At 68.9% G+C, this 115,343-nt stretch carries 94 protein-coding genes and 1 pseudogene (1 of these 95 running past the window's edge); 46 read left to right on the forward strand and 49 right to left on the reverse strand.

What is annotated here, in order from left to right; translation table 11 throughout:
* Nucleotides 1-339, forward strand: a pseudogene (locus tag ACYVF6_RS11155) (hypothetical protein); the annotation flags it as partial.
* A 153-nt stretch (nt 340-492) separates the two neighbouring features.
* On the opposite strand, the gene ACYVF6_RS11160 reads toward ACYVF6_RS11155, so the two are convergent.
* Together ACYVF6_RS11160 and ACYVF6_RS11165 are read right to left on the reverse strand one after the other, a co-directional pair.
* Complete coding sequence (locus ACYVF6_RS11160; protein ID WP_460519721.1) at nt 493-1,092, reverse strand: septal ring lytic transglycosylase RlpA family protein; 600 nt, start codon at nt 1,090-1,092, stop codon at nt 493-495.
* A gap of 187 nt (nt 1,093-1,279) precedes the next feature.
* Nucleotides 1,280-1,639, reverse strand: coding sequence for a hypothetical protein (locus ACYVF6_RS11165; protein WP_460519724.1), 360 nt, complete (start codon nt 1,637-1,639; stop codon nt 1,280-1,282).
* Between the two features lie 220 nt (nt 1,640-1,859).
* On the opposite strand from ACYVF6_RS11165, the gene lpdA reads away from it, so the two are divergent.
* From lpdA to ACYVF6_RS11180, 3 genes are all read left to right on the forward strand, one after another.
* Nucleotides 1,860-3,329, forward strand: coding sequence for a dihydrolipoyl dehydrogenase (gene lpdA / locus ACYVF6_RS11170; RefSeq protein WP_460519727.1), 1,470 nt, complete (start codon nt 1,860-1,862; stop codon nt 3,327-3,329).
* Between the two features lie 72 nt (nt 3,330-3,401).
* The gene (sucB, locus tag ACYVF6_RS11175) at nt 3,402-5,225 is read left to right on the forward strand and encodes a 2-oxo acid dehydrogenase subunit E2 (RefSeq protein ID WP_460519730.1); all 1,824 of its coding nucleotides are present in this window, start codon (nt 3,402-3,404) and stop codon (nt 5,223-5,225) included.
* Complete coding sequence (locus tag ACYVF6_RS11180) at nt 5,225-6,121, forward strand: epimerase (RefSeq protein WP_460519733.1); 897 nt, start codon at nt 5,225-5,227, stop codon at nt 6,119-6,121. The genes sucB and ACYVF6_RS11180 overlap by 1 nt, the downstream gene beginning before the upstream one ends.
* Here ACYVF6_RS11180 and ACYVF6_RS11185 read toward each other — a convergent pair.
* The 3 genes from ACYVF6_RS11185 to ACYVF6_RS11195 are packed head-to-tail and all read right to left on the reverse strand — an operon-like array spanning nt 6,111 to nt 11,193.
* Nucleotides 6,111-7,856, reverse strand: coding sequence for a protein kinase family protein (locus ACYVF6_RS11185; protein WP_460519737.1), 1,746 nt, complete (start codon nt 7,854-7,856; stop codon nt 6,111-6,113). The two genes, ACYVF6_RS11180 and ACYVF6_RS11185, sit on opposite strands and share 11 nt — an antisense overlap.
* A gap of 7 nt (nt 7,857-7,863) precedes the next feature.
* A complete protein-coding gene (locus ACYVF6_RS11190) occupies nt 7,864-9,549 on the reverse strand; it encodes a serine/threonine-protein kinase (RefSeq protein ID WP_460519740.1) in 1,686 nt (561 codons plus the stop codon).
* 57 nt (nt 9,550-9,606) lie between these two features.
* Nucleotides 9,607-11,193 carry a serine/threonine protein kinase gene (locus ACYVF6_RS11195; protein WP_460519743.1) on the reverse strand — a complete coding sequence of 529 codons (1,587 nt, stop codon included), beginning with the start codon at nt 11,191-11,193 and terminating at the stop codon, nt 9,607-9,609.
* 53 nt (nt 11,194-11,246) lie between these two features.
* Here ACYVF6_RS11195 and lipB point away from each other — a divergent pair, with 53 nt between their 5' ends.
* A complete protein-coding gene (gene lipB / locus ACYVF6_RS11200) occupies nt 11,247-11,909 on the forward strand; it encodes a lipoyl(octanoyl) transferase LipB (protein ID WP_460519746.1) in 663 nt (220 codons plus the stop codon).
* A 29-nt stretch (nt 11,910-11,938) separates the two neighbouring features.
* On the opposite strand, the gene yjjX is transcribed toward lipB, so the two are convergent.
* Complete coding sequence (gene yjjX / locus ACYVF6_RS11205; protein WP_460519992.1) at nt 11,939-12,481, reverse strand: inosine/xanthosine triphosphatase; 543 nt, start codon at nt 12,479-12,481, stop codon at nt 11,939-11,941.
* A gap of 85 nt (nt 12,482-12,566) precedes the next feature.
* Here yjjX and lipA point away from each other — a divergent pair, with 85 nt between their 5' ends.
* The 3 genes from lipA to ACYVF6_RS11220 are packed head-to-tail and all read left to right on the forward strand — an operon-like array spanning nt 12,567 to nt 15,314.
* On the forward strand, nt 12,567-13,484 hold the full coding sequence (gene lipA, locus ACYVF6_RS11210; RefSeq protein ID WP_460519995.1) for a lipoyl synthase: 918 nt from the start codon (nt 12,567-12,569) through the stop codon (nt 13,482-13,484).
* Nucleotides 13,485-13,493: 9 nt separating this feature from the next.
* Complete coding sequence (locus ACYVF6_RS11215) at nt 13,494-14,198, forward strand: DUF4191 domain-containing protein (protein WP_460519749.1); 705 nt, start codon at nt 13,494-13,496, stop codon at nt 14,196-14,198.
* Between the two features lie 9 nt (nt 14,199-14,207).
* Complete coding sequence (locus tag ACYVF6_RS11220) at nt 14,208-15,314, forward strand: glycoside hydrolase family 26 protein (RefSeq protein ID WP_460519752.1); 1,107 nt, start codon at nt 14,208-14,210, stop codon at nt 15,312-15,314.
* Here the strand turns inward: ACYVF6_RS11220 and ACYVF6_RS11225 are convergent.
* Together ACYVF6_RS11225 and ACYVF6_RS11230 are read right to left on the reverse strand one after the other, a co-directional pair.
* A complete protein-coding gene (locus ACYVF6_RS11225; protein WP_460519755.1) occupies nt 15,311-16,063 on the reverse strand; it encodes an ASCH domain-containing protein in 753 nt (250 codons plus the stop codon). The genes ACYVF6_RS11220 and ACYVF6_RS11225 overlap by 4 nt on opposite strands.
* A gap of 88 nt (nt 16,064-16,151) precedes the next feature.
* Nucleotides 16,152-16,604, reverse strand: a complete 453-nt coding sequence (locus ACYVF6_RS11230) for an RDD family protein (RefSeq protein WP_460519758.1) — start codon at nt 16,602-16,604, stop codon at nt 16,152-16,154.
* A gap of 113 nt (nt 16,605-16,717) precedes the next feature.
* Between ACYVF6_RS11230 and glnA the strand changes: the two genes are divergently transcribed.
* Nucleotides 16,718-18,142 (forward strand): type I glutamate--ammonia ligase, encoded by a 1,425-nt coding sequence (gene glnA / locus ACYVF6_RS11235; RefSeq protein ID WP_460519761.1) that lies wholly within the window; start codon nt 16,718-16,720, stop codon nt 18,140-18,142.
* Between the two features lie 32 nt (nt 18,143-18,174).
* Here the strand turns inward: glnA and ACYVF6_RS11240 are convergent, their stop codons facing one another.
* From ACYVF6_RS11240 to ACYVF6_RS11250, 3 genes are read right to left on the reverse strand one after another with little or no spacing between them, the layout of a single operon-like run.
* The gene (locus tag ACYVF6_RS11240; protein WP_460519764.1) at nt 18,175-19,101 is read right to left on the reverse strand and encodes an SCO6745 family protein; all 927 of its coding nucleotides are present in this window, start codon (nt 19,099-19,101) and stop codon (nt 18,175-18,177) included.
* A 10-nt stretch (nt 19,102-19,111) separates the two neighbouring features.
* The gene (locus tag ACYVF6_RS11245; RefSeq protein ID WP_460519766.1) at nt 19,112-19,693 is read right to left on the reverse strand and encodes an ASCH domain-containing protein; all 582 of its coding nucleotides are present in this window, start codon (nt 19,691-19,693) and stop codon (nt 19,112-19,114) included.
* 19 nt (nt 19,694-19,712) lie between these two features.
* Nucleotides 19,713-20,447 (reverse strand): ArsR/SmtB family transcription factor, encoded by a 735-nt coding sequence (locus ACYVF6_RS11250; RefSeq protein WP_460519769.1) that lies wholly within the window; start codon nt 20,445-20,447, stop codon nt 19,713-19,715.
* Nucleotides 20,448-20,512: 65 nt separating this feature from the next.
* Here ACYVF6_RS11250 and ACYVF6_RS11255 point away from each other — a divergent pair, with 65 nt between their 5' ends.
* Genes ACYVF6_RS11255 through ACYVF6_RS11265 form a run of 3 tightly spaced genes read left to right on the forward strand, consistent with a single transcriptional unit; the run spans nt 20,513 to nt 22,188 of the window.
* Entirely contained in the window at nt 20,513-21,016 is a 504-nt protein-coding gene (locus ACYVF6_RS11255; protein ID WP_460519772.1) for a DinB family protein, read from the forward strand.
* A 10-nt stretch (nt 21,017-21,026) separates the two neighbouring features.
* Nucleotides 21,027-21,476, forward strand: coding sequence for a GNAT family N-acetyltransferase (locus ACYVF6_RS11260; RefSeq protein WP_460519775.1), 450 nt, complete (start codon nt 21,027-21,029; stop codon nt 21,474-21,476).
* Between the two features lie 7 nt (nt 21,477-21,483).
* A complete protein-coding gene (locus tag ACYVF6_RS11265; protein WP_460519778.1) occupies nt 21,484-22,188 on the forward strand; it encodes a hypothetical protein in 705 nt (234 codons plus the stop codon).
* Between the two features lie 3 nt (nt 22,189-22,191).
* On the opposite strand, the gene rhaS is transcribed toward ACYVF6_RS11265, so the two are convergent.
* The 4 genes from rhaS to ACYVF6_RS11285 are packed head-to-tail and all read right to left on the reverse strand — an operon-like array spanning nt 22,192 to nt 26,875.
* Nucleotides 22,192-23,289, reverse strand: a complete 1,098-nt coding sequence (gene rhaS, locus ACYVF6_RS11270) for a rhamnose ABC transporter substrate-binding protein (protein ID WP_460519781.1) — start codon at nt 23,287-23,289, stop codon at nt 22,192-22,194.
* Nucleotides 23,290-23,302: 13 nt separating this feature from the next.
* Nucleotides 23,303-24,271, reverse strand: a complete 969-nt coding sequence (locus ACYVF6_RS11275) for an ABC transporter permease (RefSeq protein ID WP_460519784.1) — start codon at nt 24,269-24,271, stop codon at nt 23,303-23,305.
* A complete protein-coding gene (locus ACYVF6_RS11280; RefSeq protein WP_460519787.1) occupies nt 24,261-25,274 on the reverse strand; it encodes an ABC transporter permease in 1,014 nt (337 codons plus the stop codon). Before ACYVF6_RS11280 ends, ACYVF6_RS11275 begins: the two co-directional genes overlap by 11 nt.
* Nucleotides 25,271-26,875 carry a sugar ABC transporter ATP-binding protein gene (locus ACYVF6_RS11285; protein WP_460519790.1) on the reverse strand — a complete coding sequence of 535 codons (1,605 nt, stop codon included), beginning with the start codon at nt 26,873-26,875 and terminating at the stop codon, nt 25,271-25,273. The genes ACYVF6_RS11280 and ACYVF6_RS11285 overlap by 4 nt, the downstream gene beginning before the upstream one ends.
* A 353-nt stretch (nt 26,876-27,228) precedes the next feature.
* Here ACYVF6_RS11285 and ACYVF6_RS11290 point away from each other — a divergent pair, with 353 nt between their 5' ends.
* Nucleotides 27,229-28,305 (forward strand): 3-deoxy-7-phosphoheptulonate synthase, encoded by a 1,077-nt coding sequence (locus ACYVF6_RS11290; RefSeq protein WP_460519793.1) that lies wholly within the window; start codon nt 27,229-27,231, stop codon nt 28,303-28,305.
* Between the two features lie 82 nt (nt 28,306-28,387).
* On the opposite strand, the gene ACYVF6_RS11295 is transcribed toward ACYVF6_RS11290, so the two are convergent.
* A complete protein-coding gene (locus tag ACYVF6_RS11295; protein ID WP_460519796.1) occupies nt 28,388-28,696 on the reverse strand; it encodes a hypothetical protein in 309 nt (102 codons plus the stop codon).
* A 53-nt stretch (nt 28,697-28,749) separates the two neighbouring features.
* A complete protein-coding gene (locus ACYVF6_RS11300; protein WP_460519798.1) occupies nt 28,750-29,991 on the reverse strand; it encodes a L,D-transpeptidase in 1,242 nt (413 codons plus the stop codon).
* 100 nt (nt 29,992-30,091) lie between these two features.
* On the opposite strand from ACYVF6_RS11300, the gene ACYVF6_RS11305 reads away from it, so the two are divergent.
* The 4 genes from ACYVF6_RS11305 (at nt 30,092) to ACYVF6_RS11320 (ending at nt 36,482) form a co-directional block, all read left to right on the forward strand.
* Complete coding sequence (locus tag ACYVF6_RS11305; protein ID WP_460519801.1) at nt 30,092-30,508, forward strand: globin; 417 nt, start codon at nt 30,092-30,094, stop codon at nt 30,506-30,508.
* A gap of 128 nt (nt 30,509-30,636) precedes the next feature.
* Nucleotides 30,637-32,319, forward strand: coding sequence for a glycoside hydrolase family 13 protein (locus ACYVF6_RS11310; RefSeq protein ID WP_460519804.1), 1,683 nt, complete (start codon nt 30,637-30,639; stop codon nt 32,317-32,319).
* Nucleotides 32,320-32,479: 160 nt separating this feature from the next.
* The gene (locus ACYVF6_RS11315; RefSeq protein WP_460519997.1) at nt 32,480-34,747 is read left to right on the forward strand and encodes a glycoside hydrolase family 95 protein; all 2,268 of its coding nucleotides are present in this window, start codon (nt 32,480-32,482) and stop codon (nt 34,745-34,747) included.
* Entirely contained in the window at nt 34,722-36,482 is a 1,761-nt protein-coding gene (locus tag ACYVF6_RS11320) for a glycoside hydrolase family 97 protein (RefSeq protein ID WP_460519808.1), read from the forward strand. Before ACYVF6_RS11315 ends, ACYVF6_RS11320 begins: the two co-directional genes overlap by 26 nt.
* Here the strand turns inward: ACYVF6_RS11320 and ACYVF6_RS11325 are convergent.
* The 4 genes from ACYVF6_RS11325 to ACYVF6_RS11340 are packed head-to-tail and all read right to left on the reverse strand — an operon-like array spanning nt 36,454 to nt 41,353.
* On the reverse strand, nt 36,454-37,458 hold the full coding sequence (locus tag ACYVF6_RS11325) for an LLM class F420-dependent oxidoreductase (protein WP_460519811.1): 1,005 nt from the start codon (nt 37,456-37,458) through the stop codon (nt 36,454-36,456). The genes ACYVF6_RS11320 and ACYVF6_RS11325 overlap by 29 nt on opposite strands.
* A gap of 31 nt (nt 37,459-37,489) precedes the next feature.
* Nucleotides 37,490-38,893, reverse strand: coding sequence for a dihydropyrimidinase (gene hydA, locus ACYVF6_RS11330; RefSeq protein WP_460519814.1), 1,404 nt, complete (start codon nt 38,891-38,893; stop codon nt 37,490-37,492).
* Between the two features lie 24 nt (nt 38,894-38,917).
* The gene (locus tag ACYVF6_RS11335) at nt 38,918-39,760 is read right to left on the reverse strand and encodes a carbon-nitrogen hydrolase family protein (protein WP_460519817.1); all 843 of its coding nucleotides are present in this window, start codon (nt 39,758-39,760) and stop codon (nt 38,918-38,920) included.
* A gap of 30 nt (nt 39,761-39,790) precedes the next feature.
* The gene (locus tag ACYVF6_RS11340; RefSeq protein ID WP_460519819.1) at nt 39,791-41,353 is read right to left on the reverse strand and encodes an NCS1 family nucleobase:cation symporter-1; all 1,563 of its coding nucleotides are present in this window, start codon (nt 41,351-41,353) and stop codon (nt 39,791-39,793) included.
* A gap of 214 nt (nt 41,354-41,567) precedes the next feature.
* Here ACYVF6_RS11340 and ACYVF6_RS11345 point away from each other — a divergent pair, with 214 nt between their 5' ends.
* A complete protein-coding gene (locus ACYVF6_RS11345; protein ID WP_460519822.1) occupies nt 41,568-42,890 on the forward strand; it encodes a pectate lyase family protein in 1,323 nt (440 codons plus the stop codon).
* Nucleotides 42,891-42,937: 47 nt separating this feature from the next.
* Nucleotides 42,938-44,017 carry a nucleoside hydrolase gene (locus ACYVF6_RS11350; protein WP_460519824.1) on the forward strand — a complete coding sequence of 360 codons (1,080 nt, stop codon included), beginning with the start codon at nt 42,938-42,940 and terminating at the stop codon, nt 44,015-44,017.
* Between the two features lie 55 nt (nt 44,018-44,072).
* Here the strand turns inward: ACYVF6_RS11350 and ACYVF6_RS11355 are convergent, their stop codons facing one another.
* Nucleotides 44,073-45,152: an enolase-like domain-containing protein gene (locus tag ACYVF6_RS11355; RefSeq protein WP_460519827.1), complete on the reverse strand. Its 1,080-nt coding sequence runs from the start codon at nt 45,150-45,152 to the stop codon at nt 44,073-44,075.
* Nucleotides 45,152-46,969, reverse strand: a complete 1,818-nt coding sequence (locus tag ACYVF6_RS11360; protein WP_460519830.1) for a pyruvate oxidase — start codon at nt 46,967-46,969, stop codon at nt 45,152-45,154. The genes ACYVF6_RS11355 and ACYVF6_RS11360 overlap by 1 nt, the downstream gene beginning before the upstream one ends.
* Before the next feature lie 102 nt (nt 46,970-47,071).
* Here ACYVF6_RS11360 and ACYVF6_RS11365 point away from each other — a divergent pair, with 102 nt between their 5' ends.
* Both ACYVF6_RS11365 and ACYVF6_RS11370 read left to right on the forward strand, forming a co-directional pair.
* Nucleotides 47,072-50,098 carry an FAD-binding and (Fe-S)-binding domain-containing protein gene (locus ACYVF6_RS11365; RefSeq protein WP_460519833.1) on the forward strand — a complete coding sequence of 1,009 codons (3,027 nt, stop codon included), beginning with the start codon at nt 47,072-47,074 and terminating at the stop codon, nt 50,096-50,098.
* A gap of 288 nt (nt 50,099-50,386) precedes the next feature.
* The gene (locus ACYVF6_RS11370) at nt 50,387-51,274 is read left to right on the forward strand and encodes an SDR family oxidoreductase (protein WP_460519836.1); all 888 of its coding nucleotides are present in this window, start codon (nt 50,387-50,389) and stop codon (nt 51,272-51,274) included.
* Nucleotides 51,275-51,280: 6 nt separating this feature from the next.
* Here ACYVF6_RS11370 and ACYVF6_RS11375 read toward each other — a convergent pair whose 3' ends face one another.
* From ACYVF6_RS11375 to ACYVF6_RS11390, 4 genes are all read right to left on the reverse strand, one after another.
* Nucleotides 51,281-52,606, reverse strand: a complete 1,326-nt coding sequence (locus ACYVF6_RS11375; protein WP_460519839.1) for a Gfo/Idh/MocA family protein — start codon at nt 52,604-52,606, stop codon at nt 51,281-51,283.
* 122 nt (nt 52,607-52,728) lie between these two features.
* Nucleotides 52,729-53,565 carry a carbohydrate ABC transporter permease gene (locus ACYVF6_RS11380; protein WP_460519842.1) on the reverse strand — a complete coding sequence of 279 codons (837 nt, stop codon included), beginning with the start codon at nt 53,563-53,565 and terminating at the stop codon, nt 52,729-52,731.
* Nucleotides 53,562-54,512: a carbohydrate ABC transporter permease gene (locus ACYVF6_RS11385; RefSeq protein WP_460519845.1), complete on the reverse strand. Its 951-nt coding sequence runs from the start codon at nt 54,510-54,512 to the stop codon at nt 53,562-53,564. The genes ACYVF6_RS11380 and ACYVF6_RS11385 overlap by 4 nt, the downstream gene beginning before the upstream one ends.
* A complete protein-coding gene (locus ACYVF6_RS11390; RefSeq protein WP_460519848.1) occupies nt 54,509-55,816 on the reverse strand; it encodes an ABC transporter substrate-binding protein in 1,308 nt (435 codons plus the stop codon). The genes ACYVF6_RS11385 and ACYVF6_RS11390 overlap by 4 nt, the downstream gene beginning before the upstream one ends.
* A gap of 334 nt (nt 55,817-56,150) precedes the next feature.
* Between ACYVF6_RS11390 and ACYVF6_RS11395 the strand changes: the two genes are divergently transcribed.
* Together ACYVF6_RS11395 and ACYVF6_RS11400 are read left to right on the forward strand one after the other, a co-directional pair.
* Nucleotides 56,151-56,819 (forward strand): DUF1707 SHOCT-like domain-containing protein, encoded by a 669-nt coding sequence (locus tag ACYVF6_RS11395; RefSeq protein ID WP_460519851.1) that lies wholly within the window; start codon nt 56,151-56,153, stop codon nt 56,817-56,819.
* An 82-nt stretch (nt 56,820-56,901) separates the two neighbouring features.
* On the forward strand, nt 56,902-57,846 hold the full coding sequence (locus tag ACYVF6_RS11400) for an aldo/keto reductase (RefSeq protein ID WP_460519854.1): 945 nt from the start codon (nt 56,902-56,904) through the stop codon (nt 57,844-57,846).
* Nucleotides 57,847-57,853: 7 nt separating this feature from the next.
* Here ACYVF6_RS11400 and ACYVF6_RS11405 read toward each other — a convergent pair whose 3' ends face one another.
* Complete coding sequence (locus tag ACYVF6_RS11405; protein ID WP_460519857.1) at nt 57,854-58,618, reverse strand: SDR family oxidoreductase; 765 nt, start codon at nt 58,616-58,618, stop codon at nt 57,854-57,856.
* Between the two features lie 105 nt (nt 58,619-58,723).
* On the opposite strand from ACYVF6_RS11405, the gene ACYVF6_RS11410 reads away from it, so the two are divergent.
* Nucleotides 58,724-59,578, forward strand: coding sequence for a helix-turn-helix transcriptional regulator (locus ACYVF6_RS11410; protein ID WP_460519860.1), 855 nt, complete (start codon nt 58,724-58,726; stop codon nt 59,576-59,578).
* Here the strand turns inward: ACYVF6_RS11410 and ACYVF6_RS11415 are convergent.
* Nucleotides 59,520-59,879, reverse strand: coding sequence for an acyl-CoA thioesterase (locus ACYVF6_RS11415; protein ID WP_460519863.1), 360 nt, complete (start codon nt 59,877-59,879; stop codon nt 59,520-59,522). The genes ACYVF6_RS11410 and ACYVF6_RS11415 overlap by 59 nt on opposite strands.
* A 104-nt stretch (nt 59,880-59,983) precedes the next feature.
* Complete coding sequence (locus ACYVF6_RS11420; RefSeq protein WP_460519866.1) at nt 59,984-61,378, reverse strand: Scr1 family TA system antitoxin-like transcriptional regulator; 1,395 nt, start codon at nt 61,376-61,378, stop codon at nt 59,984-59,986.
* A 612-nt stretch (nt 61,379-61,990) separates the two neighbouring features.
* Between ACYVF6_RS11420 and ACYVF6_RS11425 the strand changes: the two genes are divergently transcribed.
* Nucleotides 61,991-62,206, forward strand: a complete 216-nt coding sequence (locus ACYVF6_RS11425) for a DUF397 domain-containing protein (RefSeq protein ID WP_460519869.1) — start codon at nt 61,991-61,993, stop codon at nt 62,204-62,206.
* Between the two features lie 143 nt (nt 62,207-62,349).
* Here the strand turns inward: ACYVF6_RS11425 and ACYVF6_RS11430 are convergent, their stop codons facing one another.
* A complete protein-coding gene (locus ACYVF6_RS11430) occupies nt 62,350-63,204 on the reverse strand; it encodes a helix-turn-helix domain-containing protein (protein WP_460519872.1) in 855 nt (284 codons plus the stop codon).
* 349 nt (nt 63,205-63,553) lie between these two features.
* On the opposite strand from ACYVF6_RS11430, the gene ACYVF6_RS11435 reads away from it, so the two are divergent.
* From ACYVF6_RS11435 to ACYVF6_RS11445, 3 genes are all read left to right on the forward strand, one after another.
* Entirely contained in the window at nt 63,554-63,913 is a 360-nt protein-coding gene (locus ACYVF6_RS11435) for a hypothetical protein (RefSeq protein ID WP_460519875.1), read from the forward strand.
* 177 nt (nt 63,914-64,090) lie between these two features.
* Nucleotides 64,091-66,205: a prolyl oligopeptidase family serine peptidase gene (locus ACYVF6_RS11440; protein WP_460519878.1), complete on the forward strand. Its 2,115-nt coding sequence runs from the start codon at nt 64,091-64,093 to the stop codon at nt 66,203-66,205.
* A gap of 27 nt (nt 66,206-66,232) precedes the next feature.
* Entirely contained in the window at nt 66,233-67,180 is a 948-nt protein-coding gene (locus ACYVF6_RS11445; protein ID WP_460519881.1) for a mechanosensitive ion channel family protein, read from the forward strand.
* 576 nt (nt 67,181-67,756) lie between these two features.
* Here the strand turns inward: ACYVF6_RS11445 and ACYVF6_RS11450 are convergent.
* Entirely contained in the window at nt 67,757-68,182 is a 426-nt protein-coding gene (locus tag ACYVF6_RS11450) for an OsmC family protein (protein ID WP_460519884.1), read from the reverse strand.
* 189 nt (nt 68,183-68,371) lie between these two features.
* Here ACYVF6_RS11450 and ACYVF6_RS11455 point away from each other — a divergent pair, with 189 nt between their 5' ends.
* From ACYVF6_RS11455 to ACYVF6_RS11475, 5 genes are read left to right on the forward strand one after another with little or no spacing between them, the layout of a single operon-like run.
* Nucleotides 68,372-70,234 (forward strand): ABC transporter substrate-binding protein, encoded by a 1,863-nt coding sequence (locus ACYVF6_RS11455; RefSeq protein ID WP_460519887.1) that lies wholly within the window; start codon nt 68,372-68,374, stop codon nt 70,232-70,234.
* 6 nt (nt 70,235-70,240) lie between these two features.
* Nucleotides 70,241-71,299, forward strand: coding sequence for an ABC transporter permease (locus tag ACYVF6_RS11460; protein WP_460519890.1), 1,059 nt, complete (start codon nt 70,241-70,243; stop codon nt 71,297-71,299).
* Nucleotides 71,296-72,210: an ABC transporter permease gene (locus ACYVF6_RS11465; RefSeq protein WP_460519893.1), complete on the forward strand. Its 915-nt coding sequence runs from the start codon at nt 71,296-71,298 to the stop codon at nt 72,208-72,210. Before ACYVF6_RS11460 ends, ACYVF6_RS11465 begins: the two co-directional genes overlap by 4 nt.
* A complete protein-coding gene (locus ACYVF6_RS11470) occupies nt 72,210-73,178 on the forward strand; it encodes an ABC transporter ATP-binding protein (RefSeq protein ID WP_460519896.1) in 969 nt (322 codons plus the stop codon). The genes ACYVF6_RS11465 and ACYVF6_RS11470 overlap by 1 nt, the downstream gene beginning before the upstream one ends.
* Nucleotides 73,175-74,182: an ABC transporter ATP-binding protein gene (locus tag ACYVF6_RS11475; RefSeq protein ID WP_460519899.1), complete on the forward strand. Its 1,008-nt coding sequence runs from the start codon at nt 73,175-73,177 to the stop codon at nt 74,180-74,182. The genes ACYVF6_RS11470 and ACYVF6_RS11475 overlap by 4 nt, the downstream gene beginning before the upstream one ends.
* Before the next feature lie 292 nt (nt 74,183-74,474).
* On the opposite strand, the gene ACYVF6_RS11480 is transcribed toward ACYVF6_RS11475, so the two are convergent.
* Both ACYVF6_RS11480 and ACYVF6_RS11485 read right to left on the reverse strand, forming a co-directional pair.
* Nucleotides 74,475-77,348, reverse strand: coding sequence for an AfsR/SARP family transcriptional regulator (locus tag ACYVF6_RS11480; protein ID WP_460519902.1), 2,874 nt, complete (start codon nt 77,346-77,348; stop codon nt 74,475-74,477).
* Between the two features lie 104 nt (nt 77,349-77,452).
* On the reverse strand, nt 77,453-78,010 hold the full coding sequence (locus ACYVF6_RS11485) for a hypothetical protein (protein WP_460519905.1): 558 nt from the start codon (nt 78,008-78,010) through the stop codon (nt 77,453-77,455).
* Between the two features lie 174 nt (nt 78,011-78,184).
* Between ACYVF6_RS11485 and ACYVF6_RS11490 the strand changes: the two genes are divergently transcribed.
* Together ACYVF6_RS11490 and ACYVF6_RS11495 are read left to right on the forward strand one after the other, a co-directional pair.
* Entirely contained in the window at nt 78,185-78,823 is a 639-nt protein-coding gene (locus tag ACYVF6_RS11490; protein ID WP_460519908.1) for a hypothetical protein, read from the forward strand.
* A 43-nt stretch (nt 78,824-78,866) separates the two neighbouring features.
* Entirely contained in the window at nt 78,867-80,114 is a 1,248-nt protein-coding gene (locus tag ACYVF6_RS11495) for a glycoside hydrolase family protein (RefSeq protein WP_460519911.1), read from the forward strand.
* A 1,062-nt stretch (nt 80,115-81,176) separates the two neighbouring features.
* Here the strand turns inward: ACYVF6_RS11495 and ACYVF6_RS11500 are convergent.
* Both ACYVF6_RS11500 and ACYVF6_RS11505 read right to left on the reverse strand, forming a co-directional pair.
* Nucleotides 81,177-82,415 carry a DUF2786 domain-containing protein gene (locus ACYVF6_RS11500; protein ID WP_460519914.1) on the reverse strand — a complete coding sequence of 413 codons (1,239 nt, stop codon included), beginning with the start codon at nt 82,413-82,415 and terminating at the stop codon, nt 81,177-81,179.
* Between the two features lie 79 nt (nt 82,416-82,494).
* Complete coding sequence (locus tag ACYVF6_RS11505; protein ID WP_460519917.1) at nt 82,495-85,488, reverse strand: bifunctional [glutamine synthetase] adenylyltransferase/[glutamine synthetase]-adenylyl-L-tyrosine phosphorylase; 2,994 nt, start codon at nt 85,486-85,488, stop codon at nt 82,495-82,497.
* 475 nt (nt 85,489-85,963) lie between these two features.
* Here ACYVF6_RS11505 and ACYVF6_RS11510 point away from each other — a divergent pair, with 475 nt between their 5' ends.
* Nucleotides 85,964-87,502, forward strand: coding sequence for a type VII secretion protein EccC (locus ACYVF6_RS11510; protein ID WP_460519921.1), 1,539 nt, complete (start codon nt 85,964-85,966; stop codon nt 87,500-87,502).
* A gap of 46 nt (nt 87,503-87,548) precedes the next feature.
* Nucleotides 87,549-89,150: a glycoside hydrolase family 10 protein gene (locus ACYVF6_RS11515; RefSeq protein ID WP_460519924.1), complete on the forward strand. Its 1,602-nt coding sequence runs from the start codon at nt 87,549-87,551 to the stop codon at nt 89,148-89,150.
* Nucleotides 89,151-89,187: 37 nt separating this feature from the next.
* On the opposite strand, the gene ACYVF6_RS11520 is transcribed toward ACYVF6_RS11515, so the two are convergent.
* From ACYVF6_RS11520 to ACYVF6_RS11535, 4 genes are all read right to left on the reverse strand, one after another.
* Nucleotides 89,188-89,919: a type 1 glutamine amidotransferase gene (locus ACYVF6_RS11520; protein ID WP_460519927.1), complete on the reverse strand. Its 732-nt coding sequence runs from the start codon at nt 89,917-89,919 to the stop codon at nt 89,188-89,190.
* On the reverse strand, nt 89,916-90,746 hold the full coding sequence (locus tag ACYVF6_RS11525; protein ID WP_460519930.1) for an SDR family oxidoreductase: 831 nt from the start codon (nt 90,744-90,746) through the stop codon (nt 89,916-89,918). Before ACYVF6_RS11525 ends, ACYVF6_RS11520 begins: the two co-directional genes overlap by 4 nt.
* A 21-nt stretch (nt 90,747-90,767) precedes the next feature.
* Nucleotides 90,768-92,129 (reverse strand): glutamine synthetase family protein, encoded by a 1,362-nt coding sequence (locus ACYVF6_RS11530; protein WP_460519933.1) that lies wholly within the window; start codon nt 92,127-92,129, stop codon nt 90,768-90,770.
* Between the two features lie 173 nt (nt 92,130-92,302).
* Nucleotides 92,303-92,713 carry a VOC family protein gene (locus ACYVF6_RS11535; protein WP_460519936.1) on the reverse strand — a complete coding sequence of 137 codons (411 nt, stop codon included), beginning with the start codon at nt 92,711-92,713 and terminating at the stop codon, nt 92,303-92,305.
* 122 nt (nt 92,714-92,835) lie between these two features.
* On the opposite strand from ACYVF6_RS11535, the gene ACYVF6_RS11540 reads away from it, so the two are divergent.
* Nucleotides 92,836-93,063, forward strand: coding sequence for a hypothetical protein (locus tag ACYVF6_RS11540; RefSeq protein WP_460519939.1), 228 nt, complete (start codon nt 92,836-92,838; stop codon nt 93,061-93,063).
* 77 nt (nt 93,064-93,140) lie between these two features.
* Here ACYVF6_RS11540 and ACYVF6_RS11545 read toward each other — a convergent pair whose 3' ends face one another.
* Nucleotides 93,141-94,562 carry a glycoside hydrolase family 30 protein gene (locus ACYVF6_RS11545; protein ID WP_460519942.1) on the reverse strand — a complete coding sequence of 474 codons (1,422 nt, stop codon included), beginning with the start codon at nt 94,560-94,562 and terminating at the stop codon, nt 93,141-93,143.
* Between the two features lie 212 nt (nt 94,563-94,774).
* On the opposite strand from ACYVF6_RS11545, the gene ACYVF6_RS11550 reads away from it, so the two are divergent.
* Together ACYVF6_RS11550 and ACYVF6_RS11555 are read left to right on the forward strand one after the other, a co-directional pair.
* Nucleotides 94,775-95,329, forward strand: coding sequence for a hypothetical protein (locus tag ACYVF6_RS11550; RefSeq protein ID WP_460519945.1), 555 nt, complete (start codon nt 94,775-94,777; stop codon nt 95,327-95,329).
* Between the two features lie 369 nt (nt 95,330-95,698).
* Nucleotides 95,699-97,453, forward strand: a complete 1,755-nt coding sequence (locus tag ACYVF6_RS11555) for an NAD+ synthase (RefSeq protein ID WP_460519948.1) — start codon at nt 95,699-95,701, stop codon at nt 97,451-97,453.
* On the opposite strand, the gene ACYVF6_RS11560 is transcribed toward ACYVF6_RS11555, so the two are convergent.
* Nucleotides 97,437-98,387 (reverse strand): hypothetical protein, encoded by a 951-nt coding sequence (locus tag ACYVF6_RS11560; RefSeq protein WP_460519951.1) that lies wholly within the window; start codon nt 98,385-98,387, stop codon nt 97,437-97,439. The two genes, ACYVF6_RS11555 and ACYVF6_RS11560, sit on opposite strands and share 17 nt — an antisense overlap.
* Before the next feature lie 138 nt (nt 98,388-98,525).
* Nucleotides 98,526-99,116 (reverse strand): TetR/AcrR family transcriptional regulator, encoded by a 591-nt coding sequence (locus ACYVF6_RS11565; RefSeq protein WP_460519954.1) that lies wholly within the window; start codon nt 99,114-99,116, stop codon nt 98,526-98,528.
* A gap of 80 nt (nt 99,117-99,196) precedes the next feature.
* On the opposite strand from ACYVF6_RS11565, the gene ACYVF6_RS11570 reads away from it, so the two are divergent.
* On the forward strand, nt 99,197-100,234 hold the full coding sequence (locus ACYVF6_RS11570) for a Rossmann-fold NAD(P)-binding domain-containing protein (RefSeq protein WP_460519957.1): 1,038 nt from the start codon (nt 99,197-99,199) through the stop codon (nt 100,232-100,234).
* Here ACYVF6_RS11570 and ACYVF6_RS11575 read toward each other — a convergent pair.
* Nucleotides 100,231-101,268, reverse strand: a complete 1,038-nt coding sequence (locus tag ACYVF6_RS11575) for a DNA polymerase IV (protein WP_460519960.1) — start codon at nt 101,266-101,268, stop codon at nt 100,231-100,233. The genes ACYVF6_RS11570 and ACYVF6_RS11575 overlap by 4 nt on opposite strands.
* Nucleotides 101,269-101,412: 144 nt before the next feature.
* Here ACYVF6_RS11575 and ACYVF6_RS11580 point away from each other — a divergent pair, with 144 nt between their 5' ends.
* The 3 genes from ACYVF6_RS11580 to ACYVF6_RS11590 all read left to right on the forward strand — a co-directional run bounded on the left by ACYVF6_RS11580 (nt 101,413) and on the right by ACYVF6_RS11590 (nt 105,158).
* Nucleotides 101,413-103,047, forward strand: a complete 1,635-nt coding sequence (locus ACYVF6_RS11580) for a hypothetical protein (protein ID WP_460519963.1) — start codon at nt 101,413-101,415, stop codon at nt 103,045-103,047.
* A gap of 61 nt (nt 103,048-103,108) precedes the next feature.
* Nucleotides 103,109-104,002 (forward strand): EamA family transporter, encoded by an 894-nt coding sequence (locus ACYVF6_RS11585; protein ID WP_460519966.1) that lies wholly within the window; start codon nt 103,109-103,111, stop codon nt 104,000-104,002.
* A gap of 130 nt (nt 104,003-104,132) precedes the next feature.
* Complete coding sequence (locus ACYVF6_RS11590; RefSeq protein ID WP_460519969.1) at nt 104,133-105,158, forward strand: hypothetical protein; 1,026 nt, start codon at nt 104,133-104,135, stop codon at nt 105,156-105,158.
* Here ACYVF6_RS11590 and ACYVF6_RS11595 read toward each other — a convergent pair.
* Nucleotides 105,071-105,853 carry an NUDIX domain-containing protein gene (locus ACYVF6_RS11595; RefSeq protein ID WP_460519972.1) on the reverse strand — a complete coding sequence of 261 codons (783 nt, stop codon included), beginning with the start codon at nt 105,851-105,853 and terminating at the stop codon, nt 105,071-105,073. The two genes, ACYVF6_RS11590 and ACYVF6_RS11595, sit on opposite strands and share 88 nt — an antisense overlap.
* A gap of 204 nt (nt 105,854-106,057) precedes the next feature.
* Here ACYVF6_RS11595 and ACYVF6_RS11600 point away from each other — a divergent pair, with 204 nt between their 5' ends.
* On the forward strand, nt 106,058-106,666 hold the full coding sequence (locus tag ACYVF6_RS11600) for a histone H1-like repetitive region-containing protein (RefSeq protein WP_460519975.1): 609 nt from the start codon (nt 106,058-106,060) through the stop codon (nt 106,664-106,666).
* Between the two features lie 246 nt (nt 106,667-106,912).
* Here the strand turns inward: ACYVF6_RS11600 and ACYVF6_RS11605 are convergent, their stop codons facing one another.
* The 4 genes from ACYVF6_RS11605 to ACYVF6_RS11620 all read right to left on the reverse strand — a co-directional run bounded on the left by ACYVF6_RS11605 (nt 106,913) and on the right by ACYVF6_RS11620 (nt 114,427).
* Nucleotides 106,913-109,108 carry a CDP-glycerol glycerophosphotransferase family protein gene (locus ACYVF6_RS11605; protein ID WP_460519978.1) on the reverse strand — a complete coding sequence of 732 codons (2,196 nt, stop codon included), beginning with the start codon at nt 109,106-109,108 and terminating at the stop codon, nt 106,913-106,915.
* Between the two features lie 69 nt (nt 109,109-109,177).
* Nucleotides 109,178-111,076 carry a CDP-glycerol glycerophosphotransferase family protein gene (locus tag ACYVF6_RS11610; protein WP_460519981.1) on the reverse strand — a complete coding sequence of 633 codons (1,899 nt, stop codon included), beginning with the start codon at nt 111,074-111,076 and terminating at the stop codon, nt 109,178-109,180.
* A gap of 9 nt (nt 111,077-111,085) precedes the next feature.
* Nucleotides 111,086-112,612 carry a D-ribitol-5-phosphate cytidylyltransferase gene (locus tag ACYVF6_RS11615; RefSeq protein WP_460519983.1) on the reverse strand — a complete coding sequence of 509 codons (1,527 nt, stop codon included), beginning with the start codon at nt 112,610-112,612 and terminating at the stop codon, nt 111,086-111,088.
* Nucleotides 112,613-112,813: 201 nt separating this feature from the next.
* The gene (locus ACYVF6_RS11620) at nt 112,814-114,427 is read right to left on the reverse strand and encodes a glycosyltransferase family 2 protein (protein ID WP_460519986.1); all 1,614 of its coding nucleotides are present in this window, start codon (nt 114,425-114,427) and stop codon (nt 112,814-112,816) included.
* Between the two features lie 164 nt (nt 114,428-114,591).
* On the opposite strand from ACYVF6_RS11620, the gene ACYVF6_RS11625 reads away from it, so the two are divergent.
* Nucleotides 114,592-115,343: part of a glycosyltransferase family 2 protein coding region (locus tag ACYVF6_RS11625; protein WP_460519989.1), annotated on the forward strand (this coding region is incomplete at its 3' end). 578 nt of the annotated region lie beyond the right edge of the window; the window shows 752 of its 1,330 annotated nt.

Genomic DNA, 115,343 nt, shown 5'->3' on the forward strand with positions numbered 1-115,343 from the left:
GCCGGCCTGTTCGTGGTGGCCGACCTGGCCTACGCCACCACCGATCCCGCCACCGATCCCGCCACCGATCCCGCCACCGATCCCGCCACCGATCCCGCCGCCGACCACGTGCTCACCGGCTACCGTCGCACCCCCGGCCGAGACCGCTCACCAGGCCAGAAAGCCGCCAACCACGCCCTGGCCTCGCTACGCGCCAGATGCGAACACGGCCTCGCACCCCTCAAACACTGGCGCATCCTCCAACACGCCCGCTACAGCCCCCGCAAAGATCGGCGCCATCGCCAAAGCCATCCACACCCTCCACACCCGCCTGGACCCAAGATGAAAAAGGCTCAATGACCACGTTAACCAGGCTTTGGCTGGTTAACGTGGTCATTAGCGCTTCGCCACGCCAACAGGAGCTTCGCCACGCCCCGGGGCGTGGTTAACCCGCCAATTACGTGGTTAACGTGGTCATTCGCGACCAGCGCGGGACGCCGCGCCCCGTGGGCGCTAGTTGGCGCGCAGGATCTCGTAGCGGACGTCCTGCTCACCCTGCGACCGGGAAACGCCCAGGTCGTCCCAGGTGTCGGGCAGGAGGTCGATGCAGTTTCCGGTCCAGCTGGCCGGCCCGCGGTCGACGACCGGCGCGATCACGCTCTTGCCGGTCTCGAGCGACGTGATCCGCACCTTGGTGCCGAACGACCAGTCCCACAACGCGACGCCGTGGGTCGTCGTCGTGGAGTTGCCGCCGTTGGCGAGCGGCTGGTACTCCGTGGAGTCGCCGAAGTAGGTCGCCGAGCAGTTCGGCGAGGTGTAGCGCACGGAATAGCCCGGCGTGGCCGTCTTCGCGGTCTTGCGCTTGATGCTGGGCTTCCCACTCGGCGTCGGAGTCGACTTGGGAGTCGCCGTGGGCTTCGGCGCCCGCTTGCCCGACCGGGCGGCCGGCAGGTCGGAACGCTCGGTGCCACGGCTGGCTTCCTGGCGGTCACGGCCGGCCAGCGCGCCAACGCTGTCGACAGCACCGACCGCGGCCGGTTTTTGATCTTTTCCGATAGTGAGTGCGAATGCACCGCCGATGATCAAGAAAGCCGGAACGAGAATTGCGATCAATGTACGAGCGTTCCAGCGCACACGGCGGTGCAGGGGTGTATGTGACACAAAGAACCTTACGTAGTGGGGCAGGGCATTAAGCCCAGACCTTAGCCATACAATGGCCCAGAGTGACAACTAGACCGAGCAATTCTTTACCTTCACGCGGACGAAAGGTAAAGCGTAAAGATCAACAGTAACTCTCTGTTTATGCCTGATCTTTTTTAGCTTTGTCGGCTTTTTGCCGTGCATTCCATTCACGCATCCGCTGCGGATAGCCGACGACCGCCGCGTCATAGCTCGGGACTCCGAGCTTGTTGGCGAAGTTGTGGGCGTAGGCCGCGTCCGGCACCCGCCGGCGGGTCCACTCGCCGTCGTTGGCCACGAGCAGCAGCGTGGTCTCGGTCACAGTCGTGCGCGGCTCGACGAAGCCCTCGACGCCGGTCCGGGAGCGCGCGAACTGCTCCAGGTGGTCCATCGCCTCGTTACGCAGCTTGCGCTGGTCCGAGGACCCACCACCGGCGCTACGCCGGTTCCCTCGCGTCCGGCGACGCAGCCACCCCAGCATGTCGTGCCTCCTAGACTTCGATCGAGCGGCCACGCGGCTCGTCCCTTGACTGCGAAACGACACCGGCGTCGTCCGGGTTCCTGGTGTCGCCGACACCTGTTCACAGGTGCTCATCGGCAGTTTCTCATAGTGACTGGGCGGTACGCGGCGATGACGCAGCCCGGCCGGCGGCGGAAGTCACAGCGGCCCGTTTGGCAGCGGAACCGGCGGAGATGGAAAGATGACCGTGACGTGCCGAGCGGGTGCCGACCAGGCGCCGCTCGCACACCCACACGTACCCGAATCGGACGGCACGGAGGAACCCGTGGCGGATAACGCCGGCATCTCGTTCGACATCGTGATCCTGGGCGGGGGCAGCGGCGGTTACGCGTGTGCCATCCGCGCGGCCGAGCTCGGCCTGTCGGTCGCGCTGGTCGAGAAGGACAAGCTCGGCGGCACCTGCCTGCACCGTGGCTGCATCCCGACCAAGGCCCTGCTGCACGCCGGCGAGGTCGCCGACGCGACCCGCGACAGCGCCGAGTTCGGCGTCCTGGCGAGCTTCGAGGGCATCGACCTGGCCGGGGTCAACAAATACAAGGATGGCGTGGTCAGCCGCCTCTTCAAGGGCCTGACCGGCCTGCTCAAGTCCGCCAAGGGCCTCACGATCATCGAGGGCGAGGGCCGCCTGGTCGCGCCCAACGCGGTCGAGGTCGACGGCACCCGGTACGAAGGCCGGCACATCGTGCTGGCGTCCGGCTCCTTCTCCAAGACGCTCCCCGGCATCGAGATCGACGGCGAGCGGATCATCACCAGCGAGCACGCCCTCGGCCTGACCGAGCTGCCGAAGTCGGCGATCGTGCTCGGCGGCGGCGTGATCGGCGTGGAATTCGCGAGCGCCTGGCGGTCGTTCGGGGTAGATGTGACGATCATCGAGGCGCTGCCCCGGCTCCTCCCACCGGAGGATCCGGACAGCTCCAAGCAGGTCGAACGCGCGTTCCGCAAGCGAGGCATCAAGTTCAAGACCGGCACCCCGTACAAATCGGTCGAGCGCACCGACGCGGGTGTCCGCCTGACGGTCGAGTCCGGAGACAGCTACGACGCCGACCTGCTGCTGGTCGCGGTCGGGCGGGGTCCCAACACCGCCGGACTCGGCTACGACGAGCAGGGCGTCACGATGGACCGCGGCTTCGTGCCCACCGACGAGCGGCTGCGGACGAACGTCCAGGGCGTCTACGCCGTCGGCGACATCGTGCCCGGCCTGCAGCTGGCCCACCGCGGCTTCCAGCAGGGCATCTTCGTCGCCGAAGACATCGCCGGGCTCGGTCCGGCGCCGTTCGACGACTCCGGGATCCCGCGGATCACCTACTGCGACCCCGAGGTCGCCTCCGTCGGCCTGTCGGAAGCGGCCGCGAAGGAGAAGTACGGCGAGGTCCAGACCTACACCTACAACCTCGGCGGCAACGGCAAGAGCCAGATCCTCAGGACGCAGGGCTTCGTCAAGGTCGTGCGCGAGCAGGACGGCCCGGTCGTAGGCGTCCACATGGTGGGCAGCCGGGTAAGTGAGCTCGTCGCCGAGGCACAGCTGATCTATAACTGGGAAGCGTTGCCCGGTGAGGTCGCCCAGCTGATCCACCCACACCCGACCCAGAGCGAAGCGCTTGGCGAGGCGCATCTCGCACTGGCAGGGAAGCCGCTACACACGCACGACTAGCCTTGCCGCCGCGCAGGGCAGACAGACAGAACAACGACCCGGCTGGTTCGCAACCAGGAGAAGGAGCAAGGGATGCCGGTCTCCGTCACCCTCCCCGCACTTGGGGAGAGCGTCACAGAGGGCACCGTGACGCGGTGGCTCAAGCAGGTAGGCGACACCGTGCAGGCCGACGAGCCACTGCTCGAAGTCTCCACGGACAAGGTCGACACCGAGATCCCGGCGCCCGCTTCCGGCGTACTCACGCAGATCACGGTCGGCGAGGACGAGACGGTCGCGGTCGGCGCCGAGCTGGCCATCATTTCCGAGGACAGCAACGCGGGCGCGCCCGCGCCGGCACCGGAGCAGCAGGCGCCGGCGGCCGAGCCGGAGCCAGAGCCAGAGCCGGCACAGCCCCAGCCGGCGGCCCAGCAGGCCGCCCAGGAGCAGGCACCGCAGCCCGAGGCCGAGCCGGCACCGCAGGCGGCGGCCGGCGCTGACGGCCAGGCGGACGGCACGTCGGTGACGCTGCCCGCGCTCGGCGAGAGCGTCACCGAAGGCACGGTGACCCGTTGGCTGAAGCAGGTCGGCGACACCGTGCAGGCCGACGAGCCGCTGCTCGAGGTCTCCACCGACAAGGTCGACACCGAGATCCCCGCGCCGGCGTCCGGCACGCTGGTCCGGATCACGGTCGGCGAGGACGAGACCGTCCAGGTCGGCGCCGAGCTCGGCGTGATCGCGTCCGAGGCAGGTGCCGCACCGGCCGCCGCGCCCCGGCACGCCGGTCCCCCGCCTGCCGAGGAGCCCGAGCCGCAGGAGCAGGCCGCCCCCGCGCAGCCGGCCCCGCAGCCCGCCGCCCAGCGGCAGCCGGCCCAGCAGCAGACGGCCCAGACCGCCACCGTTCCGCCGCAGGTGACGCCTTCGTCGCCGGCTCCGGCGCCGGTCACGACGAGCCGGACCAACGGCGACGGTGCGGCCGGAGCGGGCGCTCAGTACGTCACGCCGCTCGTCCGTAAGCTCGCCACCGAGCACAACATCGACCTCGGCACGATCAACGGCACCGGCGTCGGTGGCCGGATCCGCAAGCAGGACGTGCTGGAGGCCGCCAAGGCGCGCGACGCCGCTGCCGCCCAGGCCGCTCCTCCACCGGCCGCGGCCAGCGCGGCACCCGCGCCGTCGGCCTCGGTGGAGCCGAGCCCGCTGCGCGGCACGACGGAGAAGCTGTCGCGGATGCGGCGGATCATCGCCGAGCGGATGGTCGAGGCGCTGCACACCGCCGCGCAGCTCACCACCGTCGTCGAGGTCGACGTCACCGCGATCGCGCGGGTCCGCGACAAGGTGAAGAACTCCTTCGTCCAGCGCGAGGGTGTGAAGCTCAGCTTCCTGCCGTTCTTCGCCAAGGCGACGATCGACGCGCTGAAGGAGCACCCGAAGCTCAACGCCTCGATCGACACCGAGAAGGGCGAGGTCACCTACCACGACGCCGAGAACCTCATCATCGCGGTCGACACCGAGCGCGGGCTGATGGTCCCGGTGATCCACAATGCCGGCGACCTGTCGGTGACCGGCCTGGCGAAGAAGATCGCCGACCTGGCCGAGCGCACGCGTACCAACAAGATCACGCCGGACGAGCTCTACGGCGGAACGTTCACGATCACCAACACCGGCAGCCGGGGTGCGCTGTTCGACACCCCGATCTTCACGCCGCCGCAGGTCGCCATGCTCGGCACCGGCACGGTCGTGAAGCGTCCGGTCGTGATCGACACGCCGCAGGGCGAGACGATCGCGATTCGCCACATGCTCTACCTCGCGCTGAGCTACGACCACCGCCTGGTCGACGGCGCCGACGCGGCCCGCTTCCTGACCGCGATCAAGAAGCGGCTCGAGGACGGCAGCGTCGCGGCCGAGTTCACCAGCTGATGCGCTGGGTGATCGCCGGCAGCTCTGGCTTCCTGGGCCAGGCGCTCGCCGGCGATCTCGGGCGGCAGGGCCACGAGGTCATACGCCTGGTCCGCCATGAGCCGTCCGGACCAGGCCAATCCCCCTGGGACCCCGCCCGCGGCGTGGTCGACAAGCAGGTGCTGGCCGACGCCGACGTCGTGGTCAACCTGGCCGGCGCCAGCGTCGGCCGGGTGCCGTGGACCGAGCGCTACAAGCGCAAGATCCGCGAGAGCCGCACCACCACGACCGGCACGCTCGCGAACACGCTGGCCGAGCTCGGCGGGCCGAAGGTGTTCGTGTCGATGAGCGCGATCGGCTACTACGGCAAGGACCGCTCGATCCAGGCCATCGACGAGCACACCGCTCCCGGCACCGGCTTCCTCCCCGAGACCGTCCGGCTCTGGGAGGAGTGCACCCGTCCGGCCGAACGAGCCGGCGCGCGCGTGCTGGTGCTGCGTACCGGCGTCGTACTCGGCCACGGCGGCGGGGTCTACCCCCTGATGTCGCTGCCGTTCCGGTTCGGGCTGGGCGCGAAGTTCGGGTCGGGCAAGCAGTACATGGGCATGATCGGGCTGGCCGACTGGCTGGCCGCCGTGCGCTTCGTGGTCGGGCGGGAGGCTTGCGCCGGGCCCTACAACCTGACGTTGCCGCAGCCGCCGACCAACACGGAGTTCACCAGGGCGCTCGGGCGGGCTTTTCACCGGCCCGCGGTGCTCGGTGTGCCCGCCGTGGTACTGCGGGCCGTGCTCGGCGGCTTCTCCGACGAACTGCTCGGCAGCGCCCGCATCTTCCCCCGCCGGCTCACCGAGGCCGGCTTCGAGTTCGAGTCGCCCGACGTCGAGCAGCTGACCGAACGGCTCGCCTCTAGAGCTTGATCGTCTTGGCGATCAACCACGTGCCGCCGACCTGCTTCAGCGTGAACCGCTGGCGTTCCGGCTTGGACGCCGGCTGCGGCGAGCTCTTCCCGCTCGAGTCGATCACGGTGTAGGCCTGCCGCTGGTTCACCACGGTCAGCACGACCTGCGTCGGGTTCTGCTTCGGCGTCTCCGAGTCGATCTTCAGGCTCTGGATGACGTAGCGCAGGCCCTCGATCCGTGCACCCTGCTTGGCGTAGTCACCGACCAGCTTGCTGTCCTGCGCCAGCAGGTCCGAGCCCTCGACGTAGACGTCGCTCAGCGGAGCGGTGTCGGGCAACGCGAACGCCTCGGCCCGCTTGGCGTCCAGCTCCTCGAGGATCAGCTGGTAGCGGTCCTCGTCCGTACGCGGAGACGGCTTGGTCGTCGGCTTGGTGGTCGGCTGCTGGGTCGGGCCGTTGGTCGGGTTCACCGGGCCGGCGGTCTGGGTCTGCTGCGTCACCGGGTCGCTGTCCGGGCGGTTCATCCACCACCAGACGCCGAACCCGCCGCCACCGAGCACCACGACGACCACCAGCGCGATCAGCACCCACTTGAGGGCGCCGCCGCGGTCGTCATCGTCAACGTCGTCGAACTGCGGGCCGAACGACGGAAAGTTGCCGCCGCCACCCCCGCCGGGCTGGACACCCGGCCGGTCGGCGGGCGGGCTGGGCGCCTGCATGAACGGGTCGAGCGGCGGCATCGGACCACCGGGTGCACCGCCCTGCTGTGGCGGAAAGCCGGGCTGCCCGGGCCCTCCTGGCTGTCCCGGTTGACCGGGCTGGCCAGGCATGCCCGGCGGACCCGGCGCGCCTGGCTGCCCAGGCTGTCCAGGCACGCCTGGTTTACCCGGCGGCTGCTGCTGTGCGAGCTGCTCGGCCTTGGCGAGCGCCTCCGCGATGTCGGCCTCGGACAACGTGAGCGCCACCGGGAAACGTACGGGCGCCGGCGGGCACGCGGCGTACACCAGCTCGGCCAGCTGCGCGGCCGTCGGCCGCCGCGCGGCCACCTCGGCGAGCCCGGCCTCGACCGCGTGGACGAGCCCGGGCGGGCAGTTCGGCACCAGCTCGGGAAGCGGCCGGTGCGGCTGCCCGGGCATCGGCTGCTGCCCGGTGAGCGCGGCATACGCGACCGCTGCCAGCGCGTAGACGTCCTCCGGAGGCGTTGGACCGTCCGGACCTCCAGGTCCCCCTGGCCCGTTCGAACCCCCCGGACCGGCCGCCGCACCGCCGAACAGGTCGACGCCGCCGCCCACGAGCTGCAGCAGGCCGATGTCGGCGAGCATAGGACGACCCTCGCTGGTGAACACGATCGACGCCGGCGTGATGTCACCGTGCACGAGCCCGCGTTCGTGGGCCGCGCCGAGCGCCTCGGCGACCGGGCCGATCGAGGTGACGACCTCGCCGGGCTCGATGCCACCGCGGCCGGACAGCAGCTGGTCGAGGTTGCCGCCGTCGGCGTCGTCGAGCACGAGTACGGACTGCTCTCCGTCCGGCAGCAGCTCGCGGACCCGCTGCAGGTGCGGATGGGAGATCAGGTTGAGCAGGGTCACCAGCCGGCGTAGGCCGTCGGCCGCGGCCGGGTCGCGCGGGCGAACGCGTTTCAGCGCGACGATCTCACCGCTGGCCTGTACGCGAGCCCGCCAGACCTCGCCCGTCGCGTTCGCCGACACCAGGTTGTCGACGTCATAGCCGGGTAGCCGGAAGTCGCCAGCCATGTCCTGCTCACTCCCCCTCTTCCGGCGACGGCGACGCGGTGCTGTCGAGCCTCTGGAGCGTCCAGAAGACCCAGCCTCCCTTGCCGTCCGGCGCCAGCGTGATCCGGTAGCGCACCGGGTCGGCTGCCTGCTGTTCGTACTCTGTGCCGTCGTTCTTGAACGCCACGAACGACTGCCGCTGCAGAACGGCGTTGAGCACGACCTTGGTGTCGGACTCCTCGGTCACGGTGAGCTCGAGAGTCTCGGCGTGGAAGCCTTTCGCGCCCTGCCAGCCCTGGTCGAGCAGGAACGCCTGCATCGTGTGCTGGTCTTCCTTCAGCGCGAGCGAGCCCGGCTTGTAGGCGGCCTCCAGCTGCTTGGGATCGCCGGCCTGGTACGCCGCGCTGATCAGCTCGTCGAGCGAGTCGAGGACGCCTGACCACTTCTCGGCGTTCGGTCCGGCCAGTTTGGGCCCGCCGGACTCGTCCGGGCCGGTAATCGCCCTCAACGCGAAGAAACCGCCGACCAGGAGTACGAGCACAACGCCGGCCGCGATCGCCAGCAAGGCGTTCCGGGGAAGCGGGAGGCCGGTCTTCGGCCGCGGCTCGGCCGGTGCCTCCTGCTGAGCGGTGGCTTGCTGCTGTCGTGCCGCCTGCTGGCGCGAGGCCTTCTGCTGCTTGCGCCGCCGCTTGCGTTCGCGGCGCTCGTCGCGGTCGTCGTCCTCGTCGTCGTCGAACGTCAGCCGGCTGGCCTGCGGAGTGAACGACGTGGACGGCTCGGCCAGCGGCGTCTCGCGGGCGAACAGCCCCGGCGAGCCTTGCGGCGGCTGCTGGGGCGGGGACTGCTGGGGGTTCTGCGGCCCCTGCGCTGGATCCGTGCCGATCACGAACTGGTCGCCGGCATCGGGCAGCGCGAACGGCGCCTGGCCGAGCCCACCCTCGGGAAACCGGACAGTCGCGGCCGGAGCCGCCGACATCAACTGGCCGCCGAACGAGCCGGCGGACGGCCGCGCGCTCGGATCGGCCTGCAGTCCGGCCTCGACGGCGTGTGCCAGGCCGGGCGGAACACCCGGCGCGATCTGGTGCAGCGGCCGGCGCTGCTGCTGCGAGTCGAGCGTGGTGCCGGACAACGCGATGTAACAGACCGCCGCGAGCCCGTAGACGTCGGAGGCGGCGGTCGGCGGGCCGGCGTCCTCGGCCAGCGTCGCCGGATCGGTGAACCCGTGCGTGCCGAGCAACTGGTCGCGCTCGATCAGCCCCATCACGCCCACATCGGTGAGCAGTGGCCGGCCGTCGGCGGCGAACACGACCGACTCCGGGTTGACGTCACCGTGGACGAGGCCGATCTGGTGCACGGTCGCCAGAGCGTCGGCGATCGCCGACGCGATCGTCACCATCTCACCTGGGTGCAGGGTGCCGCGAACGGTGAGCAACTGGTCGAGCGTGCCGCCCTCGGGGTAGTCGAAGATGATCACGAAGTACTCGCCGAGCGACACCATCTCGCGGACCGGGAGGAGGTTGGGGTGCGAGAGCTGTGCCAGCGTGTTGACCATCCGGCGGGCCTCGCGCTGCGCCTCCTCGTCCCGCGGCCGGAACCGCTTCAGCGCGACTTGCTGCCCAGACGCCTGTTCGCGGGCGAGCCAGAGCTCACCGGTGGACCCGGCACCGAGCAAGCCCTCGATGACATAGCCCTCGACCTGGAAGTCACCCTGCATGATGCACAGCCTTCCAGATCTCCGTCCGGCTTGCGCCGTGTGGTACGGCGGGCACGGCTAGCTCTCGGGCTGGGCCGGCGGCGGGCAGACCGGGTGCCGCTTCGTACCGTCGCGGATGCTGCGGATCTGGACCAGCCAGGCGCCGTCGACGCGGGTCAGCACCATCGCCTGTTTCTGCTTGGCGTTGGTGCCGCAGGCCTGCCGCTTGCCACCCGGCGCCTCCAGGACCGCCGCGCGCGGCTGGATCGTGACCTCGAGGACGACGCGGTCCTTCTTGCTGTCGTCGACGGTCTGGATCTCGTACGTGCGCTGTACGCGGAACGCCTTGGTGTAGCCGGCCTTCTTCAGCAGGTCGATCTGGCTCTTGTCCTCGAGGTAGGCCTTGGAGTCCTTGACGTCGGTCTTCTCCAGCAGCTTCACGTCGAGCGCGGCGAACGCCTGCGCGCGGCGGGTGTCGAGCCCTCGAAGGACCGCGCTCCAGCGCTGGATCTTGCCGTCGTCCTGCGGGGCGGCGGTGCTGCTGCCGGCCGACTTGGTGGGAGACGCCGACGGCTGCGAGGTCGGCTGGACCACCGGCTCGTCGGTGTCACGGGTGAAGACCCACGCCAGCGTGAGCGCCAGCACGATCGCCACCGCGACGCCGACGCCCGACACGAGCAGCGCCGTCCGGCGCCTGCCGGAGCTGCCCTCGTCGTCATCGTCGTCGAAGTCGGCATCCAGGATCGGCCGATGGCTGCCGGTGTCGGTCCGGGAGTCGGGCATCTGCCGGCTGTGCTGCTGACCGGGCGGCTGCCACGGCCCGGCGCTCTGGGCGGTGGCAGCCGGCCGGCCCAGTTGGTTCGGCTGGTTCGGCCGGCCTGCTTGGACCGGTTGGCCAGGTTGGCCGGTCGAGGGCTGCGCAAGCGGCTCACGGCGCTGGGGCGGCACCAAGCGGATCGCGACCTTGGGCGTCGAGCCGATCAGCTGGGTGGCGAGCTCGTTGGCATCCGGACGCAACTGCGGCTGCACCTGCAGACCGGCCTCGATCACGTGCGCGAGCCCGGGCGGTGCGCCGGGGCTCACCATGTAGATCGGACGGCGGCGCTCACCGGGTCCTGGCCGGAGCCCTGTCAGTGTGGTGTAGCAGATCGCCGACATGGCGTAGATGTCGTCGGACGGCTGCGGCGGGTCTTCGGGGTTGAGCAGGCCGGCCAGCCCGAGGTCGGCCAGCAACGGCGTGCCGTCGGCGGCGAAGCAGATCGCGTCCGGAGAGACCGCGCCGTGGGCGAGGCCGAACCGGTGGGCCAGCGCCAGCGCCTGCGAGATCGGGGCGGCGAACGAGACGACCTCACCGGGGTCGAGGCTGTGCCGGACCCGGAGCAGCTCCTCGAGCGTGCCGCCTTCGGCGTAGTCGGACACGACCACCATGTCGTCGTCGATCGGCACCATCTCGCGGACGCGAAGGAGGTTGGGGTGCTGGATCGCCTCGAGTGTTCCGAGCAGCCGGCGAGCGCGTTCCTGGGTCTGGGTCTGGGTGTCGACGCGGCGCAGTGTCACCCGCGCGCCGGTGGCGTCCTCACGTGCCAGCCACAACTCGCCCAGCGGCCCTTCGCCGAGCAATCCCTCGATGGTGTAGCCCTCGACGTTTGCGTCTTTACTCGACAAGTTCGCCCCACGCCAATCCAGGATTCCCTACGGACACCCCTACACTCACTAAGGTGAGCTCACTGCGGTTTCTGCACGCCGGCTTCGGTGACCGCGCCGTCGACTACGACAGGGCCTGGGCAGATCAGCGCAACCTGCACGCCCGTCGCGTAGCCGACGAGGTCCCCGACTCTGTGCTACTTCTCGAACACCCACCCGTCTTTACCGCAGGCAAGCGTACAGAAGCACACGAACGTCCTCTAGATGGTACGCCCGTGATCGACGTCGATCGAGGCGGAAAGATCACCTGGCACGGGCCCGGACAGCTGGTCGGATATCCCATCGTGAAGCTGCCCGACCCGATCGACGTCGTGGCGTTCGTACGCCGGCTCGAGCAGGCGCTGATCGCCGTCTGCGCCGACGCGGGCCTGCGCACACAGCAGATCGAGGGCCGGAGCGGCGTGTGGGTGCCGGCCGACTCCCGCGGCCCGGATCGCAAGATCGCGGCGATCGGCCTGCGAGTCTCGCAAGGCGTGACGATGCACGGCTTCGCACTCAACTGCGACTGCGACCTGTCCGCCTACGACCGCATCGTTCCGTGCGGGATCGCCGACGCCGGCGTCTCCTCCCTCAGCAAGGAGCTCGGCCGGACGGTCACCGTGCTCGACGTGCTCCCGGTGGTGGAGCGTCAACTGTCGGAGGCGTTCCAGAGCGTCGCCGCGGCGCCCGGCGCCTGAAAGGTCAGTGCGGCAAGCCCTGCGGCGACTCAGCTGAAGTCGAGTCGCGGATTCCGGAACGGGATCAGCGCGAGGACCATGGCGTGGGAGTAGTACGAGCCGCGGTCGATCACGCCACCGGTCAGCGGGCCGACAGTGCCGGTCGTCTGCTTGGTGTTGGTGCCGCCGAGCACACGGTCGCTCGCCTCGCCGAGCTCGATACCCGAACGTACGAGCGCCGTGATCTCCTCGGGCAGCGTGAACGTCGCGGTCCGGCTCTCGCCGCGGCACGGCTTGCCCTCGACCACGCCGTCGACCACGATCCAGGCCATCGCCTCCAGGCAGCCGTCGCGCTCGACGACGCCGCCTTCGAGGCCGACCCACAGATCGGCGTCGGGCACCTCACGGCGGGCGGCGTCGACGCGGTTGCGAGCGCCCTTGAGCGTCTCGTCGTCGCCGTACGGCTGGGCGGGTACGCCAGAGTCGACCTCGACCGTCACCATCGTGGCGTCGTCGTGGCCAAGGCTGATCCGGATCGCGTCGAGCGCCGCCCGCTTCTTGACGGGGTTCGTCGACGCGACAACTACACGCATAGACACGCTCGACACCGTACCTGCCGCCAAAGAAAACGCACCGACGTAGGCTCTAACCGTGACGATCGCGCCAGAAGGACGCAAGATGCTCCGGCTCGAGGTCCGCAACAGCGAGACCCCGATCGAGAAGAAGCCGTCGTGGATCAAGACACGCGCCAAGATGGGCCCGGAATACACCGAGCTCCGCTCGCTGGTGAAGCGTGAGGGTCTGCACACGGTGTGTCAGGAGGCCGGCTGTCCCAACATCTACGAATGCTGGGAAGACCGCGAGGCCACGTTCCTGATCGGCGGCGACCAGTGCACGCGGCGCTGCGACTTCTGCCAGATCGACACCGGCAAGCCCGCCGACCTCGACCGCGACGAGCCGCGCCGGGTCGCCGAGAGCGTCCGCACGATGGGCCTGCGCTACGCCACGATCACCGGCGTCTGCCGCGACGACCTGCCCGACGAGGGCATCTGGCTCTACGCCGAGACGATCCGGCAGGTGCACGAGCTCAACCCCGACACGGGCGTCGAGATGCTGGCGCCCGACTTCACCGGGCGTGGTGAGCTGCTGTCGGAGCTGTTCTCGACCCGGCCTGAGGTGTTCGCGCACAACGTCGAGACCGTGCCGCGGATCTTCCGGCGGATCCGGCCCGGCTTCCGTTACGAGCGTTCACTCGACGTGATCCGGCAGGCTCGCGAGTTCGGGCTGGTCACCAAGTCGAACCTCATCCTCGGCATGGGCGAGGAGCGTTCCGAGGTCACCTCCACGATGCAGGACCTCTACGACGCCGGCTGCGAGATCCTGACCATCACGCAATACCTCCGGCCGTCGGCGCGGCACCATCCGGTCGAGCGCTGGGTCAGGCCGGAGGAGTTCGTCGAGCTGCAGTCCGAGGCGGCCGAGATCGGCTTCGCCGGTGTGATGTCGGGGCCGTTGGTTCGGTCTTCGTACCGAGCTGGGCGGCTCTACCAGCAGGCATTGGAATCCCGTAGGTTGCCGGAGCCGACTCACCCGTAAGCTTTGCCCATGGCCAAGCGCGACTCAGCACAGGACCCGGAGAAGAAGCCCGGAAGGATCGCCCAGGTCCGTGCCGCATACAAGATCACCAAGGAAGCACAGCCGACGATCGGGCTGTTGCTCGCCGGGATCTTCCTCGGCGTGGTCGCGGTGTTCGTCGGGCTGGGCTTCATCCTCAAGAACCCCATCCTGTGGGGGCTGACCGGTGTACCCGTCGGCTTCCTGCTCATGATGATCGTGTTCGGCCGGCGGGTGGAGAAAGCCGCCTACTCCCGGCTCGAAGGCCAGCTCGGCGCCGGCGCCAACGCGCTGCAGACGCTCCGCCGCGGCTGGACGGTCGACCCGGCGATCTCGGTCACGCGTAACCAGGACATCGTCCACCGCGTGGTCGGCCGGCCCGGCATCATCCTGGTCGGTGAGGGCGTTCCCAACCGCGTCGGCAACCTGCTGGCCAACGAGAAGCGCAAGCACGCCAGGGTCGCGCCCGACACCCCGATCTACGACGTTGTGGTCGGTGACGAGGAGGGCCAGGTGCCGCTGCGCAAGCTCTCCTCGCACGTGATGAAGCTGCCGCGCAACCTTCGCCCGAACGAGGTCACCGAGCTGCTGTTCCGGTTGAAGGCACTGTCGGCCAACCGGCAGAACCTCCCGATCCCGAAGGGTCCGCTGCCGAAGAACGTCAAGATGCCGCCCGGGGCCCCGCGCGCACGCTAGCGTGTGCGGGTGCGAATCAGGCTGACCCGACGTAGCCGGGTGCTGATCCTGGCAGTGGGTGTGCTGGTGGTCGCATCGCTACTGGTGGCCGGGTTCTTCGGGCCGCAACTGCTCGGCCGTGACCGGGCGATGTTGACGCTCAACGGCGAGCCGCGTCCGCCGTCGTCGTCCACCGCGCCGTCGCCGCGGGTCGCGCCTTCGCAGGGACCGGCCCGGCGTGACGTACCGGCGGAGACCGGACGTAAGGGCGGGGATTCCGGGCAGCCGCCGGCCTCCCCCACTGCTTCTGCTCGCGAGCGGAAGGTGCCCCCGCCTGGCGGGACGCTGTGCGGGGCCTCGTATCTCCCGGAGGGCGGCCAGACCGCGACCGACGCGCTGGCGGCGGAGGACCGGCGGTTCGGCGACCTCGGGATGGCGCGGATCTTCTACGGCGTGCCGTCTGTCTGGCCCGGACGGGCGGGGAAGGCCGCGCGTACGGTCGTGGTGTCGCTGAAGCTCGACCCCCGGCTCGTGAACGCGGGCGACTACGACACGGTGCTGCGCGCCTGGTTCTCGGAAGCTCCACGCGATCGCGACATCTACTGGACGCTGCACCACGAGCCCGAAGAGGACATCGAGAAGGGCGAGTTCACGGCCGCGGAGTACCGCTCGGCCTGGCGCCGGCTGGACGGCTTCGCCGCGGCGGCGTCCAACCCGCGACTGCGGGCCACGCTGATCCTGATGGACTGGAGCCTCGACTCCCGGTCCGGCCGCCACTGGCGCGACTACTACCCCGGCGGCGACGTGATCGACGTACTCGCGTTCGACGTCTACAACCACGGCTGGAAACAGGACCCGCAGGTCTACTACAGCGCCGCCAAACAGCTGTCGACGATCGTCGCCACGGCGAAGGCGATCGGCAAGCCGTGGGGCCTGGCGGAGCTGGGGTCGATCAAGCTGGCCTCCGACTCCTCCGGCGCCGGGCGGGCCGCGTGGCTGCGTGACCTGACCTCGTACGCCATCAAGCACAAAGCACTGTTCGTGAGCTACTTCGACATCGACTACGCCGAAGGCTTCGACTACCGCCTGCGCGACCAGCCGTCAATCTCCGCCTGGCAAGCCTTCTGCGACCGCTAGCGTTCGAGCTCGAAGTGCACGACGTCGATCTCGTCGGTGGGCTGGAGATCGGGATAGTGGAAGCGGAGGCGCTCCATCAGCTCGGCCAGGTCGGCGAAGCCGTCGGCTCGCGCGTCGTCGTCGGTGAGGTCGTGGACGTGCTTGTGGCTGGTCCGGGTGACGTCGCCGTGGAGCACGACCTCCTCGTCCAGCTCGAAGACGAGGTCGGCCGGGCCGGTGTGGAAGGGATCGTGGAAGCGGATCGTCGTCCGCTTGGCGCCGGAGCGGACCGGCTCGAGGTAGTCGGGGTGGAAGCGCACCTGCTGGCGGACTCCGTTCGCCGCCCGGAACGCCGTGGGCAACAGCTGCTGGATCGGGACGCTGCGGACGCCGCGGTCGGTGGGCAGCAGGACCCGGATGCCGGCGTAGTAGTCGAGCAGGACCTGGCGGTCGCGTCCGCACGGCGACATCACGCCTCTGCCGTGGTCCCCGACCGCGACGATCGTGGTCAGCTGACGCGCTCCCCGGGCGCGGGCGTTGCCGAGGGCGACCAGCTCGGCGCAGGGACCGCCGGTGAAGTGGTAGAGGTTGATGCCCCCGTGCATGCGCCCGTCGACGTCCCGGACGGCCGAGCCAACCGTGTGCAGGGCCCCGTCCCCGTTGTCATCGACGATGCGCCGTGCGTACTCGATGAGCTCCTGGTCCTCAGACGTCAGCGGGGAGCCGTACTCCGCCGGGAACGACCCCGGACCGGGAATTGCGTTGTCCACCCGGCCGACCCTAGTCGAGCCCCCTGGGCCCGACGGGGAGCACGCCGCGTGGCCGAGCCGATCCGGCTGTGCGGGCCGGTGCAGGCGCTCAGCGGGCGCGGACCAGCTCGGTGCCTGCCAGGCGGTCATGGAGGCCGCGGCGGTCGCGGCCGATGACGAAGACCGGGATCACGAGCAGGAGGAGGACGGTACGGATCAGGGCGCGCCAGAGGCCGACCGGCTGTTTGCCGTCCAGGCGGACGAGGGCCAGGCCGCGGATCCGGTGGCCGAGGCTGGCGCCGAGGAACGCGGTCAGCAGCCAGACCTCGAGGCCGAAGGCGGCCAGCGGCAGGAAGTCGAGTCCGTCGACCGGCGCCTGCCAGACGTCTGGTCGTCGTACGATCACAAAGGCGATCAGATTGGCGACCACCCAGTCGATCACCAGTGCGACGGCACGCGGGCCCCACCCGGCCAACGTGCCCGGCGCGGTGTCCGAAGGCGGCCCCGACCGGGTGCCATCATTGGCTTCTGAGTCGTCCCTGCCCGCATGCCCAGCTGTCACGAAGGGAAGCGTAGCCACCAAACCTCGGCGTAACGTCAGCGCAACATGCCGGACACGGCGGGGAAACCGTTCGTACCTACCGTCACAGCCCAAGAGATGCGAGGAGGGGCTATATGTTCCAAACCGCCGACGAGCTACTGGCCTTTGTCAGCGACGAGGGCGTGGAGTTCATCGATGTCCGCTTTTGCGATCTGCCGGGCATCATGCAGCACTTCACCTTGCCCGTGAGCAACTTCAGTGCCGACGTCTTCAGCGATGGCCTGATGTTCGATGGATCGTCGATCCGCGGCTTCCAGCAGATCCACGAGTCGGACATGCTCCTGCTGCCAGATCCCACATCGGCGATGCTCGACCCGTTCCGTCAGCACAAGACTCTGATCATCAACTTCTTCGTTCACGACCCGTTGACGGGCGAGGGCTACAGCCGCGACCCGCGTAACATCGCGCGGAAGGCGGAGGCCTACCTCAAGGGTTCGAACATCGGGGACACGGCCTTCTTCGGCCCCGAGGCGGAGTTCTACATCTTCGACGACGTCCGCTTCGAGACGCGGGCGGACGCCGGCTACTACTTCCTCAACTCGATCGAAGCGGCGTGGAACACCGGTGCGGAACAGCCCGGCGGCAACCTCGGTTACAAGCCGCGCTACAAGCAGGGCTACTTCCCCGTACCCCCGATGGACCATCTGACCGACCTGCGTTCGGAGATGGTCAAGCAGCTGATCCAGGCCGGCATCCCGACGGAGATGCAGCACCACGAGGTCGGCACCGCGGGTCAGGCGGAGATCGACATCCGCTTCGACACGCTGCTGAAGCAGGCCGACAACTTGATGAAGTACAAATACATCCTCAAGAACACGGCCTGGGCCGCCGGCAAGACGGTCACGTTCATGCCGAAGCCGATCTTCGGTGACAACGGGTCCGGCATGCACTGCCACCAGAGCATCTGGAAGAACGGCGAGCCGCTGTTCTACGACGAGCTCGGGTACGCCGGCCTGTCGGACGTCGGCCGCTGGTACATCGGCGGGCTGCTCAAGCACGCGCCTTCGCTGCTCGCGTTCACCAACCCGACGGTCAACTCCTACCACCGGCTCGTGCCGGGCTTCGAGGCGCCGGTCAACCTGGTTTACTCGCAGCGCAACCGCTCCGCGTGCGTCCGGATCCCGATCACGGGTACGAACCCGAAGGCCAAGCGCATCGAGTTCCGCGTCCCCGACCCGTCCTGCAACCCCTACCTCGCCTTCTCCGCGATGCTGATGGCCGGGATCGACGGGATCCGCTCGAAGATCGAGCCGCCGGAGCCGATCGACAAGGACCTCTACGAGCTGCCGCCGGACGAGCACGCGGCAGTGCAGCAGGTGCCAGGGTCGCTGGACGAGGTGCTCGACTCGCTGGAGGCCGACCACGGCTACCTCCTCGAGGGCGGCGTCTTCACCCCCGACCTGATCGAAACCTGGGTCGACTGGAAGCGCTCGAACGAGATCGACCCGGTACGGCTGCGGCCGCACCCACACGAGTTCGAACTCTACTTCGACATCTAGAGCACAAGGGCAAGGGCGCTTCTCCTACGGCATCAGCCCGGGGAGAGGCGCCCTTCTCCTTGTCCGAACGCGTTGTCGCCGGCCTCGGACAGCCTGATCAACTCGGCGACGGGGTCCAGGGCCATCGGGTTGACCGCCATCGCTTCGTTGCCCTGGGCGATGCGCAGCGCGATCGGGGTGAGGAGGGTGGCGGCTCGGGCGGTTGCCTGCTCGCCGATCGCGTGCCAGGGCAGGGCCGCTCCCTCGTCGGTTCGGGACTCGGCCCATGCACGCAACGCCGCCCCTGCTTCGGTGAGACCGGTGGCGGTCAGCAGGCCGCGGGAGGTGAGGCGCCCCTGGGCGTCGGACCATTCGGATTCGGACCAGCCGCGGGCGGCCCGCATGTAGTCCTCCGACAAACCATGCTCGGCGCCGAAGAGGACCAGCGTCTCGCATGGATCCAGACCCGCCGAGACCAGTGCCGCCACGTGGCCGTCGCCGCGGGATTCGCGGAGCAGGGTCGCTGCCTGCCAGAGCACCAGGTGGGGCTCGGACGGCCATGGCAGGGCCGCGTTGGCGGCGGCCAGGGCCCGGCCGGCCGTCGGCGCGTGCGAGGCCGCCGAACGCAGCAGCGCAGCCGCCTCCGCCAGATCGGCACCCTCGAGCACATCGGCCGGCAGCAGCCGGCGCAGCGCGGCGTCCGCTCCGGACAACCGCGTACGCAGGTACGCGGACGGCGACGCCACCGACCACGCGTCCGGCAGAGCGCGCCCAACCCGCGAAGGAGCGAAGTTGTAGAACAGCGCGGTCACCAACTCCGGCGACACCGCGCCGAGTGGCGCTGCCCGCATGCCGAAGTAGCCCATCCAGCCGCCCTTGCAGCCAAGGGCATCGGTCGCCGCCCGGCTCTCCGGCGTGAAGTACGTGACGTCGTGGTAGGTCTCGAATCGCACCCACATGGCCCGCGCGTCGATGCTCATGCCCGCCACACTAAGCCTTGCCCCGCAGGTACGCCCTCCCCCGCGGCGAGAGCCGGTAGCCGACCTCGAGGCTGAGCGTCAGGCCGAGGGCCTTGAGCTTGCGGACGTCGAGCTTGAAGGCGTCCCGTTCGCGGCCGAGCCTCTCCGCCAGCTCGCGCGCCGAGACGCCCGGATGGTCGGCGATGATGCGCAGCGTCTCCTCGACCCACGGCGAACGGCCGGCTTCCAGCCGCGCCAGGCGCTTGTCCAGTTCGGCGCGCCCACCAGCCGACAGGCGGGACTTTCGCGCCAGCACGTCGCGTGGGTCGGAGGCGTCGGCAGGTGCCGGGCGGACCGCCACGCGATAGAGCGGCGCCGCGGAATCGCCACGCAGGTTGGCCAGCAAGTCGGCAACGCTCGGATAGCCGGCCAACTCAGCGTCGGCAGGCGAGATGTCCCCCGGCTGCACCACAGCTGCCGACTCGACGTCGAGGAGGCCCGCAGTCGTACGGTAGCGGCGCCCGGCCACGACCTGGGGCGAGCGCCAGCGCCGGAACAGCACGGTGATCGTCCCCGCCAGGATGCCGTCGCGGGCGCGCTGTTCCAGGAGCATGGGACCAAACGTAGACCAGCTACCGATCCGACGGCACGCCGAAGACGGAGGACAGTCCCGCCCAGCCGGCCGGAGTCACGCGGACGGCGCGGTGGTCCTTGACCCGCGGCAGTAGCCAGCCCAGCTCCACCATCCGTGCCAGCAGAGCAGCGCCCAGCGCGCCGGCCAGGTGCGGCCGCCGCTCGGTGAAGTCCAGGCACGGCCGCGCGAACGACCGGCGCAGCGCCCGCACCGCCGCCACGTCCAGCCCCCAGGACGAAAGCAGCGCCTCCCCGTCAGTCGTCAGCTCGTAGCCCGCTCCCCCGACCCTCAGCGAAGCCGACGCCACCAGCCCGTCGTGCAGCGCGACTCCCACCTCGCCGGCCAGATGGTCGTAGCAGGTACGCGCCACCAGCATCGCCGCGTTGGCCTGGGACTGGCGCAGCGTACGCGCCGGCTTCTCCGGGCCGATCAGCGACAGCGCCTCCAGCGCCGAAGCAACCTCCGCCGACGCCAGCCGGTGGTATCGATGCCGCCCCGCCACCACCATCGTCACCAGCCCACCCGTACGCAACCGTGCCAGATGCTCCGAGGCCGTCGCCGCGGCGATCCCCGCCGCCCGGGCCAGCTCTCCCGCCGTCAGCGCCTGCCCGCTCATCAGCGCCTCCAGCATCGCCGCCCGCGCGGGCTCGCCGATCAGGCGTGCCACCGACGCGATGTCAACCTCGTGTTGCGTCGACTCAGCCGTCAACGAAGACTCCGCCGAGATGCTCATCCCTGCACCGTAGCCCCGCCACACTTCGGTCCGCACCGAAGGATTCCACCTCTACCGTCACCGACATGGTACGAACTCTCGACTTCGACCCCGCGCCGTACAACGAGATCCCGGAGACCGACGACCGCGACGTCACCCAGCTGATCAGCTCGGCCGTCGACGAGATCCTGGACAAGGCCGAGCACTGGCTCAAGTGGAACGGCCGGCCACTCGTCGGCGACGGCAACGTGTGGACGCCGCACAAGTCGCTGCGCCGCATCACCGACCACCTGGTCGACCACCTCGCCGAGATCGAGGCCCGGCTGGCCGGCCTGCCCCCGATTCCCGACCAGTGGCACGGCCGCACCCTCACGTTGGACTCCGACTGGGCCCACTTCACCGAAGCCGACCTCGACGAGGCGACCAGCCGCCTGCGCCGCCTCGCACTCTGCTACCAGGCAAGGCTTTCCACCCTCGACGCGGCAGAGTTCGACCGGGAAACCGACCAAGGCTGGACGATCCGTCAGGTCGTCCACCATGTTTCCAACGTCACCTACTACGCGGACCAGTTGGACATTCTCAGCAAGTAGATTCAAAGGCATGCAGATCGAGCACGGAGACTACGAGCTGGACGACGACCCGGGCCGCGTCGATCGCGACGCGGTCTGGGCGTTCCTCTCCACCGAGGCCTACTGGGGCAAATGGCGCACGCGTGACGTCCTCGACCGCCAACTCGACAAGGCCTGGCGCGTCACCGCGGCCTACGACAAGCAGAGCGGCAAGCTCGTCGGCTTCGCCCGCGCGATCTCCGATGGCGAAGCATTCGCCTACCTCGCCGACGTCTTCGTCGACCAGACGGCCCGCGGTCACGGCATCGGCAAGGAGCTCGTCCGCCTGATGGTCGACCTCGGTCCTGGCCACGACTTCCGCTGGACTCTGCACACCTGGGACGCCCACGGCCTGTACAAGCAGTTCGGCTTCATCCCGCCCGACGACACGTACCTGGAGCGCGCCGCCAGGGGTGGTAAGGCTCGGCCTCCGAGGGAATGATCGAGGTGTGACCGCCCAACGACGCCTCCGTACGACCACCAAGGCGGCGGTGGCGACTGCCGCAGCCGCCGCCCTGCTCATGCTCCTCGCCGGCTGCGCCAACACCGAGCCGAACGCAGGCGAACGCGAGGTGACGAAAGCACCGAGCCCGGCCAAAACCGACAGCCGGCCCAGCGAGTCCGGCGAAACCACCACACCAGCCGAGCCGACGCCGAAGCAGAATCTCCCGGCCGGCATGCCGAACGTCATCGGCAAGGGTCTCGCCGCCGCTAAGCAACAGCTCAACCAGGCCGGCCACACCGTGCTCTCCCACGACGCGACCCCGCGCGGCCGCGTCCAGCTCGACCTCCGTGGCTGGCAGGTCTGCTTCCAGACCGTCGAGAAAGACACGACCAGCAAGCAGAAACAGCACGTCGAGCTCGGCGTCGTCGCACTCGATGAGGACTGCCCCGCCTCCGACCAGAGCCTCACGCCGGCCACGGTCGCCAGCGACGGCACGCTCCCCGACTTCAAGGGCCGCGGTCTCGCCGAGGCGACGCAGGCGCTCGGCCGCAAGGCCAGCGTTCGTCCTGTCGACGCCACCGGCGAGGACCGCAACGTGCTGTGGGAGAAGGACTGGCAGGTCTGCGCACAGTCGCCCGCGCCCGGCACCAAGTGGACCGGTCAGCCGATCCGCTTCGATGTCGTGAGATGGAACGAGAAGTGCCCCTAGTTCCTAGAAGTCGAACGTGTCGACGTTGGACTTGTCGAACACCGTCGGCGGACCGAGCACGATCGTCCGATCCGCACCGATGGTGTATTCACCGAGCTTGCCGGCCTTGAACTTCTCGCCTTCCGCGCCGGTGATCTGCCCGGACGCCAGCGCCGCACCGGCGTACGCCGCGAGGTAGCCCAGCTCCTCGGGGTTCCACAGCGCGAACGCCTCGACCGTTCCGTTGTGTACGTACGCCCGCATGTCGTTCGGCGTCCCGAGACCGGTGAGCTTGACCCTCCCCTTGTACTGCGAACCACCGAGATACCGCGCGGCCGCCGAGACCCCGACGGTCGTGGGCGAGATGATGCCCTTCAGGTCGGGGTACGACCGCAGCAGGCCCTGCGTCTCCTGGAACGACTTCTGCGGCTCGTCGTTGCCGTACGCCGTCGCCACCAGCTCGAGCTTGCTGTACTCCGGCTTCTTCAGCTCCTTCTTCATCAACGCGATCCACGCGTTCTGGTTCGTCGCGTTCGGTGTCGCCGACAGGATCGCGATCTTCCCGGATCCGCCGATCTGGTCGGAGATCAGCTTGACCTGGTTCTCCGCGATGCCCTGTGCCGTCGCCTGGTTGATGAACAGGTCACGGCAGTTCGGGTTGGTGTCGGAGTCGAACGTGACGACCTTCGCGCCACCGTTGCGCGCCTGGTCCAGCGCGCCACAGATCGCGTTCGGGTCGTTCGCGGAGACGACGATGACGTCCGTCTGCTGCTGCGACAGGGTGTTGATGTAGCTCACCTGCGACGAGGCGCTCGCCTCCGACGGGCCGACTTCCTTGAACGAGCCCTTGAACTCGCCGACGGCGGACTTGCCGCCCTTCTGGTCGGCCGTCGTGAAGTACGGGTTGTTGACCTGCTTGGGCAGGAACGCGACCGAAAGCCCTTCCTTCAAAGGCGCGCCGGGGTTCGCCTTGCCGGTCTCGGGCGCCGACGGCGAGGCGGGCTTGGTGCTCGCCTTCTGCTGGGTCTGCTCCCGGGTCGTGCCGCTGCAGGCTCCCGCGACGAGCAGCCCGGCCACCGCGACCGCGACGGCCACGGGCCGGAGCGAACGAACGAATGTCATGGTTTCCCTTCCTTTACGGACTGGCCCGGCGACCTCTGCGGAGCATCGCCGGTCCGACGACGGAAAGAATGAGCAAGGTGCCCGTGACGATCGTGAGTGCGTCCGACGACACGTCGGCGAGCCGCAGCGCGCTGTTGAGCGCACCCACCAGCACCACTGCGAGCGCCACTCCGGCCAGCCGGCCGCGGCCGCCGAAGATCGACACTCCCCCGAGCAGGACGGCGGCGACGACCGTGAGCTCGAGCCCGCCACCGTTGTCGGCACGCGCGCTGGCGTACCGGAACGTCCAGAAGATCCCCGCCAGCGCGGAGATCACGCCGCACGCGACGTACAGCCAGTACTTCGTCCATCCGACCGAGACGCCGGCGAACCGCGCCGCGTCCGGGCTGTTGCCCATCGCGTACAGCCCACGGCCCACCGGTGTCGCGTGCAGCAGCACACCGAAACCCACAGCCAGCAAGACGATCAGGGCGAACACCCACGGGATCGGAGTGCCCGGAACAGACGACGCGATCCCCTGCGTCCACTCCCTGGGGAAGTCGGCGACGGCCTGGTCGCCGAGCACGACCGTCGCCAAGCCGCGGTAGAGCGCGAGCGTCCCGATCGTGACCGCCAGCGAGGGCAGTCCGAACGCCGTGACGAACACGCCGTTCAGCGCACCGAGAGCGGCGCCCAGCAACAGGCACAGCAGCACACCCAGCTCGAGCGGTACGTTCGCCAGCCACAACGCGCCGAGTACGGACGAGGTGAGGCCGAGCGTGCTCGCCACCGACAGGTCGATCTCCCCGGTCACGATGATCAGCGTCATCGGCAACGCGATCAGCGCGATCGGCACGAGGTCGAGCAGCAGGTCCGCGACGTTACGCGAGCTGGCGAACCCGTCGACGAACAAGCCGGCCAGCACCGCGACCAGCACCAGCGCGGCGCCGAGCACGGCCTCCCACGACAGCAGGCGGCGCAGGCCGAGCCGGTCAGCGAACATGACGCCTCCGGTCCCTCAGGCGCCTCGCCAATCGCGCGGTCAGCGCCCGGTCCAGTCCGATCGCCGCCAGGATCAGCGCGCCGACGACCGCCTGCTGCCAGAACGGGTTGATCCGCAGCACCGCCAGCGCGCTGCCGATCGCCGTCAACAGCAATGCTCCGAGCGCGGCGCCGTAGACCGTCCCGCTGCCGCCGAAGATGGCGACGCCACCGACGACGGCGGCGGCGATCACGGTCAGCTCCATGCCGGTGCCGGCCTTGGCGTCGAGCGTGCCGAACCGCGCGGCGTACAACGTTCCGGCGAGCCCGGCCAGCGCGCCGCTCACCACGAACACGACGAAAAGCCTGCGCCCGATGGGGATTCCGGACAGCCTGGCCGCGTCCGGGTCGGAGCCGATCGCGTACAGCTCGCGCCCGCCGCGGTACGACCGGAGCAGGTCGCCCGCCACCAGCAGCACGACGAGCGCGGACACCGCGAGCAGGGGCACGGCTGCGAACGCGGCCGTGCCGAGGCGCAGGAACCCGTCCGGCAGGTCCTCGGCGTTGATCTGGCGCCCGGACGCCCAGAAGTAGTCGACACCGCGAAACGCGTACATCGTGCCGAGCGTGACGACCAGCGAAGGCACGCGTGCGGCCGCCGTCAAGAATCCATTGACGGCGCCGCACAATCCGCCAAGCGCCACGCCTGCCAGGACGACGAGCGGGATCGGCACGTTCGGCGCCGCGACGAAGAGGCTGCCGGCCGCGAACGCCGACAGCCCGACCACCGAGCCCACCGACAGGTCGACGTTGCGTGTGATGACGACGATCGTCTGCCCGACCGCGAGGATCACCAGGATCGCGGAGTCCAGCAACAGGTCGCGAATACTCTGCGGGGAAAGGAATCCGGGCCGGACACTCGTCGTCACCGCGACCAGGAGCAGCAGCGCCAGCAGGATGCCGAGCTCACGTGCGACGAAGAACCGCCTGGCGGTACGCGTCCCGCCTACCGCGGACGCGCTCATCCGCCACCCCCCGGATCGGACTGTTCTCTTGCTCCCTTGCCCTCATGGTCACTTGTTCTCATGTTCAATTGTTCAACAACCGTCTCCCGGGCTCGGGTGGCGGCGAACATGACGGCTTCCTCGTCGGCATCCGAACGCGCGATCTCCGCGGTCAGCCTGCCCTCGTGCATGACGAGGATCCGGTCGGCCATACCGAGCACCTCGGGCAACTCACTGGAAACCATCAGCACGGCAACGCCCTCGGCCGCCAGCTGGGACAGCAGCTTGTGCACCTCCGCCTTGCTGCCGACGTCGATCCCCCGCGTGGGCTCGTCGACGATCAGCAGCTTCGGCCTGGTCGACAACCACTTGGCCAGCACGACTTTCTGCTGGTTGCCGCCGGACAGCGTAGACACCGGATCGCGCAACCGCCCGACCTTGACGTCCAGCCGGCGCGTCCACTCCGCCGCCTCGGCACGCTCGGCTGTGTTCCGCACGATGCCGAGCACGCTGAGCGCCCACCGGCGTACGAGGGTGGCGTTCCGCTGCACCGACAGCGGCATCACCAGGCCGAGGTGCCGCCGGTCCTCCGGTACGAGCGCGAGCCCGGCGGCGATCGCTGCCGGCGGGCTCCCGGGTCGCAACCGCTGCCCTCCGACGAGCACCGAGCCGGCGTCGTAACGGTCGATGCCGAACACCGCGCGCACCACCTCGGTACGTCCGGCGCCCACGAGCCCTGCCAGCGCGACGATCTCGCCCGGACGTACCACGAAGTCGATGCCCGTGAAGACGCCCTGCCTGGCCAGGCCGCGTACCTCCAGCACGGGCGGAGCCGCGCCGCGGTCATCGCTCGGGACCTCGGGGAAGAGCGCCGAGATCTCCCGCCCGACCATCCGCCGGACCAGCTCGTCGACCGTCAGCGCTCCCGCCACGTCGGTCGAGATCCAGCGCCCGTCGCGCAGGACGGTGATCCGGTCGCAGAGCCCGAAGATCTCGTCGAGCCGGTGCGAGATGAACAGCACGGCCACGCCGTCGGCACGCAGCGAGCGGACGACCGCGAACAGTCGTTCGGCCTCCACACCGGACAGCGCGGCGGTCGGTTCGTCCATCACCAGCACACGCGCGTCGAACGACAGCGCCTTGGCGATCTCGACCAGCTGCTGGTCGGCGATCGACAGGCCGCGCGCCGGACGGTCCGGGTCGAGCCGGACGCCGAGCCGCGCGAACAGCTCCGTGCACTGCGCGGCCATCGCCGTCCGGTCGATCCGGCGGGCCAGGAAGAAGCCGCTGCCGACCGGCTGGCGGCCCATGAAGATGTTCTCGGCGACCGACAGGTCGGGGAACAGCATCGGCTCCTGGTAGATCACCGCGATGCCGGCGGCGCGGGCGCCGGCCGGGCCACTCAGCTCCAGCGGCGCGCCGTCCAGCAACAGCTCACCGGTGTCGAGAGGGTGAACGCCGGCCAGCACCTTGACCAGTGTCGACTTGCCCGCTCCGTTCTCCCCGACCAGACCGTGCACCTCTCCGGCGGACAGCGTCACGGACACGTCGTGCAGCGCGGTCACCGCGCCGAACGCCTTGCCGGCACCCCGGATCTCGAGGACAGCCTGAACCGATGCCACGCTCACCACCTGGAAATGAAACGTTTCACCGACGTCTTCGTGTCCCTGAACATAGGCCCGTGATTGTGCAGCGTCAACCGGTGTTGCCGATCTGTGAAGGACCGGGTAAGGTCCCACCTCGTGCAGCGAAGCTATTGGTATTGGTTTAGCTGGCCGGCCCTGGGTGGGCCAGGCGGCAGGCCTCTACCTGCGCGACGCCACTGACACACAACCCACCCAGAGCCGGCCGAGGCAGAAGCGATCCGCTTCTGCCTTTTGTTATGCGCCGGACCACTCTGGGGTGCGGGCCGGCGCCCGGATCGCCCGACGATGTAGTCACCTGCAGACGAAAAGAGCGCCGAAAGATGCCCGACATGAGGTCCCAGCTCCCCCAGGTTCACAACCAGCGGATCACGACCACCCGGCCGCTTTACCCTCCGGCCCTGCTCCGCGACGAACTGCCGCTCACGCCCGAGGCCGCGGAGGTCGTGCTCCGCGGCCGACATCAGGTCCAGCAGGTGCTGAACGCCGAGGACGACCGGCTGGTGGTCGTTGTTGGGCCGTGCTCGATCCACGACCCCGAGGCGGGAGCGGAGTACGCCCAGCGGCTGGCGGCGCTCAACGCCGAGCTCGGCTCGGACCTGTGCATCGTGATGCGGGTCTACTTCGAGAAGCCGCGTACGACCGTCGGGTGGAAGGGCCTGATCAACGACCCCGACCTGGACGGCAGCTACCACGTCAACAAGGGACTCCGGCTGGCTCGCCAGTTCCTGCTGGACGTGCTGGCGCTCGGGCTGCCGGCCGGGTGTGAGTTCCTCGACCCGATCACTCCGCAGTACATCGCCGACACCGTGAGCTGGGGCGCGATCGGCGCGCGTACGGTCGAGAGCCAGGTGCACCGGCAGCTGGCCAGCGGCCTGTCGATGCCGGTCGGGCTGAAGAACGCCACCAACGGCGACGTCCAGGGCGCGGTCGACGGGCTGCTGGCGGCCGGCACCCGTAACGTCTTCACCGGTATCACCGACGACGGTCTGGCGGCGATCCTGACCACGGCCGGAAACCCCGACTGCCACGTGATCCTGCGTGGCGGCCAGAGCGGCCCGAACTACGACGCCGACAGTGTGTCCCAGGCGCTCGCCCTTCTGGAGAAGGCCGAACTGCCAGAACGCGTGGTCGTCGACGCCAGCCACGGCAACTCCGGCAAGGACCACCTCCAGCAGGCCGTGGTCGCGCTGGAGCTGGCCCGGCAGATCGCCGAGGGCCAGCGCGGCATTGTCGGCGTCATGCTCGAGAGCTTCCTCGAGCCGGGTCGCCAGAACCTGGTCGAAGGCCAGGCCGGCCGGCTGACGTACGGCAAGAGCATCACCGACGCCTGCATGGGCTGGGAAACCAGCGTCGACGTGCTCCGTCAGCTCGCCGCCGCCGTTCGCGCCCGCCGCACCGGCTCCTGACGGGATCGCCGGGTGGTGGCCGGAACCGGCTCCGGCCACCACCTTGCAACCACCAGTGAACAAAGGGGAAACGAGACGTGAACTAGCGCTGTTCCTGGATCAGCATGTCCATCACAGCGCGCGCGTTGGCGATGTAGGCGATCCGGTCGATCTCTTCGGCCGTGCGCCACAACTTGCCCGTGCGCCCTTCGTAGAACGCCTCGGCAACCCGCTCGACTGTGCTCGGATGCCTAAGCCAGCTTAGGAGTCTGCGCGCTTCCTCGCTACGACCGTTGTCTCTGGCCGCGGCGACCGCGGCCGCGACCTCGAGGTCGAACTGGGACGGCACGGCAGCGGGCACGCTCGATCCCGCCCGTTCGCTGCGCGAGAACCGCCGGCGGAAACCGTCCACGATGGACACGATAACTCGCCATTGCCAAGAACAGGAGACGTGCGAGTAAACACCTACAAGCCGCGGCTCTCGGGCACGGAGTTCCCGGCCTGTTCAGATTTTTCCGACAGCACCTGCTTGAGGGCACTGCCTTTCTCCCACTCGGTCCAGGAGAGGTTCCAGTCGCCATAGCCGTTGCCAGTAACGGCCATCTGCTCGCCGCTGCTGCGGACGTCGACCGGATCGCCAACCTGTGTGTGGTTGTACAGCCACGCGGAGTCGCTCGTGCTCATTCCGACACAACCGTGGCTGACGTTGGAGTTGCCCTGCGCCCACGTCGACCACCACGCCGTGTGCAGGAACTCACCCGACCACGTGACGCGCATGGCGTACTTCGCCACGAGGTCGTAGTCTTCGGGCGCGTTGATCTGCTCGTTCTTGAAGCGGTGATACATCTCGCGGCCGAGCACGACCTTGATGCCGTCGCGAGTTCTCCAGCCCGCCTTGCCTCCCGTCACGGGAATGGTCCGGGCGAGCTTGCCGTCGAGATAGACCCGCGCGTTGTGATCGAAGAGGTCGACGTTCGTCACCACCGACCGGCCGATCCGAAACTTGTGTACGACATCGCGAACTCCCCAGGCACTCCTGCCTGTGCCCACCCCGCGCAAGTTCAGCTTGACGGTTACGTCGGTGTGAGCCGGCCAGTAGCTCTTCGGCCGATAGTGCACCTCGTCGTCGCCGAACCAGCGCCACGCGCCGAGCACCGGCTTGGACGTCTCGACCCGCAACCGGTCCTCGACCGCCGCCTTGTCCTTGACCGGACGGTCGAACGTCACGATGACCGGCATGCCGACGCCGTAGGTCTCGCCGGACTTCGGCTCGACCTCGGCGCTGACGATCTCCGAGGGCTTCAGGGTGTGGAAGGTACGTGCCGCCTTCGCCTGCGCGCCGTTCTCACCCGTCGCGACCGCGGCCACGCGGTAGGTGGTGTCGCGCCGGAGGTCGGCGCTGCTGATCCAGCCGGTGCTGTCGGCGTTGAGCCGGCCGGCCAGAGCCTTGCCGTCGGAGGTGGTCACCCGCACCGACCGCAGCCTGCCGCCGACGACACCCACCTGGACCGGCTGGTCCAGGCGTACCTTCTTGGCACCGTCGTCGGGCGAGATGACGAAGGCCGCCGCTCGTTTGGGCGCGGGCGTGGTGGGCGCGGACGTGGGCTCCGGGGACACCTGCGGGTCCTCGACACCGCCCGCGACGCCGCAGCCGGCCGTCACCAGCAGCAACCCAGCGACGGCCAGCGCCGAGTTGATCTTGTTCACAGCCTCTTGCATACCCAAAATCCCCGTCATCTGATCACTTGATGCAACCAATTGGCTACGCAGTTGGTTGTGCGGGAGCAGCTTGCCACAATGGGTGCCGATGACCGAGCAGACGACACCGACGTTCTACGACGAAATCGGTGGACACGAGACCTTCACCCGGCTGGTCAAGCGCTTCTACGAAGGCGTGGCCACCGATCCGGAGCTGCGTCCGATGTACCCCGAGGAAGACCTCACCGGTGCCGAGGACCGCCTGCGGATGTTCCTCGAGCAGTACTGGGGCGGCCCGCGCACCTACTCCGAGCAGCGCGGCCACCCGCGGCTGCGGATGCGCCACGTCCCGTTCGCGGTCACCGAGCGTGCCAAGGACCGCTGGCTCCACCACATGCGCGCCGCGATCGACGAGCTCGACCTCGACGCCGAACACGAGCAGCAGCTGTGGGCCTACCTCGTGATGGCCGCGCACTCGATGATCAACACGCTCGACGAGCCGCCGCGGGGCAACCTGCTCGGCTGACGGTCTTCCTTCCTCTTTGGCCAGGATGAACACAGCAGCGCGAAGCGCTTCCTCCAGGGGTGGAGGTCGGGGCTGTGGACGGCGTAGGCTCGGGCTTTTGCACGTACGTCAAGGGAGGATGACGCTGCATGGCAATCGGCACCAACCAGGCCGGTCCGGCGTGGTGGCGCAGCGCCGTGATCTACCAGATCTACATCCGGAGCTTCGCCGACGGCAACGGTGACGGGATCGGCGACATCGCGGGGATCCGATCGCGACTGCCATACCTGGCCGGGCTCGGCGTCGACGCGATCTGGATCACGCCGTGGTACCCCTCGCCGATGGCCGACGGCGGCTACGACGTCGCCGACTTCCGCGACATCGAGCCGGAGTTCGGCACGCTCGCCGAGGCCGAGCAACTGATCGCCGAGGCGCACGGGCACGGCCTGCGGGTGATCCTCGACATCGTCCCGAACCACACGTCCGACGCACACGACTGGTTCCAGGCCGCCCTGCAGTCCGACCCCGGCTCACCCGAACGCGCGCGCTACTGGTTCCGCGACGGGCGCGGCCCGGACGGTGCGTTCCCGCCCAACGACTGGAAGTCGGTGTTCGGCGGCCCGGCATGGGCGCGGCTGCACGACGACGAAGGCGTACCCGAGCAGTGGTACCTCCATCTGTTCGCTCCGGAGCAGCCCGACCTGAACTGGTCGAACCCCGAGGTGCGGACGGAGTTCGAGGACGTCCTGCGGTTCTGGTTCGACCGCGGCGTCGACGGCTTCCGGATCGACGTCGCGCACGGCCTGGCCAAGCATGCCGGGCTGCCGGACGTAGGCAGCCAGGACAAGGAGGAGCTGCTCGCCGAGCACGACGACCAGCCCGACCACCCGCACTGGGACCGCGACGAGGTGCACGAGATCTACCGCGACTGGCGGGCGATCGCCGACTCCTACACCGGCAGTGAGCAGGGCGGGCGCGTGTTCGTCGCCGAGGCCTGGGTCGGCACGAAGCTGGACCGGCTCGGCAACTATCTGCGTCCGGACGAGCTGCACACGGCGTTCAACTTCGACTTCCTCAGCTGCCCGTGGGAGGCCGAGCGCATGCGTACGGTGATCGACCGCACGCTGACCACGCTCGGCAAGGTGGACGCGCCGGCGACCTGGGTGCTGTCCAACCACGACGTGCCGCGCGAGGTGACGCGGTACGGCCGGGCGGACACGTCGCTGGCCTCCGCTCGATCGGGCGGACCGGCCGACCTCGAGCTCGGCAGGCGGCGGGCCCGGGCGGCGGCGCTGCTGATGCTGGCGCTGCCGGGCGGGGCGTACATCTACCAGGGCGAGGAGCTCGGGCTGCCCGAGGTCGACCTGCCGGCCGAAGTGCTGCAGGACCCGATCTGGGAGCGCTCCGGCCACAAGCACAAGGGCCGGGACGGCTGCCGCGTGCCGCTGCCGTGGTCGTCCGACGCGACGGCGTACGGCTTCGGAGAGGGCCGGCAGCCGTGGCTGCCGCAGCCGTCGGAGTGGAAGCCGCTGTCGGTCGAGGCCCAGGTCAACGACGCCGACTCGATGCTCGCGCTGTACCGCGCGGCGATCGCGCTGCGCCGGAGCCTGCCCGGGCTCGTCGAAGGCGAGCTGCACTGGCTGGACGACGAGCCGTCGGACACCCCGGACACGCTGGCGTTCGGTCGCGGACCCGGCTTCGCCTGCGTGGTCAACCTCGGCACCGCCGCCGTCGCGTTGCCGGAGCACCAGGAGATCCTGCTCGGCAGCGCTCCGCTCGACAGCTCAGGCCGGCTGCCGTCCGACGCCGCCGTTTGGCTACGAATCGCCTGAGCTGTACGCCTCGAGGGGTGGCCGGGCGCTGACCTGTTCCGGCCGCCCTCGCGCGAAATCCACCAGGGGGTAACGCGGACGCTATAAAGTCCACAGTGGTGAAACGATTCATCATCCTGCACGTCTTGGAGGGATCGCTATTACCGAACCTGGGTCGCTCCTGCTCTGGTACGACAAGCCCGCCTCCGACTGGGAGCGCGAGGCCCTGCCGATCGGCAACGGCTCGCTCGGCACCATGGTGTTCGGTGGCGTACTGACCGAACGCCTGCAGCTGAACGAGAAGACACTGTGGTCCGGCGGCCCGGGCGCGGTCGAGGACGGGAACGCCTATCACTACGGCTTGTGGCCGTCGCCGCGGCCGGACGCGATCCCGCGGTTACGGGAGCGGCTCGCGCGCGAAGGCAGCCTGGAGCCCGCGGCCATGGTCGAGGCGCTCGGCCTGCGGGACTACGCGTTCGGCGCGTACCAGCCGTTCGGCGATCTCTATCTCGACGTGCATCCCGACCCGACGGAGGTCTCCGGCTACTGGCGCGACCTCGACATCGGGCAAGCCGTCGCGAGCGTCGGGTATCGCTTCGACGAGGTGAGCTACAGCCGGGAGTACTTCGTCAGCCATCCCGCGCAGGTCGCGGTCTACCGCCTCACGGCCGATCGTGAGGCCAAGGTCTCGTTCACCGCGAGGTTCGCCGCACCGCACGACGGCTGCTCCGTGACGGCGGCCGGCGGCCTGATCACCATCCGCGGCGCGTTGCCCGACAACGGCCTGATCTACGAGGGCCAGATCCAGATCCTCGCCGAGGAAGGGCTGATCGTCGACCGGCCCGACGGCTCGGTGTCGGTCGTCGACGCCAACGCGGCCACGATTCTCTTCGCCGCCGGGACGAACTACGCCGCGAGCTACCCCGACTATCGCGGTGCCGACCCGCACGTCGAGGTCTCGCAGCGGATCGACCTCGCGGGCGCCACGCCGTACGCCGAGCTGCGTGCGGCCCACGTCGCCGACCACGAAGAGCTGTTCGACCGCGTGCGACTCGACCTCGGCCAGCGGGCCCGGCCGCACATGATGCCCACCGACGTCCAGCTCGCGAACTACGACGGCACCGGGCCGTTCGACCGCGCGCTGGAGGCGCTCTACTTCCAGTACGGCCGCTACCTGCTGATCGCCTCGTCGCGAGTCGGCTCGCTGCCCGCCAACCTGCAGGGCGTGTGGAACGCGTCGAAGACTCCGCCGTGGTGTTCCGACTACCACGTCAACATCAACTTGCAGATGAACTACTGGCCGGCCGAGATCACCAACCTGGCCGAGACCACGCCGCCGCTGTTCGAGTTCATCGACGCGATGCGCACGCCCGGCCGGGTCGCCGCGAAACAGCTCTACGGCGCGCGCGGCTGGGTCGTCGGCAACCAGACCAACGTGTGGGGCTACAACGGGCACCGCGACCATCCCACGTCGTTCTGGTACCCCGAGGCTGCCGGCTGGCTGTGCCGGCACCTGTGGGAGCACTACGAGTTCAGCGGCGACATCGGCTTCCTGCGCGACACCGCGTACCCGATCCTGGCCGACACCGCCTTGTTCTGGCTCGACTTCCTGGTCGAGGACCCGGCCGACGGAACGCTGGTCGTCTCGCCGAGCTTCTCGCCGGAACAGGGCCTGGTCACCGTCGGCGCCTCGATGGGGCAGCAGATCGTGTGCGACCTGTTCACCACGACGCTGGCCGCCGGCGAGCGGCTGGGCACGGAGACCCAACTGCACAAGGACCTTCGGCACGCGCTGGACCGGCTCGACTCCGGCCTGCGCGTCGGCTCGTGGGGTCAGCTGCAGGAGTGGAAGCCCGATCTCGACGATCCGGCCAACCAGCACAGGCACACCTCTCACCTGTACGCCCTGCACCCGTCCGGGCAGATCTCGCCGCGGTCGGCGCCTGAGCTCACCGAAGCCGCGAAGGTCACGCTGAAGGCCCGCGGCGACGGCGGCACCGGATGGAGCAAGGCCTGGAAAATCAACTTCTGGGCCCGCCTGCTCGACGGCGACCACGCCCACCTGATGCTGTCGGAGCAGCTCATCCACTCCACGTTGCCGAACCTCTGGGACACCCATCCCCCGTTCCAGATCGACGGCAACTTCGGCGCGACGTCCGGCGTCGCCGAGATGCTGCTGCAGAGCCATGACGGCGCCATCGACGTACTGCCGGCACTGCCTTCGGCCTGGCCGGAAGGTGCGGTCGAGGGCCTGCGCGCACGCGGGGGTGTGGAGGTCGACATCACCTGGCAGGGCGGCCGGGCCACGCAGATCGTCGTGCGACCGAGCCGGGACGGGTCGTTGCGGATCCGCACCGGGCACGACGAGGAGCTGACGTTCGAGGCTGTGGCCGGGCAGCAGTACGTGATAGCGAGGAGCGCCGATGAGCAGCTGGACCTGCGGCACTGAGGACGGAATCCTCGCCACGGTTTCGCTCTCGGAGGAAGGCGCGCTGACGCTCGCGGTTCGTTCTGGTGGGCGCGATGTGCTGTTGCCGTCCAGGCTGGGGATTCGCGCGACGCACAAGGACTTCTCGGACGGGCTGACGTTCGTCTCCGCGACCTCGGGCGTCGTCGACGACTCGTACACCACGGTGATCGGGCGCCGCCGTTCGCACACCTACCACGCGGACGAGCTGGTGCTGCACTTCCGCAAGGGCAGGCACCGGCTGGAGCTGCACGTGCGGGTCTCGGCCGACGGCGTGGCGTACCGCTATGTCGTGCCGTGGACGGCACCGGTCACGATCTGCGGCGAGGCAACGCGTTACGTGGTACCGCCCGACGCGCGTTCGGTGTTGCTGCCGTACGACAACGGGCGGCAGGACTACGAGACGATCCACGAGCACGCGACGGTCGCCACCGCGACGCCGGACATCTACGGCTATCCGGCGCTGTTCCGCGTCGGTGACACCTGGATGCTCGTCACGGAGTCGGACCTGGACGGCCGCTACGCCGGGTCGCAGCTGGTGCTCGACGGTGACTCCCGTGAGTTCCGGCTCGTGCTGCCGGATCCCTATGTCACAAGCGAAAGTCCTCTGGTCACGCCGTGGCGTACCATGATCATCGGCTCGCTGGCGACGGTCGTGGAGAGCTCGCTGATCACGAGCCTGGCGCCGGCGGCCCGATTCAGTGACACGTCGTGGGTGCGACCCGGCATCGCGGCCTGGTCGTGGTGGTCCGACGGCGAGAGCTCCCGCGATCCCGAAGCCCAGAAGGCGTTCGTCGACTTCGCGAGCTCGGTCGGCTGGGCCTACGTCCTGGTCGACGCGGGGTGGAAGGCCGACTGGGTGCCTGAGCTGGTGACGTACGCTCGGGCGCGGAACGTCGGCATCTGGCTGTGGGACCGCTGGCAGAACCTCGACTCCGCACGGGAACATCGAGAGCGGCTCGGCCTGTGGCGTGAGTGGGGCGTCGTGGGCGTGAAGATCGACTTCACCGAATCCGACGGGCAGGACCGGATGCGCTGGTTCGACCGCTGCCTGGAGGCGACGGCCCACCACCGTCTGATGGTCAACTTCCACGGCGGCACGATCCCGCGCGGCCTGGAGCGGACCTGGCCGCACTTCATGACCGCGGAGGCCGTGAAAGGCGCGGAGAACATCAAACCCAACAGGGGCAAGGATCCGCTGCCACCTCGGCACTACGTGACGCTTGCGTTCACGCGCAACGTCCAGGGCCCGATGGACTTCACGCCGGTGACGTTCACCTCCGAACGCGAGATCACCGCTTCGCACGAGCTGGCGCTCGCCGTGCTGTACGAGTCGGGGGTGCAGCACTTCGCCGACAGCGTGGAGTCGTACCGCAACCGCCCGGTCGAGCTGGGCCTGCTGTCCCGCGTCCCTTCCGTATGGGACGAGACCCGCCTCCTCTCGGGCGACCCCGCCACCCACGTCGTCCTCGCCCGCCGCCACGACACGACCTGGTACATCGCCGGCGGCTACGCGACGGACACCGCCCAGACCGCCGAGGTCGCGCTACCGTTCCTGCCCGAGGGCGACTGGACGGCGGAGCTCTACCACGACTCCCCCACCACCCCACACGACGAGGTCACCTACACCTCGACCACCACGACCCGCGCCGACACCCTGAAGCTCCCCATCGCCCCCAACGGCGGCTTCACGCTACGGCTGACACCGAAGGAATGATGTCGCGGCCGTAGGCGGTGAGGGTCTTTTCGGCCTCGTCGTGCATGAGGTAGAGGGCGAAGTTGTCGACGCCGATCTCCGCCAGCTCCTGCAGGCGGTCGATGTGGGCCGACGCAGGGCCGACGAGGCAGAAGCGGTCGACGATCTCGTCGGGGACGAAGTCGGTGGAGGGGTTGCCGGCGCGACCGTGGTGGGAGTAGTCGTAGTCCTGACGGCCGGCGATGTAGTCGGTCAGGGCGTTCGGCACCGGGCCGGACGTGCCGTAGCGCGCGACCAGGTCGGCCACGTGGTTGCCGACCATGCCGCCGAACCACCTCAGCTGGTCCCGCTGATGCGCGAGGTCTCCACCGACGTACGCCGGAGCCGCGACGCACATGGTGATGGAGGAAGGATCGCGGCCGGCCTCGAGCGCCGCGGTGCGGACGGAGCCGATCGTCCAGCGGGCGATGTCGGGGTCGGCTGTCTGCAGGATGAAGCCGTCGGCCACCTCACCGACCAGCCGCAGCGCACGCGGCCCGTACGCCGCGAGCCAGATCGGCAGCCTGCCGTCACGCACCCACGGGATACGCACGGGCACGCCGTGATGGACGACCTCGCGGCCTTCGGCGAGCTCGCGGATCACGTGGATCGAGTCGCGAACGGTCGCGAGCGTGGCGGGTTGCTGGCCGATCACCCGCCTGGCCGAGTCGCCGCGACCCATGCCGCAGACCGTGCGATTGCCGTACATGTCGTTGAGTGTCGCGAACAAGGACGCGATGACCGACCAGTCGCGCGTGCTCGGATTCGTCACCATCGGCCCGACCCGCAACGTCGTTGTCGCCGCCAGCGCGGCGGAGTAGATGACGAACGGCTCCTGCCACAACACGTGGGAGTCGAACGTCCAGCCGTAGCCGAAGCCGTTGTCCTCCGCTGCCCGCAGCCCTTCGACCACCGCTCGCGCGGGCGGGTCGGTCTGCAGCACCACCCCGAACTCCATCAGCAGCTCTTTCTTCGAACTCCTACGACTTCTATGTGAGGTACTGGCACAGGTCGCGCTCCAGGAACACACCGTGCCCGGTGTCGCCGTGGAACCCGTCGCTGTCGACGACGACCTTCCCACGCGACAGTACGGTCTCGACCTTTCCGACGATCTCCTTGCCTTCGTAGGCGGAGTAGTCGACGTTCATGTGATGCGTCTCGGCCGACAGAGTCTGCGTAACCGACGGATCGTAGACCACGATGTCGGCGTCCGACCCGGCAGCGATGACGCCCTTACGAGGATAGAGACCGAACATCCGCGCCGGCGTGGTCGCGCTGATCTCGACCCAGCGCTGCAACGTGATCTCGCCCGCGAGTACGCCCTGGTGCAGCAGGTCCATCCGGTGCTCGACGCCCGGCATGCCGTTGGGAATCTTCGAGAAGTCGCCGATGCCGAGCTCCTTCTGCTCCTTGAAGCAGAACGGGCAATGGTCGGTTGACACGACGGACAGATCGTTCGTACGCAGCCCACGCCACAGCGCCGCCTGGTGCTCGACCGGACGCAGCGGCGGCGAGCAGACGTACTTGCTGCCTTCGAATCCAGGCCGCCCGAGGTCGTCCAAGGACAGGAAGAGGTACTGCGGGCAGGTCTCGGCGAAGGCGTTCTGACCGGCGTTTCGCGCGGCGGCCACGGCCTCCAGCGCGGGAGCGGCCGACAGGTGCACGATGTACAAGGGAGCGCCGGTGACCCGAGCCAGCGTGATCGCCCGGTGCGTCGCCTCGGCTTCCAGCTCGGGCGGGCGGGTCAGCCCGTGATAGAGCGGATCGCTCTGCCCGGAGGCGAGCGCCTGCGCGACCAGCTGGTCGATCGCGATGCCGTTCTCCGCGTGCATCATGACCAGCGCACCGGTGTCGGCGGCCTTCTGCATCGCGCGCAGGATCTCGCCGTCGGTGGCGTAGAAGACACCGGGATAGGCCATGAACATCTTGAAACTGTTGACGCCCGCGTCGATGCAGGCCTCCATCTCCTTCAGCGTCGTGTCGTTGACATCGGAGATGATCATGTGGAAGCCGTAGTCGATGACGCAGTTGCCGTCGGCCTTCTCGTGCCACTTCTCCATGGCCGCCAGCAGCGACGTCCCCTTCGGCTGCACGGCGAAGTCGATGATCGTCGTGGTGCCGCCCCAGGCTGCGGCGGTCGTGCCGGTCTCGAACGTGTCGGCGGAGAACGTGCCACCGAACGGCATCTCCATGTGGGTGTGGGCGTCGATGCCGCCCGGCAGGACGTACTTGCCGGTGGCGTCGATCACGCGGTCGGCGTCGGACGCCCAGAAGTCGGCGAAGCCGGAGTCGCGCGCGGCGAGCGCCTCGATCCGTTCACCCTCGACCAGGACGTCGGCCTCACTGACGCCGGTCGCGCTGACGACCGCTCCGTTGCGGATGACGATGCTCATGTTGTGTGTCGCCTCCCGAGGCGATCAGGGAGTGGTGAGTGCGTTGTAGGTCTCCGGCCGGCGATCGCGGTAGAACGCCCACAGGTCGCGTACTTCGGCCAGCTGCTCCATGTCGAGGTCGCGCACCAGCACCTCGTCGTCGGTGTCGGAGGCGGCGTCGCCGATCAGCTGGCCACGCGGGTCGACGAAGTAGGACTGGCCGTAGAAGTCGTTGTCTCCAAGGGGTTCCACGCCGACGCGGTTGATCGCGCCGACGAAGTATTCGTTGGCGACGGCGGCGGCCGGCTGCTCCAGCCGCCAGAGGTACTGCGAGAGCCCACGGCTGGTCGCCGATGGATTGAACACGATGCGCGCGCCACCAAGGCCGAGCGCCCGCCAGCCTTCGGGGAAGTGCCGCTCGTAGCAGATGTAGACGCCGATCTTTCCGACGGCGGTCTCGAAGATGGGATAGCCGAGGTTGCCGGGCCGGAAGTAGAACTTCTCCCAGAAGCCCTTGACCTGGGGAATGTGGTTCTTGCGGTGCTTACCGAGATAGCTGCCGTCGGCGTCGATCACGGCGGCGGTGTTGTAGTAGACGCCCGGCTGCTCCTCTTCGTACATCGGAACGACGAGCACGACGCCGAGCCGGCCCGCGAGCTCACGCATCAGTGCCGTCGTGGGGCCGTCGGGCACGCTTTCGGTGTAGGAGTAGAAGTCGGCGTCCTGGACCTGGCAGAAGTACGGGCCGTAGAACAGCTCCTGCAGGCACACCACCTGCGCACCCTGCGACGCCGCGGTCTGGATGTGGGTGACGGCGGCCTGGACCATGGAGTCCTTGTCACCGGTCCAGCGCTGCTGAACCAGGCCAGCACGTACGATCTCGGCCATCTTGGCTGCCTCCTGCTTCTCGTAACCGAACTATGCCCTGGCCGGGCTGGTCAAAGCCTGCGCCCGGGACACGGGTGAAAGTGCGCACAGCGCGAGGTAGATCAGCAGGCCGGCCGCCAGCCCGACCGCCCAGCTGTAGTCGTAGAGCGGCTTCAGGAACGGGATCAGCCCGCCGGCTGGGAACGGTCCCTGCCCGGGGTTGGAGTGGGCGCCGCCAACGGCGAGCACCGCACCCAGCAGCATGGCAGCGACCGCACGGAGGTTCCAGCCGCCCGTGAACCAGTATCTGCCGCCCGGCTGATAGAGGTCGGCCAGCTCGATCCTGGTCCGGGCGAGAATCCAGTAGCCCGCGATCAGCACGCCCGCGATGGAGGCGAGCACACCGCCGTAGAAGCCCAGCCAGACGAAGATGTAGACGCTCTCGCTCGAGAGCAGCTTCCAGGGTTGGATGAGGACGCCGATCACGGCGGTCAGCAGCCCGGCCGTACGGAACGTCAGCAGCTTCGGCACGGCGTTGGAGAAGTCGTACGACGGGCTGACGACGTTGGCCGCGACGTTGGTCGTCATCGTGGCCAGGATCGCCATTACCAGGCCGAGGATGACGATGACGGGGTTGTCGAACCGGGTGGCCAGCTGGACGGGATCCCAGATCGCTTCACCGTAGATGACGATGCTGCCGGATGTCACGATGATCGAGATGATGGCGATCAGCGACATCGTCGTGGGCAAGCCCACGATCTGCCCGATCGTCTGCTGCCGCTGGCCCTGGCCGAAGCGCGTGAAGTCGGGCATGTTCAGCGAGAGTGTCGCCCAGAAGGCGATCATGCCCATCAGCGACGGCATCGCGACGGCGAAGAAGTCGGCTCCCCAGCCGAGCTTCGACGGCTGGCTCAGGATCGGGCCGAGTCCGCCCGCGCTGGAGACCACCCAGACCAGCAGGGCGAGGAACGCCACGAGCACCGCCGGCGCCGCCCAGTTCTCGAACCACCGCAGCGCTTCGATGCCGCGTAGGATGAGCACGACCTGGAGCACCCAGAAGAACGCGAAGCTCAGCCACAGCGTCCACGGCTGGCCCAGGAACGCCGCCGCCTCGGTCCATCCGGACCCCGCGAGCTTGCCCATGATCGCGAAGATCGCCGTGCTGCCGATCCAGGTCTGGATGCCGAACCACCCACAGGCGACGAACGCGCGAAGCAGCGCGGGCAGGTTGGCACCGCGAACTCCGAAGAACGCGCGGGAGAACACGGGGAACGGTATGCCGTACTTGGTGCCGGCGTGGCTGTTGAGCAACATCGGCACCATGACGAGGACGTTCCCGACGGTGATGACGAGGAACGCCTGGAGCCAGTTCATGCCGAGCCCGATCAGGCCGGCGGCGAGGAGGTAGCTCGGCACGTTGAGGGCCATGCCCGTCCACAGCGCGGCGTAGTTGTAGGTGGTCCAGGTCCGCTCGGCCACAGGCGTCGGCACGAGCTCGGGATTGGCGAAGTGCTTCCCGGTCAGGGCACCCGGATCGCGGAGCTCGACGCGGCCGTCGTCGTACTCGATCTGCGCGGTCGGGGCCGATGTGGTCGATGGCGTGGAGTCCGGCATCGTTCACCTCGCTCTGCTCGGCGTATCTGCGGAGTGTAGTTCCGGGATCCGGCTGGGGTGAATACATTCGCGTTAACAATCTTCAATGCCGACAAACCGGGACATTGGGTGTTCGCGCTCGTCCGGGAGCGGCAATCGAACCGCCTGGACGGGCGGGGTTCCGGTTTGTACCTTGTGGTAAACGCTTTCCCCCTTATCCGTAACGGGAGTTTGAATGTTCAAACCGAGACTTGGCCGACTGGCGGCAGCGGCGGCAACGACCCTGCTCTTGACGACGGCGATGCTGAGCCCGCAGGGCGCGCAGGCACAGGCCGATGGCCGGCCGGCGTTCCCGGGCGCCGAAGGCTTCGGTGCCTACGCCACCGGCGGTCGTGGCGGCTCCGTCTACTACGTCACCAATCTCGACGACAGTGGGCCTGGTTCGTTCCGGGACGCCGTGAGCCGGCCGAACCGTACGGTCGTGTTCGCGGTCGGCGGCATCATCACGCTCGAGTCACGGGTCAGCGTCGCACCGAACCTCACGATCGCCGGTCAGACCGCCCCCGGCGGCGGCATCACCATCTACGGCGACGGCCTGTCGTTCACGGGCGCGGACAACACGATCGCGCGCTACTTCCGCGTACGGCAAGGCGTTGGCGGCACCTCCGGCACCGACACGATCGGCATCACGTACGGCAAGGACCTGATCTTCGACCATCTGTCGGTCAGCTGGGGACGTGACGAGAACTTCTCCGTGACGGCCGGGGACCTGAACAAGCCGCTCGACGAGCAGCCGGTGAACATCACGATCCAGAACTCCATCATCAGCCAGGGACTGGATCCACACTCGGCCGGCGGGCTGATCGAGTCGGCCGGGCCGATCAGTATCCTGCACAATCTCTATGTCGACAACAACATCCGGTCGGTCAAGGCGAAGGGCGTGCACCAGTACGTCAACAACCTCGTCTACAACTGGCGGACGGAGGGATTCATCCTCGGCGGGTCGCAGTACATCTCGCGGGCGAACATCGAGAACAGCTACTTCATCGCCGGGCCGGAGACGGTGACCGAGCCGTTCATCCGTGGCAACGAGAACTTCAACCTCTATGCCAGCAAGAACTTCCACGATCCCGACCGCGACGGCACGCTGAACGGCTACGAGATGCCGCGCGAGGAGTACACCACGGTCACGTGGCACGACGAGCCCTTCGACTACCCGAGCGTACGAACGTGGAGCCCGCAGGAGGCCTACCGGCACGTGCTGGCGAACGCGGGCGCGTCGAACCACCGCGACCGCATCGACCGCTTCGTGGTCGACGAGGTGAAGTCGCTCGGCACCGAAGGCGTCATCATCAGCGACGAGACCGCCGCTCCGATCAACGGCCCCGGCCCGATCGCCGGCGGCACGGCTCCTCAGGACACGGACCTCGACGGCATGCCCGACGCCTGGGAGCGAGCAACCGGGTCGGACCCACGAGTTGCCGACAACAACGGCGACCTGAACGACAACGGCTACACGAACCTGGAGGACTACCTGAACTGGCTGGCAGATCGCTGAGACCCGCGCGCCAGCAAGGCGCCAGCGCGAGTCGTTACCGTCCGGCCATGCAGAGGCTTCGTACACTCATTGCCGCGATCGCGCTGGTCGCCGCCTGTGCCACACCCGCCGTGGCCGTGCCACCGCCCGGCGACCAGATCGGGCCCGGTTCGGCGTCGCACTCCCGCCCTGTCCCGGTCGTCTACGACAGCGACCTGGACTTCGACGACGCGGCGACGCTGGCGTTCCTCTGCCAGGCACACAAGCAACGCAGGATCGAGCTGCGAGCGGTGACCGTTGTGAACAACGGCATCGGCACGGCCGGGCGTTCGTTGACCCACGCACGTACGATCCTGCGAAAGTGTGGCCTGCCACACGTGCCGGTGGCTGACGGCTCCCCTACCGGCGTACATCAGGCGCCGCCGGAGGCCCGCGAGACGTTCGAGCGCGTGCTCACCGGTGCCCTCGACGACGCGGATCTGCCGAACCAGCCGTCGCCGATCTCTGCCGCCCAGCTGATCGCCGGCACGGTGCTGGCGTCGCCGCGACCGGTGACCGTACTCGCCACGGGCCCGCTCAGCAACATCGCGGCGGCGTTGCACAAGAGCGCGGGCGTGGCGCCGCGGATCGCCCGCCTCTACGTCATGGGCGGCGCGTTCGACGTACCGGGGAACCTCTTCGGATCGACGACCGGCGGGTTCGACAACACGCAGGAGGTCAACCTCTGGATCGATCCCGTCTCGGCGGACCAGGTGTTCTCCATGGTGCCGGACGGCCGGGTGCGGATCGTCCCGCTGGACGCGACGAACCACGCGCTGATCACGCAGGCGTTCATCGACCGGCTCGGTGGCGCGGCCTCGACGGTCGAAGCGCGGCTGGTGCACTCGATCGTCACCCAGCCGGACCTGCCGCCGTTGGTCGATCTCGACATCATGTTCTGGTGGGACGCGCTGACGGCGGCATCGCTGGTCGAGGGCGGCGATGACGGGCTGGTCGGCTACCGCCTGCGGACGGTCGACGTGGTGCTGACCGGTCCCTCGTCGGGCCGAACGGTGGACGCCGCGGACGGGACGCCACAGTTGGTCGGCCACACCGCCGACGGCGCGGGGTTCGAGAACGTCTTCCTGACGATCCTCAACGGCGGGTAGGCGGGTAGGCGGGTAGCGGGTGTCGACCGGCCTGTGGAGGGCTACACCGTCGGATTCACCGGATGCGGAAGGGCTCCGCGTCCGTCACCCGGAACGTCAGGCCGTTGCCCGGATCGCCGGTGTTCAACGGAAGCTCGCCTCCGGCAGGCGGCCGCACGCCGTCGAACAGCATGGTCTCGATGCGTACGTGGTCGTGGAACCATTCGAGGTGCCGGAGGTTCGGCACCGCGGCCGCCACGGCGAGGTGCTGGTAGGGCGCCGTGTGCCCCGACAGCTCCAGCCCATGGGCCTCGGCGACCGCGGCGACCCGGAGGAACTCGGTGATCCCACCGCATCTGGTGACGTCCGCCTGCAAACAGTCCACGAACGGCGCCATCCGCTGGAAGTAGACCAGGTCGTAGCCGTACTCCCCCGCCGTGACGTCGGCCGCGACGGCGTCCCGGACGACACGCAAGCCCTCGAGATCGTCGGAGGAGACCGGCTCCTCGTACCACCGCACGTCCAGCTCCGCCGCCTCACGCATGACCCGGACGGCCTGCTTCCGGCTGTATCCGCCGTTCGCGTCGACGAACAGCTCGGCTTCGGGGCCGATCGTCTTGCGTGCCTCGGTCATCCGTTCCAGGTCGCGGCGGACGTTCGCGCCCCAGGATTCGCCGATCTTGATCTTCACCCGCGGGATGCCCTCGTCGAGCACCCATCGCGCGAGCTGCTCGTGCTGCTGCGAAGCGCTGTACGTCGTGAAGCCGCCGCTCCCGTACAAGGGGACGGTCGAACGCACGGAACCCAGCAGCCGCGCCAACGGCAGGTCGTGCCGGCGGGCTTTCAGGTCCCACAACGCGCAGTCGACCGCCGACAAGGCGAGGCTGGCGATTCCGACCCGGCCGGCGTTCCGCAGGCCGCGCTGCATCGCGCTCCAGGCGGCCGGAACGTCGTCCGGGTCGATGTCCGCGAGGGCAGGCGCGAGCAATTCGTCGACAACGGCCGCGACGGCGGCCGGACCGTAGGTCCAGCCGAGTCCCGCGAGCTCCCCCTCCGCCGCCGAGACCAGCACCATCGTCGTGCTGTCCCAGGCGAAGGTGCCGTCGGCTTCGGGCGCATCGGTTGGTATCCGATACGCCGTCGCCGTCAGGCGCATCAGGAGCTCCGGCCCGGCAAGAACTCCTGCGCCTTGGTCTTGGCACCCTGCACCATCACGTGCCAGGCGCTCGGGTCACCCTTCAGCAGCGACTCCGCCGTCGCCTTCATCTGGTCGAACGTCGCGTGCGGCGGGATCGGCGGGACCTCCGGATCACAGCGGACGTCGAGGACGGTCGGCCGCGTCGCCGTCAGCGCGCTGTCCCAGGCAGCGCCCAGGTCCTCGGGCGTGTCGACGCTGATGGCCTCCAGCCCGATGCTCCGCGCGAAGTCGGCGTACGAGATGTCCGGCAGCGTCTGGGACTCCTCGAACTTCGGCGCCCCACCCATCGCACGGAGCTCCCACGTCACCTGGTTGAGGTCGTTGTTGTGGAACACGCAGACGACCAGCCGCGGATCGCTCCACAGCTCGTGGTAGCGCTTGATCGTGATCAGCTCGGCCAGCCCGTTCATCTGCATCGCGCCGTCCCCCACCAGCGCGATCACCGGGCGGTCCGGATGCGCGAACTTCGCGCCGATCGCGTACGGAACACCCGGCCCCATCGTCGCCAGCGTGCCGGACAACGAGCCGCGCATGTCACCACGCATGCGCAGATGGCGGGCGTACCAGTTCGTCGACGAGCCGGAGTCGGCCGTGATGATCGCGTTGGAGGGTGCGCGCTCGGACAGCTCCCAGACGATCCGCATCGGGTTCACCGGATCGGCGTCGGTCATCGCCTGCCGCTCCATGGTCTCCCACCACGAGGCGACGTTCGCCTCGACGGTCTCGCGCCACTTCCGCGCGTCCCGGCTCTCCCGCCGGTCGGTGACCTTGGGCAGCAAGGCTCCCAGCGTGGCCGTCGCGTCGCCGACGAGGTTGACCTCGGTGGGGTAACGCATCCCGATCCGCGTGCCGTCGATGTCGATCTGCACCGCGCGGGCCTGGCGCGAACTCTCATCGAACGCAGGCATGAACTGCGTGTACGGGAAGTTCGAGCCGACGATCAGCAGCGTGTCGCAGTCGCGCATCAGCTCGTAGCTCGGGCGCGTGCCCAGCAACCCGATCGAGCCGGTGACGTACGGCAGGTCGTCGGAGAGAACGTCCTTGCCCAACAGGGCTTTCGCCACTCCCGCACCGGTCTGTTCGGCGAGCTGCCGGACCTCGGCGGCGGCGTGCCGTGCGCCCTGCCCGACCAGGATCGCGAGCTTGGACCCGGAGTTCAGCACCTCCGCGGCCTGCTCCACCTCCTCTGCCGTCGGCGTCATCGTCCCACGGATGTGGCTCGGCGGGCTCGAGGGTACGTGCTTGAACGCGTGCTTCGGCTCGGAGTACGGCGACTCCTGCAGGTCCGCCGGAATGATGATCGCGGTCGGGGCGCGGCGTGCCTCGGCCGTCCGGATCGCCCGGTCGAGGGCGTTCGGCAACTGCTCGGCGACGTTGACCTCGACGAGGTACTCACTGGCGACGTCCTTGAACAACGTCTGCAGGTCCACCTCCTGCTGGTAGCTGCCGCCCATCGCACTCCGTGCCGTCTGCCCGACGATCGCGACGACCGGCACGTGGTCGAGCTTCGCGTCGTACAAGCCGTTCAACAGGTGGATCGCGCCCGGTCCGGACGTCGCCGCGCACACCGCGACCCGGCCGGTGAACTTGGCATAGCCAACCGCCTCGAACGCCGACATCTCCTCGTGCCGCGACTGCACGAACTGAGGGCAGTCGTCGGCCTCGCCGAACGCCGCCACGATCCCGTTGATCCCGTCGCCGGGGTAGGCGAAGACGTGCTCGACGCCCCATTCACGTAGCCGTTTCAGGAGGTAGTTGGCAACCGTCTGAGACACGTTTCCTCCTCATCGCTTCGGGCATCTACAGGTGTCGCCTACCCCCCGGCCTAGGGATAAACCGACGGCCGGACGTGTAGAACCGCGCAGGAGGGAATGCTCGTGCTCAAGACCATCGATCGCCACCCGGACCAGCGGCACAAGGCGCTCGAGAACGCCCTACGCGCGCGGGTCGACGGCGAAGTCCGGTTCGACGACGGCACCAGGGCGACCTACTCCACCGGTGCGTCCAACTACCGTCAGGTGCCGATCGGGGTCGTGCTGCCGACCTCGGTCGACGACGCCGAACACGCGGTCGCCGTGTGCCGCGAGCACGACGTCCCACTGCTCTCCCGTGGTGGTGGAACGAGCCTGGCCGGTCAGGTCTGCAACACCGCCGTCGTCCTGGACTGGACGAAGTACTGCCATCGGCTGGTCTCGGTGGATCCCCAGCGCAAGAAGGCGATCGTCGAGCCCGGCATCGTGCTCGACGAACTCAACGACCTGCTGGCCGAGCACGGCCTGATGGTCGGCCCGAAGCCGTCCACCCACGTGAGCTGCACGATCGGCGGCATGATCGGCAACAACTCCTGCGGCGCGGCGGCCCAGGCCTACGGAAAGATGGTCGATGCCGTCGTACGCCTCGAGATCCTCACCTACGACGGCCTGCGCACCTGGGTCGGCGAGACCAGCGACGAGCAACAGCAGGCGATCCTCGCCGAAGGCGGCCGCAAAGCCGAGCTCTACCAAGGGATGCGCGAGCTGCGAGACCGCTACCTCAGCGAGATCCGCACGACCTATCCCGACATCCCACGGCGGGTCTCCGGCTACAACCTCGACTCGCTGCTGCCGGAGAAGCACTTCCACGTCGCGCAAGCGCTGGTTGGCAGTGAGAGCACACTCGTCACGGTGCTGCGGGCCGAACTCGACCTGGTTCCGGTCCCCGCGGCCGACGCGTTCGTGGCGCTCGGTTTCCCCACCATCGCCGACGCCGCCGAGGCGGTGCCGCGCATCCTCCGGCACGGCCCGGCAACCCTGGAAGGCCTCGACCACCGCCTGATCCAGCTCGAGCACAGCCAACAGCTCGCGGAGCAAGCCATCCAGGAGCTCCCCGACGGCGACGGCTGGCTGATCGCCACCTTCAACGGCGACGACCAGGCCGACGCCGACGCCCGGGCGCAGGCGATGATCGACGACGTCCGCTCGATGGCGCACCCGCCCAGCGCGAGGCTCATCGACCAGCCCGAACACGAAGCAGCCCTGTGGGCCGCGCGCGAGGCCGGCCTGGGCGCCACGGCATATCCTCCGCAGGGCGCGGAAACCCACGAGGGTTGGGAGGACGCCGCCGTTCCGCCCGAGCGACTGGCCGGCTATCTTCGCGACTTCCAGGACCTGCTGGCCCGCTACGGCTACGACTCCGCTTCCCTGTACGGGCATTTCGGGCAGGGTTGCGTGCACACGCGGATCCCGTTCGACCTGCGCACCACCGAGGGCATCGCCGCCTACCGCTCCTTCGTCGAGGACGCCGCGCGACTGGTGGTGTCGTACGGCGGCTCGCTCTCCGGCGAGCACGGCGACGGGCAGTCGCGCGGCGAGTTGCTGCCGATCATGTTCGGCGACCGGCTCGTCACGGCGTTCGAGGAGTACAAGGCGCTGTTCGACCCGCGCAACCGCATGAACCCCGGCAAGATCGTGCACCCCTACCCACTCGACTCCAACCTCCGCCAGGGCGTGGACTATCACCCGGCCGAGCCGCGGACCCATTTCGCGTTCCTCGAGGACGACCACCGCTTCAGCCAGGCGGCCGGCCGCTGCGTGGGCATCGGCAAGTGCCGCGGCCACGAGTCCGGTGTGATGTGCCCGAGCTATCGCGCGACCCGTGAGGAGGAACACTCGACTCGCGGCCGCGCCCGGCTGCTGTTCGAGATGCTCAACGGAAGCGTGATCAGGAACGGCTGGCGTTCGAAGGCCGTGCGCGACGCGCTCGACCTCTGCCTCGCCTGCAAGGGGTGCAAGAGCGACTGTCCGGTCGACGTTGACATGGCGACGTACAAGGCCGAGTTCCTCTCCCACCACTACGCCGGACGCGTCCGGCCGCCGTCGCACTACTCCATGGGCTGGCTGCCGGTGTGGGCGCGGCTGGCCGAACTGGCTCCGGGTGCCGTCAACGCGGTGACGCACGCTCCGGTGTTGTCGCGGGCGCTCAAGGCGGCCGGCGGGATCGACCAGCGGCGGGAGATCCCCTTGTTCGCAAGGCAGCGCTTCACCTCCTGGTTCGCCGGACGGAACAGCGCCGAAGGTGAACGCGGCAAGGTGCTGCTCTGGCCGGACACGTTCACCAACTCCTTCGATCCGGCCATCGCGCAGGCCGCGGTGAGTGTGCTCGAGAGCGCCGGCTTCGGGGTCGAGGTGCCGGAGCGCGCCGTGTGTTGCGGCCTGACCTGGATCTCGACCGGCCAGCTCAGCACGGCCGAACGCGTCCTGCGGCGCACGCTCGACGTGCTGCGGCCGGCACTGCGTTCCGGCACGCCTGTCGTGGTGCTGGAGCCCAGCTGCGCGGCGGTCTTCCGTTCCGACCTGCCCGACCTCCTGCACGGCGACGAGGACGCCGAGCGGCTGGCCGGTCAGACCAGGACGCTGGCAGAGATCCTCGGCGAGCGGGCGCACGCCTGGCGGCCGCCGTCGGCCGGCTGGCAGGCGCTGGCCCAGCCGCACTGCCACCAGCACGCGGTTCTCGGGTACGACGCCGATCGCGAACTGCTCGAACGTACGGGCGTCGACGTGGACGTGCTCGACGCCGGATGTTGTGGCCTGGCGGGGAACTTCGGCTTCGAGCGCGGACACTACGACGTCTCGGTCGCATGCGCCGAGGACAAGCTGATGCCTGCCGTACGGGACGCCGGGGCCGATCCGCTGGTGATCGCCGACGGCTTCAGCTGCCGTACGCAGATCGGGCAACTGGGAACGGCCCGGCCCGTCCACACCGCGGAAGTACTGGCGGCTGCCTTGCGTGGCGCGAGCTCGGCCCGTCCCGAACGGAGCGCTCGGCCATCCAAGGCTGCCCGGGCCGCGGCCCTGGGGGTCGCCGCCTCCGCGATCGTGGCACCTATCCTCGGAATCGCCTTGTGGCGCAGGATTCGCGGCCGCTAGGAGCCGCGAGGTGTAACTGGCAGCCGTCGAGGTAATCAGATGAGTATGACCAGTCTTGTGGAAAGTGAATGTCACGTCTGGTGGCATCGCGGACTGGACGCATGGGTTTGGTTGTGCTGGCGGTGCCGCACACCTGGAGCCGGCTGGAGTGGCCGGGAAGACTCGTGGCGGGCGGCGTTCCAATCCGCGATGGAGCATGGACGTAAAGCACACAGGTCGGTGATCCAGCCCGCAGGTCGTCGCGACAACCGCCGGTTTTCGGTCGGGTCGCGGGGGTAGTCCCGTTGAATGGCCGATCGACTTGTGGACCCCACCACCAAGTACCCCCGCCCGGGCCGGCAAGGTCCCGAGCAACAGGAGCACCCCGGACGCAGCCACGAGATGGACCTGCGGCCCGACCATGGTGAAGACAGCTACCAGGGCACCGGAAAGCTGACTGGCCGCCGCGCCCTCATCACCGGCGGCGACTCGGGGATCGGCCGGGCGGTCGCGCTCGCGTTCGCCCGCGAAGGCGCCGACGTACTCATCTCCCATCTCGAGAGCGAGCAGAGCGACGCCCGCGAAACCTGCCGCCTGGTGGAGGTGGCGGGCCGCACGGCCGTCGCCGCACCCGGCGACATCCGTTCCGAAGAACACTGCCAGGCGCTGGTGGGAAAGGCGGTCTCGGAACTCGGAGGACTCGACATCCTGGTGAACAACGCGGCGTACCAAATGTCGCAGGAGGGCATCGAGGCCATCACCACCGAGCAGTTCGACCGGGTGATGAAGACCAACGTCTACGCGATGTTCTGGCTGTGCAAGGCCGCACTACCCCACCTCGAGCCCGGATCGGCCATCATCAACACGACCTCGATCCAGGCCTACCAGCCGTCACCGCAGCTGCTGGACTACGCCACGTCCAAGGCCGCGATCCTCAACTTCACCAGGGCTCTGGCCCAGGAGCTGGCACCGAGGGGCATCCGCGTGAACGCGGTCGCGCCCGGGCCGGTGTGGACACCGCTGATCCCGGCCACCCTGCCGGCCGAGAAGGTCGAGCAGTTCGGCGCGGACACGCCGCTCGGCCGGGCCGGTCAGCCGGCCGAGCTCGCGCCCGCGTACGTCTTCCTGGCCAGTCAGGACTCGAGCTACATCACCGGCGAACGCATCGGCGCCACCGGAGGCAATCCGCTCCCCTGACCACGCTCAGGGAAAGCGCACCAGGTCGTTGATCCGCACCGGCAGCCCGGACGCGAACGACTTGTTCGCCGCCGCGCCGACCAGCATGGCGTACGCACCGTCGACGTGCGTCGCCGCGCGCGCGATCGGGTCAGGCTCTGCCTGCTCCTTGTCGCCGAACAGGTCCTCGAGCAGCCGCCGGTCGCCGCCGCCGTGGCCGCCGCTCCCCTGCTCGACCTCCACGACCTCGGGTACGTCCCACAGCGGCCGCAGCACGAGCTGCGCCTGGTCGATCGGCGGCCGCTTCTTGGCCGCCTCCTCCGACTTGTTCGGGTCGTTGCGCGAGCCGCTGACGTACGAGCGCTCCTCGACGTTCAGCTCCAGCCGGCCCTTGGTGCCGTTGAACATGACCCGGTATCCCTCCCACGGCGAGTACGCCGTGAGGTGGTAGGTCATCGTGGCCCCGGTCGCGTACCGGACCAGAACGGACATGTCGTCCTCGATGCTGATCCCGTCGGTGAAGACGTTGCGGTCGCGGATGTAGCCGTCCTCGTGCTCGGCGTCGAGATAGAGCGCCTTCAGCCGCGGATCGCTCTCGAGGTCGATCGCCCACGGGTCGTCTGCGAGGCCGGGCGTGCCGTGACTGCGGTACGAGCGGACCGGCTGGCCGCGGCGTTCGGCGTTGTCCCGGCCGTAGAAACGCAGGTCGCCGAAGCCGAACACGGTCTCCGGTGTCGCGCCCAGCCACCAGTTCACCAGGTCGAAGTGGTGACTGGCCTTGTGGATCATCAAGCCGCCTGAGTTGCGCTTGTCGCGGTGCCAGCGCCGGAAGTAGTCGGCGCCGTGCCGCGTGTCGAGCAGCCACTCGAAGTGGACCGAGATGATGTCGCCGATCGCGCCGCTCTGCAGCAGCTCCTTCACCTTGGAGTTGCGCGGCGCGTAGCGGTAGTTGAACGAGACCGTGAGGTTACGACCAGTCGTGGCCTGGGCGTCGAGGATGCGCTGGCACTTGGCGGCGTCGGTGGTGAGCGGCTTCTCGCTGATCACGTCGCAGCCGTTCTCGAGGCCGGCGACGATGTAGTGGTCATGCGTACGGTCCATCGAGGTGACGATCACCGTGTCGACCGACTGCTTGGCGATCATGTCGGCGAACTGCTCGGCGTGGAACGTCGGCACCGGATCGACGCCGTGGTCGGTACTGAACTCGGCGTTGTAGAAGTCCATCCGGGCCTGGTTGATGTCGCAGAGCCCGACCAGCTCGGCTCGCTCCTTGTAGCCGGTGAGCAACGCGTTGGTGAACATGCGAGAGCGGGACCCGAGCCCGACCACCGCGTACCTCTTCTTTGCGGCCACCGCCGCCTCCCGTTTCATCCTGCTCGTTGGTAAGCGCTTTCTCGCCTTACCCTATGCCCGGCTCCCGGCGACGGCAAAGCTACCTGTCAGACACTGGCCACGCTGTGCTCATCAACGGCTCATCAGCCCTTCAGCCCGGTCGTCGAGATCCCTTCCGTGATCTGCTTCTGGAAGATCAGGAAGAACACGAACACAGGAGTCATCGCCACCGTCGTCATCGCGAACATCGGACCCCAGGCCGACTCCTCCGTCCCCGTCGCGTCGATGAACGCGCGCAGGGCCAGCGGAACGGTGAGCTTCTCCAGGCTGCTGATGAAGATGACCTGGCTGAAGAAGTTGTCCCAGCTCCAGATGAAGGTGAAGATCGCCGTGGTGATCAGCGCCGGCTTCATCAACGGCAGCACGATGCGCAGGTAGATCTGGAACGGCCCACACCCGTCGATCCGCGCCGCGTCGTCGAGCTCCGTGGGCAGGCTGCGGATGAACTGCACCATCAGGAACACGAAGAACGCGTCGACGGCGAGGAAGTGCGGAACCGTCAGCGGGAGGTAGGTGTCGATCCAGCCGAACCAGTGGAACAGGGTGTACTGCGGCACGATCAGCACGTGAATCGGCAGCATGATGGTCACCAGCATGATGGCGAACCACAGCCGCCGGAACCGGAAACTGAGCCGGGCGAAGGCATAGGCCGCGAGCGAGCACGAGAAGACGTTGCCGACGACGCACAACGCCGAGATCAGGAACGAGTTGGCGAAGAACCTCGCGAACGGAAAGCCCAGCGCGAACCAGCCGTCGCGGTAATTGCTCAGGATGAAGTCGTCGGGCAGGAAGTTCACCGTGCCGAAGATCTGGCTGGCCGGCTTGAACGAACTGCCGACCATCCACAGCAACGGATACAGCATCACGAACGCACCGGCGATCAACAGCAGATGCGTGGCCAGTCGTCCGACCCTGTTCATCGGGAATCCTCGTAGTAGACCCAGTATCTCGACGTCGCGAACATGACGGCGGTGAAGACACCTGTAATAAGGAGAAGCGCCCAGGCCATTGCCGACGCGTATCCCATCCGGAAGTTCGCGAACCCCTCCTGGTACAGATAAAGCGTGTAGAACAACGTCGAGTCGACCGGTCCACCCGTGCCGTTGCTGATGATGAACGCGGGCGTGAACGCCTTGAACGAGCCGATCATCTGCAACACGAGGTTGAAGAAGATGAGCGGCGTGAGCATCGGAACGGTGATGTGCCAGAACCGCCTGAACCGGCCGGCGCCGTCGACCGCCGCCGACTCGTACAGCTCCTGGGGGATCTGCTTCAGGCCGGCCAGGAAGATGAGCATCGGCGAGCCGAACTGCCACACGTGCAGGATGATGAGCGTCCACAAGGCGTACTCAGGCGTGGAGATCCAGCCGGGTCCGACGATGCCGAAGAACGCCAACCCTTGGTTGACCAGACCTTCCTTGCCGAAGATCCGGCTCCACAGGATGGCGATCGCGACGCTGCCGCCAAGCAGGGAAGGCAGATAGTACGACGCGCGATAGAGCCCGATTCCCCTGCGGTTGCCGGCGAGCGCGACAGCGACCAGGAGCGCGAACACCACCGAGAGCGGCACCGACACCAGGACGTAGGTGAACGTCACCTGCAACGCGTGCACGAACTTCGGATCGTCCGCGAACCGCTGGTAGTTCTCGAAGCCGACCCAGTCCGGTGCGGTCAGCAGGTCGAAGTTGGTGAACGACAAGTACAGCGACGCGATGATCGGTCCGGCGGTGAGGACGAACAGCCCGATGAACCACGGCGCGAGGAAGACATGCGCCGCCCGGTTGTCGGTTCGCTGCTTGGGAGAGGCCACCGTGGCCCGGCCTTCCGGCCGGGCCCGGCGTGCTGTCTTGAGCAGGTTCGGCATCATCCACCAAGTGCTTTGGGCGCTCGTTCGAAGAACTCACTGACACCTTGCTGGATGCTCGCCTTGCCGTAGGCCACCTTCTCGGCCACCTCCGGGAAGATCCCGTCGTCGATCTCGGCGGCCCCCTTGGGCGGCGGCTGTGGCGTCGGGCCGACCTTGCCCTTGATCGCCGCGATGTACTCGAAGATGCGCTTGTCCTGTGGTGTCGCGTTGGCCTCGATCTGCGACCGCAGGCCCGGCGACGGTGGAACACCGCGCTCGGAGCCGAGCTTGTCGGCGACGGCGCCCTTGGTGACGAGCGAGTTGATGAACTCAGCCGCGGCGTCCTTGTTCTTCGACTTGGAGCTGATCGAGAACATCATCGAGGACTTGTAGTACTGCCCCGGCTTGACGGCGGTACCACCCGGATACATCCGGATGTCGGTTTCGCCCTTGCTGGCTTTGGACCAGGCGTTCAGCTGGTTGGACCAGGCGAAGCTGAACGCGGCCTTGTTGTTGGCGAGCAGGCTGTTGGCCATGTCGCCGGCGTTCTCGGCCTCGATCTCCGGCGTGGTGGCGGCGCCGGACTTCTGCAGGTCCTGCCAGTACTCCCAGTACGACGTGAGGTCGGACTCGTCGAAGCCGAGCTTGCCGTCCTGGTAGAAGTTCTTGCCCTGCTGACGTACCCAGGCCTCGAAGAGCACACTGGACAGGCCGCCGTTGTGCGTGCCGAAGCTGCCGTCGGGCAGCTTGGCGGCGAGCTGCTTGGTGAGGGTCGCGAAGTCGTCCCACGTGATGTCGTCGGCCGGCACCTCGAGCCCGGCGTTCTTGAGCACCGTCGTGTTGACGATCATCGCCATGGAGTTCAGTCCGGCGGTCACGCCGTAGAGCTTGCCGTTCAACTTTCCGCCGGCGAGCGAGTCGTCCGACCAGTCGTCGACCTTGATGCTCTTCGGCACGAACTCGTCGAGCGGCAGCAGGGCATTACGGGCCACGTACTCCGTGATGTAGCCGAAGTCCATCTGGATCACGTCCGGCGGCGAACCACCGGCGACCTGCGTCGCGAGCTTCGTCCAGTACGTGTCCCAGGTGAGCGGCTGCGGGTTGATCTGGAAACCCGCGTGGGACTTCTTGAACTCCGCGATCGCCTGGTTCGTCCGTTCTTGCCGGTCGGTGCTTCCCCACCACGTGAACAGGAGACGCTTGTTGCTGACCCCTGGGCTGGTGCTGTCGCCGTTGTCACCGCAACCGGCCAACGACAGTCCCCCGGCGCCGAGCAGCGCGATGCCGGAAGCGCCGAGCAAGCGCCGCCGACTGATTTGGTTCATTTCCTTTTCCCTCACATCCTGCTTCCGCGATCGTCGAACAGGTCGAACGCCCTCCCGCAATCGTCGAAAATTCGATGCCCTCTATCGAATCGGTATCGAAATACTCGCGGCGTACCTCAATGGCGGTAAGCGCTTTCTCGAAACATATGACAGACCGCTGGCGGACCGCAAGAGTCTCCAGTACCAGCCCGCCAACGGTTCGATGTATGCCGTTTAGCCCTCCCCCTTTTGAAGGCATTCGGCAAAGTTCGCAGGTCGCGGACCAGGCCGAATCCAACCGCGCCGCCCGGCCGACCCGTCCCACTCCCGCCCGCTCAGCGCCTAGACTCCTCCCGTGAGCCAGCTACCAGAGCCGATCGACCCTCGCAACGTCCGGGCGTCCGATACCGACCGCCACCAGGTCGCCGACCGGCTGCGCGACGCCGCGGCCGAGGGTCGGCTGACCCTCGACGAGCTGGAGGAGCGACTCGAGGGCGTCTACGGCGCCAAGACCTACGCCGAGCTCGAGCCGTACACCCACGACCTGCCGGCCCAGAACACGAGCGGCAGTCCCGGCCCGGCGGGCACGTTGCAGCGGGTCGGAGGCACTCCGGCGCACGCGGTGTCGGTCGCCATCATGGGTGGCGCCTCCCGTAAGGGCGCCTGGGTCGTCCCGCCGGCGTACACCGCGATCGCCTTCTGGGGAGGGGTCGAGCTGGACCTGCGCGACGCGAAGTTCGCGCAACAGGAAGTGGTGATCCGCGCGTTCGCCGTCATGGGCGGTGTCTCGATCACCGTGCCCGAGGACGTCGATGTGCTGGTCAACGGCGTGGGCATCATGGGCGGGTTCGAGGGCAGTGGCGCGGAGACGAGCATCCCGTCCGGCAACCGGCCGATCGTGCGCGTCACCGGATTCGCGTTCTGGGGCGGCGTGGACGTCAAGCGCAAGCCGCCGAAGGGACAGAAGCGGTCAAAGCACCCGAAGCTGCACGGCGACAACGACCGGCCCGAGCTCGAGAGCTGAACGCCCGCTGCCGGAATTGGCGCGGGGATCGGCCGGCCGATTGGACCGGGCCGGGTGGGTTCGGCGCGCATAGGCTGCCCGCATGACATTGAGGAAACGTCCGCTCGGCCGCTCCGGCGTCGAGGTGAGCGAGATCGGCCTCGGCGCCTGGCAGCTCGGCGCCACCGACTGGAACGGGCCCGGCGAGGCGGAGTCGTTCGCGATCGTCGACGAGGCGCTGAAGCTCGGCTGCACGTTCATCGACACGGCGCCGGCGTACGGCTCCGGGCAGAGCGAGGAATACCTCGGGCGCGCCCTGTCGGGACGGCGCGACCAGGTGGTGCTCTGCACGAAGTTCGGGCACTGGGGCGACGGCACGGCACCCGACTACTCCGCCGACCGCATCGAGGAGTCGGTCGAGCGTTCCTTGCGCCGGTTGCGTACGGACTATCTCGACGTGCTGCTCATCCACAGCCCGAGCGCCGAGGTGATGGACGGCACGAAACAGCCGCACTACAAGGTGTTGCAGCGGCTGCAGGACTCCGGCGTGATCCGTTCGTACGGCGTCTCCGACGCCGACGGAACGGTCGAGGAGCTGCGGCTGATCGCCGAGACGACCGGGTCGACGGCGGCGGAGATCCGGTTCAACGCCTTGTACCAAAGGCAGTTGGAGTACTTCCCCGCCGCTGCCGAGGCCGGCGTGGGCCTGATCGTCAAGGTGCCGTTGGAGTCGGGCTGGCTGTCGGGCAAGTACGACGCTCATACGGTCTTCAGCGACCGGGCGCGGCAGCGCTGGAGCGCGGCGGAGATCTCGCGACGTGGGGAGCTGGTGGCGGAGTTCGGCGCGTTGCTGCCGCCGGGGGTCAGCATGACGCACGGCGCGCTGCGGCACATCCTCGCGCAACCCGAGGTTTCGTCGGTGATCCCGGGCATCAAGTCCGTTGCCCAGTTGAGAGATGACCTGGCAGCGGCGGACGCGCCGCTGCCCGCCGAGACGCTTTCGGCTATTCGCGCGCTCGGCGAGCAGCAGGCCGTACTCGGCTGGTGACGGGGTTTTACCAGGGCAGCACGCCGTACGTCGGTGGTGAGTCGGGCGTGCTGCCGGCGGACCAGAGGTAGCCCCAGAGCTGGCCGGTCGGGCCGTCGTCGGGCAGGGTGGCGAGGTGGACGGACACGTCGGCACCCTGCTCCGCCGTCCGGAATCCGCTGTTCCTGTTGAGATCCGTGGCGCAGTAGCCGGGGTTGGCGGCGTTCACCTTGATGCCTTCCGCGGCGAGCTCCTTGGCGTACATCGCCGTGACCATGTTGAGCGCGGTCTTCGAGCTCGGATATGGCAAAGATGCCATCGGCCACATGGGGCTCTCGGGGTCGGTCGTCGCGCCGATCGAGCCGACTTCGCTGGAGACGTTGACGATGCGCGGGCTGTTCGCCTTACGGAGAAGGGGAAGCATGGCGTTGATGACGGCCACGACGCCGAAGACGTTCGTCTCGTAGACCTTTCGCATGGTCTCGAGCGTCGTCTCGGTGGGCTTGCCGGTGCCGTCGAAGAGCGCGATGCCCGCGTTGTTGATCAGGATGTCGAGCTTCTCGTAGTCGTTCTGGATTCGCTCGGCCGCCTGCTGGACCGACTTCTCGTCGGTGACGTCGAGCTGGACGGCGTGGGCGTCGGCGCCGGTGTCGCGTAGCCGCTGGGCGGCCTGCTCGCCGCGCTGCTCGTCCCTGCTTCCGACGAGGACGGTGGTGCCGTTGACGCCGAGGAGTCGCGCGGTCTCGTACCCGATTCCCTTGTTGGCGCCTGTGATCAGGGCGATGGTCGTCATGGTTTCAGAGCCTGCCGCTGTCCTGGTGGTCGCGGGAGAGACCGGCTGGGACTGGTACTGGGAGTACCACCCCCTTGGCGGCTTTGGTGGGGCATGCTTGGTGAGGTGAGTGGCGTACGGCGACCTGAGCTGGCGGCGTTCCTGCGCGCGCGGCGGGAGCGGCTGCAACCGCCCTCGGTGGGCCTGCCGGTGTCCGGCGGCCGGCGGCAGACACCCGGCCTGCGGCGGCAGGAGGTCGCAGGGCTGGCCGGCCTGTCGGTCGACTACTACATCCGGCTCGAGCAGGGCCGCGGCCCGAACCCCTCGCGGCAGGTGGTGTCGGCGCTGGCGCGTGCGCTGCTGCTGAACGCGGACGAGCGGGACTACCTGTTCCGAGTCTCCGGGTTGGCGCCGCCTGTGGTCGCCGGCCCGGTCGGCGTCGTACCGCCGGCGATCCTGCAGCTGGTGACGCACGCGCTGGTCGCCACGCCGGCGTACGTCGTGGACGCGAAGTACGACATCCTGGCGTGGAACAAGCTGGCCAAGTTCTTCATCGGAGACTTGTCTGACTATGCGCCCTCGGATCGCAACATGATCCGCTGGATGTTCAGCCGGCCGCTTGACGACGTGCACTGGGACGACGAGCAGAGCGCGCGCTTCGCCCGCGCGTCAGTCGCCGACCTGCGCGTGGCGTACGGCCGCTACCCGGGCGATCCGGGCCTGACGTCTTTGGTGACCTCACTGCTTGCGACGTCACCCCGCTTCGCCACCCTCTGGAACGCCCACGACGTCGAAGAACGGCGACAGCTGGTCAAGCGCCTGGACCACCCTTCGCTCGGGCCACTGGAGTTCGAGTGCCAGGTGCTCCACGTGCCGGACACCGACCAGCGCCTGATCGTGTACGTGCCTGAGCCTGGGTCGCCTACCGAGGCCGCGTTCCGTCGATGTAGCGCGTCAGCCAGTCGCGTTCCGCTTGGCTGAACCTGCGTGGCCGCTCTGTCTCCGCATCGTAAGCGGCGAGCACACTGGCAGCCTGGGAGTAGACCTGCTCATCGTCCCTGATCACGTAGCCGATGGTGACCGCTGAGGCTTTGAGCTCGGTGACCCAGACCTCCGCAGTGAGCGGCTCGTATCGGTAGAGCAGCGGGCGCTTGTAGTCGATCTCATGCCGTACGACAACCAGGTCACCGTTGAACGAGTCGATGCCCGCCTTGGTGGCGGCTTCGAAGAACAGCGCTACGCGAGCCTCTTCGAGCAGCTTGAGCTGCTGAACATTGTTCACATGCCCGTACGAATCAACGTCACTCCACCGCAATGGGCACTTGCATACGAACGCCACGCAGCAGATCCTGTCACGCGGCCGAGTCACGCAAACCGGGTGCCTGCCTACAGCTCCTCCATGATCTCCCCGAGCCTTCGCACCGACGCCTCGTGGCTGAGCGCTACTTCGTGCATGGAGTCGAAGGCCGCGCGACACTGGCGGACCGTCACCGCGTCCTCGAGGAAGAGACTTCCTGCCCGGCCTTCGACGTATGCCAATGGAGGGCGCACGTCCTCGCCGAAATCGAAGATCGTGAATGGCCCGACGACTCCCGGATATGCGCCAACCGACGGCGGAACCAGCCTGAAACTCGCCATCGACGACTCGGCTGCCCTCGAGAGCTTCTCCAACTGTCGCCTATGCACCTCAGAGCCACCCACCGGCCGCCGCACAGCTCCTTCGTCGAGGACGATGTGAATATCTGGCCGGCTTCTGGACAACACTTGCGACTGGCGCTCCAGTCTGACCGCGATTGCCTGCTCCAGACCTTCCCTCGACAGGGAGAATCTGGCTTGCTGGAACAGTGCCCTGATGTATCCCTCAGCCTGAAACAGGCCTGGAACAACCATCGACTCATAGGTTCTGATTTCGGTGGCCGTCGACTCGTACTCTCGCAAATAGGTGATCGCGGGCATCGGTCGCACGTTGAACGCCGCAGACCACACCTGAATGCCCGGCTCGTGTGGGAGTGCCGGTTGCGTGTTCCGAGCCGATGCTCCACCGAGGTCCGGATCCTCCCGGAGAACTCGCTCGTGCAGGTCACGAAGCGCAGGGCCAACGTCGATACCCAGGTCTTCGGCCAGCCGAGCCCTCACCCTCTGAAAGGCGTCCAACGCTTCGGCAAGCCGCCCGCTTCGATACAGGGCGAGCATGAGTAGGTAGGTGAACTGCTCACGGTATGGATACTCCGAAGCCAGGGCAAGGAGCTCAGGTATGAGATCCACGTGCCGACCACCCTGGAGTGCGATCTCGGCCCGATCCTCCAGGCCCTGGAGCCACAGCTCCACCAACCGCTTCACTTCAGGCTCCAGGTAGACGCAGTCCTCCAGCCCGCCATAGGGCCGGCCTCGCCATAAGCTCATGGCCTGATCCAGCAGTTTCGAGGCTTCGGCCGAACTGTCGTTCTGGAGGGCAGCTCGCGCCCTCCTGAGGCGTTCCTCGAACTCGATGGCGTCAAGCTCGCCTGGATGAACAACAGCGGCGTAGCCAACTGGGTCAAGCGCGATGCGTTCGGTCTCACCAAGTTGCCGGCGCAACCGATGGACATAAATCTGGAGTGCCTTTGTGGCGTCACCAGGAGGCGAGTCTTCCCAGATTGCCTCGATCAGTTCCGATGCAGCGATCGGGCGCCCGGCTCTCGACAGCAGCACTCCAAGGAGTCGTCTCGGTAGCCTTGCCTGCAGCCTGACCGCGGAACCTCCGCGACGGACCTGAAGTGGCCCAAGCACTTCGAACCGCATCGCTGCCTCCGCTCCACCCGTCCGGATAGTGCAGACGCCACGGCAACCTATGGCAGGACCGACGACCAGCGCCGCTGCCTGCTCCCCTATGCATGCAAACAGACGCTCAACCACGGCGCAACCAGCGTGCAACCCAGGAACCAGAGGCCTACCTGATCCGACGTCCGGCTCAGGTGCAGCGGGCCGAGAACCGTGGCCCCCTCGTATGCCCGATCAGTGAGCGACGCAGGCCGAGACCTGTCCACAGTCCACTCGAGAGGCGGAGCCGACACGCAACACGAATCAGTGGCGCATCTCACTGGACCATCCGCAGGTCACACACGTAAGGTTAGCCCTCGTCGGCAGACCCAGCCGACCCAGAGCCGCGCCCAATCCATTGGCACCAGCTACGCCGTGGCCTGGGCATATGAGCCCACACGGTCGCATGTAGCGGCAGCCCTCCGAGCCTCGCTGGATGACCGCCGGATCGGGTCTCGCAGGATGCTGACAGGCGAGCCCAGACTGAGCGCCTTCCGTCCGCCAAGGTTGGTACGTAGTAGTGTCAAGCCGACAATCCTGGCGATTCGGTCAGGCCAGTCCAAACCGTACATGTCTAGACCGAGATGAGGACCTGTGACTGAGAGCGCGAATGATCTGGCCTTCGCGGTGTGGCGCAAGGCCAGCGCATCGGCCAACCCGGGGGGCGCCTGTGTCGAGGTGGCAGCGATCCAAGATGGGTTCGCCGTACGCGACTCCAAGGATCCGAGCGGACCGGCGTTAATTTTCCGCACGTCCGAATGGGATGCACATATCGTAAGTAGCAAGGACGGCTTGTTCGATCTGGCTTGACCAGTACAAAGCGCATCGGTAGCGGCAACTGGGCGAACTGCGGTCGCATTTTTGCCGAATTCACGTAGCAGACGCACGTGACGCTGCCAGCAATGTCGGCGTCACATGCATCGACTGAGATAGCGTTGACGATAAGGCAAGATTCAGATCTCGTTCAGGATCGATCGGGTAAACGCCAACGACTCGTCACGGCTGAATGCGACAGAATTCATCCGGCTGAATGCATCTCGGTAGCCTTGCACATCGTCCGCTTCTTCGACATAAAGGTTTCCAGCGCGACCCTCGGCGTACATTACCGGTTCTCGGACTCCGGAGCCGAATTCGAAGATCATCACCTGACCGGTAAATCCAGGATATGCTCCCGCCGACATTGGAACGATCCGAAAATCCTCAACCTTCTTCTCCGCGATCTCAATCAGGTGTTCCAATTGCTCCCGATGCGCCTCTGGACCGCCGACGGGACGGCGCACCACGCTCTCGTCCAGAACGATGAAGAGCTCAGGCGGATTGGGGTTGAGTAGCTTCTCCTGCCTGGTGAGGCGCAGCTTGACTGCACGCTCAAGGTCGTCAGACGACAGATTGGGAACCATCGCGGCCGTAAGCGCTCGCGCATAGGCAGCCGTCTGGAAGAGGCCCGGCACGCACATCGACTCGTAGATGAGGATCGATGTGGCTGCGGACTCGAACTCGAGGAGGGCGCTGGTGTTGTTCTCGTAGAACGGGCCAAGGCTCGACCACCACGCCCGTTGCCGGCCACGCTTCTGCAGGTCCAGCAGCTCCGCCCGCTTCTCCTCGTCCTGGACGCCGTAGTGGTTCAACAGGACCAGGAGGTCACCCCGGGCGACGGAGACTTCGCCGTGTTCCATGCGACGCGCGGTCTTCAGCGAACACCCCAGCAGGCGTGCGACCTCCTCCTGCGTGACCCCAGCTGCCTCCCGCAGCTGGGTTAGCTGCCGTCCCAGCCGCCAGCGGGGGACGGTGGGTCCAGGTGTGCTCATAGCCTCTGATCCTCCTCCGAACGAGGCCGAGGATCAAGCCAATCCGGCTTCTACAATCTGTCCGGGACAGATATTCTCAGACAGAAGTGCTTGACCAGCCTGTCCGTGGCCTGCGATCATTGAGACAGCTTCTCCGGCCGCAGGTCGCCCGACCAAGGGGAACCCGCCCATCGCAGCGCAGGTCTTCCAGGAACCGGCTGGTGGAGAAAAGGTCACAAACTGACGGCAGTGGCACCGCTATGGGCCTCCCTGCCCGTCGACGGCGCGGCATGTGCCGAAATTGCCACAACGCTGCGAATTGCCGGCGGCAAGCCCACCGCGGAGTCACCGCGGACGGAGGTCGCATCTCATGACCTGGGATAGCACTTGGCCGCCCGAACACCAGCAACGCGCCGTCTGCGCAACCAAGCAGAGGCACGTCCGCCGGCTCTACACCGCGCTGCTCATGGCCGGGTATCAGGCCAAAATCGTCAACGACGGTACTTACGGACAGGCGATCGAGCTTCTCTTGCCCGATGCCTCCGATTCCTTCCTCTTCATCGAGTGCAAAGCCGTCGGCAGGCGCTGGCGCTTCATCGGAAGCAGCTACCTGCCCGTGCTCGGCACCGCCGACGACATCGACGCCACGGTCGAGAGGTTACGCAGGCTGATCGGATCCCCGAGATCCGAGCCGTCCGACCACCCGGAAAGACGTAAAAAGGGCGCCTGACACCAGATACGACGAACTCGTACGACAAGCGAACGAGGCACCCGGCAGGGCCGGAACCTGCCAGCCTTGTCCGAAGTACGAACGCCAGACGTCCTTGACCTCCTGCGCGACCTATCCTTGACATCTTGTCCAAAGACCAAAAGGACTACTTGGCGCCCAGGTTTAGGGTGGTAGCCCGTGGCCAAAACACAAGATTCGTATCCGTCCGCGCAGCGCGACGATACCGCCGATGTGCTGCACGAACGCACGATTCCTGATCCCTATCGTTGGCTCGAAAACGCGGAAAGTGCGGAAACCGCACAATGGCAGACCGCACAGGATGAGTTGTTTCTGTCTCATCGGGCGGGTTGGCCACACCATGAAGCATTCCGTTCACGCATTCAACAATTGCTGGCAACGGGTGTGGTCGGCCCGCCTTCCTGGCGCGGTAAGCGGCGGTTCTTCATGCGCCGCCAGCCGGGCCAGGAGCACGCCGTTCTGCACGTCGTCGACAGCGCGGGCGAGCGCGCGCTGGTCGATCCGATCGCGTTGGATCCGACGGGTGTGACGACGCTGGATGGCTGGCATCCCTCCAAGGAGGGCAATCTGCTGGCCTACCGGATCTCGCAGGGCGGGACGGAGGAGTCCGAGCTGTACGTGATGGACGTCGCCTCCGGTGAACTGGTCGACGGCCCGATCGACCGGACCCGTTCGTCCTCGATGGCGTGGCTGCCCGGTGAGAAGGCGTTCTATTACGTACGACGCCTGCCGCCCGAGCAGGTACCCGACGGTGAGGCGCAGTACCACCGCCGGGTCTGGCTGCACCGGGTCGGCACCGACCCGGCCGGTGATGTGCTGGTGTTCGGCGGCGGGTTCGACAAGACCGCCTTCTTCGGCGTCGCGGTCAGCCACGACGGCGACTACCTCATCGTCTCAGCCAGACAGGGCACCGCCTCCCGCAACGACGTCTGGATCGCCGACCTGACCACCGGCGCCGGCTCCATCGACGCCCCCACCCTGCACCCGCTCCAGGTCGGCGTCGACGCCCAGACCTCCCCGCGGATCGGACGCGACGGACGGCTCTACGTCGCCACCGACCGTGACGCCCCCCGCGGCCGGATCTGCGTCACCGACCCCGCCACCCCCACCGCCGAGCACTGGCAGACCCTCATCGCGGAACGATCGGACGCGGTCCTGGAGGATTACGCCATCCTCGACGGCGACCAGCTCGAGCGTCCCGTCCTGCTGGCTGGCTGGACCCGGCACGCCGTCAGCCAGATCACCGTCCACGACCTGGCAACCGGCGAGCAGCTCGGCACCGTCCCCACGCCGGGCATGGGCTCGGTCGGCAGCCTGGTCGAACACCCCGACGGCTCCCACGAGGCGTGGTTCGGCTACACCGACTACGCCACCCCGGCCAGCATCTGGCGCTACGACGCGCGCACCGGCCAGTGCGACGTGTGGGCCACCCCGCCCGGCACCGTCCACGACCTGCCGGCGATCCACACCGAGCAGGTGGAGTACAGCTCGGCCGACGGCACCACCGTACGCATGTTCGTGCTCAGCCAGGAAGGCCAGCCGGCCACCCCGCGGCCCACGATCCTGTACGGCTACGGCGGCTTCAACATCTCCCTCACCCCCGCCTACACACCCAATGCCCTGGCCTGGATCGAGTCCGGCGGCACCTATGCCGTGGCCAACCTGCGCGGCGGCGGCGAGGAAGGCGAGGACTGGCACCGCGCCGGCATGCGCGCCAACCGTCACCGCGTCTACGAGGACTTCGAAGCCGCCGCCGACTGGCTCGTCGCCAACGACCGCACCACCCGCGACCAGCTCGTCATCTCCGGCGGCTCCAACGGCGGCCTGCTCGTCGGCGCCGCCCTGACCCGTCGCCCCGACGCCTACCGCGCCGTCGTCTGCTCCGCACCCCTGCTCGACATGGTGCGGTACGAGAAGTTCGGCCTCGGCCGGCTGTGGACCGACGAGTACGGCAGCGCCGAGGACGCCGAGCAACTCGACTCGCTGCTGTCGTACTCCCCCTATCACAACGTACGGTCAGGAACCGCTTACCCGACTGTGCTGTTCACCATCTTCAACGGCGACAGCCGCACCGACACCATGCACGCCCGCAAGATGGCCGCCGCCCTCCAGCACGCCACCACCGCCGACCCCGACCGGGCGCCGATCCTGATCCGCCGCGAGCACGACGTCGGACACAGCCAGCGCTCGATCTCACGCTCCGTAGGCCTCGCCGCCGACACGCTGAGCTTCGCCGCCTGGGCATGCGGCATGCACCCCGACGAGGTTGGCTAGCCAGCTTCGTTCATTAGGCTTTGTCGAATGCTGTTAGCGCTCGCCCTGCCCGACGACTGGACGTGGCCGAAGATCTGGGCCGTCGCCGAGACGCCTGTGCGCCTGGTCGGCTTGATCGTGTTCGCGCTCCTGGCGCGTTGGCTGGTCCACCGTACGATCGACCGGCTGGCGGCTCAGGCGGCCGGGTTCGCGCCCCCGAAACTGAAGAACCCCATCAAGGGCCCCAACGCGCCGAAGTTCCTGCGCACGCGGGCTGCCGTGCGCTCTCCGTACAACGAACGGCGCGGCCAGCGTGCGAACGCGCTGGCGTCGCTGTTCAAGAGCATCACGACGGCGGTCGTCGGGACGATCGTGGTGCTGATGACGCTGGACGCGCTCGGGTTCTCGCTCGGGCCGCTGCTGGCGTCGGCGGGGATCGCGGGCGCGGCGATCGCGTTCGGAGCGCAGAACCTCGTGAAGGACTTTCTGTCCGGAGTGTTCATGCTGGTCGAGGACCAGTACGGCGTCGGCGACGTCATCAACATGGGCAGCGTGGTGGGAACGGTCGAGGGGGTCGGCCTCCGGGTCACGCGGGTCCGCGACGGCGAGGGGGTGCTGTGGCACATCCGTAACGGTGAAGTGATCCAGGTCGGCAACAAGAGCCAGGGCTGGTCCGCGCTGACACTCGACGTGGAGGTCGCGTACGACGAGGACGTGGATCGGGTCGAAGACCTGCTGAACGAGGTGTCGGCGGCGATGGCCAAGGAAGAGGACTGGCGCGACAAGTTCATCGACCCGCCGTCCTCGCTGGGGATCCAGCAGGTGACGAGCACCGCAGTGACGATCCGGATGCTCGGAAAGTGCGTGGCGAACCAGCAGTTCGGCGTCGAACGAGAGCTCCGGCAGCGGATCAAGACGGTGTTCGACCAGGAGGAGGTGAAGGTGCCGCCGCCCACGTGGAACGGCGGTCAGGGCACGCCCACGGGCGCCCCGTAGGCCGGGCGTGGCCCAGGAGTCGCCGCGCGCAACCGGTTCGCGAGAGCTGCTGGACGCTGTCGAGGCCGCCTACGGGAACCTGGAGCACTCAGCTCGCCCATGTTGTTCGCGCTGTGAGGTTGGCCAGGATGACGGCGGAGGAGAACAACGCAAAGGGTCGGAAGGGACAAGATCGACTTCGTTTTCTCGCGGAACGGCGAGCGGTCGTCTCGGAAGCTGCGGGATGCGGGAAATGCCGTTTGACAAGGCGAACTCGGCAACCAGCGAAAGGGAAACCGTCGCTCGGATGGCAAGAGCGCGGCCTTCAGCCGAGCCGCCGCCCGAACCAGGTGCCGGCCGCAAACGCGTCGGCTGTCGGCACACTCCGGCAGCAACGACCGCCCGGCGGAGGCCTGGCAGGAAACGGGCACACCGGGCTGGCGTCCGACGAGCGGAGCGGGGTGACGGGGAACGTCAACGCATCCGGCAGGCTCTGAGGGACCGAGCAGCCGCCGGATGGGTGGCCGGGCTCGGTGCGCCGGCCGAGTCCGGCAGCCGGGCGGGCAGGGCCGCCGCCCGGCGCCGGAGTTGCGACTGCTAGACCAGCTCGGCGTCGAGCGTGATGGTGGTGCCGGTCAGGGCCTTGGACACCGGGCAGTTCTCCTTCGCGCCCTGCGCCGCCTTCGCGAAGTCCTCGGCCGACAGGCCCGGGACGCTCGCGCGCACGGTGAGGTGGATGCCCGTGATGCCCTCGCCCGGCTGGAACGTCACGTCCGCCTTGGTGTCGACCGTCGACGGGGGCGTGCCGGCGCCGGCCAGGGCGTGGGACAGCGCCATCGAGTAGCAGGTGGAGTGAGCTGCCGCGATCAGTTCCTCGGGGCTCGTCTTGCCCGCGGGTTCCGCTGACCTGGCCGCCCAGGTCACGTCGTACGTGCCGAGACCGGACGAGTCGAGCGACACGCGCCCGGCGCCCTCCAGAAGCGAACCCTCCCAGTGGGCGTTAGCCGTACGCGTCGTAGCCATGGTTTCTCCTTCAAATCAGATGGTGATCACCATCATCCTGCCCGACCACCTCTGGCCATAAAGTAACGGCCACATGTCAACTGCCCGGATTGCCTTGACCACGGAGCCGGAAACGCGAGAACATCGCGCAACACTTTCGTGGATCTTCATGCAGTCGACAGAAAGTTACGATCAGGAGGGGACTTCAACATGCGATCTCGCATGGCCCGCCACGTCGCGCTCGTGATCGCCGCGGTCGCCGCAGCCGCCGTGCTGGTGCTGCCGGTCGCGGCCGCCCCAGCCGCCATGGCGCCGTCACAGGCCAGCGCCGCCGAGCCCAAACGGCTCGTCGTGGCCGTCTCGCAGACCGTCGACACGTTCAACCCGTTCATGTCGTTCTTCGCTATCGGCTACACGGTCTCCGGCCTCGCCTACGACTCCCTGATCGACTGGGACAGCAAGGACTTCTCAGCCAAGCCCGGCATCGCTACCGGCTGGACGGAGTCCCCCGACCACCTGACGTGGACCTACAACATCCGCTCCGACGTGAAGTTCAGCGACGGCAAGCCGCTGACCGCGAAGGACGTCGAGTTCACGTTCAAGACGATGATGACCAACCAGGACGCGCGGGACTCCTCCTCCGACCTGGTCGAGAACTTCGAGTCGGTGAGCGCGCCCGACGACACGACGTTCATCGTCAAGCTGAAGCAGCCGACGAACCAGATGCTCGCGCTCGACAGCGCGATCGTGCCGAAGCACATCTGGGAGAAGCACCTGAAGGACCTCGGCGACTTCACCAACTTCGACCTCCCGATGATCGGCTCCGGGCCATTCCAGGTGTCGGAGTTCAAGAAGGACCAGTTCATCCGGATGAAGGCCAACAAGAACTACTGGGCCGGCGCCCCGGCCTACGACGAGCTGGTCTTCCGTTACTTCAAGACCCCCGACGCCGCAGTCCAGGCGCTGATCGCCGGTGAGGTCGACCTGGTGAGCGGCCTGCAGCCGGCGGCGTACAAGGCGTTGAAGAAGGAGAAGAACATCAAGCTCAACCAGGCGCAGAACCGCCGGTTCAGCTCGATCACGTTCAACATGGGCGCCCGCACCAAGGACGGCAAGCCGTTCGGCGACGGCCATCCCGCGCTGAAGGACGTCCGCGTCCGCAAGGCGATCCAGTACGCCACCAACAAGCAGGAGCTCATCAAGAAGGTCGACGACGGCCTCGCCGAAGAGGGCGTGAGCTACATCCCGCGCATCTTCAGCACGTACTTCTGGAAGCCGAACGAGTCCGAGAAGGTCCCGTTCGACATCCAGGCCGCCAACCGGATCCTCGACCAGGCCGGCTACACCAAGGGCGCCGACGGCATCCGGATCGACCCGAAGAGCAAGCGCCCGTTGAGCTTCCGGCTGCTCAACCACTCCGACACACCCAGCGAGGCCACCGACTCGGACTTCCTCAAGGGCTGGTGGAAGCAGATCGGCATCGACACCAAGATCGAGAGCCAGGACAGCGGCAAGCTCAACGACAGCCTCTACCTCGGCAAGTACGACATCATCTTCTCCGGCTGGGGTGTCGGCCCCGACCCGACCTCGATCCTGTCGCTGCATACCTGCGGCACACTGCCGCCCGACTCGTCCGGCAAGTTCCGCGACACCGAGACGTTCTACTGCAACAAGGACTACGACAGGCTCCACGAGCAGCAGAAGCGCGAGAGCGACGTCGCCAAGCGCGCGGCGATCGTCAAGCAGATGCAGAAGATCCTGTACGACGACGCTCCGGTCATCACGCTTCGCTACCGCTACGTGCTCGAGGCCTACCGCAGCGACCGCTGGACCGGTTTCACCAAGCAGCCCGAGCAGGCCGGCATGATCTCCGGCCAGCAGGGCAACTGGGCGTTCATGTCGGCCAAGCCCGTCGCCGCCAAGGCCGACAGCACCAACGCGGCCAGTGAAGACGAGAGTGGCGGCGGCTCGGGCCTGCTGATCGGCATCCTGGTCGCGGTGCTCGTCGTGGCCGCGGCCGGCGGAGCGTACTTCTTCGTCATCCGGCGTCGTACGGCCGACGAGCGGGAGTAACGCGGCGTGGCAGTGGATCCGGTGAACGTGGTCGAGCCGACGGCAGACGGCTCGACCACACCACTGGCCGACAGGCACGGGAGCGGTGACGGGCGCGGGTTCGCGCGCTACCTGCTGGCCAAGGTCGGCGGTGCCGCGGTCTCGTTGCTGATGGTGCTGTTCTCGTCGTTCTTCCTGTTCCGCATCATCGGCGGTGACCCGGTGGACGCGCTCACCCGCGACACCACCACCACGGCCGCCGAACGCGCCGAGCTGCGCCGTCAACTCGGCCTGGACAAGCCGCTGAGCGTGCAGTTCGTCGACTACGTCACCGGCGTCCTGCGCGGCGACCTCGGCATGTCGTACCAGTACCAGCAGCCGATCACGCAGCTGATCTGGGAACGCCTCCCGGCCACGCTCCTACTCACCGGTACCGCGCTGGTCCTGTCGGTCACACTCGGGCTGTGGGTCGGCTCGCGCGCGGGCTGGCGGCGCGGCAGCACGTTCGACAAGGTGCAGGTCGGCGTCTCGCTGACGTTGTGGTCGGCGCCGACGTTCTGGCTCGGCATGATCGTCATCATGGTGTTCGCCCGCTGGCTCGGGCTGTTCCCGATCAACGGCATGATCTCGCCGTACACCGCTCCGGGCTTCTGGCCGCAGACGCTCGACATCCTCCATCACCTGGTGCTGCCGGCGGTCACCATGACGGCCGTGATCTACGCGCAGTACGTCCTGGTGATGCGGTCGTCGATCGTGGACGAGATGGGCAACGACTACCTCACCACCGCCCGCGCGAAGGGACTGCGTGACGACCAGGTGCGCCGGCGGCACGCCGTCCCGAACGCCCTGCTGCCGACGGTCACGCTGATCTTCCTGCACCTCGGCGGCGTGGTCGGCGGGACCGTGCTGACCGAGACGGTCTACTCCTGGCCGGGGCTCGGGCTGCTGGCGTACGAAGCGCTGAAGATCCCCGACCTGCCGTTGCTGCAAGGGACGTTCGTGTTCTTCTCCTCCGCCGTCATCCTGGCCAACCTCGCGGCCGACCTGGTCTACCGCGTGCTCGACCCGAGGGTGCGTACGGCATGAGCGAGCTCACCGAGTTGACCTCGCCCCGCGCCATCGTCTGGGCCCGCCGCCGCGCGGCGCTCGGGCGGCTCTGGCGTACGTACCGCGCGCAACGCGGCGGTGTCATCGGGCTGGCCGGGCTCGGCGTGATCGTGCTGCTGGCGTTGCTGGCGCCCGTCATCACCGACGAGTCGGGGCTGGACGTCACACAGGCGACCGGCGAGCGGCTGACCCCGCCGAGTGGCACGTTCCCGCTCGGCACCGACGAGTCCGGGCGTTCGATCCTGCTGCTCACGTTGTGGGGAGCGCGGATCTCGCTGCTGGTCGGCATCACGGCGACGCTGCTGGCGATGGGCATCGGCGCGATCGTCGGCGTCGCGGCCGGGCACTTCGGCGGCCGGGTGTCGTGGCTGCTGATGCGGGTGACGGACTGGTTCATCGTGCTCCCGCGGCTCGTCCTCGCGATCGCGCTCGCGACTGTCCTCGGGCCGAGCCTGGTCACGATCGTGGTCGCGATCGGCGTGACGTCATGGGCCGGCACGGCGCGAATCATCCGCGCGCAGACGCTGGCCGTCGAGGCGCGGCCCTACCTCGAACGGGCCAAGGCGCTGGGTGCCGGGCACTGGCACCAGATGACCCGGCACGTGCTGCCGAACGTCCTGCCGCTGATCCTGGCGTCGACGACGCTGGAGGTCGCGAGCGCGGTGCTGGCCGAGGCCACGCTGTCGTTCCTCGGCCTCGGCGACCCGAGCCGGGTGTCGTGGGGCACGATGCTCCAACGGGCCAACGCGTCCGGCGCGATCACGTACGGCGCGTGGTGGTACCTCCTGCCGCCCGGCATCGCGATCCTCGTCGTGGTGCTGTGCTTCACGCTGTGCGGACGGGCGCTGGAGACCGCGCTCAACCCCAAGCTGCGGGGCGGGCGAGCCTGATGGCGCTGCTCGAGGTACGCGACCTGGCCGTGACGTATCACGGCGCGCGCGGCGAGGTGCCGGCCGTTCGCGGTGTCGACCTCGCGATCGAGGCCGGCGAGACGCTCGGCGTGGCGGGCGAGTCCGGCTGCGGCAAGTCGACGCTGGCGTTGGCGCTGCTGCGGCTGCTGCCTCGGTCGGCGGTCCTGAGCGGGTCGATCCTGCTCGACGACGAGGACGTACTCGCGATGTCGTGGGGCCGGCTGCGCGCCGTGCGCTGGGCGGGCGCGTCGATCGTGTTCCAGGGCGCGATGCACTCGCTGAACGCCGTGCACCGGGTGGGCGCGCAGATCGCGGAGCCGATCCTGCTGCACTCGAAGGTGTCGCGGGCCGAGGCGGAGGACCGCGCCGTCTCGCTGCTGGGGAAGGTGGGGCTGCCGGCCTGGCGGGCGCGGTCGTACCCACACGAGCTCTCGGGTGGGCAACGGCAGCGCGTGATGATCGCGATGGCGCTGGCGTGCTCGCCGCGGCTGATCGTGGCCGACGAGGCGACCACCGCGCTGGACGTGATGATCCAGGCGCAGGTGCTGGAGCTGATCACCGGACTCGTCGCGGAACAAGGGATCTCGCTGCTGATGATCAGCCACGACCTGTCGGTGCTGTCGTCGACCTGCCGGCGGCTCGCGGTGATGTACGCCGGGCGGGTCGTCGAAGTCGGGCCTTCGCGTGAGGTGTTCGCGGCGGCGAAGCATCCGTACGCCGAGGCGCTGGCGTCGGCGTTTCCGGTGGTGGGCGACCCGTCGTCGCGCGGGCGGCCGAGCGGGCTGGCGGGCGATCCGCCGGATCCTTCCGCGTTGCCTACGGGGTGTCCGTTCCATCCGCGCTGTCCTGTGGTGATGGACGAGTGCGCGACGAGCGAGGTGGTGCTGTGGCCGGCCGGCTCGGAACGGGAGGCGGCGTGCCTGCGGGTGAAGGAGGGCTCGCGGTGACGGGTGGGCCGGGGCCGGGCGGGCCGATTCTGTCGGCGCGGGACCTGGAGGTGTCGTTCACCGTACGCGGTGGGCGGCGGGCACGAGCCGTCGATGGCGTCAACCTCGACTTGATGCCGGGCGAGATCCTCGCGCTGGCAGGCGAGTCCGGGTGCGGGAAGACGACGCTCGCGCGTACGTTGCTGGGCTTGGAGAAGCCGTCGGCCGGGTCGGTGTCGTTCCAGGGCTCGCCGCTGGCGTACCGGGGATCGGCGCTGAAGGCGTACCGGCGTTCGGTGCAGCTCGTCCTGCAGGACCCGACGGGTGCGCTGAACCCGCGGCACACGGTCTACGAAGCGGTCGCCGAGGGCCTGCGAATCCACGGGATCGTCGACAACGAACGCACGCGGGTGGCCGAGGCGCTGTCGCGGTGTGGGCTGCGGCCGGCGGAGAAGTTCTTCCTGGCCTACCCGCACGAGCTGTCCGGAGGACAGCGCCAGCGCGTGGTGATCGCGGGCGCGTTGGTGCTGTCGCCGCAGGTCATCATCGCCGACGAGCCGGTGGCGTCGCTGGACGCCTCGGTCCGCGGCGAGATCCTGGCGTTGCTGCTGGAACTGCGCGAAGAGTTCGGCCTGGCGGCGATCGTCGTCACCCACGACCTGGGGCTGGCGTGGAGCATCGCCGACCGGCTCGCCGTGATGTACCTCGGGCGGATCGTGGAGTCCGGGCCGGTGGAGTCGCTGCTGACGTCGCCGGATCATCCGTACACGCGGGCGCTGGTGTCGGTGCTCCCGGAGTCCCCCGTCGGCTCGCCGATCGTCCTGAGCGGGGAACCACCGGACGTCACCGCGATTCCGGCGGGCTGCCGCTTCCACCCGCGCTGCCAGGAGCTGGCGTCCGGCGCGTCCGAGGCCGCGGGCGTCGCGAGCGCCTGCCGTGGCGAGCCGTTGCCGCTCCTCGGCGCCGACCGGGATGAGCACGCCGTGTCCTGCCACCTCCACGCCGCCCGCCTCGCCGCCCGCTGACGCCAGGCCAGCACCGCACCACGTGGTACTCGGTCCCGTTTGGAACTCGGTCCCGTTTGGAACTCGGTCCCGTTTGGAACTCGGTCCCGTTTGGAACTCGGTCCCGTTTGGAACTCGGTCCCGTTTGGAACTCAGTCCCGTTTGGAACTCAGTCCCGTTTGGAACTCAGTCCCGTTTGGAACTCAGTCCCGTTTGGAACTCAGTCCCACTGGCTTTCGGCTCCGCGTGGTACCCGGTCCCAACTGGTACTCCGTACCGCTCCCCGGCGTCCGCGCGCCACCCAACCAGAGGCTCAGTTGGCGGCCGGCGGGTTGAGCAGGGCGCGCACCTCGTCGATCTCGGCGCCCGAGCCGAGTTGTTCGAACAGTGCCAGCGCCTCGCGCCAGTGCGCTCTGGCTTCGTCGAGCCGGTGGCTGCGCTGCAGGAGTACGCCGATGTCGCGGAGGTTTTCGGCTTCGAGCTGGGTGTTGCCGAGCTCGCGGGCGAACGCGCGGCTCTCCTCCAGGCAGGTCAGCGCTTCGTCCAGCTGGCCCAGCAGCCCGTGCGCGAACCCCAGGTTGTTCAGGCTGTGCGCCTGCCCGTACCGGTCGTCGATCTCGCGGAAGCAGGCCAGGCTCTCCGACAGGTGGTCCACCGCCTGCGCCAGCCGGCCCTGCCGGCCGTGCAGGATCCCGAGGTTCGCCAGGTCGAACCCCTCGCTCCCCCGGTTGCCGGCCGCACGGTCGATCGCCAGCGCCTCGGTCAGGCAGGCCTCGGCCTCGTCGTACCGGCCGAGCCCGCTGTGCAGCGTCGCGAGGTTGCCGAGGCACGCGGTCTGCCCGTACGGGTTGCCGAGCCGCCGCTGGATCGCCAGCGCCTCCTCCAGGAACGCCTGCCCCTCGTCGTCGCGGTTCTGGTGGCGGCGGATGCAGCCCAGGTCGTTCAGCGCGTTCGCCTCACCGCGTTCGTCGCCCAGCTGTGCAGCCACCGAGCGGGCGGTGACCGCGGTCCACTCCCAGTCGGCCAGGTAGCCACGCCGGACGGAGAAGAACGCGAACATCGCCTCGCAGAGCTGTACGGCACCGGCGTTGAACTCCGGGATGGCGCCGGCCAGCTCCACCGCGGCGAGCAGGCACCGCCGTTCGCTCTCCAGCCAGCTCAGCGCGCTGTCGATCGACGGCAGCTCCAGCCCGGTGCCCGACCAGTCCGGATCGATCCTGAGGGCGGGCCGGTCGCCGGTACGCAGCAGCGGCACCGTCTGCCAGCAGGTCGAGGCGTAGAACCGCAGCAGGCGGCGCAGCGCGGCCATCCGGCCGGCCTCGGGCAGGCGCTGCTCGGCCAGCTCGCGAGCGTAACGCCGGGTGAGGTCGTGCATCCGGTAGCGGCCGGGCGCCGGGCTGTCCAGCAGCCTGGCGTCGACCAGCCGCTCCAGGCCGTCCTCGGCGTCGAGCTCCGGCAGGTCGAGCAGGGCCGCGACGGCCGGCAGCGAGATGTCAGGCCCGTCCCAGCTCCCCAGCAGAGTGAACGCCCTGGTCGCCACCTGGTCGATCGGGTCCTGGCTGCCGGCGGCCTCCTCCCAGGAGACGGCGATACAGGCGCGGACGCCGAGGCCGTCCGCCTCCAGCTCGCCCAGGCCCGACTGGGCCGAGGCCAGCCGCGCGGCGAACCGCTCGAGCGACCAGCCGGGGCGAACCGCGAGCCGGGCACCGGCGATCCGCAGCGCGAGCGGGAGCCGGCCGCACAGCCGGACCACCTCGGCGGCGGCCGCCGCCTCGGCCGCCACCCGTTCGGCGCCGATCAGCCGGGCCAGCAGCTCGATCGACTCCTCCGGTGTGAGCAGGTCGAGGTGGAGATGACTGGCACCGTCGAGCCCGGCCAGCATCCGGCGGCTGGTGACGAGCACGCCGCAGCCGGCCCAGCCGGGCAGCAGCGGGCGTACCTGCGCGCTCTCACGGGCGTTGTCGAGTACGACGAGGATCCGCCGGTCGGCCAGCAGCGAACGGAAGCGGGCGGCGGCCTCGGCGACATCGGCGGGTACCCGGCCGTCCTCGACGCCGAGCGAGCGCAGGAACCGTCCGAGCACTTCGAGCGGTTGCAGCGGGTCCATGCCGGGCGTGGATCCCTGCAGGTCGACGTACAGCTGGCCGTCCGGAAACCGCGGGCTGACGTCGTGTGCGGCGCGGATCGCGAGCGTGGACTTGCCCACCCCGCCGCAGCCGTCCACCGCGCTGATGACGATCGGGCCGGCGATCTTCGCGGCGGCTTCGGGACGGTCGGCGCCGAGCTGCTTTCGTACCGCGTCCAGCTCGGCGTCGCGGCCGGTGAACGTGGCGGCCGCCGGAGGCAGCTCGGCGGGCCGGGGCGCACGGGAAACGACCGTGGCGGAACGGGTGTAGCCGGTGATCGCGGCGATCAGGTCGGCGGCGGGCCGGCCGGTCAGGATCGCCTGCTGGATCCGCTGCAGCTCCGCGCTGGGCTCCAGGCCGAGCTCCTGACCGAGTACGTCGCGGGCGCGCTGGTAGCCCTCCAGCGCCTCGGCCTGCCGCCCGGCGCCGTAGAGCCCGGCCATGAGCAGGCTCCACAGCCGTTCGCGGAACGGGTGGTCCCTGGTGAGGTCGGTGAGCTCGGCGAGGCCCTCGCGGTAGCGGCCGAGCGCCAGGTCGGCGGCGGCGCAGCGTTCGAGCGCGTCGATGCGGAGCTCGTCGAGCCGGCCGGCCTCCAGCCGTAGGGGCTCGGCGGGGATGTCGGCGAGCGCGGGACCGCGCCAGAGGGCAAGCGCTTCGCGCAGTTGCCGGGTGCCGCCGGGCAGGTCACCGGCGGCGAGCGCGCCCGTCCCTGCCTGGGTCGTTGCCTCGAACCGGTCGAGGTCGAGCGCGCCGGACCCGAGGCCGAGCCGGTAGCCCGGTCGTTCGGTGTGGATCACGGCGTCGTCGGAGGCGTCGGACGCGTCCGTCAAGAGCGCCTTGCGTACCCGGCCGACGTAGATCTGCACCATCGCGACCGCCGTCGCCGGCGGCGAGTCCGGCCAGATCGTGTCGACCAGTTGCTCGACCGAGACCGTGCGGTTGGCGTTCAGCAGTAGCGTCGCGAGGACCGTACGTTGCGAGGGCGGCCCGACGCTCAAGGCGTTCGCGCCGCGTCTCACCTCCAGCGGGCCGAGAATCCCGAACTCCAGAGCTCCACGCATAGGGTCCGGGACTATAGAGCCACCGAGCGATCCGGGGCAAGCTCGGGCGTTTCGCGCTGAGGCCCCCGTACCCCAGCGCGACGCCCGTTCGATGCGACGGGTGACTAACCCTCGCCGCTCTCCTCTTCGAAGACCCAGCCGCAGCGATCCTCAGCGTCGGTGTCGATCGCGTCGGCGGCCTTCTCGACCGAGGCGAACGCCTTGTCCATGTCGGCCGACAGCGTCTCGACCTGCTTGGCCTGCTTCTCGGTCAGGTTCTCCATGGCCGCCGGATCTTCCGACTCGATCTGCTTGATGAACGGCTTGAGCTCCTTCACCATCGGCAGCGCCTTGTTGTAGCCGGTGTACAGCGTCGTCCACTCATCGCGGATGCCGCTCGGCGCGTGCTTGGACAGGTCGGCCAGCGACGTGACCATCTTGTCGCCGGACGTGGCGAACCAGTCCAGGCTCTCGGCGTCACCGAACGGAACGAGGTACTTGGTGTAGACCACATCCGCCTTGTCGCAGTAGGCGGTGTCGCTCAGCTCGCCCGAAGCGGCCTTCGCCGACTCGGTGGCAGCGGCCTCCTCGACGGCCGCCTTGACGTCACTGCACGCGGTCAGACTCACGGCACTCGCGGCGCACACAGCCACGGCCAGGACGAGGGTGCTCGTCCGTCGCATTTGCTTCTCCCTGGTTGATCGGTGTTCGTTCGGTGTTCGTTCGGGGTTCGTAGAGCGAGCACAGAACGTAGGGAAGGCCGCCAGCGATCGACCAAAGATCGGCCAAACTTCGCAGACCGTACGTGCATCTGAACGGATAGACACCCTCATCAGCCTGATCGCGAAGGAACCGCCGTGCTCGACCAGATCGCCGCCTACACCGCCAGCTCGCTGCTTCCGCCGGCGGGCCAGAAGGCCGCGAAGGGCCTCTGGAAGCGGTTCGTCAAGGACGAGACGACGCTCGCCCACGCGGCGACGGCCTCCGGGCGGGTCGTCGCGAGCACCGTGGTCGGAACGACCGTACGGGCGCCGCGTTCCGCCGGCTCTTCGCCGATGGTGGACCTGACAATCCGGCAGCAGACGCTGGACGACGAGTGGCACCCGTTCCGCCAGACCGACCTGATCGTGCTCACGGAGATCAACACCGGCGCGACTGTGGTGCTGCAGGCGCCGCCGGGGTTCAGCCAGCAGGTCGCGCTGCCGGCGGGGCGTTACCGGGTCGCCGGTGTGCGGCTCGCGCTTGGCGAGGACTCCGGCGACCTGTCCGCCGCGCGGGTGCTGGCGCTGGCCGCGGTGACGGTGGCTCCGTTCGAGCGGCTTCCGCGCGGCTGGACGGCGCCGGCGCAGTTCGGCCGCCACGTCCACAGCCAGCCGGTGACGGTCACGGGGCCGACCGGCGTCGACCTCGCCTTCGTACCTACTGGGGAGCACGGCACGCTGCCGGCCACGTTCGCCGCCTTGCTGGCGACGCTCACGGCCCGAACCGCCGCCTAGGGTCTTGTCCTGTCCGCAGGGCCGTGCCTGGTGGGATAGGTGCATGGGCGCTGAAATCGGGAGCCACTTGGGTGGGTCGGGCGGTGAAGTAGCGGAGGGCTTGGCGCTGGGTGCGCTGGACTGGCTGTGCGGCTCGGCGCGTCGCACCGAGGCCGGCCTGACCTGGGGAGACGATCCCACCCTGTACGGCGGAGCGGCTGGGATCGTGCTCGCGTTGCTGGAGGGCCAGCGCCATTTTGGCGACGACCGGTACGGCGATGCCGCGGTGCGCGGCGCGGCGGCTCTGGCTGCCGGCGTCGATGAGGAAGAGAGCAGTTCGCTGTACTTCGGGCTGACCGGCATGGCGGTCGCGCTGCAGGCCGTGCACACCCGGCTCGGCGATCCGTCGGCCGCCGCCGCGGCGACGCGCGCCTTGAGCCACGTACGTTCGCGGTTCGATGGAGAGCGGTGGGGCGAGATGTTCGAGCTGCTCGCCGGGAACGCGGGCATCGGGCTGGGAGCGCTGCAGGTTGGGGATGTCGAACTGGCGGTGCTCGCCGTGACGCCGTACCTTCGTACGGCCGATCCGACGCCCGGCGGCGTCAACTGGGCGGTGCGGCCCGGGCCTGCTCGTTCCCATCACCTCGCGCACGGGACGCTCGGCATCGTGTATGCCCTCGCGGCGGTCGGTGCCGCGGCCGGGCGGGACGACCTGATCGAGCTCGCCTTGTTGGGCGCCGCCGATGTCGTGGCCCGGGACGAAGCGGGGCCGGCTGGCTTCGTCGTACCGCACTCGGATCCGCAGCACAGGCCCGAGCTGATCGAGCGCTACAGCTACGGCTGGTGCAACGGTCCGGCGGGCGACGCGCAGGTGTTCCGGCTGCTCGGCGCGGTCACCAAGGATCCCGCGTGGACCACCCTCGCCGACCGGTGCTGGCACACGGTGACCCACTGCGGTTTGCCCCGCCGGATCCGTCCGGGATTCTGGGACAACAACGGCCGCTGCTGCGGAACGGCGGGAGTACTCGCGCTGGCCTGCGACCGGCACGTCGAACAAGCCCAACCGCTCGACTTCGCCACCGTCCTGGTCGACGATCTCGCAGGGCGCGCAACCGTCGACGCCGATGGCACCCGCTGGTCCAACCACGAACACCGCGCGACGCCCAGCGCCCTTCCGCCGCACCCCGGCTGGGCCATGGGCAACGCCGGCATCCTCCGCGAACTGCTGCGCTTCGCCCGCGCGGACGCTGGAGCAGATCCTGCGTACGCGGTCGCCTGGCCGGACCACCTGCCCGCCACCGCAACAACGTGACGAGAGAGTGACGGCGTCGCCTGCCGACGCCGTTGCATCGCCGGACCACGCGCCTGCCGCGGCAGCAGCCTGACCCAGCGGCATGCCGCACGCCGCTGCGCCAACAACGTGGCGCCGAGGTCGCGATGGCGGCGGCGCCGCCGCACCCGAGCATCCGGCGATGGCGAGGCTGGCTATCCGGTCCGCCGACGTTGGCCGCCGCCCGCCGCCCAGCCTCGCGAGCGGAGCCTGCCTACGTCATTGTGTCGCCGGATCACCCGCCTGCCACGGCCAGCAGCCTGACCCAGCGGCATCCTGCACGCCGCTGCGGCAGCAACGCGGCTACGACGGCGTGGCACGCCGCGTCAGGCGAGTTCGCGGCACGCATCCGGATCGCTGGTGGCGGCTCCTGTACCACCACCGCCGCTCAGTCCTCGCCGCGGCGGACCATGCCGACGCCGTCGCATCGCCGGATCACCCCGGCCGCCGCGGCAGCAGCGTGACCACGGCGGCAGCGCTGTGTGCCGCGTGAGGCAACGGCGCGGCCGGCCATCGAGGTCCACTGGTGCCGGCTGCGGTGCCGCCTGCCGGGCAGCACTCCGCGAGCTCATCCCGCCTACGCCGTCGCATCGCGAGACCTGGCCGCACACGGCGGCAGCGTGACCACAGCAGCGGCGTCGCACGCCGCGTGAGGCGAGAGCGCGGCAGGCGCCCAGGTCATCGATGACGGCTGGCCGTGCCACCGCCGCCAGCTCTCGCGGGCTGATCCCGCCGACGCCGTCGCATCGCCGGACCGGCCCTGCGCGCCGCGGCAGCGGCGTGGCCGGGGCGGCTGCGTCGCACGCCGCGGCAGGCGATCGCTCGGTAGGCGCCCCGGTCCGCCGGCGGCGGACGTGCCAGCACCGTTACCCAGCCCTCGTTGGCCGATCCTGCTGGTGCCGTCGCATCGCGGGAACTGGTCGCAGCGGCGTGGGGCACGGCGGCTGCGCTGCACGCCACGTCAGACGATGGCGCGGCGGTCCGTCCGTCGGTACCGGCTGCGCAGCATTCGCTGGCGTAGCCTGCCACCCCGTCGCATGCGGGTCAGGCGAGGGCGTGGCGGGCGTTCAGGTTGGCCAGGTCGGCGGCTGTGCGGCCGGCTGCCCAGCCTTCGCGGTTGGAGACGCGGACGTCGCGGTTGGTTAGGCGGGGGAAGAGGTCTTGGACCAGGGCCTCTACTTGTTCTCCGCGTTTGGCGAGGGCTGGGAGCAGGCGGCCGTTGGCGGCGGCGTCAGCTTCGCGTTCTGTGGCGGCTGCGGCTTCGTGGAGGCGTTCGCCGACGCGGGTGGCGTAGGCAATCAGGAAGGACTGGCGGAACGAGCGGATACGCGACTGGCCGCGGCCGGCGCGGAGCATGGCGCGGTTGGCCTGCAGGAGCAGGGATGTGGCGAGCAGCTCGACCAGCCGCAGGTCGACCTCGTCGCCGAGGATGGTGGTGAAGCCGAAGTCCGGCGTGAAGACGGTGCGGCAACGGTTGGCTGTCGCCACTGCGCTGACCAGGTGAATTTTGGCCGAGACGTACGGCGCGTCCAGCCAGATCCGGCGGGCGAGTGGTTGCGCGCCGGCAGGCGACCCCTCAACCGACGCATCCACCAGCGTGCGGTCGAGCGAGAACTTGGCCATCAGCTCCTGTGCCTTACTGGACAGGGCTTCGGCCTCCTCGGGGAAGTCGGTCGACTCGGCTTTGGCCAGCAGCGCCCGGATCCGGGCCAGTACCTTCTCGTCGACGTCGGCCGGGCGATCAGCCCCCGACGCCGACCCATAGGCAGAGCCTGGCGGCGGCAGCAGGCGAGGCAGTTTGGGCAACGCCAGCAGGAATCCGGCCAAGCTCACCACGCCATGCAGCAGCTCCGACCGAGCCAGACAATCCCTCCGCGCCCACTGCGGAAGCAACGGCCGATCCGGCTGCCACCACGCCCGCGCGCCGAGCTGGTCGAGTTGCGCACGCCACCGCGGGTCGACGGTCGACTCGGCGTACTTGACGTGCTCGGCAGCCATCGCGTCGATCAGCATCGGGCGCGCCGCGGGTAAGCGGCGCTGGGCGAGCTCGACCAGATCCGCCAGCTGCCAGCCGCCCGTCCAGGCCGAGGCGAGCAGCCGGTCGAGCAACGCCTCGCCCTCGCGGTCGACGCGCCCTGGATGCGCGGCGTCGAGGTCGAACAGCAGCCGTAACAACGGTGTCAGCCGGCCGGCAGCGACCGGCGCCTGCTGTGCGGCGGCAGCCAGCGTCTCGGCCACCTGCTCCGCCGGCGGCGGACGATTGCTACGGCTGTGCGATCCCATCGATCGTGCTCCTCTGCCCGCGGGGTCCTGGCTTCGGCGGAAGCAGTCTGCCCCAGACCACCGACAGACCACGACAGACCTACGGAGCCCAGCCCCAGAACACCTCGTCGACGATCGCGCGGGCGTGCCGGGTCAGCCGCCGGTAGTCGTCGAGTAGCCGGCCGGCCTCCTGCGGTCCGTATCCCAGCACCCGCGCCACCACCGACAGCTCCCTCGGATCTCGCGGCAGCTGGTCGGACGCCCGCGCCCGGACCAGCATGATCGCGTTACGGATCCGGGTGGCGATCCGCCAGGCCTCGATCAGTGCCTCGGCGTCGTCCGGCGACAGCAGCCCCGCCTCGGCGGCCGCCCGCAGCGCCGGCCCGGTCATAGTCGTACGCAGGCCCTCGATCCGCGCGCCGTGCCGCAACTGCAGCAGCTGCACGGTCCACTCGATGTCGGCCAAGCCGCCCCTGCCGAGCTTCGTGTGCGTCGCCGGGTCGGCACCGCGCGGCAGCCGCTCAGCCTCCACGCGAGCCTTGATCCGCCGGATCTCGCGTACGTCGTCGTCCGACACCCCGCCGGGCGGCCGGCGCAACGGCGCGATCAACTCCTCGAACCGCGAGCGCAACCCCTCGTCCCCGGCGACCGGATGCGCGCGCAGCAGCGCCTGCGCCTCCCACGGCGAAGACCACTTCTCGTAGTACGCGGCGTACGACGCCAGCGTCCGGATCAGCGGACCCTGCCGGCCCTCCGGACGCAGGTCGGCGTCGATCGCCAGCGGTGGGTCGGTGCCGGGTACGGCGAGCAGCCGGCGCAGCTCGGCGACCACCGAAAGGGCCGCATCGGTCGCGGCCCGCTCCTCGGCCTCGGGATACGGCTCGTGTACGAACAGCACGTCGGCGTCGCTGCCGTAGCCCATCTCGTACCCGCCGAAGCGACCCATCGCGACCACGGCGACCCGAGTGGGCAATGGCGCGCGCCGCTCGGCCTCGATCGCGCGGCGCGCCGCCTCCAGCCCACCCGAAACCGTCGCAGCCGCGATCTCGGTCAGCGCGAGCCCGACCGCGTCGACCTCCAGCAGGCCTAGCAGATCGGCGGCCGCGACGCGGAACAGCTCGCGCCGCCGGACTGCCCGTACGCCCGCGATCGCCTCGACCGGATCGTCGTGCCGGCGGGCGGCGGCCAGCATCTCCGCCTCCAGCAACGAACCCGACCGCGGCGCCAGCTCCTCGTCGTGGCCGAGCATCGCGATCGTCTCGGGCGCCCGCCGGATCAGGTCGACGACGTACCGGCTGGACGCGAGCAGCCGAGCCATCCGTTCGGCGGTGAGCGACTCGTCGCGCAGCAGCCGGAGGTACCAGGGCGTGGTCCCCAACGTGTCGGACACCTGCCGGAACGCCAGCAGCCCCGCGTCCGGGTCGGGTCCGTCGCCGAACCAGCCGAGCAGCACCGGCAGCAACGTCCGCTGGATCGCGGCCCGCCGGGAGACACCCGAGGTGAGCGACTCCAGGTGCTTCAGCGCGGCCGCCGCGTCGTGGTAGCCGAGCGCGGCGAGCCGGGCCCGGGCCGCCTCCGGCGTCAGGCGCAGCTCCTCGCTGGGGAGCCGGGCGACCGCGGCCAGCAGCGGCCGGTAGAACAGCTTCTCGTGCAGCCGGCGTACCTCGCGCGCGTGCCGCCGCCACTCCTTGTTCAGCTCGGCGATCGAGTCCTTCATGAAGCCGAGCGAACGTCCGAGCGCACGCAGCTCGCGTTCGTCGGTGGGGAGGAGATGGGTGCGGCGCAGCTTCGACAGCTGGATGCGGTGCTCCATCGAACGCAGGAAGCGGTACGCCTCGGCCAGTGCGGCGCCGTCAGCTCGTCCGACGTATCCGCCGGCCGTCAGCGCCTCGAGCGCGACCAGCGTCGACGGGCTGCGGAGCGCGGTGTCGGACCGGCCGTGGACAAGCTGCAGCAGCTGGACGGCGAACTCGACATCCCGCAGGCCGCCCGGCCCCAGCTTGAGCTCGCGGTCGGCCGAGCCCGCCGGGATGTGGTCGACGACGCGCCGGCGCATCGCCTGCACGTCCTCGACGAACCCGTCGCGACCGGCGGCCTGCCAGACCATCGGCGCGACCGCGTCGGCGAACTCCGCGCCGAGCTCGAGGTCGCCGGCGATCGGACGGGCCTTCAGCAGCGCCTGGAACTCCCAGGTCTTGGCCCAGCGCTGGTAGTAGGTCAGGTGGCTCTTCACCGTACGTACGAGGGGGCCGTTGCGGCCCTCCGGTCGCAGCGCGGCGTCGACGGGCCAGAGCGTGCCCTCGACGGTGTGGTCGGAGCAGGCGCGGATCACGTGGGCGGCGAGCCGCGTGGCGGTACGGAGGGCAGCGTCCTCGGAGCCGCTGTCGCTTGCCGGCTCGGCGATGAAGATGACGTCGACATCGCTTACGTAGTTGAGCTCCCGGCCGCCGGTCTTGCCCATGCCGATGATCGCGAGCCGGACGGGAGCGGCGTCGGCCGGCAGCGCGGCCGTGGCGATCGCGAGCGCGGCGTCGAGTGCGGCCGCCGCGAGGTCGGCCAGCTCGGCGGCCACGTCGTCGACCTGCAGGTTGCCGGCGCCGCCCGCGAGATCTCGCGCCGAGAGGCGGAGCAGCAGGCGCCGGTACTCGACCCGGATGGCGTCGACGGGGTTGTCGGCCCGCTCGACCGCGGCCAGCATCTCGGCGCGGAGCGCCCAGGCGGCCGGGCGTACGGTCGTCAGCTGTGGATCGGCGAGCTCCCGCCAGTGCTCGGGATGGCGGCGCAGGTGCTCGGCCAGGCCGGCGCTCGCACCGAGTACGCCGAGCAGCCGGTCGCGGAGCTCCTCGTCGCGGGCGATGGCCGCGCTGAGCTCGGCCCGGTCGGTGTCGTCGGCGTCGCGGGCGTCCAGGCCCTCGAGTACGCCGACGAGACCGTTGAGCGCCTGTTCGGGATCGGCCGCCTTGGCGGCCGAGGCCACGATCGCCTCGACCGGCTCGCCGGGTTGGAGCTGCGCGATCCAGCCGGCGGCCCGCTCGGGATCGGCGAATCCCAACCGCGCAAGCCGCCCAGCGCCAAGACCACGCGCGTCGGTCACCAGCCGATGATCTCACGACGGCACCGGCGGGCCGGGCTGCTTGCTCGACGTGCCGCAACCGCCGACGACGGCTGTCTGGCTCCACGACCGTCCTGGGAAGTGGCGGACGGTCTCAGCTGGCAGCGCGGGCGAGGAGATCTTGGTGAAGGCCCGATCGTGCGCTGATCTACCGCTCGAAATGGAACCCGGTACCAACTGGGACCCGGTACCAAACGGGACCCGGTACCAAACGGGACCCGGTACCAAACGGAACCCGGTACCAAACGGAACCCGGTACCAAACGGAACCCGGTACCAAACGGAACCCGGTACCAAACGGAACCCGGTACCAAACGGAACCCGGTACCAAACGGGCGTCGGGGAATCGTCGTGCCGGCGCTCCCCCACACGCGTGGCCCGATCTGCTCGCGTAGAGGGGGCGGGCACGGCCGGCCCCCGCGTTGCCGAACATCGACGCCACCCGCCAGGATCGGGCCATGGAGCAGGGCGAACGGGCCGAGCTGACCGACCTGCTGGGCATCGGCGATCCACGCGCGATCGATCCCGCTGTCGCCTGGCGGCCACGGTCACCTCGGGACCGGCTGCGGGTGCCGGTCGGCCTGGGTGACTCCGGCCGGCCGATCGAGCTCGACATCAAGCCGGCGGCGCTGGACGGCATGGGGCCGCACGGGATGGTCGTCGGCGAGGGCAAAACCGGGCTGCTGCGTACGCTGCTCTACGGCTTCGCCCTCACCCACGCACCGGACGACCTGAACTTCCTGCTGGTCGACTCCGGCGACGGCCGTTCCTTCCGCGACCTGGACCAGCTTCCGCACACCTCGGCAGTCGTGACCGACCTGAAGCCGGAGCTCGTCGACCGGTTGTGCGACACGCTGGCCGGCGAGCTGACCCGCCGGCAGGCGCTGCTGCACGCAGCCGGCCCGTACACCTCGCGCGACACCTACACGGACGCCAGGATCGAAGGGGCGCCGCTCGACCCGATGCCCTCGCTGCTGGTCGTCATCGACGGGTTCTCCGAGTTGCTCGGGAGCAGCCCGGACTTCGCCGCCCTGCTGGTCCAGATCGGCCGGGTCGGGCGCGGTCTCGGCGTTCATCTGCTCCTGGCCGCCGACCGGCTGGAGGACGGGCGACTCCGTGGACTGGACGGGTACCTCGCCTACCGGTTCGGCCTCCGAACGAACACCGCGGCCGAGAGCCGGGCGGTGATCGGCGTGCCGGACGCACACGAGCAGCCGGACCACCCCGGCATCGCTTACCTCAAGGCCGGCACCGACACCCTCGAACGGTTCCGCGCCGCGGAGGTCTCCCCGGAAGCGGCCCGGACGATCGGCGAGCGGCTGCGTGGAAAGGGCACGCCCGCCTACCGGATCTGGCCGCCGCCGCTGGACGAGCCGCCGAACCTCGACACGCTGCTCCCGCCCGAGCGGACCACCGGCGGCCTGCGGATCCCAGTCGCAGTCGTCGACAAGCCCTTCGAGCACCGTCAGGACGCGCTGTGGCTCGACCTGTCCGGAGACCGAGGCAACGTCGCGATCGTCGGCCGGGCACGAAGCGGCAAGACCACGTTGCTGCGTTCGCTGATCGAGGCGTTGACCACGACCCACACACCGAACCAGGTCCGGTTCGCTCTGCCGTCCGCGGTAACGGAGCTGACCGCGTCGCTGGAGCAGCGGATGCACCACAGGTCTCCGTTCCCGCCCGACGTCTTCCTGGTCATCGACGGCTGGAGCGCCGGCGCCCTACCCACCGAGCACGAGCCGGCCGTCGCCGCCCTGGCGGCGCACGGTGGAGGCTGCGGCATCCACGTCATTGCCACGGCGGAACGCTGGGACGAGTTCCCGGCTGCCGTCAAGAAGCTGTTCCAGACCAGGCTGGAGCTCCGGCTGGACGACCCGGCCGGCTCCGACGTCCACCCGAGGCTGGCGGCCAACGTCCCAGGAGACCGCCCCGGTCGCGGCCTGACGGCGGACAAACTGCACTTCCTCGGCGCGCTCCCGGCCGATCCGCGCCAATAATTTGCATCACCGGACGGCGGAGCGAAATCTCCCTACGCTGTGGGGCATGCGACGCCTTGCCACCACGCTCACCACGGCTGCCGCGGTGCTTCTGGGAGTGCTGCCGTTGGCCGTTGCCAGTCAGCAAGCTGTAGCCGAAGGAGGCAACACCTCCAGGCCCGACGCGCAATGGCGCAGTCTCTGGGTCGACTCGTTCCATGACGGCATCTACAACCCCCAGCAGGTCGACAAGCTCGTCGCCGACGCCAGGGCGATGCGGGTCAACGCGCTGATCGTGCAGGTCGGCCGCTGGATGGACTGTTACTGCAACCGGTCCACGTTCCCCCGGACGAACGCCGCGATCGCGCCTGCGCCGTACGATCCGCTGGACTACGTGATCGAGAAGGCGCACGCCCAGGGCATCGAGGTGCACGCGTGGGTGAACGCCACGCCGATCTGGAACACCACGGCTCCCCCGCCGCAGCCGGACCACATCTTCCACACGCACGGCGAGACCGCGACCGGCGCCGATCGCTGGCTGAACAAGCGCGTCGACGGTTCCGAGATCGGCGGCGCGACGATGCGGAACCTCGACATCACCAACCCCGCAGCCGTCGACTACATGATTCGCGGCTATCAGAGCATCGTCCGAGAGTACGACGTCGACGGGATCAACCTCGACTACATCCGCTTCCCCGACTACAACTCCGTCAACTACCAGAGCGACTGGGGTTACTCCGACGTCTCGCTCGCCCGGTTCGCGGCGGCGACGGGACGCACCGACCGGCCCGAGCCGACCGACGCGCAGTTCAGCCAGTGGCGGCGCGACCAAGTGACGGCGTACGTCCGCAAGATCTACCTGTCGATGTACGAGATCGACCCGTCGGCCCGGCTGTCGATCAACGGCATCACCTACTGGTACGGCCCGCAGACCGAGGGCGGCTGGGAGAAGACCCGGACGTACTCGGAAGTCCTGCAGGACTGGCGGGCGTGGCTGTCCGAGGGCGTCATCGACTCGGTCGTCGCCATGAACTACAAGCGGAACTCGCTTCCCGAGCAGCAGCAGATGTACGACGAGTGGAACGAGATCCTCGCCGACAACCAGTTCCGGCGGCAGAACGTCGTGGGACCGGCGGTCTACCTCAACACGGTCGGCGACAGCGTTCTCCAGGCCCGCAAGGCGCTGGCGCCCAGCGCGGCCGGCAACCGGGTGGTCGGCTGGAGCGGTTACTCCTACGCCGTCGCGAGCTCGGTCGCCAACGCCGACGCCTCGAAGGCCGAAGCCGAGCGGGCCGCGCTGACCGCCGCACTGACGACGACCGACCCGAACGGCGAGACGCCGCTGTTCGCCGAGGCCGCGCGAGTGCCCGACATGCCGTGGAAGTCCCGGCCGACGCGCGGTCACGTGGTCGGCAAGCTGCTGTTGACGAACGGCGGTGCGCTGGACCAGGTGCCGGTCGAGCTGACCAGCCTGCGTACGGGCCGCAAGGTGCCCGGCCGGGTGACGGACGGCGCCGGCTGGTTCGGCTTCGTCGACCTGGAGCCCGGCAAGTGGCTCGTCAAGGCCAAGCTCCCAAGCGGTGTGCACGGCAACGCGACCGACGTGATCGAGGTACGCAAGGGCAGGATCGCCAAGCCTCGCCTCGGACCGTTCCGCAGCGGCCGCTAGGCCCAGCGGAAAGGCAGACGAGGCGCGGAGGAAGAGCTCAGGTCGCCCGCAGGCGTTCGGCGAACGCGAGCGCCAGTGGGCGACCGGTGCCGTCCAGCAGTTCCGGCTCGGCCGCTCGTACCTCGGCCGCCGCCGCTCCGAGCTCGGCGTCGCGGTCCTCGCCGGCTTCTCGGTAGGTCGCGCTGAGGCGGGTCGCCCAGTCGGCCACCACGGCCGCTGTCACCTCGGGGTGGAACTGCACGCCCCAGGCGTTCGCGCCGAGCCGGAACGCGTAGTTGACGCCGTCGGCCCACGCCAGCGGCGCCGCGCCTGGCGGCAGTGCGACCACGACATCCTGATGCGACCGCACCGCCCGCGCGCCCTGCGCCAGCGCGCCGACCACCGGATCGTCCGCGGCCTCCGGCGTCAGTTCCAGGGCGAACACGCCCATCCGCCGCCCGAACGAGCTGCGTTCGACAACGCCGCCACACGCCGCTGCCAGCAACTGGTGGCCCAGGCAGATCCCTAGCACGGGAACGCCGTCGGCGACCGCCAGCCGCAGCAACGCCCGTACGCCTGGCAGCCACGGCCAGGCGGCATCGTCGTTGGGCCCGGCCGAACCGCCGAGCACCAGCACCCCCGAGCAGCCGGCCAGGTCGCGAGGCAACGAGTCGCCGGCGTACGGCCGCACGACCGACGCCGAGACACCGGCCGTCCGCAACCAGTCGTCGAACGCGGCCAGCGTGCAAGTGTCCTGATGCTGGATCACCAGCAGTGGAAGCGAGCTCACGAGAGGCGGTACGGCCGGTCGATCCTGACCTGCCCGTCGTCGTCCTTGTGTACGTGCTCGGCGAGATAGTCGGCGAACGTCCGACCACCCGTCGGCAGCCCGGGCGCCAGGTGATGCCCTGCTGCGTAACCCCGGAACACCTTGCCCATCGGCGGAACGCTGACGAACCGGCGCTCTCGCCCAAGCGCCGCCACCACCGAACGAAGCAACTGCTCCAGCGGCAGTACCTCCGGCCCGCCGAAGTCGTCGGCCCGCCCGGACGGCCCGGCCGCGACGAGCTCACCTATCCGAGACGCGACGTCGAGCACCGACACCGGCTGGTCCTGTACGCCGCGCGGCAGCGGCACGACCGGCGACTTGGAGAGGTAGTCGCCGAGTGCGAGCAGGAGGTCGTGGAACTGCGTCGCGCGCAGCACGGTCCACGGCAGCTTCGACTGGGCGATCGCCAGCTCGGCAAGCGCCTTAGAGCCGTAGTAACCGAGCGGGATCCGGTCGCAGCCGACGATCGATACGTAGACCAGATGCGGCCGAGACGATGCGCTACCCGCGCGCTCGGCGGCCTCCACCAGCATCCGCGTGCCCTCGGCGTCGACCTGCCGGTGCCGGCGCATGTCGCTCGCGCAGTGCACGATCGCCGCGCAGTCTTCGACCGCCGTCTGCAGCCCCGCGCCGGTGCCGAGGTCGCCGTGGGCCACGGCCACACCCTCGGGGAGATCCGGCGGCGAGTCGCGCCGCGACAGCACGGTCACGTCGTGGTCGCGGCGGATCAGCTCCTGCACGACCGCCTTGCCCAGCACGCCCGTTCCGCCGGTTACCAGGACCCGCATCGGCGCCTCCCGCGCAGAGTTCTACAAGACGTTGAGCATTCGCTCCCGTTCGAAAACGGTCACCTGCTGACGGTACTCTTCCCACTCCGCCTTTTTGTTGCGCAGGAAGAAGTCGAAGACGTGCTCGCCGAGCGTCTCGGCGACCAGTTCGCTTCGTTCCATCAAGCTGATCGCCTCGCCCAGGCTCTGCGGCAGCGGGTCGATCCCCAGCGCGCGCCGCTCGCCCTCGGTGAGCGACCACACGTCGTCCTCGGCGCCGGGCGGCAGTTCGTACCCCTCTTCGATGCCCTTCAGGCCGGCCGCGAGGACCACGGCGTACGTCAGATAGGGGTTGCACGCCGAGTCGAGCGACCGGAACTCGATCCGGGTCGACTGGCTCTTCTCCGGCTTGTACATCGGAACGCGGATCAGCGCCGAGCGGTTGTTGTGTCCCCAGCAGATGTACGCCGGAGCCTCGCCGCCGGCGCCGGCCGTGTGCGAAGTGGCGTGCCACAGCCGCTTGTAGGAGTTGACCCACTGGTTGGTGACCGCGGTGATCTCAGCGGCGTGCCGCAGCAGGCCCGCTATGAACGACCGCGCGACCTTGCTCTGGTGGTAGTCGGCGCCGGACTCGAAGAACGCGTTGCGGTCGCCTTCGAACAGCGACATGTGCGTGTGCATGCCGGAACCCGGCCACTGCGCGAACGGCTTCGGCATGAACGTGGCGTTGATGCCCTGGCCGAGCGCGACCTCCTTCACCACGACCCGGAACGTCATGATGTTGTCGGCGGTGGCCAGCGCGTCGGCGTACCGCAGGTCGATCTCCTGCTGGCCCGGACCGCCTTCGTGGTGGCTGAACTCCACCGAGATGCCCATCGCCTCGAGCATCGTGATCGCCTCGCGGCGGAAGTCCTGGCTCATGCCGTGGGGTGTGTGGTCGAAGTAACCGCTCTGGTCGACGGGGACGGGCTCGCCACCGCCCTTGCGGATCTTCTCCAGCAGGAAGAACTCGATCTCGGGGTGGGTGTAGAACGTGAAGCCGAGGTCGGCTGCCCTGCCGAGCGCACGCTTGAGGACGAAACGCGGATCGGCGTAGCTCGGTGAGCCGTCCGGCATCAGGATGTCGCAGAACATCCGCGCGGTGGCCGGCGAGGTGCCGCGCCACGGCAGGATCTGGAACGTCGACGGGTCGGGCTTGGCGAGCATGTCGGCCTCGTAGACCCGGGCGAAGCCCTCGATCGCCGAGCCGTCGAACCCGATGCCCTCGTCGAAGGCGCCCTCGAGCTCGGCCGGCGCCACGGCGACCGACTTCAGGAACCCGAGCACGTCGGTGAACCACAGGCGGACGAACCGTACGTCGCGCTCCTCGATCGTGCGGAGCACGAACTCCTGCTGCTTGTCCACTGCTTGCACCTCGTTTTGTCGGTAGAGCCCGGCGGGCGTCCTCAATCCTCACCTGCACCTATTTCCCGCACGTTACAGGTGGAGAGCGCCCGGCTTACCCCGAGGTGTCCGCGCCGGCGACACGGGTGCCGCCGGCGTCGTCCTGGTGGTGGACCGGCGTCGGTTGGCCCGCGTCAGTCGACCTGCGTCAGCATGACCAGGTTGCCGCAGGTGTCGTCGAACACGGCCTGCTTCCCGAAGTCGGTCTTCGTCGGCTCCATCGTGAACTTCACGCCGCGGTCCTTCATCTCCGCGCACTCTTTGTCGAGGTCGTCGCTCGTCAGCGCGGTGCACGGAATCCCGGCCTGATAGAGCGTGCGCTTCCACACCTTGCCGGCAGGCTGGCCCTCGATCTGGATCATGGGGTTCCAGTCGGGCTCGAGGAGGATCTCGGTGCCGTCGGGCGCATCCGGCGAGACGACGGTCAGCCATTTGGCGTCGCCGACCGGGATGTCGTTCTTCACGGTGAACCCGAGTGCCTTGGTGTAGAACTCGAGCGCCTTGTCCTGGTCGTCGACCAGGATGCTCGTCACGGTGACTCTCACAGCGGTCTTCCTTTCCTCTACGCGCGGCGCCCTGTCCGGACGTCGTCGATCATGGCTTCTTCCCGTACGACCGCGACGATATCCACCGACAACTTTTGTTGTCAAGACAGCGGCATCTGTCGGTGGCGAAGTGGGGTGGCGGAGAACGTGGCGGCAGCGCGCCTGGCGACGATCCTGGCGACGATCCTGGCGACGATCCTGGTGGCGATCCTGGCGACAATCCTGGCGACAATCGCGGCGACAATCCTGGCGACAATCCTGGCGACAATCGCGGCGACAATCCTGGCGACAATCCTGGCGCGGGCGGGCTCGGCGGCGGCCCTGCCTCCCTCGGCGGGCAGACCAGCTGACCGCGACACCCGGTGATGCAACGCGCTCCCCACCCGCCGCACCAGGTGTGCGGCGGGCCGGTCTGCGACCGCGGCGGCTAGCGGCGGACGATGCGGTACGTCACGAGCGAGCGGGCCGGCACGGTGGCCGTGAACGCGCCACCGTTGACGGCGACCGCGGGTTGGGCAGCCATGCTGTTCGTCCCGTTGGTGAGGTAGGGCGTGGCGGTGCCGCGGTTGACGCCGGTTCCCGGCAGTGTGTACGTCACCGAGGAGTCGGTGCTCGCCGCGTTCAGGGCGACCACCACGAGGCTGCCGTCGACGTTCCGGTACGCCGACAGCCGCAGGTTGCCGTCGCCGGTTGTGGCGCCGAGCCGGGTCGCGGACGGGCGGATGAACCGGCTGAAGCTCGCCATCGCCCACAGGCGCTTCGACACGTGGTAGCCGTCGCCGTCCATCTGGATGAAGCCGCGGGTCGCGCCGAGCGAGGCGCCGTACCAGTAGACGTAGCCGTTGGCGTTGCCCGTCGTCAGCGCGGTGTGGATGGCCTGGGCGACCGTGAAGCCGTCGTACCCGCTGCCGTCGTCCCAGTTCTCGTTCCAGGTGGTGCCGTTCGGAGACCACTCCGACATCCACGTGCGCCGGCTGGTCGGCAGCGGTGCGTTCACCTGGCTGGCGTACGTGTGTCCGGTGTGCGTCCGCACGGCCGCGTGTGCCTGCGGGTCGGCCTCGATCGCGCGGGTGTAGGCGGCCTGCTGGGTCCAGCCGAACGAGTCGCAGCAGGTGAGCTGGAGGCCGGCGGCCGCCGCGATCGGGCCGGCGACCTTGGCGTACTCCACCGCCTGCGCCGGCGTGAACCGCATCGAGGAGTACGTCGCGGTCCAGTCGGGCTCGTTGGTGAACCCGAGGTCGGTGATGCGGATGCCTTCCTGGGCGTAGAACCGGGTGAACTGCACGAGGTAGTTGGCGTACGCGCGGCGCCAGTCGCCGCTCGCGCAGCTCGTGCCGGACAGCCCGCACAGCGAGCCGCCGCTGGCCTCGTCGCCGTTGGTCTTCATGTAACCGGGCGCGCTCCACGCGTTGGCGTAGAAGCGGCTGACGCCGTACGCCTTGGCCTGCTGGGCGAGCCAGACCTGGCCGTCGTCGTCGCCGTCCCAGACGTAGCGCGGGGTCGCGTTCGGACCGCCCGGGTCGGTCGGCTGGATGGACGAGGCGGCGGTGGACGCGATGTCGAGCCGGAGGATGGACATGCCCGCGCCGGTGGTCCGGTTCAGCAGCAGGTCGAGGATCTCGCGCTGCTTCTGCTCCGACAGGCCTTGCGAGCCGTGCATGATCGCGGCCCGGCCGAACGCCTGCGAGAACCCGAAGCCGTCGATGGGCTGCAGGACGGTGGCGCCGTTGATCGTCGCGGAGGTCGCGGCGTACGACGTCGTGGGAGTGAACGTGAGGGCGCCGGCGAGCGCCGGGGCGAGCGCGAGGACGAGCAGCCCGCGGATGTGCCGTCGATACTTTCGGAGCATGCGAGTGTACTCCCTATGAGGCGGCCTTTCTCGGAAAATTACCGGTAGGCGACTGAGGGGTCAATGGCATCGGCGGGCGTACGTGACGTACGCACCGCGTACGCCCGCCGGCGTAGGCCAGGATCGGCGGCCGAGACGACGACGCGAACCGCCTGAATCGCGACGATCGAGGTGTTCCGAAACGCAATCCACCGCGAAGGCGAGGAGCCCTCATGTCCAGCGACTTCCGGCTCACCGGGCGGAGCCGCAAGCTGTTCCTGGTGCTGCACATCATCGCGGCGGCGCTGTGGTTCGGCGTGGACATCGCGCTCGGAACCCTGGCGCTGACCGCCGTCCTGTCCGACGACCCGCGGGTCGCGGGCACCGCGCTGCAGGCGATCCCGATGTTCGCGATCTGGCCGATGTTCGGCGCCAGCCTGGTGTCGCTGGCCACCGGCGTGGTGCTCGGCCTCGGCAGCAGGTACGGACTGGTGAAGTACTGGTGGGTGGCTGTGAAGCTCGCGGCCAACCTGCTGATGTCGACGCTGATCGTGCTGTCGCTGCGCCCGGGCGTGGCCGACGCGGCGGAGATCGGGCGGCGGCTGGTCGCGGGCGACACGAGCGCCCAGATCTCGAGCGACCTGCTCTACCCGGTGTTCGTGGCGCCGACCCTGCTGCTGCTCAGCTTCGTGCTGTCGGTGTGGAAGCCGCGCGCGAAGCTGCGCGGCCGGCGCCGTGCCCGCGCCGACGGCCGGCCCGCTCCCGGCCCCCTCCCGGTGGGCGAATGACCACGTTAACCACGTAATTGGCGGGTTAACCACGCCCCGGCACGTGGCGAACCACCGACTGGCGTGGCGAAGCATCAGCGGCGTGGCGAACCACCGACTGGCGTGGCGAAGCATCAGCGGCGTGGTGGTTGGGCCGGCTCTGCGGCGTGGCGGTTGCCCCGGCTGTGCGGCCCACCGTGCGTGGGCGAATGACCACGTTAACCACGCCAGTAGGACCTTCGCCACGCTCCGGGGCGTGGTTAACCCGCTGAAAGCGTGGTTAACGTGGTCATTCGCGGCCGGCGGGCCGGCAAGCGGACCGGGCCGGAGCGAACCGAGTTCATCTCGGTCACCGGCCCGGTTTTGCGGCACAGGCCATATTCTCGATATGTGGCACAACTTCGACTTGGCCTCGCGCAGCTCAACGTGACCGTGGGCGACATCGCCGGCAACGCTGAGAAGATCCTGCGCTGGACACGCCATGCCGTCGAGCGTGGCGCGCACATCGCGGCGTTCCCCGAGATGGCGCTCACCGGCTACCCCGTCGAGGACCTCGCGCTGCGCTCGTCGTTCGTCGCGGCCTCTCGCACCGCGATCCAGGATCTCGCGAAGCGGCTCCAGGCCGACGGGCTCGGTGACATCGTCGTCGTCTGCGGATACCTCGACCGTGAGGAGGGCGACCTCGACCGGCTCGGCAGGCCGAAGGGCTCGCCGCAGAACGCCGCCGCGATCATCCACCGGGGCGAGGTCGTCGCCCGCGCCATCAAGCACCACCTGCCCAACTACGGCGTGTTCGACGAGTTCCGGCACTTCGTGCCCGGCAACACGCTCCAGGTCATCACGGTCCACGGCGTCGACGTGGCCGTGACGATCTGCGAGGACCTCTGGCAGAACGGCGGACCGGTCGCGGCCACCCGGGCCGCGGGCGCCGGCCTGCTGCTCGTCGTCAACTCCTCGCCGTACGAGCGGTCCAAGGACGACCAGCGCCTGGAGCTGGTGACCCGGCGCTCGCGGGAGGCGTTCTGCCCGCTGGCCTACGTCAACCTGGTGGGCGGCCAGGACGAGCTCGTCTTCGACGGCGACTCGATCGTCGTTGACGAGGGAGGCAAGGTGCTGGCCCGGGCGCCGCAGTTCACCGAGGGCCTGCTGACCGTCGACCTCGACCTCGCGTCCAGCACGCACGGCGCCGACGAATACTCCGGCATCCAGGTCGTCCGCAAGAACATCTCCGGCGCACCGCTCGCTGCGTACGAGCCCGTTCCGTCGGGCATCTCGCCGAGACTGGACGAGCCGGCCGAGGTCTACACCGCGATCGTCACCGGCCTGCGCGACTATGTACAGAAGAACGGGCACAGCAGCGTCATCCTCGGCCTGTCCGGCGGCATCGACTCCGCGCTGACCGCCGCGATCGCCTGTGACGCGCTCGGACCGAAGAACGTCTACGGCATCTCGAACCCCAGTCAATACTCCTCCGAGCACTCCAGGGACGACGCGTCCGACCTGGCCGAACGTACCGGCCTCAACTACCGCGTGATCGAGATCGAGCCGATCGTCGAACGCTTCCTGGAGAGCGTGGAGCTCACCGGCGTCGCGCGGGAGAACCTCCAGGCGCGGATTCGCGGCATGCTGTGGATGGGTGTGTCCAACCAGGAGAACCGCCTCGTGCTCGCGACCGGCAACAAGAGCGAGCTGTCGGTGGGCTACTCCACGATGTACGGCGACGCGGTGGGGGCGTTCGCGCCGCTGAAGGACGTGCCGAAGACGCTGGTGTGGGCACTGGCCAAGTGGCGCAACGCCATGGCCGAGCAGCTGGGCGAGACGCCACCGATCCCGGACAACTCCATCACCAAGCCACCGTCGGCGGAGCTCTCCCCCGGCCAGCTCGACACCGACTCGCTGCCACCGTACGACGTGCTCGACCCGATGCTCGAGGACTACGTCGAGGAGGACGCCGGTGCCGGCGACCTGCTCGCGGCCGGCTACGACCGCGAGCTGGTCGAGAAGGTGCTGCGCATGGTCGACGGAGCGGAGTACAAGCGGCGGCAGTATCCACCGGGGCCGAAGATCTCCTTCAAGGCCTTCGGCCGCGACCGCCGGCTGCCGATCACCAACGGCTGGCGCGAGAACATCAAGCCGGAGGGCTGAGCAGCCGTTCCCGCCGGGCCCGCAGTTCGTGACACCGCCCGGCGATCTGCAGCTGCTGCGCGCGTACGTGTTCAGTGGTCGCGCGTAGCCATTGGCACAGCTGCTCGACGGCCTGCTTGGACTGGTTGATCCGGTCGTGCTGGGCCCAGTCGCTGAAGACGTTGTCGCACCACATGTCCATGAATCCGCCCGTGTGGACCTCGGGCACCTTCGGATCGGCAACCACCCCGACGTCCTTCAGCTCGGCGGAGAACTGGTCGAGGTGCTGCTGCAGCTCCCAGCCCAGCCGTTCGGCGTCCCGCAGTTGCCCACGCTCGATCATGTCGGTGAACAGCTCACCGCCGAACATGTCGTAGGTGGACGTGTGCTTCGCGTCGGTCAGGCGCTCCAGCATCGCCTGCGCCACGTGCTCGGCCTGCGTGCCGGCCGCGACCGCCTCGTCGTGTTCCCGCCGGCCGGCAAGCAGATCGCCGAGCTCGCCGGCGATCTGGGTCAGCTCCGCGGCCATCGGACCGCCGGCGTCCTGAACGGAGTCTTCCTTGGCCTTCAGCGCGCCCTGGTAGTCTTCCGCGGCGCCGTGCAGGTCGGCCAGCTCGACCTGGACGGCCTGCATACGCAGCTCCATCTGTGCCAGCCGCGTGCGGTGCCCTTCCAGGCGTACGAACGCGTCGTCGGCCTGCGCCTGCTCGCGGGTGAGCCGGTCGGCCTTGTCGCCGCGGATGGAGGAGAAGATGCTGGCGAGCGACGTGCGCTGCAAGCGCTCGACGTCTCGTTTCTCCTTGTCCACCAGGCGTTCGAGCTCGGCGACTTCGGCCCGAAGTGTGTCGCGTTGTTGCATGTGTGTGGCCTGCAGGCGCTGGAGGTGCTCGGCCCGGTGCAGGCGTTCGCGCGCCTGCTGGATCGCGAGGTCGAAGGACGTTGTTCCCCCGTCCATGAGTGTGCTCCCCTCGTGCGTTCGTCGCACTCAAGAGCCAAGTATGACTGATCGTTCCGACGTCACGTTCCGTTCGTCCACAGGCGGAACGGCACGATTGTGCCCGGTTCTCCTTGTTACGTTGGGAATCTGCCGATGTCACGAAGGCGGGTCGAGCAGCTGCCGGAACAGCGGAGCCAGGAGGTCGACGAGCTCGTCGGGGTCGGCGTCGGCGAGCGCGGGCAGGGCGAGCATCTGCCGCATCACCTGGACGCCGGCGACCAGCGCGAACAGCAGCGCGGCCCGCTGCGGCGCCTGCTCGCCGTCCAGGGCGTCGGTGAGCAGGCGGTGGTAGTGCGCCTGGATCTGTTCGCGCCCGATCTCGGCCGCACGTTCGCTCGACATGGAGTGCAGCAGGATCAGGAAGCCGTCCAGCGGTGTGCCGCCGGCCTTGGTGATGCCGACGAGCTCGGCCGCCATGTCCTTTCCACGGTCGGCCGAAGCGAGGTTCTCCGCCGCCAGGATGTTCGGCGCGGTCATGGTGTCGGCGACGACTTCGGCGAACAGTTGCTCCTTCGAGCCGAAGTAGCGGTTGACCAGCATCGCGGTCACGCCCGCGCCGCCGGCGATCTCGCGTACGCCAGCACCGTCGTATCCGGCCCGTGCGAAGGCGGCCCGGGCCGAGGCCAGGATCGCCTCGCGGGTCGCGGCCGCGTCGCGGCGGCGGGATGGCTTGGCCTGATCGTCCATGGGAAAAGTATACGACTGTAGACATCGGCTCGAACCCGAGCTAGTCTACAACTGTAGACATCCTTGGACAGGAGTACGCGATGGTGGAGACCGTCCTGGTCACCGGTGGGTCCGGCTTCGTCGCCGGCTGGTGCGTCGTCGGATTGCTCCGGCGCGGCTACGCCGTCCGTACGACCGTGCGCGACGCCGCGAAGGAGGAAACCGTCCGGGCGGCTGTCGCCACCGGGCTCCCTCCCGGGGTCGAGGCCGGCGACCGGCTGGAGTTCGCGGTCGCCGACCTGACCGGCGACGAGGGGTGGGACGCGGCGATGAAGGGCTGCGACCACGTCCTGCACGTCGCCTCACCGCTCGGCAACGAAGCACCGCGTGACCGCGACGCGCTGGTCGGCCCGGCGCGGGACGGCACTCTGCGCGTCCTGCGAGCCGCCACCCGGGCCGGCGTCCGGCGCGTGGTGATGACGTCGTCGACGGCGGCGTCCACACCGCCGCAAGGCCCGGGTGCGGTCGGCGACGAGACGGTCTGGACCGACCCGGACGAGCGTACGGTCAACGCCTACCGCCGCTCCAAGATCTACGCCGAACGAGCCGCGTGGGACTACACGACCAGCGAAGCCGGCTCGCCCGCACTGACCACGATCCTGCCCGGCGCGATCTTCGGTCCGGTGCTGTCGAAGGCCAACCTCGGCTCGGTCGGCATCATCCAGCGCTTCCTCGCCGGCGGCCAGGCAGGCGTTCCCCGCATCGGCTTCTGCGTCGTCGACGTACGCGACCTGGCCGACCTCCACATCCGCGCCATGACCGCACCCGAAGCCGCCGGTGAGCGGTTCGTCGCCACCGGTGACTTCCTCTGGATGCACGAGATCACGGCCACCCTGCGTTCGGCGCTCGGTGAACGTGCACGGCGCGTGCCGGCCCGGACGCTGCCCGACCCGGTCGTGCGGCTGCTGGCGCTGTTCGTGCCGATGCTGCGCACGCTCACACCGCTCCTCGGCCAGAAGCGCCTGTTCAGCTCGGCGAAGGCCCAACGACTGCTGGGTTTCGCGCCCCGCCCGGCCAGGGAGACCATCGTCGACTGCGCCGAGAGCCTGCTGGCCGTCGCGCCCGCGGAGCAGGCCTAGCCGTCGACCGGCGGGAACTCCGCCTTCACGCCGAGCAGCCGGATGGCGCGGCCGGGCTCGAACTTCGCCAGCGCCGCCAGCGCACCGGCCGTGATCACACGCACGTCCGTGGTGGGCTCGGCCAGCGGCACGGAAGCGGTGTGGGTCTGGAACGGCGCGAAGCGCAGCTTGACCCCGACGCGCACCGCCGGCCGGCCGTCGGCCAGCACATCGTCGGTGACGCGCGCCGCCAGCTTCTCGATCTCCTGGCGTACGACGTCCCAGTCGGTGAGGTTGGCCTGGAACGTGGTCTCGCGGCTGTGCGAGCGCTGGACGTATGGCGTGCCCTCGACCTTGGAGTTGTCGGCGCCGCGCGACAGCCTGCGGAACCACGGCCCCATCGTCGGCCCGAAACGCGCCGCCAGGTCGTGCGGATCCGACAGCGCCAGGTCGGCGACGGTGTGGATCTCCATCTCCGCGAGTTTCTTCGCGGTCTTCGGACCGATCCCCCACAGCGCGTCGGTCGGCAGCTTCGCCATCACGGGGTACCAGTTGTCCTCGGTCAGCCGGAACATCCCCTGCGGCTTGCCGAATCCCGTGGCCAGCTTGGCGCGCAGCTTGTTGTCGCCGATGCCGACCGAGCAGTGCAGGTCCTCCTGCTCGAGGATCGCCTGCTGGATCTCGCGTGCCTTCGCCTCCGGGTCGTCGGTGTGCACCTCGAGGAACGCCTCGTCCCAGCCGAGCACTTCGACGACGGGACACAGCTCGCGCAGCAGCGCCATCACGCGCTCCGACACCGCTTCGTACGCGGGTGGGTCGGACGGCAGGAAGACGGCGTCCGGGCAGCGTTTCGCGGCGGTACGCAACGGCATGCCCGACTTGACGCCGAACTCGCGCGCTTCGTACGTGGCGGTCGCGACGACGGCACGCTGCGTGGGGTCACCCGCGCCGCCGACGACGACCGGCTTGCCGCGCAGCTCCGGTCGCCGCAGTACCTCGACCGCGGCGATGAACTGGTCGAGATCGACGTGCAGCACCCACCTGGTCTCGCTCACGCTCCTAGTGTTACCCCCCAAGTCGGCCGCCCGCGCACAAGAAGCCTCGACCGGGTTGCCGAGCCGTCCCAACAACCGCGGCGAAACTGAGCACGGGCGGACGCGACTATGACGGTAGAGCTCGGACATGGGAGGCTACGTGCCGTGAGCCCGAAGAGCCGTGGCAGGAAGAACGATCGCCGTCCGTCCGACCGTCGGCGGCAGCAGCAACGTGAACGCCAGCGCAGCACCCTCCAGGTTCCGGACGAGGTGATCCAGACCCTCCTCGGACAGGCCGCCGAGCTCTTGGAACTCCAATCCCCCTTGCACGCTGAGGTTTTCGCCTCCGGAGTGCTGTCTGCCGGTCGTACGGACGTGCCCTCCGCGCAGGGCGAGCAGGCCGAGAACGCCCTCGGCGAGGCACTGGTCGAGGCGTTCCGAGGCATCGGCAGCCGGGAGGCCGCGGTCATGCTGAGCGTGTTCGGCGGGCTGGCGGCGCCGCCGATCGCGCTGCGCGCGCGTACGGCACTGACCGAGCTCGGTGCCGTCGCCGCCGGGCTGCCGGCCTGGGCCGGCCAGATCGGTACGGCGAAGCTGGTCGAGGCGCTGCGTGCCGACGACCGGCTCGGCGACGGAGTGCAGCTCGCGCTGGCCTTCCAGTACGCCGACGAGCCACCGCACGGCATCAGCGTCACCATCGACTTCACCTACGGCGGCGTGGTCACCGACGCCTGGCCGGCCGACTCGGCCGAGGAGCTGCTGGCCGGACTGCGCGCCGAGGCCGAGGAGGACGACCAGGTAACGGTCACCCCGGCCGAGCCGGCCGACGTGGCGGCGCTGGTCGGGTACGGCTACACCGTCGCCGACCAGGACGAGGGCCCGCGTACTGAGGACGCCGACGAGCTGCGCACGCTCGTCCTGTGCCGGTTGCGCGACCTGCCGGCCGGCGGCGTCGGTCCGCCGGTCCGGCGCTGGAGCCGGCACGAGCGCGAAGAGCTGATCGACGCGTTCCTGAAAGCGCCGGAGCTCGCCGAGGTGGCCTCGGCCGCCGAGCGCGAGTCGGAGCTCAACCTCGAGCTCGTCGAAGACGTCACGGCGACGATCGTCGAGGAAGGCTGCGCCGCCGACCTCGGCCGGCCGCTGCGGCTCAGCCCGTCGAAGCTCGACCGGCTCCTGCACGCGCTGCTCGACGTCGTGGGCCAGGAGGAGACCCAGGACGCGGTCGACGTGGTGCGCGCGTGGGTGCGGTTCGCCGCCCGCCGCGGTCCGGCACCAGACGACGTACTCCAGCTCACGCTCGCCGCGCTCGACGAGCTGGAGGAGGGCTTCCGGCTGGCGGTGACCAACCCGGAGCTGGTCGAGGCGTACGAGGAAGGCCTCGACGTCATCACCGCCGACCTCGATCCGGAGGAGCTGCCGGAGCAGGAGTACGAGGACGCGGTGAAGCGCCGGATCTTCGCGCTGCCGGTGCCGCCGGACGCCGGCTTCGACCCGGACGACGAGGAGTCGTTCCTGGAGATGGCCCGCGCCGAGCACCCGACCGCCGGCGAAGCCGGCCGCGAGGAGGAGTTCGACGAGGCGCACGCCGGTGTGCACGCGGCCGTGGCACGCCAACTCTGGGCGGACGAGCCGCTGGAGGTCTGGCAGACCGCGCTCCGGCTGGTGGGCCTCGGCTACGAACGTACGGACGTGCTGCACGCACTGGGCTTCGCGTGGCTGCGCAGCACCCAGGACGGCGGGCTGCCCTACCTCGACGCACTGAAGGCACTCCCGGAGTCCTGGACAGCCGGTAACGGCTAGGTCGCTTTCCCGTCGGCGGCCAGCCCTCGCCGGCTGGCCGCCGGCACGTACGGTCGATGGCGTGGAAGACGAACCGGTGCAGAGCCGGCGAACCATCCGGCTGCCCGGGCAGGAGTCGCAGGCCGTCCTGATGTTGCTGGCGAGCTCGACCTCGCTGCAGTTCGGTGCCGCGTTCGCCGTCATCCTGTTGCACGACATCGGGCCGATCGGGGCCGCGTCCCTGCGGATCGTCTTCGCTGCCGTGATCCTGCTGGTGTTCGTCCGGCCGAAACTGGCGGGCCGGCGGCGTTCGGATCTGGCGTTCGGCGCGATGCTCGGCCTCGTGCTCGCGACGATGAACATCTGTTACTACGCTGCCGCCGCGCGCGTGCCACTGGGCGCGGCCGTCACGCTGGAGTTCATCGGGCCGCTCGGCCTGGCCGTCGTCACCTCGCGGCGGCTGCGCGATGTCGTCTGGGTCGTCTTCGCGGCGGCGGGCGTCCTGCTGCTGTCCGAAGGCGGTGTCGAACGGCTCGACCCGGTGGGCGTCGCGTTCGGGTTCGCGGCCGGGGCGTGCTGGGTGTGCTACATCCTGCTCGGCGCGCGCGTCGGTCGCGCGTTCCCGGCCGGGCAGGGACTCGCCGTCGCGATGCTCACGGGGTCGATCGCGGTCCTGCCGCTCACCGCCGCCACGGCGACGGCGGAGCTGTTCGAGCCGAGGGTCCTGCTGCTCGGGCTCACGGTCGCGGCGATGTCGTCGGCGCTGCCCTACACGCTGGAGCTGGCCGCACTGCGCCGGATCCCGGCCCGTACGTTCGGTGTGCTGATGAGCCTGCAGCCCGCGGTCGCCGTCGTCGCGGGGTTCCTGATCCTGCACCAGCGCCTCACGGTCTGGCAGCTGGTCGCGATCGGACTGGTCATCGTCGCCTCGGCCGGAGCCACCCGATCGGCTCGCCCGGAGCCCGCCACGCCGTGAGGGCGCGCACGCAGAACGCGCCGCCTCGAACCGCGCCGCGGTATGAGCCGCACCTGCCCCCTCCTGCGAGGGAGGCCGATCAGCCGGTCGAGGGAGGTTCCGGCGACGGCGTTCCAGGATCGTCGGGTGCATGACAGCGCACTTGTCCTCCCGCCCATCGATCGCGCGTTACGTCGCCGGTTACGCCGGTGTCGCGTGCGCCTCGGTCTACATCGGCTTCAAGGCACTCTGGATCGCCGGCGTCCCGTTCGGTCTCGACGCGACCACGCTGGACCGCGAGGGAATGGTGGCCGGCAACGTGCTCACCGCCGGACTCGCCGTCGCCGGCGTGCTGGTCCTGCTGGCGTTCACGCACGGCAAGGGGAGACGGCTGCCGGCCTGGCTGGTGCTCGTACCGACGTGGGTCGGCACCGGCCTGCTCGCGCCGATCGCCATCGTGATGGTGACGCTGTCGGTGCTCGCGTTCGCCGGCGTCTACCACTGGCCGGTCGTCGAAGGAGCGGCGCCGTGGCTGCACGGCGTGGTGTACTCCTGCTTCAGCGGGCTCGGGATCTGCCTCGCGATCGTGTTCGGCCTGCACGTACACGAACGCTGGCCGGCGCTGTTCGAGTCCGCGCGACCGGTGCAGTCGCCCACGCGACCGGTTCAGCTGCCGTTGGCGTGGGCCGGCCTGGCGATCGCGACGTTGCTCGGGCTGCTCAGGTTGTACTGGGCGGCCGGCGGAACGGCAGGACTGGTCGCCGCGAACCTGCACAGGCGGGAGCTGCCGTGGCACCTGCTCCACCTGGTGTCCGGCGCACTGACGCTGGCGGCGGTCGGCGGCACGCTGTTGCTTTTCTATCGTCCGGCCCGCCGGCTGCGGATCGCGCTGCCCTTGCTCTGGGTCGGATCGGGCGGCCTGTTCGCGAGCGGCCTGGTGGAGTTCGGGCTCTCGCTGGTCTCCGGCCCGGTCACCGCGGCCTGGCAGAACCCGGAGGCGCCACAGGCGTACAACGGCATGTTGTTCGGTGCGCTGCTCGGCGGTGTCGCGCTGGGGTTCGCCGCGCTGCTGGCCGGCGTCGACCGGGTTTACTCGTCGCGGTGGACGGTGTCGGGCGAGAACGCCGGCAAGCAGACCGCGACGTACTCCGCACCTTCGGGTCCGGGCGTGGAGTAACGCACCCACTCACCGCGCTTGGCGCGCACGCCCTGCCCGGCGTTGACCTCCAACCGGCCGCCTTCGTAGTCGACGACCAGCGATCCGCGTACGACAACGGTGTATTCGTCGAACTCGGGACGCTGGCCCGGCTCGCTCCAACCGGACGGGCTGCGCATGTAGGCGACGCTCAGCTCGTCGGAACCGGTGTTGACGCGACCGACGTACTCGTGAATGGTCTTGGGTGGTTCGCCTACCGCGGTCACCTGGGTCGGTGCTTCGATGAGTTCGGGCATGCCGTCAGTCTGCCTGATGTAGCGGGGCAGCAGTTCAACGGCGCTCGGCACCAGGTCGAGACGCAACGCGTCGTGCGGATCGACGAACACCATCGCCTGTCCTTCGCCGAGCACAACGTCGTCCTGCGTGGCTTGGGTGGTGGCGGTGAAGTAGTAGTAGTGCACCTGCTTGCCGGTTCCACTGGGCGCCGGACGCAGACCGCTCCAGTACGGCAGCAACGTGTCGATGCGTAGGCCGGTTTCCTCGAGCAGCTCGCGTCGTGCGGCCGTTTCGGGATCCTCGCCCGGCTCGACACCGCCACCCGGAAAACACCACTGTCCCGGACAAACCGGAGCATCGTCGGTGCGATGTTGCAGCAACAACCGGCCGTTCGCGTCAGACAAAATTACGGCCGCGACTTCTCGTTCGACAGCATCCACACGGGCGATACTCTCACATGAATCGCCTTGTATGGTTGACGATTTCGCGGGGTAGCGTAGTCATGACGGCTTGACGCCGAATCCGCACACCTGCAGGGCTTGAGGATTCGACGACCCATTTTGGTTTAAAAGCGTTGCCGACTTGCAATGAAACCTTGCGACACCAAAGTCGTACACCAGGGTGTCCAGACAGAAGGAGGAGCGGTGCCTGCACGCAAGACCACCGCCGGCAAGAAGGCGACGACGAAAAGGGCGTCGATGTCGCGGCCTACGGCGAAGCGCACAACCGCATCCGCGAAGAAGACGACCGCACGCAAGACCGCGGCCAAGAAGACAGCGGCCAAGCGAACTACCGCGACGCGGACCACCGCGAAACGCGCGACGGCTCGCACGACCACTGCGAAACGGACCACGGCCAAGCGGGCTCCCGCCCGTAAGACCACGGCCAAGCGCGCACCGGCCAAGAAGACCACAGCGCGCAAGACCACGGCCCGCAAGACCGCGACCGCGAAGCGCGCGACGGCGGCCAAGAAGGCCACTGCGCGCAAGACCACGGCTCGCAAGTCGCCGGCCCGCAAGACCGCGGCGCGCAAGACCACCGCGAAGAAGACGACCGCACGCAAGACGGCGGCCAAGCGGGCTTCGGCCAAACGCGCGACAGCCACGCGGACGACGGCCAAGCGAGCGACGGCCAAACGCGCACCCGCGCGGAAGACCACCGCCAAGAAGGCGCCTGCTCGTAAGGCAACGGCCCGAAAGACCACAGCCCGGAAGACGCCGGCGCGCAAGACCACCACCTCGCGCCGCCGCTGATCCGGCCCTTGGTGCGCTTCCTGCGAATGACCACGTTAACCACGCTTTCAGCTGGTTAACGTGGTCATTCGCGCGCACGGTGGGACCGCAGAGCCGGTCCAGCCGCCACGCGACCGACGCTTCGCCACGCCACCAGGTGGTTCGCCACGCCCCGGGGCGTGGTCAACCAGCCAATTACGTGGTTAACGTGGTCATTCGCGCACGGGTTGTCGGGCGCGCGCGGGTTGTCAGCCGCACATGGGGTAGTCAGCCGCGCAGTTTGCTGGCCGGCACTGTGCCGTTCGCGCCCGCGGTGTTGCCCGGCGTGTCCCCGTCGACATCCGGGACCACCACGTCGACTTCCGCCTCGGCCAGCTCGGCGTCCGCACCCGAAGCCGACGCGCCCGGATCGGCAATCGCCTCGTCGACCTCATCGCCCGCCGCCGCCAGGTCGTCGGCGGGTTCGTCAGAGCCCTGCGGCTCGCTGATCGCGGTCTCCGCATCGACCGGCGTGGCGACGCTCGGGCCCGAGCCGTGCTCGCCTTCCCACTCGTCGTCGGCCTTCTCGATCAGGCGCTCCACCGCGGCGTTCCAACGCTCCTGCGCCAGCGGCTCGTCCGGTCCGAGCAGATAGAGCTTCTCCTGCTGCCGGATCGGCGCCATGCGGTCCTCCCCGGTGACTGCGGAAAGGATGTCGTCCATCTCCGCGCACCCCGGATGCAGCAGGTACGCCGCACGCGAGCTCGGGAACTGCTCGCGGAACTCCTCGTCGCTCATCGCCTTCGGGTTCGACACGATGTACGGCTTGTTGCTGGCCAGCCAGTCCGAGATCAGCGACGACACGTCGGTGATGAGCACGTCGGCGTTGTTGAAGCAGTCGAACAGTCGAGGCAGCTTCTCGTCGATCACCAGGTGCCGGCCGGCGTTCGCCTCCCAGAACACGGCGTTCCACTCCCCCAGCAGGCGTTCCTCGTCGGCGTCGCTGAGATCGGGTGCGGCCAGTTGCTGGCTGAACGACTCCAGGTTGATCACGGCAGCCGGGTCCAGCGAGCCGCCCTGCTTGGCCGCGGCCTTCGCGATCATCGCGCGCACCTTGCGGTCTGCCGCGGCGGCCTTCGGGTCGCGCGTGCCGATCATCGGATGTGGCTTGTAGATGATCCGGATCGGCACCGGCGACTTCAGCAGCCGCTTCACGATGTCGATGCTCATCTGCGTGACCGAGGTCTGGAATCCGTCGTCGGTCCAGCCCTCCCAGGTCGGCGCGTAGAGCACGGTCAGCGGCTTTTGCCTGGTCGGCCAGGGCTCCTCGCGCCGCAGTCGCAGCGGGCTGCGCTCGATCATGTCGAGCTGCGGCCGGCCGACCTCGACGATCTCGTCGTCGCGGACGCCGACCCGTGCCCGTGCGTAGCGGTCGCGGCCCGCCTGGCCGGCCACCCAGATCTCGTCGTAGACCTTGCTGAACGGGTTGAAGCTGGCCACCTTGTCGGAGTCGCCGTGTCCGATGAACACGTGCTTCAGCCGCGGCTCGCGCAGGAAGTGGATGTTGTTGCCGACGTTGACGACGTACAACGAGATCCGCGCGTCGGGCAGCGGGAAGTTCATCACGTCGACCTGGCTCGGGACGCAGATGATCGGCAGGTCGGTACGCGCGAGGTTCTTGATGGCGTGCCGCCCACGAACGAGGATCAGCGTGCGCCGGTTCGTGCGGGCGAGCGTGGAGTACCACATCTCAACCTGGTAAAGGGTGTTGGGCGCTCCACTGAAGTAGAGGATGACTTCCGGCGCGAGGTCGCCGACGGCTTTGGCGACCATGTCGACGTACGCCGTCCGGCTCGGCTTGCTGTTGAGCTTGAGCAGCAACCGCACCAGCCCGAGCGCCGAGATGCCGACCGCGACGACATACAACGCGACCACGACCAGGAACGGCCAGAACGTGTCCCACGCGACGCCGAGCGCTCCGAACAGCAGCGGCGGCACGCTCAGCACCAGCAGGCGCTGGCTGGTGGCGCTGGCGTAGGTCGGTGGCAGATCGAACGGCTGCGCGGCTTCGGGTAGCGCGAGGTTGCGGGTCTCGATCGGCAGCAGGAGCCGTCGCCGCACCAGCGTCAGCACGCCGAGATAGCCGATCCGGGTGACGGGCACGGCCAGCGCGAGCAACGTGATCAGCAGCAGCTCGATCCGGCTCATGTCGCGGTTGGCGTCGGTGATCGCGACCAGCAGCAGGAACAGGAACACCTGGACGAACGCCCGGTGCGAGATGCCGAACTGCGCTCGCCGCAGGATCGCGACGACCGGCGCGAAACGTTGCTCGACGATGATGTCGAAGACCGCGCTCACCAGCAACGTGCCGGCGAAGATGTACGGCCGCGCGAGGATCGCACTCACCGTGAGCACGAAATAACTCACCAACAGCAACGCGGTGACCGCTAGCAACGATCCTCGACGTGCGATCGATTCCAACACCGTGGCGACTCCCAGGCCCTACTCGCTCGACTGCCTTGTCGTTCTTACACCGCTTAGTTTGCCTGCTTGTTACTCACCGATCGCCTTACGGATCGCTTCTCGCAACCGTGCGGTCGCAGGCGGCTCCGCAGAACCTAGCAGGCGCGCGCGCAGCCCGACCCGTTCAGCGGCTGCCGGGTCGTCGCCACCTCGGGCCGCCGTCAGCAACGCTGTCAGGCCATGGCCGTCGGCGTCCATGAGGTAGCCGCCGCGGCTGGAAGGGTAGCGAACGGCGAAGTCATCGACGGACAGGCCGCCCGGATTTGTCACTCCATACGGCTTTTGCGTGACCAAAAACTCTGAGATAACGGACGAAACGTCGCACAGCAACACGTCCGTCTCGGCGAGACACTCGTACAACGGGAACTGTGGCCCGGACACCAGGACGTGACCGGGATGCTCGTTGAGGTAACGACGGGCCCATACCGAACGCGCGGCCACCAACTCGGTGCGTGACTCCTCGCTCAGGACGCCGGCGACCTCCAGCTCGTCCCGCGCCCGGCCGTACGGGTCGGGCCCGCCGGCCGGTTGCGCGACCGCCGGGTTGCCGAGCAGCGCGAGGATCTCGTGGTGGGCCCGGCGCACGGCCGGGTCACGTACGCCGAGGAGCGGGTGCGGGCGGTAGAGAAGCCTGACGTCCGGCTCGGCCACCAGCCGCCGGATCAGCTCGACCCCGGCCGGGCCGACCGAAGTCTGGCCCGGCTCGTCGTCGTAGCCCTCCCAGGTCGGCGCGTACAGCACCCGGATGCGCGTCTCGACCCGGTCTCCGCCCGAGGCGGCGCTGGCGGCGGCCAGCGCGTCCAGTTGCGGCCGTCCGATCTCGACGATCCGCCGGTCGTCGACGCCGAGCTCGGCGGACAGCAGCCGCTCCCGCGAAGCCGGACCGGACACCCAGATCTCGTCGTAGGCCTTCAGGAACGGGTTGGTCGTCACCGGCTTGTCTGAGTCGCCGTGCCCGACGAACGCGTGCACCACACCCCGCCTGCGCAGCAGGTGCAGGTTGCCGACCGCGTGCGAGGGATACAGCGCCAGCCTCAAGGCCGGCAGGTCCAGGCCCATCAGGACGTTGCCGTGCTCGACGCAGAGCACCGGCAGCTTCGTCGGGCCGAGCAGCCGGAACGTCTCGCGGTCGCGCAGGATCAGCAGCACGGGCCGGTCCAGCTGCTCCAGCGGTTCGATCCACATCTGAAGCTGGTAAACGGTGTCCGCGCCGCTGGCGAAGTAGAGCACCACTTCCGGGTCCAGCCGCACGAGCGCCCGCCGCACAGCGTCGAGGAACCGGGACCGCGGCACCGCGCGCATCGCCAGCACCGCGCGGGCCAGGACCAGGTCACCGGCCCAGATCACGAGCAGTGCGAGGATCCCGCTGCCGATGAGCACCGGCACCAGACCGGTCAGCGACCCGACCGCGGCGCCGATCACGAACAGCAGCATCGGCCAGGACAGCATGTCGCCGGCCCGGTCGACCAGCCACGGCGGCGGAGCTTCGGGGATCGTCAGCGGTCCGAGATCGAGCCCGCGGGTGACCATCGGCATCTTCCGCTGCCGTTTGTAGACCTCGGCCAGCCCGCTTCCGGCCAGCCGCGAAAGATGGATCAGCAGCACGCCGAGCGCCGACCACACCTCCCAGCGGTCGTGCGCGTCCGTACGTTCCACGAACACCACCAGCGCGATGCCCTGCAGCAGCAGACGGACCGGCGCGCCACCGGCCAGCCGGTCCAGCGTCCAGCCGGAGAACGGCGCCCGCCACGCGACCGCGACCTCGGCCACGGCGAGTACGAGCGCCGAGCCGAGCAGCAACCACGCCGAGGCCAGGAACGCGGACACCAGCAGCACGAGGTCCGCGAGTACGAGCAAACCGGTCAGCGCGAGCGGCACTCGCCCCAGGTCAGGGGCAGGCACCCGTTCGGTGACGCTGACCGTCCGCAAGGGTTCGGCTCACTCCCCCGGCGTGGCGGTGAGCCCAGACTCGGGTGCGGCCCCCTCCGGCCCCTGCCCCGGTGCGGGCGCGGGCTCCAGCCGGACGTCGACGACGTGACCGGTCTGCTCCGACAGCAGCACGTCGAGCGAGGCGAGCCCGACCGTGCGCGCCGGCAGCAGCGTGCCGGGCGGCTCCTCACCGAACGCCTTGGTGCGCATCGGTGTGGAGGTGCGTTCGGGGTTGACGCAGTTGACCCGGATGCCGTCGCCGGCCCACTCGTCGGACAGCGCCTGCGTGAGGTTGACCACCGCGGCCTTGGTCGAGGAGTAGAGGCTGTAGCCGGCCCGGCCCCGGGTGTAGGAGCTCGAGGTGAACAGCAGCAGGTGACCGCTGGTCTCGGCGAGGTAGCGGTGTGCGGCACGGGCGACGTAGATCGGCCCGAGAAGGTTGACGCCGATGCTCTCGTCGATCAGCTGATCGGACGCCTCGGCGAGGCTCTCGGTGTGGAGCACACCGGCGGTGACCGCCACGAAGTCGATCCGGCCGGTCTGGTCGTACGCCTCGGCCAGGGCCTTCTGGACCTGCTCGGAGTCCTGCACGTGGCAGCCGGTCTGGGAACGGCTGTGGGTGATCACCGTGGCCCCAAGCTCACGGGCGGCGACGGCGATCTCCTCGCCGATGCCGTAGCTGCCGCCGAACACCACCAGCGTGCGCCCGGCCAGCCGCTGCGACGCCTGGTCGGGGGACAGCGGGCTCGGCGGGTTGTGCGAGCCGAGCCGGAACAGCTGGTCGGCCAGGAACACGTCGATCGGGTACGTGACCTTCATGTTCTGCTCGGAGCCCTCGACGACGGTGATCGCGACGTCGGGGAGGTACTTCAGCACGACACCGCAGTTGTCGGTGCCGGTGAACCCGGGGTCCTTGGCGGCCAGCTCGTAGGCCCGGCGGATCGTCGACAGGCGGAATGCCTGCGGCGTCTGCCCGCGGTGCAGGCGAGCGCGGGTCGGGATGTCGGTGATCGTGCCGTCGTCGACCACAATGATCGTGTCCGCGCTCGGAATCGCGACGTCGACCGCGGAGTAGTTGTCGAGCGCGCGTACGCAGTCGGCGATGATCCGCTGGTCGACCAGCGGGCGTACGGCGTCGTGGAACAGCACCTTGGCCTCGGGATTGTCCTCGCCGATGGCCCGGATCGCGATCATGCTGGTCTCGTCGCGGGTGTCGCCACCCTCGATCACCTTGGTGACCTTGGTGAGGCCGGCGTTGCGCACGACCTTCTCGGCGTCCTCGGTCCAGCCGCGCGTCATCAGCACGATGACCTCGTCGATCTCGGGCGTCGCCTCGAAGACCTCGAGCGTGTGCTGCAGGACCGGCTTGCCGGCAACCTTGATCAGCTGTTTCGGCAGCCGGAGACCGACCCGGTTACCCATTCCTCCCGCCAGGACGACGGCAACCGTCCGCAGTCCGCCGTTCGCGGCGCCGTCATTGGCGCCGGTTGCGTCGTTGGGTCGGCTCTCCTGCACGGCCGCCTCACGTCCCCTCACGTACCTGTTGTCTCGACTTGGTCCTGGCTGCATCGCCGGTGTGCGCACCGATGGTAGTTGCCGCCAGCCGCTGTCGCCCGGTCACCCTGCGCGCACCAGATCATGCCGCAGCTTTCCGGCTGGCCAACACCACCCTTTCAGCAGGTTAACGGGGCCTGCCGGAAAGCAGGACAGCCGACACGGAGAGACGTGAGCAGAACCTCAGGTGAGCCGGTTGGCCGCGAGGCGGATCCGCGCCGCGAGCCCTTTCGGCAGCTTCGACAGCGCCCGCCGGCCGCGGCGCCGGAGCTCCGGCCGGAAGAGTACGCGGCCGAGCCAGGTGCGGGCCTGCCCCTGTACCCGGGCCTGACCGTAGGCGTCGACCGCGAGCCGGATCGCGCCCTGCGCGCTCGTCGGCCGCGCGCCGCGGCCGAGCCCGAGCGTCTGCATGCCGACCCACACGTCGTAGACGCCCTGGGCCAGCGGCCGCCCGCCGGCGATCGTGGCCGCGTCGATCGTGGTGGTGCCCGCCAGCATCACCTGGAACACCGGCCGGCCGAGCGTGTCGGTCCCGCGCGCCACGAGCTCCGGCCGTAGGTCGGCCGCCGGAAACCACCAGACCTTGCCGGCCCGGTCGAAGATCCGTACCTCGGCCTCGGCGTGGTCGAGCGGGTTGCCGACCTCCCAGCCGCCCTCGGGCAGGCCCTCGACACCGTCGACAAGCCGCGGCCCGAGCACGTAGCCGGCGCCCGACGAGGCGATCAGAACAGGTGAGCCGTCGCGATGGAACAGGCCAGCCCGGAGCTGGAACGTGAGCCTGCTGCCACGCTGGTGGATCTTCTCCACGACCGCCTCGCCAACCGGCTCCTCACCGCGCCGGGCCAGCTCCATCAGCGAGTCGAGCCGGCCGTGTTCGAGCAGGTGGGTGCGCAGCCGCATCATCGGCGACAACAGGGCCCGCACGCCGTCGGGGTCGCCGAACCGTTCGAGCAGGATCCGGCGCACGACCTCGTAGCTTCGCTGGCGGTACTGCTCGGAGTAGAGCAGCACCTTGGGCTCGCGAACCCGCGCCATCATCTCCACGCGCAGGAACCGCGCCAGCATGCGGTCGCGGACCGGGCCGGGCTCGGTGTCGGCCACCACGGCGTCCATCACCTGCTCGAGGTAGCCGAAATAGCTGGCGGGGGCGATGTAGCCGGAGCTGTTGTTGCCGCCGTCGTCGCGGCGCATCCAGTAGTAACAGGGGTAGTCGCCAAGGATCGAGATCGTCCGCGCGCGCAAGTAGGCCTTGACCATGAACAGTTGGTCCTCCAGGCGCACCTTGCCTTCGGGAAAGCGTATGTCCTGGTCAATCAGAAAATCGCGCCGGAACAACTTGTGCGGGGTAAGGCTTTCGCCCAGCTCGTGCTCCTCGATCGAGGCGTGGTCGACCGTACGCGCGAACACGTTGCTCGGGCCGGCCATCGTGCCGGCGACCTTGCCGAGCACGATGTCGGAGTCGTTGCGCCTGGCCAGGTCGTACAGCCGCTCCAGCGCCTCGGGCGCGAGCTCGTCGTCCTGGTCCACGAACTGGACGTACTCACCAACGGCGGTTTTGATGCCGACATTGCGTGGCTTGCCTGGCCAGCCGGAGTTTTCCTGGTGCGCGACGCGCACGTGCGGGTGCGCCCCGGCGTAGGCATCGAGCAACTTCTCCGTACCGTCTGTGGACCCGTCGTTGACCAGCACGATTTCGTACTCTGACGACGGCAGGCTCTGCCGTAACAACGACGTCATACAAGCTTCGAAGTAAGGTCCGGGGTTGTAGATAGGCACAACAACACTGACCTTGACCATTTGTCCTCCCCTGCGCCCACACCCGCTGCCCTCCCAGCCGCGGCCCGTCACAGTTACTGACGGGTGGACGCCGAGCAAAGGTTGGCTGGAACTCAGGTAAATTACCTCGCGCGACAGCCTGTATTCGCCAGACACACCCCCGACGAGTGAGGATTGACGCTTCGATGCCGGTCAAGGTGAGTGTGATCGTCCCGGTTTACAACCCGGGCCCGTACGTCGAGGACCTGATCTCCTCACTGCTCCGGCAGAGCCTTCCAAGCTCGGAGTTCGAGGCGGTGTTCGTCGACGACGGATCCACCGACGACACTCCCGCGCGCCTCGACGCGCTGATGGCCGAACACCCCCACCTCCGGGTCATCCATCAGGAGAACTCCGGCTGGTCCGGCAAACCCCGCAATGTCGGCATCGAGGCTGCTCAGGGCGACTACGTCTTCTTCGCCGACAACGACGACTGGCTCGGCGACGAGGCGCTTTCGCGGATGTACGACTTCGCGGTCAAGAACGGCTCCGACGTCGTGATCGGCAAGATGGCCGGTGTCAATCGCGGCGTGCCTCGCGAGCTGTTCCGCCGCTCCTACGACAACGCGACGCTCGACAACGCGCCGCTGATCGACAGCCTCACGCCGCACAAGATGTTCCGCAGGGCGTTCCTCAACGAGAACGGGCTGCGTTACCCCGAAGGCCGCCGCCGGCTCGAGGACCACGTGTTCGTGATCGGGGCGTTCTTCGCGGCCAAGCGGATCTCGGTGCTGTCCGATTATGTGTGTTATTACCACATTCGCCGCGAGGACGCGTCCAACGCGGGCTTCCAGAGCATCGATCCCAAGGGCTACTTCGCCAACCTGTCCGAGGCGCTCGACATCGTGCGCGACAACACCGAGCCCGGCGCGCTGCGCGACAAGCTCTACCGCCGCTG

Source organism: Flindersiella endophytica, assembly GCF_054779015.1.

Excerpts from the sequence above, each read along its gene's own strand:
- ACYVF6_RS11570 (WP_460519957.1), top strand. The coding sequence starts at position 99,197 with ATGGTGGAGACCGTCCTGGTCACCGGTGGGTCCGGCTTCGTCGCCGGC.
- ACYVF6_RS11515 (WP_460519924.1), top strand. The coding sequence starts at position 87,549 with ATGCGACGCCTTGCCACCACGCTCACCACGGCTGCCGCGGTGCTTCTG.
- ACYVF6_RS11320 (WP_460519808.1), top strand. The coding sequence starts at position 34,722 with ATGAGCAGCTGGACCTGCGGCACTGAGGACGGAATCCTCGCCACGGTT.
- ACYVF6_RS11245 (WP_460519766.1), bottom strand. The coding sequence starts at position 19,693 with ATGCTCCTGGAACAGCGCGCCCGCGACGGCATCCTGGCGGGGACGATC.
- ACYVF6_RS11550 (WP_460519945.1), top strand. The coding sequence starts at position 94,775 with ATGTCCAGCGACTTCCGGCTCACCGGGCGGAGCCGCAAGCTGTTCCTG.
- ACYVF6_RS11400 (WP_460519854.1), top strand. The coding sequence starts at position 56,902 with ATGACATTGAGGAAACGTCCGCTCGGCCGCTCCGGCGTCGAGGTGAGC.
- ACYVF6_RS11250 (WP_460519769.1), bottom strand. The coding sequence starts at position 20,447 with ATGAGCATCTCGGCGGAGTCTTCGTTGACGGCTGAGTCGACGCAACAC.
- ACYVF6_RS11430 (WP_460519872.1), bottom strand. The coding sequence starts at position 63,204 with ATGAGCACACCTGGACCCACCGTCCCCCGCTGGCGGCTGGGACGGCAG.
- ACYVF6_RS11325 (WP_460519811.1), bottom strand. The coding sequence starts at position 37,458 with ATGGAGTTCGGGGTGGTGCTGCAGACCGACCCGCCCGCGCGAGCGGTG.
- glnA (WP_460519761.1), top strand. The coding sequence starts at position 16,718 with ATGTTCCAAACCGCCGACGAGCTACTGGCCTTTGTCAGCGACGAGGGC.
- ACYVF6_RS11260 (WP_460519775.1), top strand. The coding sequence starts at position 21,027 with ATGCAGATCGAGCACGGAGACTACGAGCTGGACGACGACCCGGGCCGC.
- hydA (WP_460519814.1), bottom strand. The coding sequence starts at position 38,893 with ATGAGCATCGTCATCCGCAACGGAGCGGTCGTCAGCGCGACCGGCGTC.
- ACYVF6_RS11455 (WP_460519887.1), top strand. The coding sequence starts at position 68,372 with ATGCGATCTCGCATGGCCCGCCACGTCGCGCTCGTGATCGCCGCGGTC.
- ACYVF6_RS11240 (WP_460519764.1), bottom strand. The coding sequence starts at position 19,101 with ATGAGCATCGACGCGCGGGCCATGTGGGTGCGATTCGAGACCTACCAC.
- ACYVF6_RS11545 (WP_460519942.1), bottom strand. The coding sequence starts at position 94,562 with ATGCTCCGAAAGTATCGACGGCACATCCGCGGGCTGCTCGTCCTCGCG.
- ACYVF6_RS11215 (WP_460519749.1), top strand. The coding sequence starts at position 13,494 with ATGGCCAAGCGCGACTCAGCACAGGACCCGGAGAAGAAGCCCGGAAGG.
- ACYVF6_RS11350 (WP_460519824.1), top strand. The coding sequence starts at position 42,938 with ATGCAGAGGCTTCGTACACTCATTGCCGCGATCGCGCTGGTCGCCGCC.
- ACYVF6_RS11560 (WP_460519951.1), bottom strand. The coding sequence starts at position 98,387 with ATGGACGGGGGAACAACGTCCTTCGACCTCGCGATCCAGCAGGCGCGC.
- ACYVF6_RS11380 (WP_460519842.1), bottom strand. The coding sequence starts at position 53,565 with ATGAACAGGGTCGGACGACTGGCCACGCATCTGCTGTTGATCGCCGGT.
- ACYVF6_RS11495 (WP_460519911.1), top strand. The coding sequence starts at position 78,867 with ATGGGCGCTGAAATCGGGAGCCACTTGGGTGGGTCGGGCGGTGAAGTA.
- ACYVF6_RS11450 (WP_460519884.1), bottom strand. The coding sequence starts at position 68,182 with ATGGCTACGACGCGTACGGCTAACGCCCACTGGGAGGGTTCGCTTCTG.
- ACYVF6_RS11405 (WP_460519857.1), bottom strand. The coding sequence starts at position 58,618 with ATGACGACCATCGCCCTGATCACAGGCGCCAACAAGGGAATCGGGTAC.
- ACYVF6_RS11485 (WP_460519905.1), bottom strand. The coding sequence starts at position 78,010 with ATGCGACGGACGAGCACCCTCGTCCTGGCCGTGGCTGTGTGCGCCGCG.
- ACYVF6_RS11345 (WP_460519822.1), top strand. The coding sequence starts at position 41,568 with ATGTTCAAACCGAGACTTGGCCGACTGGCGGCAGCGGCGGCAACGACC.
- ACYVF6_RS11470 (WP_460519896.1), top strand. The coding sequence starts at position 72,210 with ATGGCGCTGCTCGAGGTACGCGACCTGGCCGTGACGTATCACGGCGCG.
- yjjX (WP_460519992.1), bottom strand. The coding sequence starts at position 12,481 with ATGCGTGTAGTTGTCGCGTCGACGAACCCCGTCAAGAAGCGGGCGGCG.
- lpdA (WP_460519727.1), top strand. The coding sequence starts at position 1,860 with ATGACCGTGACGTGCCGAGCGGGTGCCGACCAGGCGCCGCTCGCACAC.
- ACYVF6_RS11165 (WP_460519724.1), bottom strand. The coding sequence starts at position 1,639 with ATGCTGGGGTGGCTGCGTCGCCGGACGCGAGGGAACCGGCGTAGCGCC.
- ACYVF6_RS11590 (WP_460519969.1), top strand. The coding sequence starts at position 104,133 with ATGACAGCGCACTTGTCCTCCCGCCCATCGATCGCGCGTTACGTCGCC.
- ACYVF6_RS11355 (WP_460519827.1), bottom strand. The coding sequence starts at position 45,152 with ATGCGCCTGACGGCGACGGCGTATCGGATACCAACCGATGCGCCCGAA.
- sucB (WP_460519730.1), top strand. The coding sequence starts at position 3,402 with ATGCCGGTCTCCGTCACCCTCCCCGCACTTGGGGAGAGCGTCACAGAG.
- ACYVF6_RS11435 (WP_460519875.1), top strand. The coding sequence starts at position 63,554 with ATGACCTGGGATAGCACTTGGCCGCCCGAACACCAGCAACGCGCCGTC.
- ACYVF6_RS11445 (WP_460519881.1), top strand. The coding sequence starts at position 66,233 with ATGCTGTTAGCGCTCGCCCTGCCCGACGACTGGACGTGGCCGAAGATC.
- ACYVF6_RS11310 (WP_460519804.1), top strand. The coding sequence starts at position 30,637 with ATGGCAATCGGCACCAACCAGGCCGGTCCGGCGTGGTGGCGCAGCGCC.
- ACYVF6_RS11290 (WP_460519793.1), top strand. The coding sequence starts at position 27,229 with ATGAGGTCCCAGCTCCCCCAGGTTCACAACCAGCGGATCACGACCACC.
- rhaS (WP_460519781.1), bottom strand. The coding sequence starts at position 23,289 with ATGACATTCGTTCGTTCGCTCCGGCCCGTGGCCGTCGCGGTCGCGGTG.
- ACYVF6_RS11500 (WP_460519914.1), bottom strand. The coding sequence starts at position 82,415 with ATGGGATCGCACAGCCGTAGCAATCGTCCGCCGCCGGCGGAGCAGGTG.
- ACYVF6_RS11190 (WP_460519740.1), bottom strand. The coding sequence starts at position 9,549 with ATGCAGGGTGACTTCCAGGTCGAGGGCTATGTCATCGAGGGCTTGCTC.
- ACYVF6_RS11385 (WP_460519845.1), bottom strand. The coding sequence starts at position 54,512 with ATGATGCCGAACCTGCTCAAGACAGCACGCCGGGCCCGGCCGGAAGGC.
- ACYVF6_RS11305 (WP_460519801.1), top strand. The coding sequence starts at position 30,092 with ATGACCGAGCAGACGACACCGACGTTCTACGACGAAATCGGTGGACAC.
- ACYVF6_RS11510 (WP_460519921.1), top strand. The coding sequence starts at position 85,964 with ATGGAGCAGGGCGAACGGGCCGAGCTGACCGACCTGCTGGGCATCGGC.
- ACYVF6_RS11420 (WP_460519866.1), bottom strand. The coding sequence starts at position 61,378 with ATGCGGTTCGAAGTGCTTGGGCCACTTCAGGTCCGTCGCGGAGGTTCC.
- ACYVF6_RS11275 (WP_460519784.1), bottom strand. The coding sequence starts at position 24,271 with ATGTTCGCTGACCGGCTCGGCCTGCGCCGCCTGCTGTCGTGGGAGGCC.
- ACYVF6_RS11480 (WP_460519902.1), bottom strand. The coding sequence starts at position 77,348 with ATGCGTGGAGCTCTGGAGTTCGGGATTCTCGGCCCGCTGGAGGTGAGA.
- ACYVF6_RS11525 (WP_460519930.1), bottom strand. The coding sequence starts at position 90,746 with ATGCGGGTCCTGGTAACCGGCGGAACGGGCGTGCTGGGCAAGGCGGTC.
- ACYVF6_RS11390 (WP_460519848.1), bottom strand. The coding sequence starts at position 55,816 with ATGAACCAAATCAGTCGGCGGCGCTTGCTCGGCGCTTCCGGCATCGCG.
- lipA (WP_460519995.1), top strand. The coding sequence starts at position 12,567 with ATGCTCCGGCTCGAGGTCCGCAACAGCGAGACCCCGATCGAGAAGAAG.
- ACYVF6_RS11565 (WP_460519954.1), bottom strand. The coding sequence starts at position 99,116 with ATGGACGATCAGGCCAAGCCATCCCGCCGCCGCGACGCGGCCGCGACC.
- ACYVF6_RS11255 (WP_460519772.1), top strand. The coding sequence starts at position 20,513 with ATGGTACGAACTCTCGACTTCGACCCCGCGCCGTACAACGAGATCCCG.
- ACYVF6_RS11180 (WP_460519733.1), top strand. The coding sequence starts at position 5,225 with ATGCGCTGGGTGATCGCCGGCAGCTCTGGCTTCCTGGGCCAGGCGCTC.
- ACYVF6_RS11465 (WP_460519893.1), top strand. The coding sequence starts at position 71,296 with ATGAGCGAGCTCACCGAGTTGACCTCGCCCCGCGCCATCGTCTGGGCC.
- ACYVF6_RS11335 (WP_460519817.1), bottom strand. The coding sequence starts at position 39,760 with ATGGCCGAGATCGTACGTGCTGGCCTGGTTCAGCAGCGCTGGACCGGT.
- ACYVF6_RS11370 (WP_460519836.1), top strand. The coding sequence starts at position 50,387 with ATGGCCGATCGACTTGTGGACCCCACCACCAAGTACCCCCGCCCGGGC.
- ACYVF6_RS11185 (WP_460519737.1), bottom strand. The coding sequence starts at position 7,856 with ATGGCTGGCGACTTCCGGCTACCCGGCTATGACGTCGACAACCTGGTG.
- ACYVF6_RS11620 (WP_460519986.1), bottom strand. The coding sequence starts at position 114,427 with ATGGTCAAGGTCAGTGTTGTTGTGCCTATCTACAACCCCGGACCTTAC.
- ACYVF6_RS11280 (WP_460519787.1), bottom strand. The coding sequence starts at position 25,274 with ATGAGCGCGTCCGCGGTAGGCGGGACGCGTACCGCCAGGCGGTTCTTC.
- ACYVF6_RS11340 (WP_460519819.1), bottom strand. The coding sequence starts at position 41,353 with ATGCCGGACTCCACGCCATCGACCACATCGGCCCCGACCGCGCAGATC.